Annotated in this window: 117 protein-coding genes, 3 tRNA genes and 2 pseudogenes (1 of these 122 running past the window's edge); 28 read left to right on the forward strand and 94 right to left on the reverse strand. The window is 48.0% G+C overall.

Annotation, left to right across the window (positions count from 1 at the left end):
• Positions 1-161: 161 nt before the first annotated feature.
• Positions 162-497, reverse strand: a complete 336-nt coding sequence (locus tag I2H39_RS14930; RefSeq protein WP_195626844.1) for a DUF3852 domain-containing protein — start codon at positions 495-497, stop codon at positions 162-164.
• Between the two features lie 12 nt (positions 498-509).
• Positions 510-710: a hypothetical protein gene (locus I2H39_RS14935; protein ID WP_195626845.1), complete on the reverse strand. Its 201-nt coding sequence runs from the start codon at positions 708-710 to the stop codon at positions 510-512.
• 100 nt (positions 711-810) lie between these two features.
• Here I2H39_RS14935 and I2H39_RS14940 point away from each other — a divergent pair, with 100 nt between their 5' ends.
• Entirely contained in the window at positions 811-1,059 is a 249-nt protein-coding gene (locus I2H39_RS14940) for a helix-turn-helix transcriptional regulator (RefSeq protein WP_195626846.1), read from the forward strand.
• Positions 1,060-1,088: 29 nt separating this feature from the next.
• Here the strand turns inward: I2H39_RS14940 and I2H39_RS14945 are convergent, their stop codons facing one another.
• The 35 genes from I2H39_RS14945 to I2H39_RS15115 all read right to left on the reverse strand — a co-directional run bounded on the left by I2H39_RS14945 (position 1,089) and on the right by I2H39_RS15115 (position 32,890).
• The gene (locus I2H39_RS14945) at positions 1,089-2,372 is read right to left on the reverse strand and encodes a hypothetical protein (RefSeq protein WP_330640784.1); all 1,284 of its coding nucleotides are present in this window, start codon (positions 2,370-2,372) and stop codon (positions 1,089-1,091) included.
• A 464-nt stretch (positions 2,373-2,836) separates the two neighbouring features.
• A complete protein-coding gene (locus I2H39_RS14950; RefSeq protein WP_195626848.1) occupies positions 2,837-3,424 on the reverse strand; it encodes a DUF6550 family protein in 588 nt (195 codons plus the stop codon).
• Positions 3,425-3,620: 196 nt separating this feature from the next.
• A complete protein-coding gene (locus I2H39_RS14955; RefSeq protein WP_330640783.1) occupies positions 3,621-4,169 on the reverse strand; it encodes a hypothetical protein in 549 nt (182 codons plus the stop codon).
• Complete coding sequence (locus I2H39_RS14960; RefSeq protein ID WP_195626849.1) at positions 4,160-4,552, reverse strand: DUF4320 family protein; 393 nt, start codon at positions 4,550-4,552, stop codon at positions 4,160-4,162. The genes I2H39_RS14955 and I2H39_RS14960 overlap by 10 nt, the downstream gene beginning before the upstream one ends.
• 16 nt (positions 4,553-4,568) lie before the next feature.
• Complete coding sequence (locus I2H39_RS14965; RefSeq protein ID WP_195626850.1) at positions 4,569-5,441, reverse strand: type II secretion system F family protein; 873 nt, start codon at positions 5,439-5,441, stop codon at positions 4,569-4,571.
• A 1-nt stretch (position 5,442) separates the two neighbouring features.
• Positions 5,443-6,372: a hypothetical protein gene (locus I2H39_RS14970; protein WP_195626851.1), complete on the reverse strand. Its 930-nt coding sequence runs from the start codon at positions 6,370-6,372 to the stop codon at positions 5,443-5,445.
• Entirely contained in the window at positions 6,369-7,727 is a 1,359-nt protein-coding gene (locus tag I2H39_RS14975; protein ID WP_347708592.1) for a CpaF/VirB11 family protein, read from the reverse strand. Before I2H39_RS14975 ends, I2H39_RS14970 begins: the two co-directional genes overlap by 4 nt.
• Before the next feature lie 242 nt (positions 7,728-7,969).
• Positions 7,970-8,779 carry a ParA family protein gene (locus I2H39_RS14980; RefSeq protein ID WP_195626853.1) on the reverse strand — a complete coding sequence of 270 codons (810 nt, stop codon included), beginning with the start codon at positions 8,777-8,779 and terminating at the stop codon, positions 7,970-7,972.
• Complete coding sequence (gene cpaB, locus I2H39_RS14985; protein WP_195626854.1) at positions 8,772-9,608, reverse strand: Flp pilus assembly protein CpaB; 837 nt, start codon at positions 9,606-9,608, stop codon at positions 8,772-8,774. Before cpaB ends, I2H39_RS14980 begins: the two co-directional genes overlap by 8 nt.
• Positions 9,609-9,760: 152 nt before the next feature.
• Positions 9,761-12,769 (reverse strand): InlB B-repeat-containing protein, encoded by a 3,009-nt coding sequence (locus tag I2H39_RS14990; RefSeq protein WP_195626855.1) that lies wholly within the window; start codon positions 12,767-12,769, stop codon positions 9,761-9,763.
• 35 nt (positions 12,770-12,804) lie between these two features.
• Positions 12,805-13,221, reverse strand: a complete 417-nt coding sequence (locus tag I2H39_RS14995; protein ID WP_195626856.1) for an A24 family peptidase — start codon at positions 13,219-13,221, stop codon at positions 12,805-12,807.
• 15 nt (positions 13,222-13,236) lie between these two features.
• The gene (locus I2H39_RS15000) at positions 13,237-13,623 is read right to left on the reverse strand and encodes a SpoVG family protein (RefSeq protein ID WP_195626857.1); all 387 of its coding nucleotides are present in this window, start codon (positions 13,621-13,623) and stop codon (positions 13,237-13,239) included.
• An 18-nt stretch (positions 13,624-13,641) separates the two neighbouring features.
• Positions 13,642-13,857, reverse strand: coding sequence for a DUF6133 family protein (locus tag I2H39_RS15005; RefSeq protein WP_195626858.1), 216 nt, complete (start codon positions 13,855-13,857; stop codon positions 13,642-13,644).
• 63 nt (positions 13,858-13,920) lie between these two features.
• Positions 13,921-14,361 (reverse strand): septation protein SpoVG family protein, encoded by a 441-nt coding sequence (locus tag I2H39_RS15010; RefSeq protein WP_207746827.1) that lies wholly within the window; start codon positions 14,359-14,361, stop codon positions 13,921-13,923.
• A complete protein-coding gene (locus I2H39_RS15015) occupies positions 14,340-14,930 on the reverse strand; it encodes a YodL domain-containing protein (protein WP_195626859.1) in 591 nt (196 codons plus the stop codon). Before I2H39_RS15015 ends, I2H39_RS15010 begins: the two co-directional genes overlap by 22 nt.
• Positions 14,911-15,195 carry a hypothetical protein gene (locus I2H39_RS15020; RefSeq protein ID WP_195626860.1) on the reverse strand — a complete coding sequence of 95 codons (285 nt, stop codon included), beginning with the start codon at positions 15,193-15,195 and terminating at the stop codon, positions 14,911-14,913. The genes I2H39_RS15015 and I2H39_RS15020 overlap by 20 nt, the downstream gene beginning before the upstream one ends.
• 3 nt (positions 15,196-15,198) lie before the next feature.
• Positions 15,199-15,486: an AbrB/MazE/SpoVT family DNA-binding domain-containing protein gene (locus I2H39_RS15025; RefSeq protein ID WP_195626861.1), complete on the reverse strand. Its 288-nt coding sequence runs from the start codon at positions 15,484-15,486 to the stop codon at positions 15,199-15,201.
• Positions 15,446-15,895 carry a hypothetical protein gene (locus tag I2H39_RS15030; RefSeq protein WP_195626862.1) on the reverse strand — a complete coding sequence of 150 codons (450 nt, stop codon included), beginning with the start codon at positions 15,893-15,895 and terminating at the stop codon, positions 15,446-15,448. Before I2H39_RS15030 ends, I2H39_RS15025 begins: the two co-directional genes overlap by 41 nt.
• Before the next feature lie 13 nt (positions 15,896-15,908).
• Positions 15,909-16,838 carry a DNA adenine methylase gene (locus tag I2H39_RS15035; RefSeq protein WP_195626863.1) on the reverse strand — a complete coding sequence of 310 codons (930 nt, stop codon included), beginning with the start codon at positions 16,836-16,838 and terminating at the stop codon, positions 15,909-15,911.
• Positions 16,839-16,852: 14 nt separating this feature from the next.
• On the reverse strand, positions 16,853-17,467 hold the full coding sequence (locus tag I2H39_RS15040) for a hypothetical protein (RefSeq protein WP_195626864.1): 615 nt from the start codon (positions 17,465-17,467) through the stop codon (positions 16,853-16,855).
• Positions 17,468-17,541: 74 nt separating this feature from the next.
• Positions 17,542-18,429, reverse strand: a complete 888-nt coding sequence (locus I2H39_RS15045) for a phosphoadenosine phosphosulfate reductase family protein (RefSeq protein ID WP_330640782.1) — start codon at positions 18,427-18,429, stop codon at positions 17,542-17,544.
• A 108-nt stretch (positions 18,430-18,537) separates the two neighbouring features.
• Entirely contained in the window at positions 18,538-20,145 is a 1,608-nt protein-coding gene (locus I2H39_RS15050; protein ID WP_195626866.1) for a hypothetical protein, read from the reverse strand.
• Between the two features lie 146 nt (positions 20,146-20,291).
• Positions 20,292-20,567, reverse strand: coding sequence for a hypothetical protein (locus I2H39_RS15055; RefSeq protein ID WP_243281812.1), 276 nt, complete (start codon positions 20,565-20,567; stop codon positions 20,292-20,294).
• Positions 20,568-20,654: 87 nt separating this feature from the next.
• Positions 20,655-20,873 carry a PF20097 family protein gene (locus I2H39_RS15060; protein ID WP_195626868.1) on the reverse strand — a complete coding sequence of 73 codons (219 nt, stop codon included), beginning with the start codon at positions 20,871-20,873 and terminating at the stop codon, positions 20,655-20,657.
• 722 nt (positions 20,874-21,595) lie between these two features.
• Positions 21,596-23,593, reverse strand: a complete 1,998-nt coding sequence (locus I2H39_RS15065; RefSeq protein WP_195626869.1) for an FAD-dependent oxidoreductase — start codon at positions 23,591-23,593, stop codon at positions 21,596-21,598.
• 23 nt (positions 23,594-23,616) lie between these two features.
• Positions 23,617-24,165: a C-GCAxxG-C-C family protein gene (locus I2H39_RS15070; protein ID WP_195626870.1), complete on the reverse strand. Its 549-nt coding sequence runs from the start codon at positions 24,163-24,165 to the stop codon at positions 23,617-23,619.
• Between the two features lie 10 nt (positions 24,166-24,175).
• Complete coding sequence (locus tag I2H39_RS15075; protein WP_195626871.1) at positions 24,176-25,153, reverse strand: NAD(P)-dependent oxidoreductase; 978 nt, start codon at positions 25,151-25,153, stop codon at positions 24,176-24,178.
• Between the two features lie 74 nt (positions 25,154-25,227).
• Positions 25,228-26,622 carry a hypothetical protein gene (locus I2H39_RS15080; RefSeq protein WP_195626872.1) on the reverse strand — a complete coding sequence of 465 codons (1,395 nt, stop codon included), beginning with the start codon at positions 26,620-26,622 and terminating at the stop codon, positions 25,228-25,230.
• Positions 26,623-26,631: 9 nt separating this feature from the next.
• Positions 26,632-27,402, reverse strand: a complete 771-nt coding sequence (locus I2H39_RS15085; RefSeq protein ID WP_195626873.1) for an SDR family oxidoreductase — start codon at positions 27,400-27,402, stop codon at positions 26,632-26,634.
• A gap of 48 nt (positions 27,403-27,450) precedes the next feature.
• A complete protein-coding gene (locus tag I2H39_RS15090; RefSeq protein ID WP_195626874.1) occupies positions 27,451-27,606 on the reverse strand; it encodes a hypothetical protein in 156 nt (51 codons plus the stop codon).
• A gap of 12 nt (positions 27,607-27,618) precedes the next feature.
• On the reverse strand, positions 27,619-28,977 hold the full coding sequence (locus I2H39_RS15095; RefSeq protein ID WP_195626875.1) for a cytosine permease: 1,359 nt from the start codon (positions 28,975-28,977) through the stop codon (positions 27,619-27,621).
• A gap of 38 nt (positions 28,978-29,015) precedes the next feature.
• Positions 29,016-29,783: a creatininase family protein gene (locus I2H39_RS15100; RefSeq protein WP_207746828.1), complete on the reverse strand. Its 768-nt coding sequence runs from the start codon at positions 29,781-29,783 to the stop codon at positions 29,016-29,018.
• 83 nt (positions 29,784-29,866) lie between these two features.
• On the reverse strand, positions 29,867-31,282 hold the full coding sequence (locus I2H39_RS15105; protein WP_195626876.1) for an amidase: 1,416 nt from the start codon (positions 31,280-31,282) through the stop codon (positions 29,867-29,869).
• Positions 31,283-31,343: 61 nt separating this feature from the next.
• Positions 31,344-31,967: a fumarate hydratase C-terminal domain-containing protein gene (locus I2H39_RS15110; protein ID WP_195626877.1), complete on the reverse strand. Its 624-nt coding sequence runs from the start codon at positions 31,965-31,967 to the stop codon at positions 31,344-31,346.
• A gap of 5 nt (positions 31,968-31,972) precedes the next feature.
• Positions 31,973-32,890 (reverse strand): fumarate hydratase, encoded by a 918-nt coding sequence (locus tag I2H39_RS15115; RefSeq protein WP_195626878.1) that lies wholly within the window; start codon positions 32,888-32,890, stop codon positions 31,973-31,975.
• Between the two features lie 258 nt (positions 32,891-33,148).
• On the opposite strand from I2H39_RS15115, the gene I2H39_RS15120 reads away from it, so the two are divergent.
• The 10 genes from I2H39_RS15120 (at position 33,149) to I2H39_RS15165 (ending at position 42,491) form a co-directional block, all read left to right on the forward strand.
• Entirely contained in the window at positions 33,149-34,525 is a 1,377-nt protein-coding gene (locus I2H39_RS15120; protein ID WP_195626879.1) for a sigma 54-interacting transcriptional regulator, read from the forward strand.
• 130 nt (positions 34,526-34,655) lie between these two features.
• Positions 34,656-35,498 (forward strand): fumarate hydratase, encoded by an 843-nt coding sequence (locus tag I2H39_RS15125; protein ID WP_195626880.1) that lies wholly within the window; start codon positions 34,656-34,658, stop codon positions 35,496-35,498.
• A gap of 14 nt (positions 35,499-35,512) precedes the next feature.
• Positions 35,513-36,064: a Fe-S-containing hydro-lyase gene (locus I2H39_RS15130; RefSeq protein WP_195626881.1), complete on the forward strand. Its 552-nt coding sequence runs from the start codon at positions 35,513-35,515 to the stop codon at positions 36,062-36,064.
• Between the two features lie 40 nt (positions 36,065-36,104).
• The gene (citD, locus tag I2H39_RS15135) at positions 36,105-36,380 is read left to right on the forward strand and encodes a citrate lyase acyl carrier protein (RefSeq protein ID WP_195626882.1); all 276 of its coding nucleotides are present in this window, start codon (positions 36,105-36,107) and stop codon (positions 36,378-36,380) included.
• Positions 36,377-37,258, forward strand: a complete 882-nt coding sequence (locus I2H39_RS15140; protein WP_195626883.1) for an aldolase/citrate lyase family protein — start codon at positions 36,377-36,379, stop codon at positions 37,256-37,258. The genes citD and I2H39_RS15140 overlap by 4 nt, the downstream gene beginning before the upstream one ends.
• A complete protein-coding gene (citF, locus tag I2H39_RS15145; protein ID WP_195626884.1) occupies positions 37,251-38,663 on the forward strand; it encodes a citrate lyase subunit alpha in 1,413 nt (470 codons plus the stop codon). Before I2H39_RS15140 ends, citF begins: the two co-directional genes overlap by 8 nt.
• 17 nt (positions 38,664-38,680) lie before the next feature.
• Entirely contained in the window at positions 38,681-39,334 is a 654-nt protein-coding gene (locus tag I2H39_RS15150) for a flavodoxin family protein (protein WP_195626885.1), read from the forward strand.
• Positions 39,335-39,367: 33 nt separating this feature from the next.
• Positions 39,368-41,020, forward strand: a complete 1,653-nt coding sequence (locus I2H39_RS15155) for an FAD-dependent oxidoreductase (protein ID WP_195626886.1) — start codon at positions 39,368-39,370, stop codon at positions 41,018-41,020.
• An 18-nt stretch (positions 41,021-41,038) separates the two neighbouring features.
• Positions 41,039-41,569, forward strand: coding sequence for a C-GCAxxG-C-C family protein (locus tag I2H39_RS15160; protein WP_195626887.1), 531 nt, complete (start codon positions 41,039-41,041; stop codon positions 41,567-41,569).
• A gap of 115 nt (positions 41,570-41,684) precedes the next feature.
• The gene (locus I2H39_RS15165; RefSeq protein WP_195626888.1) at positions 41,685-42,491 is read left to right on the forward strand and encodes a hypothetical protein; all 807 of its coding nucleotides are present in this window, start codon (positions 41,685-41,687) and stop codon (positions 42,489-42,491) included.
• Between the two features lie 638 nt (positions 42,492-43,129).
• Here I2H39_RS15165 and I2H39_RS15170 read toward each other — a convergent pair.
• From I2H39_RS15170 to I2H39_RS15185, 4 genes are read right to left on the reverse strand one after another with little or no spacing between them, the layout of a single operon-like run.
• Positions 43,130-43,795, reverse strand: coding sequence for a DUF1847 domain-containing protein (locus tag I2H39_RS15170; RefSeq protein WP_195626889.1), 666 nt, complete (start codon positions 43,793-43,795; stop codon positions 43,130-43,132).
• The gene (locus I2H39_RS15175) at positions 43,779-45,038 is read right to left on the reverse strand and encodes a dicarboxylate/amino acid:cation symporter (protein ID WP_195626890.1); all 1,260 of its coding nucleotides are present in this window, start codon (positions 45,036-45,038) and stop codon (positions 43,779-43,781) included. The genes I2H39_RS15170 and I2H39_RS15175 overlap by 17 nt, the downstream gene beginning before the upstream one ends.
• Before the next feature lie 27 nt (positions 45,039-45,065).
• A complete protein-coding gene (gene alr, locus I2H39_RS15180) occupies positions 45,066-46,250 on the reverse strand; it encodes an alanine racemase (protein ID WP_195626891.1) in 1,185 nt (394 codons plus the stop codon).
• 4 nt (positions 46,251-46,254) lie between these two features.
• Positions 46,255-48,498 (reverse strand): hydratase, encoded by a 2,244-nt coding sequence (locus I2H39_RS15185; protein ID WP_195626892.1) that lies wholly within the window; start codon positions 48,496-48,498, stop codon positions 46,255-46,257.
• A gap of 210 nt (positions 48,499-48,708) precedes the next feature.
• Between I2H39_RS15185 and I2H39_RS15190 the strand changes: the two genes are divergently transcribed.
• Positions 48,709-50,643 carry a sigma 54-interacting transcriptional regulator gene (locus I2H39_RS15190; protein WP_195626893.1) on the forward strand — a complete coding sequence of 645 codons (1,935 nt, stop codon included), beginning with the start codon at positions 48,709-48,711 and terminating at the stop codon, positions 50,641-50,643.
• On the opposite strand, the pseudogene I2H39_RS29650 reads toward I2H39_RS15190, so the two are convergent.
• From I2H39_RS29650 to I2H39_RS15240, 9 genes and pseudogenes are all read right to left on the reverse strand, one after another.
• Positions 50,640-51,498: pseudogene (locus tag I2H39_RS29650) on the reverse strand (aconitase family protein). The gene I2H39_RS15190 and the pseudogene I2H39_RS29650 sit on opposite strands and share 4 nt — an antisense overlap.
• Positions 51,499-51,760: 262 nt before the next feature.
• Positions 51,761-52,237 (reverse strand): hypothetical protein, encoded by a 477-nt coding sequence (locus tag I2H39_RS15205; protein WP_227146704.1) that lies wholly within the window; start codon positions 52,235-52,237, stop codon positions 51,761-51,763.
• A gap of 35 nt (positions 52,238-52,272) precedes the next feature.
• Positions 52,273-53,256 (reverse strand): arsenosugar biosynthesis radical SAM (seleno)protein ArsS, encoded by a 984-nt coding sequence (gene arsS / locus I2H39_RS15210; protein ID WP_195626894.1) that lies wholly within the window; start codon positions 53,254-53,256, stop codon positions 52,273-52,275.
• A 3-nt stretch (positions 53,257-53,259) separates the two neighbouring features.
• On the reverse strand, positions 53,260-53,592 hold the full coding sequence (locus I2H39_RS15215) for an arsenosugar biosynthesis-associated peroxidase-like protein (protein WP_195626895.1): 333 nt from the start codon (positions 53,590-53,592) through the stop codon (positions 53,260-53,262).
• Between the two features lie 26 nt (positions 53,593-53,618).
• Positions 53,619-54,047: a C-GCAxxG-C-C family protein gene (locus tag I2H39_RS15220; RefSeq protein ID WP_195626896.1), complete on the reverse strand. Its 429-nt coding sequence runs from the start codon at positions 54,045-54,047 to the stop codon at positions 53,619-53,621.
• A 24-nt stretch (positions 54,048-54,071) separates the two neighbouring features.
• Positions 54,072-55,088 carry a (Fe-S)-binding protein gene (locus I2H39_RS15225; RefSeq protein ID WP_347708589.1) on the reverse strand — a complete coding sequence of 339 codons (1,017 nt, stop codon included), beginning with the start codon at positions 55,086-55,088 and terminating at the stop codon, positions 54,072-54,074.
• Positions 55,039-55,620: a TVP38/TMEM64 family protein gene (locus tag I2H39_RS15230; protein WP_330640781.1), complete on the reverse strand. Its 582-nt coding sequence runs from the start codon at positions 55,618-55,620 to the stop codon at positions 55,039-55,041. Before I2H39_RS15230 ends, I2H39_RS15225 begins: the two co-directional genes overlap by 50 nt.
• A 618-nt stretch (positions 55,621-56,238) precedes the next feature.
• A complete protein-coding gene (locus tag I2H39_RS15235; protein WP_138311674.1) occupies positions 56,239-56,907 on the reverse strand; it encodes a YdjY domain-containing protein in 669 nt (222 codons plus the stop codon).
• A 20-nt stretch (positions 56,908-56,927) separates the two neighbouring features.
• Positions 56,928-57,662, reverse strand: coding sequence for a TVP38/TMEM64 family protein (locus I2H39_RS15240; RefSeq protein ID WP_138311675.1), 735 nt, complete (start codon positions 57,660-57,662; stop codon positions 56,928-56,930).
• A 269-nt stretch (positions 57,663-57,931) separates the two neighbouring features.
• On the opposite strand from I2H39_RS15240, the gene I2H39_RS15245 reads away from it, so the two are divergent.
• From I2H39_RS15245 to I2H39_RS15275, 7 genes and pseudogenes are all read left to right on the forward strand, one after another.
• Positions 57,932-58,231 (forward strand): metalloregulator ArsR/SmtB family transcription factor, encoded by a 300-nt coding sequence (locus I2H39_RS15245; RefSeq protein WP_138311676.1) that lies wholly within the window; start codon positions 57,932-57,934, stop codon positions 58,229-58,231.
• 86 nt (positions 58,232-58,317) lie between these two features.
• On the forward strand, positions 58,318-59,331 hold the full coding sequence (locus I2H39_RS15250; protein ID WP_195626899.1) for a permease: 1,014 nt from the start codon (positions 58,318-58,320) through the stop codon (positions 59,329-59,331).
• Positions 59,332-59,351: 20 nt separating this feature from the next.
• Entirely contained in the window at positions 59,352-60,293 is a 942-nt protein-coding gene (locus I2H39_RS15255) for a GTP-binding protein (protein WP_195626900.1), read from the forward strand.
• A 10-nt stretch (positions 60,294-60,303) separates the two neighbouring features.
• Positions 60,304-60,534, forward strand: a complete 231-nt coding sequence (locus tag I2H39_RS15260; protein WP_195626901.1) for a thioredoxin family protein — start codon at positions 60,304-60,306, stop codon at positions 60,532-60,534.
• A gap of 502 nt (positions 60,535-61,036) precedes the next feature.
• Positions 61,037-61,195: a DNA-binding protein gene (locus I2H39_RS15265; RefSeq protein ID WP_024725848.1), complete on the forward strand. Its 159-nt coding sequence runs from the start codon at positions 61,037-61,039 to the stop codon at positions 61,193-61,195.
• 3 nt (positions 61,196-61,198) lie between these two features.
• Positions 61,199-62,824: a recombinase family protein gene (locus I2H39_RS15270; RefSeq protein ID WP_195626902.1), complete on the forward strand. Its 1,626-nt coding sequence runs from the start codon at positions 61,199-61,201 to the stop codon at positions 62,822-62,824.
• Between the two features lie 59 nt (positions 62,825-62,883).
• Positions 62,884-63,612 (forward strand): annotated as a pseudogene (locus I2H39_RS15275) (nucleoside recognition domain-containing protein); the annotation flags it as partial.
• Positions 63,613-63,757: 145 nt separating this feature from the next.
• On the opposite strand, the gene groL reads toward I2H39_RS15275, so the two are convergent.
• The gene (gene groL, locus I2H39_RS15280; RefSeq protein WP_138311681.1) at positions 63,758-65,380 is read right to left on the reverse strand and encodes a chaperonin GroEL; all 1,623 of its coding nucleotides are present in this window, start codon (positions 65,378-65,380) and stop codon (positions 63,758-63,760) included.
• 58 nt (positions 65,381-65,438) lie between these two features.
• Complete coding sequence (locus I2H39_RS15285) at positions 65,439-65,723, reverse strand: co-chaperone GroES (RefSeq protein ID WP_002565271.1); 285 nt, start codon at positions 65,721-65,723, stop codon at positions 65,439-65,441.
• A 263-nt stretch (positions 65,724-65,986) separates the two neighbouring features.
• Between I2H39_RS15285 and I2H39_RS15290 the strand changes: the two genes are divergently transcribed.
• Positions 65,987-66,607, forward strand: coding sequence for a hypothetical protein (locus I2H39_RS15290; RefSeq protein ID WP_330640779.1), 621 nt, complete (start codon positions 65,987-65,989; stop codon positions 66,605-66,607).
• A gap of 111 nt (positions 66,608-66,718) precedes the next feature.
• Here the strand turns inward: I2H39_RS15290 and I2H39_RS15295 are convergent, their stop codons facing one another.
• The gene (locus I2H39_RS15295; RefSeq protein WP_195626903.1) at positions 66,719-67,684 is read right to left on the reverse strand and encodes a hypothetical protein; all 966 of its coding nucleotides are present in this window, start codon (positions 67,682-67,684) and stop codon (positions 66,719-66,721) included.
• Positions 67,685-67,736: 52 nt separating this feature from the next.
• Entirely contained in the window at positions 67,737-69,140 is a 1,404-nt protein-coding gene (locus I2H39_RS15300) for a PLP-dependent aminotransferase family protein (RefSeq protein ID WP_138311684.1), read from the reverse strand.
• A 257-nt stretch (positions 69,141-69,397) separates the two neighbouring features.
• Between I2H39_RS15300 and I2H39_RS15305 the strand changes: the two genes are divergently transcribed.
• Complete coding sequence (locus I2H39_RS15305; RefSeq protein ID WP_195626904.1) at positions 69,398-69,868, forward strand: hypothetical protein; 471 nt, start codon at positions 69,398-69,400, stop codon at positions 69,866-69,868.
• 84 nt (positions 69,869-69,952) lie between these two features.
• On the opposite strand, the gene I2H39_RS15310 is transcribed toward I2H39_RS15305, so the two are convergent.
• From I2H39_RS15310 to I2H39_RS15350, 9 genes are all read right to left on the reverse strand, one after another.
• Entirely contained in the window at positions 69,953-71,647 is a 1,695-nt protein-coding gene (locus I2H39_RS15310) for a glutamine--tRNA ligase/YqeY domain fusion protein (RefSeq protein ID WP_195626905.1), read from the reverse strand.
• Positions 71,648-71,734: 87 nt separating this feature from the next.
• Positions 71,735-73,258, reverse strand: a complete 1,524-nt coding sequence (locus tag I2H39_RS15315; RefSeq protein ID WP_195626906.1) for an FGGY-family carbohydrate kinase — start codon at positions 73,256-73,258, stop codon at positions 71,735-71,737.
• 6 nt (positions 73,259-73,264) lie between these two features.
• Complete coding sequence (locus tag I2H39_RS15320; RefSeq protein ID WP_195626907.1) at positions 73,265-74,128, reverse strand: class II fructose-bisphosphate aldolase; 864 nt, start codon at positions 74,126-74,128, stop codon at positions 73,265-73,267.
• On the reverse strand, positions 74,122-75,588 hold the full coding sequence (locus tag I2H39_RS15325) for an FGGY-family carbohydrate kinase (RefSeq protein ID WP_195626908.1): 1,467 nt from the start codon (positions 75,586-75,588) through the stop codon (positions 74,122-74,124). Before I2H39_RS15325 ends, I2H39_RS15320 begins: the two co-directional genes overlap by 7 nt.
• 14 nt (positions 75,589-75,602) lie before the next feature.
• The gene (locus I2H39_RS15330; RefSeq protein ID WP_195626909.1) at positions 75,603-76,466 is read right to left on the reverse strand and encodes a class II fructose-bisphosphate aldolase; all 864 of its coding nucleotides are present in this window, start codon (positions 76,464-76,466) and stop codon (positions 75,603-75,605) included.
• Between the two features lie 18 nt (positions 76,467-76,484).
• A complete protein-coding gene (locus I2H39_RS15335; protein ID WP_195626910.1) occupies positions 76,485-77,462 on the reverse strand; it encodes an ABC transporter permease in 978 nt (325 codons plus the stop codon).
• Complete coding sequence (locus tag I2H39_RS15340) at positions 77,446-78,957, reverse strand: sugar ABC transporter ATP-binding protein (protein ID WP_195626911.1); 1,512 nt, start codon at positions 78,955-78,957, stop codon at positions 77,446-77,448. The genes I2H39_RS15335 and I2H39_RS15340 overlap by 17 nt, the downstream gene beginning before the upstream one ends.
• A 56-nt stretch (positions 78,958-79,013) precedes the next feature.
• Positions 79,014-79,895 (reverse strand): class II fructose-bisphosphate aldolase, encoded by an 882-nt coding sequence (locus tag I2H39_RS15345; protein ID WP_195626912.1) that lies wholly within the window; start codon positions 79,893-79,895, stop codon positions 79,014-79,016.
• A gap of 12 nt (positions 79,896-79,907) precedes the next feature.
• Positions 79,908-80,978 carry a substrate-binding domain-containing protein gene (locus I2H39_RS15350; protein ID WP_195626913.1) on the reverse strand — a complete coding sequence of 357 codons (1,071 nt, stop codon included), beginning with the start codon at positions 80,976-80,978 and terminating at the stop codon, positions 79,908-79,910.
• A gap of 248 nt (positions 80,979-81,226) precedes the next feature.
• Between I2H39_RS15350 and I2H39_RS15355 the strand changes: the two genes are divergently transcribed.
• The 3 genes from I2H39_RS15355 to I2H39_RS15365 all read left to right on the forward strand — a co-directional run bounded on the left by I2H39_RS15355 (position 81,227) and on the right by I2H39_RS15365 (position 83,120).
• Positions 81,227-82,012: a DeoR/GlpR family DNA-binding transcription regulator gene (locus I2H39_RS15355; protein ID WP_195626914.1), complete on the forward strand. Its 786-nt coding sequence runs from the start codon at positions 81,227-81,229 to the stop codon at positions 82,010-82,012.
• Positions 82,013-82,085: 73 nt separating this feature from the next.
• Complete coding sequence (locus I2H39_RS15360; protein WP_195626915.1) at positions 82,086-82,787, forward strand: AzlC family ABC transporter permease; 702 nt, start codon at positions 82,086-82,088, stop codon at positions 82,785-82,787.
• A 3-nt stretch (positions 82,788-82,790) separates the two neighbouring features.
• On the forward strand, positions 82,791-83,120 hold the full coding sequence (locus I2H39_RS15365) for a branched-chain amino acid transporter permease (RefSeq protein WP_195626916.1): 330 nt from the start codon (positions 82,791-82,793) through the stop codon (positions 83,118-83,120).
• Between the two features lie 30 nt (positions 83,121-83,150).
• On the opposite strand, the gene I2H39_RS28875 is transcribed toward I2H39_RS15365, so the two are convergent.
• The 18 genes from I2H39_RS28875 to I2H39_RS15450 all read right to left on the reverse strand — a co-directional run bounded on the left by I2H39_RS28875 (position 83,151) and on the right by I2H39_RS15450 (position 99,188).
• On the reverse strand, positions 83,151-83,303 hold the full coding sequence (locus tag I2H39_RS28875) for a hypothetical protein (RefSeq protein ID WP_207746829.1): 153 nt from the start codon (positions 83,301-83,303) through the stop codon (positions 83,151-83,153).
• Entirely contained in the window at positions 83,275-85,869 is a 2,595-nt protein-coding gene (locus tag I2H39_RS15370) for an HD domain-containing phosphohydrolase (RefSeq protein WP_227146698.1), read from the reverse strand. The genes I2H39_RS28875 and I2H39_RS15370 overlap by 29 nt, the downstream gene beginning before the upstream one ends.
• 4 nt (positions 85,870-85,873) lie before the next feature.
• A complete protein-coding gene (locus tag I2H39_RS15375; RefSeq protein WP_195626917.1) occupies positions 85,874-87,508 on the reverse strand; it encodes a GH3 auxin-responsive promoter family protein in 1,635 nt (544 codons plus the stop codon).
• Positions 87,509-87,514: 6 nt separating this feature from the next.
• Positions 87,515-88,048 carry a methyltransferase gene (locus I2H39_RS15380; RefSeq protein ID WP_138309293.1) on the reverse strand — a complete coding sequence of 178 codons (534 nt, stop codon included), beginning with the start codon at positions 88,046-88,048 and terminating at the stop codon, positions 87,515-87,517.
• Between the two features lie 433 nt (positions 88,049-88,481).
• Positions 88,482-88,554 (reverse strand) — tRNA-Thr (locus I2H39_RS15385).
• Between the two features lie 152 nt (positions 88,555-88,706).
• Entirely contained in the window at positions 88,707-89,654 is a 948-nt protein-coding gene (locus I2H39_RS15390) for an L-lactate dehydrogenase (RefSeq protein ID WP_195626918.1), read from the reverse strand.
• Between the two features lie 122 nt (positions 89,655-89,776).
• Positions 89,777-90,838 carry a PilT/PilU family type 4a pilus ATPase gene (locus I2H39_RS15395; protein ID WP_138309295.1) on the reverse strand — a complete coding sequence of 354 codons (1,062 nt, stop codon included), beginning with the start codon at positions 90,836-90,838 and terminating at the stop codon, positions 89,777-89,779.
• A 25-nt stretch (positions 90,839-90,863) separates the two neighbouring features.
• Positions 90,864-91,343 carry a hypothetical protein gene (locus I2H39_RS15400; protein WP_138309296.1) on the reverse strand — a complete coding sequence of 160 codons (480 nt, stop codon included), beginning with the start codon at positions 91,341-91,343 and terminating at the stop codon, positions 90,864-90,866.
• 62 nt (positions 91,344-91,405) lie between these two features.
• Positions 91,406-91,930 (reverse strand): hypothetical protein, encoded by a 525-nt coding sequence (locus tag I2H39_RS15405; RefSeq protein ID WP_195626919.1) that lies wholly within the window; start codon positions 91,928-91,930, stop codon positions 91,406-91,408.
• Positions 91,923-92,417 (reverse strand): DUF4860 domain-containing protein, encoded by a 495-nt coding sequence (locus I2H39_RS15410; protein ID WP_195626920.1) that lies wholly within the window; start codon positions 92,415-92,417, stop codon positions 91,923-91,925. Before I2H39_RS15410 ends, I2H39_RS15405 begins: the two co-directional genes overlap by 8 nt.
• A 12-nt stretch (positions 92,418-92,429) precedes the next feature.
• Positions 92,430-92,759 carry a hypothetical protein gene (locus I2H39_RS15415; RefSeq protein WP_138309299.1) on the reverse strand — a complete coding sequence of 110 codons (330 nt, stop codon included), beginning with the start codon at positions 92,757-92,759 and terminating at the stop codon, positions 92,430-92,432.
• Positions 92,760-92,776: 17 nt separating this feature from the next.
• Positions 92,777-93,835, reverse strand: a complete 1,059-nt coding sequence (locus I2H39_RS15420) for a type II secretion system F family protein (protein WP_195626921.1) — start codon at positions 93,833-93,835, stop codon at positions 92,777-92,779.
• A 14-nt stretch (positions 93,836-93,849) separates the two neighbouring features.
• Complete coding sequence (locus I2H39_RS15425) at positions 93,850-94,773, reverse strand: transglutaminase-like domain-containing protein (RefSeq protein WP_138309301.1); 924 nt, start codon at positions 94,771-94,773, stop codon at positions 93,850-93,852.
• A 30-nt stretch (positions 94,774-94,803) separates the two neighbouring features.
• On the reverse strand, positions 94,804-95,547 hold the full coding sequence (rlmB, locus tag I2H39_RS15430; protein ID WP_138309302.1) for a 23S rRNA (guanosine(2251)-2'-O)-methyltransferase RlmB: 744 nt from the start codon (positions 95,545-95,547) through the stop codon (positions 94,804-94,806).
• A complete protein-coding gene (locus I2H39_RS15435; protein ID WP_207746830.1) occupies positions 95,544-95,963 on the reverse strand; it encodes a ribonuclease III domain-containing protein in 420 nt (139 codons plus the stop codon). The genes rlmB and I2H39_RS15435 overlap by 4 nt, the downstream gene beginning before the upstream one ends.
• Positions 95,964-95,998: 35 nt before the next feature.
• A complete protein-coding gene (cysS, locus tag I2H39_RS15440; RefSeq protein ID WP_138309304.1) occupies positions 95,999-97,408 on the reverse strand; it encodes a cysteine--tRNA ligase in 1,410 nt (469 codons plus the stop codon).
• Positions 97,409-97,488: 80 nt separating this feature from the next.
• On the reverse strand, positions 97,489-98,040 hold the full coding sequence (ispF, locus tag I2H39_RS15445) for a 2-C-methyl-D-erythritol 2,4-cyclodiphosphate synthase (RefSeq protein WP_138309305.1): 552 nt from the start codon (positions 98,038-98,040) through the stop codon (positions 97,489-97,491).
• Positions 98,041-98,261: 221 nt separating this feature from the next.
• A complete protein-coding gene (locus I2H39_RS15450) occupies positions 98,262-99,188 on the reverse strand; it encodes a diacylglycerol kinase family protein (protein WP_138309306.1) in 927 nt (308 codons plus the stop codon).
• 178 nt (positions 99,189-99,366) lie between these two features.
• On the opposite strand from I2H39_RS15450, the gene I2H39_RS15455 reads away from it, so the two are divergent.
• From I2H39_RS15455 to I2H39_RS15470, 4 genes are all read left to right on the forward strand, one after another.
• A tRNA-Val gene (locus I2H39_RS15455) sits at positions 99,367-99,439 on the forward strand.
• 20 nt (positions 99,440-99,459) lie between these two features.
• Positions 99,460-99,533, forward strand: a tRNA-Met gene (locus tag I2H39_RS15460).
• Positions 99,534-99,638: 105 nt separating this feature from the next.
• Positions 99,639-100,766 carry an MFS transporter gene (locus I2H39_RS15465; protein ID WP_138309307.1) on the forward strand — a complete coding sequence of 376 codons (1,128 nt, stop codon included), beginning with the start codon at positions 99,639-99,641 and terminating at the stop codon, positions 100,764-100,766.
• Between the two features lie 13 nt (positions 100,767-100,779).
• Positions 100,780-101,418 (forward strand): sce7726 family protein, encoded by a 639-nt coding sequence (locus I2H39_RS15470; protein ID WP_138309308.1) that lies wholly within the window; start codon positions 100,780-100,782, stop codon positions 101,416-101,418.
• Positions 101,419-101,434: 16 nt separating this feature from the next.
• Here I2H39_RS15470 and bcp read toward each other — a convergent pair whose 3' ends face one another.
• From bcp to I2H39_RS15535, 13 genes are all read right to left on the reverse strand, one after another.
• Positions 101,435-101,902 carry a thioredoxin-dependent thiol peroxidase gene (bcp, locus tag I2H39_RS15475; protein WP_138309309.1) on the reverse strand — a complete coding sequence of 156 codons (468 nt, stop codon included), beginning with the start codon at positions 101,900-101,902 and terminating at the stop codon, positions 101,435-101,437.
• Positions 101,903-102,049: 147 nt separating this feature from the next.
• Positions 102,050-102,967 (reverse strand): nucleoside hydrolase, encoded by a 918-nt coding sequence (locus I2H39_RS15480; protein ID WP_240305332.1) that lies wholly within the window; start codon positions 102,965-102,967, stop codon positions 102,050-102,052.
• Between the two features lie 77 nt (positions 102,968-103,044).
• A complete protein-coding gene (locus I2H39_RS15485) occupies positions 103,045-103,896 on the reverse strand; it encodes a carbohydrate ABC transporter permease (RefSeq protein WP_138309311.1) in 852 nt (283 codons plus the stop codon).
• Positions 103,897-103,912: 16 nt separating this feature from the next.
• Complete coding sequence (locus I2H39_RS15490) at positions 103,913-104,794, reverse strand: sugar ABC transporter permease (protein WP_195626923.1); 882 nt, start codon at positions 104,792-104,794, stop codon at positions 103,913-103,915.
• 92 nt (positions 104,795-104,886) lie between these two features.
• Positions 104,887-106,245, reverse strand: coding sequence for a sugar ABC transporter substrate-binding protein (locus I2H39_RS15495; protein WP_195626924.1), 1,359 nt, complete (start codon positions 106,243-106,245; stop codon positions 104,887-104,889).
• Positions 106,246-106,450: 205 nt separating this feature from the next.
• Entirely contained in the window at positions 106,451-107,173 is a 723-nt protein-coding gene (locus tag I2H39_RS15500; protein ID WP_138309314.1) for a response regulator, read from the reverse strand.
• Positions 107,174-107,188: 15 nt separating this feature from the next.
• Entirely contained in the window at positions 107,189-108,934 is a 1,746-nt protein-coding gene (locus I2H39_RS15505) for a sensor histidine kinase (protein ID WP_138309315.1), read from the reverse strand.
• Positions 108,935-109,100: 166 nt separating this feature from the next.
• Positions 109,101-110,315, reverse strand: a complete 1,215-nt coding sequence (locus I2H39_RS15510) for an enolase C-terminal domain-like protein (RefSeq protein ID WP_138309316.1) — start codon at positions 110,313-110,315, stop codon at positions 109,101-109,103.
• Positions 110,316-110,382: 67 nt separating this feature from the next.
• The gene (locus I2H39_RS15515; RefSeq protein WP_138309317.1) at positions 110,383-111,225 is read right to left on the reverse strand and encodes a carbohydrate ABC transporter permease; all 843 of its coding nucleotides are present in this window, start codon (positions 111,223-111,225) and stop codon (positions 110,383-110,385) included.
• On the reverse strand, positions 111,218-112,111 hold the full coding sequence (locus I2H39_RS15520; RefSeq protein WP_138309318.1) for a sugar ABC transporter permease: 894 nt from the start codon (positions 112,109-112,111) through the stop codon (positions 111,218-111,220). Before I2H39_RS15520 ends, I2H39_RS15515 begins: the two co-directional genes overlap by 8 nt.
• Positions 112,112-112,243: 132 nt before the next feature.
• Positions 112,244-113,638, reverse strand: coding sequence for a sugar ABC transporter substrate-binding protein (locus tag I2H39_RS15525; protein ID WP_195626925.1), 1,395 nt, complete (start codon positions 113,636-113,638; stop codon positions 112,244-112,246).
• Positions 113,639-113,825: 187 nt separating this feature from the next.
• Entirely contained in the window at positions 113,826-114,728 is a 903-nt protein-coding gene (locus tag I2H39_RS15530; protein WP_138309502.1) for an AraC family transcriptional regulator, read from the reverse strand.
• Positions 114,729-114,868: 140 nt separating this feature from the next.
• Positions 114,869-115,343, reverse strand: partial view of a fructose-specific PTS transporter subunit EIIC gene (locus I2H39_RS15535; protein WP_195626926.1) — the end only. Its footprint extends 1,463 nt past the window's final position; 475 of the gene's 1,938 nt are visible here — the last part of the coding sequence; its start codon lies beyond the right edge, outside the window; its stop codon occupies positions 114,869-114,871.

Consider the following 115,343-nt stretch of genomic DNA (forward strand, 5'->3'; position numbering starts at 1 on the left):
CCTGGTGTACCGGTTTCTTTTCTCTTGCCATAATAAAAGGCCTCCTATGATTTTTTATTTTATCATAGAAGACCTTTGGCTAATACCTATTTACAGAAAAATTTTCATACACTCTATACGAAAGGCACTACGCTTTTAATTCAGTGTAGTGCCTTTGCTTATTACATCCCCAAAATCGTCCAAATGTAAATAGGGGCTGTCAATGTGAACACCAGACATGCAAATAAGATGGCTGGCCCACTCCATTCAAATTGACCGTGTTTCCGAAAATCAAAGTAAGCAGTACCCAATTTCCCAAAGAAAAAAACAGCCAGTACCAAATCAATTGCAGGGAACACAACATTATCCACCACGGCCCTAATCTGTACCACTGCTGTCTTCCAGGTTCCCTCGATTGCCCCGGATACATCCCCGGATGCATAGGATACCATGCAGAAATGAAAGGACAGCAGCCATACGGTCACGGCCACTGTCCAAAAAAGCTTTTTACAAGTCATAAGCTTCCTCCATTATAAAATTGTCCAATTTCGATACACTGTGAGCAATACCAGTAACATCACCTCAAACCCTTCTCCATCCCGGCTGCGCCTGATTGTCATATCCAATAAATCGTAGAACTCATCTTTTGTCAACCACTTCCCCTCCACTCCGCAGATTGCTTTCCATGTCTCACGATTCTCCAATATCCATTGGACTACCCCTTCTTCCATTGCTGCCTCCTTTGCTCAATATGCTGAGCCTATTTTTTAGCAGTATAACATATACTAAATCAAATACTCAATATTTTGAGCAATTGAAGGGACTTCCGTCATGCAAAAATTAAAAGTTGACATGAAAATCGGTAATAATCTACGCAGCCTGCGTAAGGAACACGGCTATACCCAGGACCAGCTCATCGCCCAGATGGCACGCTACGGTGTGGATGTCACCCGCAGTTACTATTCGCGCTTCGAAACAGGTGAACTTAATATACCCATCCAGGTACTCGTTGCCCTGCATCAGGTCTACAACTGTTCGTATGACCAGTTTTTCAATGGGCTGTTTCTGAAGCTGCTCTAATAATACACGGTCCAGGTTTTAGTGTATTCTTATGGGCTGACTGGTGCGATATGCCAGTCCAGCCACAAATTCCCCTGGATTTCCACATGGTCAGAAAGGTCAAGGGACAACATCCCTTTGGGTGTCCAGCAGTCCAACAGACAAGTATATGCTGTGTAGGTCCCATCCGGCATCCAAATCGGAGTGAAATGGGTCCGTCTGTTAAAGGTTGAATACTCATTTTCTTTGAACACAAACTGGGAATGGTAATCACCACTGATTCGTTCCAGCAGCCTCCAATACGTTTGGTAATTGAATTCCGGGAAATAAGTCACTGCGTTCTGCGCTCCTGTAACCGCACCGGACTGATTCGTACTTACATCTGCTGTGACTGTCTGGTTGATTCCATACCCACTCTTTATGGTATCATTAGATGCGGTAGGATTTTTTTCATCGGGGTAAATATCCATCCCTCCTGACAGACTGGCCTGATACCAATCCAAATCGAACTCCCACCATCCCTCATCTTCCCAGTATCCATCCTCATCCTCCCCTCCGTCATGGTATACCCAGTATTCATGCCACCAGGGCCTCCATATGCTCCAGCTGGCCTCCTTCATCTGACCGTTGGACGGCAGAGATGTCGGCTTCATATACGAATCATTCCTGTCATCTGCAACCGGATTTGGGGGAGGATTTTTGTCCAGGTCCACCACTTTTACATGGATGGTCCCCTTACTTGGGTGTCCACCTCCTCCGCCACTTACCTGTATTGTAATATCTTGAGGAGTATCCGGTGTGGTCCACCGAATCCATGCAAGCTGTTCACCTCCTTCTGGATAATAGACATTGTTCACTGTATAGTTCTTACCTTTTATGTTAAACCGCACACTTGCAGGATAATCCGGGTCTGATTGACCTCCCCTGACAATGACAGATGTGATGACCTGCGTATTGACACGGTAAACATAATCGTAGGTCATAATTTCTCCTGGTTCCTGCTCCTGTTCCTTAAAGCGAATAATGCCCAGTCCCAAAGAGGATATGATTTGTTCCTCCGTAACCAGCTGGTCCCTCGGTCCGGACCATGCCGGATATCCTAAGTCCGGCGTCTCTAAGAACATAGCGAGGGGAACATTCTTAAAGAAAACATTAGGCAGCATATCCCGGATGTTAGTTCCCATCCTTGAATAATATGCTGCCTCGGTTGCTGTCATGGCCATGCGGATTCCGTTATAGGTCACATAGGCTACTGGCTCCAATAATATTTTGTATTCGCCATTTGTCAGGTTTTCAAATGAAATGCCGGTATCTTGTGAGATTAGCCGTATCATATATTCTGAGCAGAAGTATCGCTTTATTTCTTCTATACTACTATGTCCGCTTGCACTGGTAATTATTTTTGGCATCTTCTGATTTGGTTTTTTACATAAATAATTTTCTACGCTAACTGATAATGATGCACCACTTCGGTAATCTATTTTACTACCCCCTCCAAAGTGAGCCTGTATCGATGGGCTTTTATTAGTATAATCGATTGAATTAGTAACTACTGACTGGTCAGATGTACGTATTATAGTAACCCTGACCCCTTCATCGCCTACAGACCACTTATTTTTCTGGCTTGTTCCCTGCGACATATCACCTCCTCCTGAATCAATATTTCCATCACCCATTGCATATACATTAATCGTAAAGCAAATACAAAATATCAGTACAATAAGATATTTAAAATGCCTCACCTTTTAACTCCTTCCACAAAAAAAGACCGTTGCGTAACGGCCTTTTATTAATATCATTAATTCATACTTCCTACCTGCTTGTTTATATCCCCATCGGAATAGACTTCTTTTACCGTAGTTCCACTTTCATTCACCCAACCAAACCCCGGTACATATATCTGCCCTTCCTGCGGTGCCTCTGTCGGTGCATCGGTTGGTATCTCTGTTGGTGGTTCTACCGGTTGTGGTTCCGTAACCACCAGCGGCTCGGTTGAAGGGGCCGGTTCCGGTTCCGCAATCATCGGTTCGGTTGGTTTCACTGGTTCACCATTGGGCTTCTTCGCTGGGTCATGTCTAACCTCTTCCTTTGGTGCTGCGGGTTTCGTTACTTCCGGCTGAATCTCCTGGATTGTTTCATCGGTCTGTTCTTTCATTGGCGGCGTTGTTGGCTGTGGTTTTGTCTCTACCTTCACTGTTTCCTTAACCGCCCCGCTGCTCTCGATGCTGGGTGCTGCCACAGTCGTCTGGGGCGCTTGGGTGGTTTCCTGAACCGTTACAGCCGGTTCCCTTTTAAACTGGCCGGCAATCAGGACCACCAGAATCAGGCATATGATTCCTGCTCCTCCAATTGTCAGCCACTTCTTCTGCTTATCATCCATCTTCATATACATCCCCTCCTCTTCCCTGTTTCTAATTTCAACCTATCATAAGAACGTTCTAAAGTCTAGGATTATTCACCATTTTAAGGAAATATATAGGAACTTCTGACATTTCCTTATTCTTTATAACCGCAATCAGTCGCTAAAGTTAGTGAAGCGCAATCATCTGAACACCTTTACTGGTATATCCAAATTCCTCCTACTAAAACACCGGCGTATAAGCCGCCTGCACTTTCATATGAATCTGCATGTCTGGCAGACTGCTTGCCCCGAAACGGACCGGTACCTGAAGCAGAAACGTGGCATCTGCCAGGAACCTCCCGCTGCTGTCGGATGTCAGGGGAACATTCTGTATGGTTACATCCAGGCCCGAAATCCGGTATTCCTCTTTCTGACCTCCGTCAACCAGTTTCACATGGTAACTTCCATGGTCTTCCATTCCCAACAATTCATCAAGAACTCCATATACATCTCCATAATCCAGGCTTTCGTCCCATCCGCCCCCGGATGGATAGTAGCCGCCGGAATACCCCTCCCGCACACCATGATATACATCATCATAGTTATCATTGACCGTGGACACGATGGCCTCCTGGACCGCATCCCTGATACCTGCTGCGATAAGGTTCAGCCTGGCATATTCTGCAATACCGCAAAAGAGGAACAGCACCACCAGGGCAGATGCCACCGCCAGGGGGATTCCATTTCCTTCCTGACCTGATATTGTCTTCCTCCATCTTTCTACTTCCAATACACCTCCCCCTTTCCATGTGCCTTGGCCCGGAGGGTAACGGGGAAGGAGCCAAAGCCTCCGAACAGGCCGATATCCATCTGCATGGTCAGGGTCACCTCCACTTCCTCATTGAGCTGGAACCGGCCATGCTCCGACCACTCCACTTCCGGAGTGAGGCCGGTCTTTTCCCGTAGAATAGACTCCCTCCTGCTTGTCTCCTCTCCAATCCGGCCTGCCATTTCTGCTTCCCTGCACAGTTCCTGTGCAAATGTGTCAAGCTGGTTCTTGGCAACATACACCGGAAGGACATTCACAGCTAACCCCAGCACCAGAAATACGCACAGTACCAGGACGCACACATCGATATACCCTTCCCCTTTTTCACATCGGATGATATCCACCTGACATCCCCCTCTCTTAGAACATGCTCCCCAGCGACGTGAGGATTTCGTAACCAATGATAGCCAGATATGTCATAAGGAAACACAACAGCATGAGGAATGAAAAGATGCGGATTTTCGGCGGTATCTTCTGAGCCTCTTTCTTAAGCCGCTGCAGTTCCAGCTGTTTGAAATCGTGGTTTAGCAACTGGAAATAGGCTGCGCTGTCATCTCCTCTTAACACACCGATGAGTCCCCGCACTACATCGGATAACATAGGTGAATTCAGCCGGGCCTCAAATCGAGTCAGCGCCGCCTCATAACTTCCTGAGCGCATGTCTGCCGTCAGAATGTCCAGTTCCTTCCGGAAGATATCGCTGGCATTCTTCTTGAAGCTTTCCAGGATGGACAGGACATCGCGGCTGTTTTTCAGGTCCTGTTCGACTGTGGCTACAAACCGTGGCAGTTCCTGCTCCATCATATCCCTTTTTTCCCTCATCCTCTCCTCTGGTTTTCTGGTTTCCCTGAAGTATACAGCCACTGCCGCAAACACAGGGATGGGTGTTACAAGCGGCAGGAACAGCAGACACGGCAGAATGGGAATGGCAGTCACCCCGGCCTTAACAATACAGGCAGCAGCATGGACCTCGGGAGTCATCCCCATCCCTGCGGCTTTCAGGATGTTCCCCATCCTCCGCTTCCTGTACTCATCCAGGGTGATATGTCTGGCCAGGAGGACCGACAGATGGTCCATCCCATCCTCCAGAATCACACCGACCTTCCTGTTACGTCCTCCATGTTCTGCGATGGCCCTGGCGGCTCCCGTGCTGGGAAGCCTCAACAGCCCTGCAGCAAGGAAATAAAACCCTGCAGCAAGGAACAGGCCAAACAAAAACAGCAATGGAATCATACTACCTCCTATATTCAATTGGTCTGGTCAGGCGTATGACAGCTGACGTGGACACAAAGATGACGGCTGCCGTGATGGCCAGTATGGCCTGACCGAACAGGGTGTGCATCAACGTCCGGTACCAGTCCCTGTTCAGCGCATACATAAGCGGGATGTTCCCAATGACAAGGATTACCATGGTGATGAACTCCTTTCTCGGCTCAAACACCAGGTTCTCCAGCTCCCCGTTCACAACCCGCATATCAGACAGCTTATTTACGATAGGGGTGAGTGTGGACTTCAAAGAACGGTCATACTGGCAGTCACTGACTGCATCCACCCACTCCTCGAACACATCATTACGTATCTTTTTCCTTAACTCCTTAAGCGCTGCCTCCATGTCCGGGTTGATGACCTTGAGCCGCACCAGGAAATCCCGGAACACATGGCTGACCGGTGGATTCAGGTAATGGATGTTCTCGCTGACTGCCGTCAGGATATCCTCGCTTCGCAGATAAGCGGTTGTAATGATACTCAGGGCCGTCTCCAGCTCCGATGCAATCGCTTTCTTGTAATGATGCTCCATGAGCCGGATATACCAGAAGGGAAAGAACAGAAACCCGGTTGCCAGGACCGGAATCAGGAACACATTCCCCAGCATCGTGGCCAGGATTCCTCCGGCCAGGAACAGGCCGAGGGCTGATGCACAGATTAGGGACATTCGTTCCCCTTTCCCAGTCAGGGACAGTACATCCTGGCATAGTCCTACCTCCCGCTTCAGGATGGATGGTTTCTTTCTCTTCTGTGTTTCCTCTATCTCTGCCTTAATACTGTCCGGCGGCTTCAGGAAGTGTCGGAAGACTCCATCCGTAAATTCCATTAGGGTCAACCTCAGTATCATAAAGAAACCTGCCACCATCCCGGCGCAGGCCAGTATGTTTACCATGTTCATGTTTCTTCTCCCTCCCAGCGCACAAGCTGTTCCTTCGGCATCCCATTCTCCAGAAACCGCTTCTTCAGGCTTTCTGAAATCCCCTGCACCTTTTCATGGTCGCCGCGGATGATAAAGCGGTTCCCGTCCATCCGGTTCTCCGATATGTTGTAGTGATACAGGCTCCTGTAGTTCCGGCCCCCATCCGGCAGAACTTCGCATTCCATGATTTCCATGACCTTACGTTTCCGGTTCTCCAGTTGTTTGGCAAACACGATGACTGGGAAGGCCTCCGTCACCAGAGCCATCAACGTGTCATCCGAGATGTCGTATTTTCGCTTGCATAGCGTCACCATTCTGCGGTAGGTTGCCTCACAGCTGTTCGAATGGATAGTGGTAAGCACAGTGTGGCCGGTCCGGGCTGCTTCCTGTGCGGAATAGGCTTCTGAACTCCGCATCTCCCCTACACAGATGATTTCCGGGTTGAACCGCAGTGCCATGTCAAGAAGTGCGTCCTGGTCCACGGTCTGTTTTTCACTTTCAGCGTCCCTGGTCAGTGTATGGATGACACGGTTTACAATCTTCCCATCCTGTTTCCGTACCAGGTCCAGCTCCCTTGAACCATTCTCAATCGTGAAAATACGTTTACTGTCCGGGACCGTGGTAAGGAGCCAGCCGGCCAGCGTGGTCTTGCCGGAACTGGTGGCCCCGGCCACACACACGGAGATTCCATACCGGATGCATTCTGATAAGAAATCCAGCATTTCCCCGGTAGCTGTCCCGCCCTGCACAAAATCCTCCTGTGTCATGCTCTGCGGATTGACAATCCGGATGCTGGCGCAGACGCCTACATCCTCATCTACCAGAGGGGTCTTGAGGACAGCAATACGGATGTTCTTGGATAAATGTCCCAACACAGCCGGGCTTGCGTTGTCAAGGACCATCCCGCTTACATGCAGCATCCGCCGGATGACATTGACAGCATGGTCCGGACTGTCAAAGTGTTCCTCCAGCTTCTCGTTCCTGCCATCGCTGTACTGGACTTCGATGTCGTTCCAGCTGTTCACATCCACCTCTTCAATTCCACTCCCAAAGATATACCTGGTCAGGAACGAGAACTCAGCCATCTCGGTATACAGTCCATCCACCAGCTGTTCCATGGTCATTCCATGGACGGTAATCCGGTAGTCCTGGATATATTTCGTAATGTAACGCTTAATCTGGGCTTTCACATCCTCATCCCCATAACCGGCCAAAAGGGTGGCGTACTTGCTTGACACATATTCCTGGACTTCCTCCAGCACCTGTGGAAATTCCCGGCCCTCTCTGGCAGAAAAGAACAGGTCCTGGTTTCTGGGGCCTCCATTTCCAGGCATAAACCCAGGCGTGATGTCCACCTCCCATTCCTCCTCCGGCTTTTGCCCCCAGTCTTCTCGTATTTTCTCCTCCGTATTCTTTTTAACAGGACATGGCACCATAGCAGATGCCGCCATGAAGTCCGGTTGATGGGTAGAACCGGTTTGAGGCTCCCTTTCTCTGTTCTGCGTCCCTGCCTCAATCGCCTGCGGTTGTACTTCCTTCATGGTCTGGAGGAACAGAGACTCCCCCCTCTTCTCTCCTAACATCCAAACACCTCCCCTGTAATTCGCTCAATCTCTTTCCGGAATCCCCGGCTGTCCTTTAGGGACAGGTCCTTTAACAGATTTCCTGCCAGGACCTGCTCCTCCACCTCGGCAGAGTGTGGAATCCGGAATGCCACGTTCCCCAGCACCCGTTCCACGTGTTCGCTCGCTTCATTGGACCGGATGTTGCTGGCTACCCGGTACTGTTTATCTGCATCCCATGCGTAATCCTGCAGGAGCGGAAGCTGGCTGGACAGATAGCTGATGGACTTAAGGTCACACCCTGCCAGACGCAGGACAGAATCCGCCTCCATAAGTGCAATGGCGGACAGGATATCATTGACGATATAGCTGCTGCAGTCAATGATGACATACGGGGTCAGTTCCCGCAGGCAGTCAATCAGTTCCGTGGCCTGGCTGGCATTGTGGGGCGGATAGGTATACTCGTTTTCCCCCTTCTGCATACCAAGCATCAGGAGATAATCCAGATGCTTGTGTACCACTGAGTTCTGACGGACCAGGTTTGGTGTCACATGGGTCGCCGCCAGAATGCTCCCCAGGGAATGCCCGGACCCCAGGTCGCCCGGAGGGCAAATACAGGGCAGCATGGGGGCCGTCATATCACACAGCAGGAGGGACACATTCTTTTTCCGGGCTGCCAGGTATTGTGCCAGCTTTACAGCCACCGTTGTCTTCCCGGCTCCAGGACTTCCCCACACTGCCAGTACGCCTCCCTTTTCCTGGTTTTCCTGACAGTCCCCTTTTTCCTCTCTGGAAAAAATACTGTGTTTCCTGATGTTAAGCATTCCGATTGTCCTCCGTCCCCGTGTTTTCTTCTTCCTTGATATCTTCTGTATGTTCCCTGTCCTGCCCGTTCATTTCTTCCTCCTCTTCTGTTTCTTCCTCTGGTGGATACAGGAGTTCCAGCAGTTGCTCCTGTGCCTCGATGAACTGCCTGGCTGTCTCATCTTTCCCTCGATATACAAGGGCCGCATGCAGGTTCCCTTCTGCCTCAAGTTCTGCCAGAACCCTGCACTGGATGGGGGTGGCAAGCAAAGTCAGCGTGGCTGGCAGGGATTTCTCCTTTTCTTTATCCTCAGTTCCTGTATTGGCATCCACACCCGTGCTGGCTGTCACTGCAAGGACCTGAATGTACTGCAGCTCCTGTGGAATGACCGTCTCACCCATCTTGCGGTAATCCGGTGCAAGTATAGACACGATGTCACCGCTTCGCACTTTACCGGATAATCCCGCAGCAAAGGATTTGACCGTCACGGATATGGCCTGCCTGCTGCCATCCAGCTGATACAGGTATGTGTCCGCACCCGGCGGCTGAGAGGAAATCTTGGAATGCAGGACAAAATCACCCGGCAGAAGGTCTGCAGTAGCATAGGTCCCCACAACGCTCTCTAAATCTTTTATAACGTCCATTGGCAGGTTATAGCCGCCCACCTCCACCATCTGCACCTTGTCCTCCGTGATTTCATCCCCTGCCCGTATATCTTTCTGAACCCGTACGATTTCCGTCTTCTGCGAGATGGACCGGTTGAACATCGGAGTGACCAGGAAACAGATGACAAGTGACAATACAATACATAGGATGCCGAGAACGGTCCTGTTCTTAAGCAGTTTCATATGTCTCCTCCTTATTTCCCAATCCGGAATACTGGTCCTGCATTGTGTCTCTTTCTTTTTCCTGTCCGGACGCCCTTCAATACCAGGATAGGTACTGTGATGGTCAACCGGGTCATTTTGCGTATTCTCAACTTCAAATCCTCACGCTCCTTTCATTCTGTTTTCTGTGCCTGTGCTGCCTTGCGTATGAGGTACAGGACCAGGATAATGAGGATGAGTAACAGGACTGATGCCAGGATTGCCTTTCCCTGGTCCCCTTCTCTGGTATCCTCTTCTCTGGTATCCTCCTCCCTGGCTTCGGTTACCTTTACGCTGGTCTTCTCTGTATTCACGGATTCTCTTTTCCCACCCGCTGCATCATTCGGAGACGCAGCGGGCGCTTCCCGCTCTGGTTGGGCTGCGGTCTGCCTTACATCTGCTTCCCGCTCCCGCTCCCATGGCATCAGTATCTCAGAAAATCCAGACGGAATTTCCATTACCGGCATGTCTGGAATGGACAAACCAGGCACATCCGGCAGGTATGGTTGATACGCCCGTTTCCCTGTCGTATGGCTCCCTCCTGAACCTCCTCCCGGATGATACGGAACGTACTTCTCATCATCCTCTGTTCCGGGGATATGGTCCGCACCATTGGTCCAGATTTCATCGTCCTCTGTTCCGAATACCCCGTCCTTTCCCGGACGGATATTGGTCCCTTCCTGCTCCTTGCGGTTGTCATAGCAGTCATCCTCTGTGCCATACACACCATCAGGTCCAGGCAATAGAATCAGGTCATCTTCATTCCCAGGAATTCCATCCGGACCATTGAACCAGACCTCATCATCCCTGGTTCCGAATTCCCCATCGAGTCCGGGGCGCACGTTGGTGTTTGGGTAGGTATCGTGGTTGTCATACCAGTCATCCCGGGTCCCGTATGAGCCATCCATTCCGGGATGGATGAACCCATCGTCTTCCGTACCAGGAAGTCCATCCTTCCCATTGGACCAGATTGCATCGTCACCGGTCCCAAAAATCCCATCCTCCCCTGGCCTCCGGTTGGTGGACGGATAAATCCCGCTGTTATCCATCCAGTCATCTGCAGTACCTGGGATTCCATCCAGCCCATTGGAGGCCGTGATGTCATCCTCTGTCCCATAAATGCCGTCCGGTCCGGGCCGTGTGTTCGTACCATCCCCCTCATCCCGGTAATCATCCTCTGTACCGAAGACAAAATCCGGTCCGGGAAAATGCTTACGTCTCTCCCCATCCAGGTAAAAATCATCCTCCGTACCATACGCACCATCATCCCCTGGATAAATCTTCTGGTCATCACGGGTACCCGCTACTTTATCAGGGCCGTTCAGGTACAGGTTATCATCGTCTGTTCCCATAATCCCATCCTTCCCAGGCCTCTGGTTGGTCCCATTTCCCTGGTCCTGGAATACCAGGATAAAATAAGCGAATGCATCCATATCCTGGTCCACTGTATACTCATAGGAGGCGGCAATGTTCCGTCCCGGTTCAGGAAGCGCTTCCCCGTACATAATTCCTTCCTGGTTCCCCTCTCCATAGGGAAGGGCATACCATCCCAGGAAACGGTAGTCCTCCATGACAGGAACCGGAAGGTCCCCAATGGGCACATCATATGTGACCGTCTTACCATCCATGCTGCAATAGGCATCCCTGATATGGAAAGTAATACGGTATACATTGGGGGACCAGTGTGCATGATACGTAGTATCCGCAGGTGGCACGTCGGTTTCTTCCGTGACTCTGGTTCCCCCACCATCTGGTTGCGTATAGAATCCCAGGAAGGTATATCCCTTCCGTGTAATCTCCGGTATTGTCTCCAGCTTATTCGTATATTGCAGGCTCTTCTGCACGTCCTGCTTCCCATCTATCCCATCCGTAAACACTATGGTATATGAGTTCGGAAGCCACTGGGCATACAGCGTGACCGTGTCCCCATAAGCCGTTGTCAGGTTAAGGACGGACTGTCCATCCCCATAGGCCATGCCGCCTCCATCCGGTTGCCTGTTCCAACCTTGGAATGTATGGTAATCCTTCGTATACTGATTGGCCTGCAGCATGGCTGGCGTCTGATAGATAAATGGCTGGCTGCCCATATATCCGGTACCGCCGTTTGCGTCAAACACAACCGTATAGGGATTGTACTTCACATCCGTCCTGGCATCACAGCCCGGACGGGTGCACCGTTTAAAATACGTCCCGTCATTGGCTCCCATAAAGTAACCGTCACTGAACGCATGCCCAAGTGCGCTGGTGGATTGGGTCTGGACCGAACCACAATCCATACAGGTCCGCCTCTGGGTTCCCTGCACCGTGCAGGACGGGTTGGATGCCGTGGTCCATGGTCCATAATCATGCGCCACACTGAGGTGCATGGTCCAGCTTGCAGGCCCATAGTATACCCGGTCCCCATCATTGTTTACCTTCTCCCATCCATCGGCATGGGCATTCCAGTTACCCGCCATGTCACAGGAGACACGCATAAGCCAGGCATACTCCATCCTGGAATAGTACGAATCCGTAGGATGGTAGAGCTTAGCAAATTCGCTGAATCTGCGTCCTCGGTTATCGTTGATATAGCTTGCATAAACATAAGAATGTTTACTTGCCCCCATTGGTCTTAGGATGAGGAGCTGTCCTGTTTTCATATTAACCGTCACTTCGCTGTTGGAACCGGAATTAACATTAATCTGCACGTCCGCACATCCATTGGGGCCATATGTCTTATACAGACTGCTGGCAAGCGCAGCTGCGGGGAGGGACGGCAGGTAATTGGCCGACTGTCCTGGATACACCTTAGGAATGCGGACTGCATTCCCATTGGCATCCGATTCCCAGTTCCCCTGATGATACTCCGCCCCATAGGAAGCCCTTAGCTGGCTGCGGGTTTTCGTATTATCTGCTCCCTCCAGCTTCCATGCTTCTGGTTCCGTTTCTCCGTTCCGGAATGATGCAGCCTCCGAAGGAGTGGACACCCCCCATTCCGCTTCCCCGTATGGTCCTGTTCCGTCTTTGGATGGCATTACGGTGGCTGCAGACATCTGTACAGATGGCCCTATACCATCCGATGGGAACCGGTCTGCAGCGTATGCTACCTGATGGGATGCCACGGCCATGCTTAGTAAGATACATAACTTCTTCTTGTTTTTCATATCTGACCTCCACCCAATTTTGTAACGACCTCCTCCTACCCGCCTGTACGCAATACAGCCAGGCAGGCAATGGTCAGGAATGGAACCATTGGGTATGACTTAGGGACCTGTTTTTTTTCATATGAACACCACGCAAATTGGCCAAGATGGTACGCAAGCATTGCTACGGTCCCCCATACTGCTGCCATCAGCCCTCCTTGTAATCCCAGCTGCATTCCGCACGCTGCCATAAACTTGATATCCCCTCCGCCGATTCCTCCCCAGCAGACAGCCGCAAGCAGGAAGGGAAGGGCACAAAGAATCCCTGCCAGATTCCCAGGTTGGAATCCTGGCAGGGAACAGGCTGCAATGCAAAGATTCATCCAGTCCGGCACCATGCGGTAACGGATATCGGTGCAGGAAGCGGCTAACAGAAAGCCAATCCACATGATTAACGCCAGGGTTCTACACACATGCCTTCTCCTTTTCTACATGGATTGGCCAGATGGGGCCATTGACTGGGCAGACGCTTCTGTCATATGCTCCATCTTCCCCTGTTGTACCGAAAGAGCCTGCTTATAAGCTGTTACCAAAGCTTCCGTCATCTGTGTCCTGAACTCTGCTGTGATGGGAAAGCAGATGTCCCTAAATTCTCCATTTCCGGTTCGGTAGGATGGCATGGACAGAAATACCCCTTTCTCACCGTTCATCAGCCGAACATTCCGTATGGCCAGGCACTGGTTCAGGTTGACGGACGCCGTGGCAAGGATACTCCCATCCATGCTGATGGAATTAATCTTTACCTCTATGTCCATCTTACTACCGTTCTTACCTTCTGATTGCGAATGTGATTGCGGTTGCTGCTGTGGCTTCATTCCCGGATTCCTCCTTCCTTAACCTGAATAGTTAAACATCTCCGTAACCCGCTGGGTCAGAGTTGGCAGGACGGTATCTGCAAACAGTTTATAAAGTCCTGCCAGCAGAAGAGCGCCGATGACAACCGCCATCAGAATCTTGATGGCAGTATCCACGAAATTCTCTGCCCTTTCCTCATGCACCAGTTGATTTATCTTGAATGCCAGCATTTCCACTCTTTCCTTCACTCTCATGAACTTCCGCTCCTTTCTTCCATGGACCGATATGATATGGCAGACGGATTATACACTTGTACGCTACATCTCCATCTCCGGTCCTTCCCCTTCCTCCAGCTCCATATCCATGCAATCCTCTTCCGTTTCCGGTTCCACCCCATACCCTGGGTCCATCCGCTGCTCGTATGCCTGGAGGACAGACTGGTCAAACTGCTCCCGTATCCCCCGGCTTTCAAAGAAGCATGCATCCTTATATCCGGCATCGTGGGGCATCTTAGTCCTTGGCATCACGACTTCTTTCCCGTAGTCATTCTCCTTAACCTTCACGTTCCGTATGGTGCATACATTCCCAATCCGTACTTCTGCGGTTGCGAGTACCCCGGTTTCCGGATAGAGATTTGTGATGACCGGCCGGAATACAGGCATGGTATCCCATCCTGCGGCTTCCTGCACAGCCGCATCCCCATCCAGCCTCTCTTCCAGTACGTCTCCTTCATGTTCTAAATGGGTTGTTCCTGGCATATGCCCTCTCCTTTCAAATGGTTGGATTCCTGGCCATCCAGGGATTGTCCCTGGGTGAACCTGATTTTCTGGAATCCATAATGGTCTACATAGTAATAGTCGCTCCCCTGCCGGTCATACAGTTCAATGACATCCGAAATGGCAACCGGATGGCCTATAGACCGTTGCGGGAACTCCTTTTCTAACTTTGCATAAATTGCTTCCAGGTCATCTGTCTCTATCTGGCAGTCATATACAACCTCATACTGGCTGGAGTCCGGCATTCCATGGTGTGATACCTGGTCCTTAAAATCAAGGAACCGCTCCTCCGGCGGCACCTCCGGTTTCAGCTGGTGAAGCCTGCAGTTTCTGATTGGCTTCACCTCCCCGGTCAGGTCCACCTTCCCATGTATAAGGCGGTCGTACACGCCTGTCTGCCAGCATGGTTTCAGCCCTTTCTTCTCCTGCAGGAACCGGGCCAGGTACTCATTCTGAAACATTGGGTCAATGACCGCCATCCCGTCTTCCACATATCCGGCCATGTTGCCATAATACAGGATAAGGTTGTCTTTAACAGCAATGCCTGCCATCCCCTCCCTCCTTCCGTTTCATAAGCAGACGTTCCATCTTCTGCCGCAGACTTCCATCCGTGCAGAACTGGATGTTCCCTTCCCTCATAACCAGCACGGGATTTACATGGATATCCAGGAATACGACCAGTTCCGGCAGTGTCTCCCGGTCCATGAGGGCCTCCAGCTGTTCCCTGTCAAACGGCATCCTAAGCTTCGCCATCCCATCCCGTCCTGCCATATACGCACACAGCATCCCCTGATTCCTGGATAGTTCCGCTCCCATGCATCATCCCTCATCTTTCTGCATGAGTCCGGCCAGTTCAGCCAAAAGACGCACACGGCCCTGGTCCGGCATCCGGCGGATAGCGGCACGGACATATGCCTCCATGGCATCCGGTGACTGGTCACCCGCTTCAATCAGTTCCACCTTCATCATGCCAATCCAGCCTCCTTCATCCGACTGCAGCCGTATAATGTCCCCGCTTTTTATCCCGGCATCCTCACGCACAGCCTTGGGGATATGAATCCTTCCATTATCGTCCACTACCCGGTATGTCTTCTTCGGTCCTGACATTGAATCCCTCCATTTCCATGATGATGCGCACCTTTTCAGGGTCGATTCCGATTTCTGCGCATAGCTCCAGTATTTCATGCGGTACGGTAGTCCCAGACTGGGCCGGGAGGATGGTAATCCTACGCGCCCCGCACACCACGTCCAGGTCCTCATCCGGCTGGATGCCTGCTTCCTCCAACAATTCCTCCGGAACCGTAAGCTGCATCCCTTCCTCATACAACTGGTCTGGCGTGAGTTCGCCTGCCTCCACCGGACTTAGGAACACTTCCGGACCGCCTCCGTCCTCATCCAGCAGATACGTGATATGGACAGCCCCATCCATGTCCGTGCCTATCGCCCCCAGCACTTCTTCCGGTATCATCAGTCTTCCTTCCTCATCCGGTCTTGCTTTCACTTCCTTTAGCCGCATTGCGCCTCCTTTCCTACGGATAGAATCCGTACACATCTGACAGTTCCATCTGTTCTGGCAGTTCCCTGGCCCGGCTGGCGGTATCATAATTGGATATGAGCACTTCTGCATACTCCTCCCCCTGGTTGTAACGCTGCGCCAGGTTATTCAGCCTCCTCACTGCCTCAATCTGGTACCCTCCATACAACCCACGTATATAGGGACAGTCGTTATAGGATAACAGCCACTTCCCCTGGATTCCCGCAAGTGCATCCCGAAGCCGAACATGGTCTTCCCGGCTGAACACCACCTCATAATGCCCTTCCGTCTTGAAATAAGGCGGGTCGCAATAAAAAAAGGCATTCTCCCGGTCATACTGCCGGATAAGCGCCTCAAAGTCCTTATTCTCCACCACAGTCCCGGCCAGTCTCCTGCTTCCCTCCCAGAGCAGCCCAAATGTCCTGCGTATGTCAAACGGCTGGCACCCATAGGACGTACAGCCGCTCCCATAACTGTAACGGATGAGCTGATAAAAGCAGGCAGCCCGTTTCACGTCATACATCCCTGCATGTTCCTCCAGGATAGGCTTTATTTCCCCATATTGCCCTGGCTCCAGGCATTGTTCTGCCAGATGTCTCTCCTGCTGGTACCACGGTCCCTGCTCCACGAATTCCTCCCTGCTTAAAAATCGTTTCAGATGGTCAAACTCCTCCCTTCCATTCAATGGGAAGAATCCCAGCTCCTGAATCAGGGCCAGCGGCCTGTCCCTCACGCACCGGAACAGGTTGGTCAGGTCGGAATTATAGTCATTGTATACCTCCATTCCCTCTGGCTGCTTGCCGAACAGGACCCAGCCTCCCCCGCCAAACACCTCAATGTAACGCCCATAGGACACGGGAAACCTCTGGTAAATCAGTTCCCGGAGGGCTTTCTTCCCTCCAATCCAGCTGATGATGCTGTTCAATGGGGCAGCACCTCCTATACCATTCCAATCTGCTGCATGCGCCCCAGTCCATGTTCCCGCAGGAGGCATCCGGTCAGCAGGACGGCAAACAGTCCCTGGTCCACCAGGCTGCGGTCCGTCAGGTCCGACACTTTCACACACCCGGCCCGGTAATACAGGTCCTTGGCCAGATGATACAGGATGTATCCCCTGATGTTGATACCCCCAAGCTGGATGTCCGGGAACCGCACCTGCGACAGGGTGATGGCATCCCGCGCCTTCCCCCACAGATATCCGTCTGCGGTTAACAGGTAAAGGGCGGATGCATAGGATGCCTTTTGGTCCAAGGCAAATATCTGCCGGTGCCCGATAAGACCCTGGTAGCGTTCCTCATGTTCACGGTTCCGGTAGACCGGGCCGTCCATACGGGACCTTGTTTCCTCTACCCGTTCCATGAACCGGCTGTCGGGAATCCGGTAACGCAGTTCCTTTAGTATCTTCTGGCACCCGCTTGTCCTTGTATTCCTGCAGAAAAAACAGGAAACCGCCATGTCCGGTTCCTTCCGTTCCGGAAGGCAGGGCTGCCCCTCCTGCATCAGCGTTTCAAACACTTCCAGGCTGCTGCCTGATAAAAAACGTCCTCCTGGCATTCCATTTACCTCCTTTTCATTCCTCTGTCCTTACACTTGATGTAACCACCCATTATGGCGCTTCCACCTCCCCATCAATCCTCGTTTTCTATCCTCCACAGTTCCAAATCCGACAGGCTGATTTGTCCCTCCATGTTCCGGTCCTCCATCCACCAAGCGAATACATCCGCCGCATCCTTCCATTTGGTTTCTATGCCCTGTCCCTGGATACGTGCCAGCATAACATCGAATGCCCGTTCATAGGCTCTCTGGTAGGAAGGGAACAGGCGGAATTCCGTCCAGCGCCTCTTTCCAGCTATGGGACATCCAATACACCCCACCCGGTGAAATCCCCATCCATACAGCGGGTTTACCGGGATATGTTCTGACTGGATATAATCCCATATATCCCGGTCCAGCCAGTCCACAATGGGATTACAGATTCGTTTTCCCTTCACGGCGCATGACTCAAACAGCATGCGTCCCTCATCGTTGTCATTGTTGAGGATAATCTTTTTGTTCTTATCCCTTGTATAGTTCTCAAATACCCCGCGGTTGTCCCTGCGTTTCTGGCTCTCTGCCCAGCGCACCCCGGTTGTTATGAACCGGTCACGGCAGGAATTCTCTTTGAGGACTTCGCAGCAGTAACGCTGCAGCCTGGTCGGCGGGAACCGTTTCATCGGTATCAGGGACCACATGGACACCCGCTGGCCTTTATAGTACGGATAGCTGATGCTGCATGGGATTCCCCTGTTTTCGTATTCCCTGAATATCTGCCGTACATGGTACACCGTCTGCGGTGCATCGGCCGTCGTATGGTTATGGTGGAGTTCAAACGGCTCCCCGGACCGCCTTACGATTTCCCTGCACACGGCACTGTCCTTTCCTCCGCTGTCCGTCACGATGAGGGGCTGCCCATAAATACGCTGCGACATCTCCGATGCAGCCCTCACCCGTTCTATCGCTTTCTGCTCTAAATCCAATCATAAGAGAGTCAGATATCTCTTATCCCGGCCGGGACTCTGCCTCCTTCCTCTGGTTTCCTGCAGGAGCGTGATTTATATAAAAGGGGTTGCCCTCTTTTATCTGTTTTACATATAGGGTTCCATCCCCTCTGGTTCCTGCCCCGTGGTATCAGTCCCCTTTAACTCTTCTTCCGTCATCACGCATAAGTCAGCCCCATAGTCATCGTCCCATAATCCGATATGCATTTCTCCCTCTTCCGTGTAGACTGGGTATTCAATCAGGGACATCCCCCAGCCCTCCTTCATCTGACGCAGCCAGTCATCCTTCAATTCCTTATGCTCTGCCTCCGTCAGCTCCCCCCTTGTCTTCACCTCCAGCACACACCACAACTGCTCCCCATATACCTCCGGCATGGGCACCATACGTTCAATCTTAGCCCGCAGCAGCTGGTTATATAAAAAAATACCCATGCACGCCTCATCCGATGGCTGATGCCGTCTGAGTTCGGCCGCGATGATATCTTTTTGCAGAATTAGACGCTCCCCCGCCAGCACCTCCGGCATGAGGCCATCACTGTCATGCCGGAACATGGTAACGGTCAGTGGACTGTATATCCGGATGGTATGGCCTCCTGACAGACGGCGGTTAAAATCCCTTTCCGGATGGAATACCACTCCTGTGGATGTATTGATGCACTGTTTCTGAAAGGTCTTCCTATACTCCTCATAACTGAAATATGGTTCCAGTTCCTTCGGCAGGACTACCCCGGAATAATGACGGGCCAGCATCCGTAGCATCGTTTGCCGGTCTGCCCCATCAGCACGGATGTACAGATAGTCTTCATATCCTCCAATAATCTGACAGGCTTCCTCTATACTTTCTGGCAGTCCGGCTTCCAGAATAGCGTAGAGTTTCTCCTTTTCCAGTATTCCTCTTTCTGTGTTTTCCCTGTGGATGACATCCACTACCCGGTTTAATTCAGATAACGTGATACCTGGCGGGAGATAACAGGGAAGTTCCCCCAGATAACCAGTTGTATTCTTTATGACATAGGAATCCCATTTCTGCATGGTCTGGCTGTCCCTTTCCTGTTCTGTAAATGGAAGACGGAATGCTTCTTTATTCCAATCCTCATCCATCATATAGGCAGTGATAAGAGGTTCTTTTAAGGGGTTTTCCGGATGCATCTGTTCCCCGGCCACGAAAAGAATGTTCTTTCTCTTTACCACATATCCCATGGGGGTCATCCAGCCTTCTCTGTCTGCATAATCCTTTCCGATAGCTTCCAGATTCAGGAATGGTTCCAGCTTTTTATCCATCTGGATTTCCCACCGTTTCAGTTCCATGCGTCCGGCTTCTTCCCAGTTTTTTATGCGTATATCCAGAATGTAACGGTCCAGATGCCCTGCAAGGTCCATGACCGCTTCGATTGTGTCCGGATGCTCCAGCCTGATGGCAGCTTCGAAACGTGCCTTTTCTTCGTCTGTCCACGCATCTATGCTCTGCGCCAGTGCATTGATTCGTTCCATATGACCATCCTTAAATGGCATGCAGTCCTCCAGACATCCTGCCAGCGCTTTGATATCTGACTGCACTCCTGCTACAAATGGAATCATACTGGAAGGATGCATCTTCTCCAGCTCTGTGTATATTCGTTTTATTTCATCCTGGTTCGCGGGAAGATTCATCCATATCCCTTCGCTGTGGTTCTCCCTCTTGATATATATCTGCATCTTTCATCTCCAATTAAAAAAAGACCGCCACTAAAGGCAGTCCGCTGACTGGTAGACACGTTACAATATTTATTTAAAAAAGACACCAGATAATGAAATAGCATCTAGCGCCTGTTAATTCTTTCCTTAAGCTGGAATTTGACTGCTTATAAAACATACTCAGAATGAACTATAATTTCTTTTCCATTTTCCTTGGCATATTTCATTTCTTTTTTTGTCATATCTCCTACATATCCTCCAATATCGACGACATATATGGCATCTGAAAGTTCTATTCTTTTTAGTTGCGCTTCCTCAAGAATAGCCAAATCAACCGATGTTAATTCATCCTTTTTCAAGCCATAAATGCATTGCAATACATTAAATCTATGCTTTGCTTCCAATTCAAATGCTATCCTCTGCATTTCATTTTCAAATCTCATACTACCGCAAATTGTAATGGTTTTCATTCTGTCTATCCCCACAACTTCCAACGTTCCAGCCCCAATGGCTAAGATTTAATTACTCACTCATAAATCATCCTGGTCAATTAAAAACTTTCTGCATTCTTCACAGTAGAACACCTTGACCCTTACGTTATCCATCATAGAAGTTAACTTAACTCCTTTCACCAAAGGCGTAAAATTTAAAATTCCCATATCTTTATCACAAGGGACCCATTTCAAGGCATATCTGTCCTGCGAAATACTTCCAACCATCATTTCTTTGCCACAATATGGACAGTTCATAATACCTTCCCCCATAGATTCAAATCTTCAGTCCCATAAGATGGGAGTTGTCGTTTCGATTATTCACTACTCCCTCTGAAGTAAAAGAAACCACCAATACACAAAACAGATTCCTAATACAGACTCGTCCTTGGTTGATTATATCAAAAATACAGTTAAAAATGAAGTGCTGTATATTTATTATCATAAAACACAGTGTTTCAAAAAATGGCATGCAGTCCTCCAGAAATCCTGCCAGTGCTTTGATATCTGACTGCATTTCTGCTACAAATGGAATCATACTGGAAGGATGCATCTTCTCCAGCTCTGTGTATATCCGTTTTATTTCATGCTGGTTCGCAGGAAGATTCATCCATATCCCTTCGCTGTGGTTCTCCCTCTTGATATATATCTGCATCTTTCACCTCCAATTAAAAAAGGACCGCCACTAAAGGCAGTCCGCTGACTGGTAGACATGTTACAAAATTTAGATTCTATGTTGAATGTTGGGGGTGAGAAAAGTACACTTCCAACATTTTTTAGTTGTATTAAAATACATATATAAGAAGCCTCCCAAAATCATTATCCCAACCAAAGTTTAATGTATATGGAAGTGAACCTTATAGATGTACCCTAATTATACTAAGGTTTATCTTTTTAGAGCAATAACCGTCAAATAATGTCCTCTTAAATATATCCTATTTCCTTTGATACTCTTCAGTACGATAATACCCGCTTTCAAACTAAATAGCAGCACCAACGGCATTCCCGTCACGAATGCAGGACATGAAATTTCCAGGTGATTTTGCATCACCTATAAAATAGACATCTTTTTCTGTTGAAGCATATATTTCCTTGAACAAATCACTGTTTGCAGCAAATCCAACAGAAATAACCACGTTATCTGCCGGTAAAGCCATTGTACCATCCTTTGTCCGGACTGCAACATAATCCTTTTCTATCTTCATGACATCCGCTTGTAAATATATGGGCACCTGATTGAATTTCAAAAGGTCAATCAACATATCACGATTGGAAATAGACGGTTTTACCTTACCTCCCATAAGTTTGTCCATTGCTTCAATGACAACCGGTTCATGTCCCTTCTGCTTCAGCCACAAGGCAATCTCACATCCAACCTGGCCGCCGCCCACAACAACCACATTCGTTCCCATACCATCGATGTTCATCAAAGCCTCAGTTCCAGTCATGACATGTGCCAGATTTATCCCTTCAATTCCAGGTTTTTTCTCCTTTGCCCCATTTGCAATCACAATGACGTCCACATCCAACTGCCGGATACTTTCCGGTGTCATATTCATATTCAATTCTATGCCCACTCCAGCTTTCTTTATCTGGCATTCATACCATTTTAACAATCTTCTGTCCGCTGCCTTAAATTCCGGCATCTCAGCCGGAATCATGACTCCGCCCAGGCAATTGCCCTTATCGTATATTGTCACCTGATGTCCCCGCACTGCCGCTGTACGCGCGCACTCCATTCCGGCGATACCACCGCCAATGACGGCAACCTTCTTTGGATTGGAACTTTTTGCGTATTTTGTTTTTGCTTCTTCTTCAAAACAAACATCCGGATTGACGGCACAGCGCAACGGAAGACCTGCCTGTATGCTTGCGAGACATCCATTGTTACAACTGATGCAGGGACGAATCTCTTCATCCTCTCCGCGGTGAACCTTATTCGCCCATTCCGGGTCAGCCAGCATTCCCCGGGCAATACCGATTGCATCCACCTTTCCTTCCGCTACAGCCATATGGGCAAGCTCCGGAACATTCATCTTCCCAGGCAGAATCACGGGAATATGAACCGCCCTGCGAAGTGTTTCCGCCTCCTCCAGCCAGCATCCATCCGCCATATACATGGGGGGATACAGCCAGTACATTGAATCATGTGTTCCCGTCCCAAACAGGAAACCATCATATCCAATCTTCTCCAGATATTGTCCCATCAATAGGCTTTCTTCCATGTCACGCCCGTATTCAACATAATCCTCCCCGGGCACATGCCCCTGCATCGGTCCCTTCATGTGGGATTTTGTGCCCAAACGGGTGGTAACCGGGAAATCCGGACCACATTTATCCCTGATGCCGTCACGGATTTCTTTCATTATCCGCAGCTTATTCTCAAGACTCCCGCCATATTGGTCCGTTCTGTGATTCCATGCGTTTACTCCAAACTGGTCGCCAAGGTATCCCCCCTTCACGCCATTGATATCCACGCCGTCGGCTCCGGCTTTATAGCAAAGATACACTGCTTCAACAGTAGACCGGACAATTTCATGAATCTCATCCACGGTCAATGCACGGCACAATACAGACGGGTCATACCGGTTCTCGACTTCCGAACTGGAAACCGGAAGGCCGAACTCCGAATCCGGCGCCAGATTGCGTCCGCTGCAGATTTGAAATTGATAAAATAGCTTAGCTCCATAAGAATGAACACAATCAGCCAGCTTTTTCGTCTGAACTACAAAGCGTTTGGGATTTACCAATGGAGATTCCTGATTTTCCAGTTGATGATTCGGCGTCGTTGAACCTGTGATGATTAGCCCTGCACCACCTTTGGCACGTTCTTCGTAATATCGGATAATCCGTTCACCAAATGCTGCATTCAATTCGGTCCACCCTTCCGGCAGCATTGCAGACAATACGATACGGTTCTTGATTTCTACCTTGCCAATACTAAATGGTTCAAATAATTTCGGATATTTTAATGGCATATTGCAGCCTCCTTTTAATGCATTCATGATTCGTCATCGGCACGTTCTTCTGTCACATTATATCCCCATGGCATATTCCTGATTTCTTCGCTTTCCATGTCGATATATTTGCATGCAAGATATATCGCAGTCTGAACAACTTCAGCACAACGAGCTTTTCTGCCAGGCGAACTCCATTTTCCCAAATAGTCCCTGCATATTTCCTTACATAATGGACTGCCCGTCTGTCTTATAAATTCATCTACAAGAAGATTATACCGATGATACTCAAGTTCATATAACCCATCAGGTTTATCGTCTAAAGGGTACTTTCTTCCATGGACTGCGCCAACAGCCATGATTGCTCCTGACAATGCACCGCAGTTATTGCCGCTGCAGCCAGCACCTCCGCCAAAGCCGGCACACAATGCACAAGTCGTATATGAAACTTGTTCTGGGGGAACTGCTCCTGAACGGAGCAGCGCCTCATATGTACTTTCTGAACAGCTTAATCCCCCATAAAAATTACTAAGGCCTAATAGCTTCGCCTTCTCTGCTTTTTCAACCGCTTTTTGGCTCTTGCTATCAATCATTGGGAACTCCTTAATCCACGGAAATAAACGCAGCTTCAGGAAGGTTGCCCTCTTCCTTTGCTTTTCTCCACGCTGCCAGAAATGCCTGAACGCCGGTATCCAAATCATACCATGCTTTCCAACCGAGATCCCGGGTCGTCTCATCACAAATCCATGGCCCCTGAATCCACTCTGACTCTATTCCGTTAACATGCTCATACCCCGGTCCAACCTCATATTCAAATGAAGGTTCATGCTTTTTAATACAGTCCAGCAGCTCCTTCATTGTACAGTTATAATCGCAGACATTATATACCGGTGTCTTACACACATTTTCCTTTGAAATCAGGATTGAATTGACAATCGCCTCAGTCAGGCTATCCAGGTGCAAAAATGCATACGGTGTATCAAGCCCTTCTTCCCGGACATACTTGGTCCCTGTTACAGCAGCATACATAGCCTCCGTGAACACCTCAAATGGAGTGCGCACTTCTCCTATAATATGCGGAATACGGAGTGTGATGCAGCTCATATTGTAACAGTAATTATAAACCCCGGCCAGCATCTCGCAGGCAGTCTTAGTCACCCCGTAAACAGTACGCGGTTTTGTATGAACATCCTGGGTCACAGGAACGTCAATTCCAACACTCCCAGCGCCGCAATCAGAACTGAACATGATTACCCGCTCCGCCCCGGTCAGGCGTGCGGCCTCAAGAATGACCATCGTATCCATGAAATTGACCTTTGCGGTCTCCAGCGGAACACTGAATCCTACATATGGACTTGACTGTGCCGCCAAATGTAAAACCGCTTCTACCTTATTCTCTTTCATGACTGTTATAAGCCTGGACATATCATCTAATTCACCATGTACAGTCTTATACTGCGGATTTTTAGACGGCGTAGCTTTGCTGCGGGTATAATTGATAATTGTGTGTCCCTGTTTCAAAAGTTCATTCACTACCACCCCGCCGATATAGCTTCGGCAGCCATCACATAATATAACCATATTATCTACCTCCAAGTTTTAATTTTAAAAATAATCCAGTTTAAAAGACAGCCACTTTCATTTGGGAACAGTACCTACCGTTTGTCCAGTTGTTCCGAACTATATGGCTCAAAAGCAGACTGCTTCAGTTCGTCATCTATTTCAACAGCAGAAAGTCCCACTCGGATGCCTGCTACCTTTAAAACATAGAACAAAACCATATAAATGAGTGCCGAAAGAAGGATTGACCAAATCGAAACCGGTACGAATGATGGAATCCACACATAACCGATTACCAAACCGGCAATACTTGCCACAAACGCGCACCAATTCCATTTTGGCATCTTTTTCCCCATAACAACCGGATTATAATAATACCGGTCCTTATTTAGATAGTAATCTACAATCAATGGTCCAATAAACGGAGGCAGAAGCGTACCTGAGATATTCAGTACCGGACCTGCAAAGCGGGAAAAACCAGCGGCTCCCATAAACCCCGCAAGAGCGCCACAGATAAGTCCTATTGATTTAATACTGCCTTTGGCTGCTGAAGCAACCGGAATCTGAATAAGATAAATATTCCCATTGATGGTTGTCCACAATGCCAACAAGAATGCTATGGTACAGAAAGCCCCAAATATTACATTAATCTTTCTGGCAAAATTTACAAATATGTAAGTATCAACCGTAATCACAGAGAATGCTCCCAACAGTGCAAGAAGCAGCTGGAATACGAAAAATGCCAGGATACAGAAGCCAAACATAGAAACCTTATTTTTACAATAACGTGTATAGTTTCCGTTGGTACAACAGCCAATGGTCCAGCTTCCTATCACGGTGTTTATCAGATACATTTCTGTAGGCGCGTTCTCAACCTTTCTGTTGTTAATATATGTATTAAAGCCCTCCAAGCCCCCAATCTCCCGTAAGGAGAGCACAAAACATACTGCAACCGAAATAATAAGAAAGCCAATTGCTATGTTGGCAGCCGTCTCAAGTCCCTTGATACCCTTAATGAGAGAGACGATAACCAACAGGCCGCAGATTAAACATACTATCACAAACTGAGGTGAACCCATAGGAAACAGGACTTCACCGAATGTTGAACACTGGAATCCGGAATGGAAAATAATCAGCACAACCATAATGACTGCAGGAACAATGTAACCGTTCTCCCCAAACACATACCGCATAAAAATGGTTGTATTACAGCCTGTTTTATAAGCAGGAACAGCCACTAAGAAGGAAATGAAGACCAAAGCGGCATACCCGACTAAAATATCCCTCCAAAAGACAGTACTACTGGCGGCATCCAACAAGGAACCACCCACAATGAATGCTGTAATCGTATAAGCAAAGGCAATCGCAAAAGCCCATAAGGAAAACGTGGAACGCCGTTGATTTGGCATGACTCGGGTGTAAACAGCATCTGCACTGCTGGCTGCTTCCTCTGGTGACATGAACCACCATTTTTTTACTCTCTCTATCATTTTACCCTCCTAATATACCATGGTATCACCGCTGTTCGGGCAAAGCGTCTGTCCGATAAAGCCGGTACATTCATCTGATGCAAGGAAAACAAAGCATGGGGTCACCTCTTCCGGGGTAACCATTCTCCCCAACGGAAGGGTGGATTCCAACCATCTTACATATTCCTGACTTACGGTTTTACTCTGTCCTACCGTCACTGCACCCGGCGCAACCGTATTAATCAAAATCTTTGTATCCATTCCCTGCTTACTAAATTCACGTGCCAGGGAACGGGTCATTCCAAGAACACCAGCCTTGGCCGCCGAATACACAGACATCGTGTCTGCCCCCTTCTGTGCCAGCTGAGATGCATTGTTTATGATACGGGGATATTTTGACTTTAACAGGTAGGGAAGGGCTTCCTTGATTGCAACAAAATCGCCAAACAAATCCACATCCAGCATGAGCTTAATCCGTTCATATTCCATATCAATTATACGTCCTTCAAGATTTAATCCTGCATTATTAACCAGAATATCAATTCCTCCAAAACGGTCAGCCGTTTCTTTCATCATTGCACGTATCTGTTCCGGATTCCTGACATCAGCCTGATAGCAGAATATCTCTCCTCCGTCCCCCTTGATTTCTTCTGCAATGGCCTCTGCTAAAGCCGTACTGCTGTCTGAAACATAGTTAAGACAGATTTTCGCACCTTCTTTTGCATATGCTTTTACAATATATTCTCCAATTCCCTGTGAACCGCCAGTTATGACGGCTATACGGCCCTCAAGTTTTCCCATAAATCTTCTCCTTTGTTATGTAAAAATAGTTCTCCATTCGTTGCAAGGTCACATAATTGTATGAACAAAATAAACAATCAGTGCAAATATACTCATTCCTGCACTTGCAATGGTGGCTTCCTTTTTTCGTTCAGCAGCAGCCAACGTTCTCCACAGAAGTACAACAAACGTCAGCCCCACAATTAAAATAATCCAATTCCCCATAACCCCTCCTGCTTACTCACATATTTCCGGCGCAATACAGTCATTCTTAGCTGTCTCTTTTTTCTGCACGCCCATTGAATAATTAATCAAAGTACATGCAATATACACAACTGCCGTACTCAGGAAGCCATTAATGGCCGGAATGCCAAAATCAAACATATAATTTGCCGCAATACCAATAATTACCGCAGGAACCCAGCACCAGTTAAACTTATGATGCATTAGTTCTGCATCATTCGGATCCATATGATATACATCATAATGGCCGGTCCAATGGAATTTTGTTTTGTTAAAAACAAAGAAATCCACAAGTGAAACACATCCTATCACAGGCATGACAGCAGCAACCGTATTCATGATTGGCGTATAAATCCTGCTTAAATCCAGAGTGCTTACTATCATGCTGAAGCAGGCTATGAATATCACCATATAACGTGCCGGAAATTCTTTCCCGGTAAGTATCTTTATGGTCTGCGGTACGGATTGCTGTGTGATATAGCCTACCCATTCGTTGGATGTCCAGTTCTGGACAAAGAACATGAATGAACCAATCCCGAGCATCCCCAATGCTACAAGCATATCACCGATATCAGACATTCCTGTGGCAGCACCGAACAGGCATCCGCCCCCAATGCATAGTGTGTATCCTGTCACAAACCCAAAGGCAATCGCAATAAATGCATCCCTTTTTCTGCGGCAATATCTGAGGTAATCAGCCGCTCTGGACGACCCTGCCGCCCAAGTACCAATTACAAGATTTACACCCGCAGCAAACGTCATTACCGGAATCGTGGTAACCTCAACAATGCCCAGCAATCCGCCTGGAGTAATCATATGAACACGAAAAACACCATAAAGAGTCGTGACAAGTAAAAGTGGGAAAGCTAACTTATTCAGAATAACCATTGCCTTCAATCCAACAAAACTATTGGTTACGAATAAAATAGAGATAATCATGCACCAGACAACCGGATCGACTGTGGGTATGAGTATTCCCAGAACCCTGCCAAGCGCCATGACAATTACCCCATATATGGGTATATCCGCAATATAACAAGCCGGCAATGCAACTCCCTTACTTCCAAAAGCAAACCGGCAGTTCAAGGTCGTATTGCAGTGTGTATATGCACCGATATAGCCGCTCATGGAAGTGAATATTCCAAGAAATACGGCTCCCCATAAAATACACCGCATTCCGCTTACAAAACCACCTGTCTGAACTCCAAGATTGCACCCTGCAATATAAAGCTGTGAAACCATGGCTGCTCCAAACCAAAGGAAAACCATGTCAATTGTCTTCCGACGGCCCTCGGGAGGTACACGCTGAAAATCATATTCCTTTGTCCCCGTCATCTTTTCAGTCTGTTCCATCTTAAGCTCTCCTTCCCCGCCCAACTGCAGCCATTATATTAACGCAGCTTTTGCAGTGAACCGGTTGTTGTATAATCCCAGTCCTTTTTGTCCAGTTCATTCACGCAGCGAACGACGCTGTCCACAAGAGCTTCTACCATCATACGGCCCTTTTCCGCAGTTCCTTTTGTGGCATCACCTGTCATTGGAATGTTACTCAGCTCTGCAAAATCCCATTTCATATCCAACCCGGACGGAAGGTTATCTGGAACAACACATCCTGCCAGTTCCGGCTCACAGTATTCCGGGAACAGATAAAGTCCCATGGAAGTTTCCTTTTCCCCTGCATGTCCAAGGCCATCCCACACCTCCCATGTATCCATGGGCAGAAGCTTATCCACTGACATCCACCATCCGTCCATGGAAGCAATGCGGGCATCCGGATATTTTTCTTTAATCTTGCGCGATGCCACGTCCATGGCTGATATATTGCCATCGTGACTGTTTATCATAATGATTTTATTGATTCCCTGACGAAGGCAGGACTCTAATATATCATAAATGGCTGCAATCGTCGTGTCATATGAGAACGTCAGGCTAAATGGAAATGAATCATAATGTCCGCTGTACCCATAAGTTAACGGCGGAAGCACAAGAAGTCCGTCCAATTTATCCGCAATCCTTTTGGCGAGAAGATATGATGTCAGCATGTCCGTTCCCTCCGTCATATGCTCTCCGTGTGCCTCTGATGACCCAAGGGGCAGAATCACCTTGTCAAATTTCCCCTCTCTGATTTGATGTGCAGTCATTTTCCATAATTCGTTCATTTTAAATCTCCTTTCTACTTTTTGATGAGTAATATATGTTTTATAACTCCACCTGCCTTTTTAAATAAAGCGGGTTAACTAATCTACCGAACCTCCATCTGCAGGTCAAGTGCCTTTTCAAGGGCAAAGCCCAGACGGAACAGTTCTTTTTCTTCCAGTGAATCCGAAGTAATCATGACGCCTATGGGAAGGCCCTGTCTGTCTCTTGCGCATGGCAGCGACATGGCGGGAAGGCCGGCAAAGCTCGCCTGCCAGGTGAACTCGGAATATGCCGCATAAACAGGAATTGCCTTCCCATCGGCCATGATTTCCTGCTCGCCAATGTCGCAGGCCGTACCTGTCAATGTAGGCGTCAAGAAAACATCGGCCACCGAGAATACGTCATTGAATAACTGACGCAGTTCATTGCGGCGGGCATATGCCTGGTTACGTTCTAAGGCAGAAATATCTCCAGCCAGCAGACGATTTAATGCCTGCTTTGGAAGTTTATCCGGCTGTCTTAAGGCTTCCTGATGAAGGAAAAATCCATCGCTTGACAAAATAGCCTGATGGGCCGCCCTATACCCGGCCAGTCCCTCCCTTGTCGGCATCATGCCATTAGCCGAAACATCTATGATTTTAACTCCAAGAGATTTTAATACTTCCATCACATGAAGTACAGCGGTGCGGACTTCCTCCTGCAGAGGTTCCTCCATAATCCAGGCCATGGGGACCGCTACCGTCATATTCGAAACATCGCGTTCTAAATATATGGAATAATCTTCCTTTTCCACCTTCAGACTGTACTCATCTTTTGGATCGTAACCGATTATCCCATTTAAGGCCGCTGCAGAATCCCTAACACTTGCTGTCAGGGGTCCTATGCAGTCGCAGGACAGCCCCAGACCGGATAACCCAAATTTGCTTACTCTGCCAAATGTAGGTTTCATGCCTGTGAGCCCGCAATGTGCCGATGGTATGCGGACCGAGCCTCCGCTGTCATGGCCTAATGCAAAATCGCACAGACCGGCTGCCACTGCAGCAGCCGACCCCGATGAGGACCCGCCTGTGACCTTAGTTGTGTTATGGGGATTACGGGCACATCCACTCCAGGAGACATCTCCCGTGCTGCCCATACCTAAGGCATGGGTATTGGTCTTTCCGAGAATCACTGCTCCCTGTTCCCTCAGACGCCTGGCAACGGTGGAATCGCAATCCGGACATAGCGGATGCCCATAATAATATTCACATTCCATGGTGACAGGCGCATCCTTTGTCCAGATTAAATCCTTCAGTCCAACCGTAATCCCCTGTAAAGGACTTTTAATTACCCCTTCCATATAATCCTTCTCAGCCTGCCTTGCCTCTTCCATGGCAGTTTCTTCGTTTAGGTAGACAAAGGCATGGAGCCTGGGATTTTCCGCTTCAATGCGGCGGAATGCTTCCTTCGCATGCTCAACGGGCGATAATTTTTTCTCACGGAAAAGATTTGATAATTCCTGTATGCTATATCGTTTCATAAATCGTTTCTCCTGCTTTTTACATTAACATCTCAAATCGCTGGGCGCACAGACATTTCAATTAATATAGTTTCGTATATTTCAGGTCTTCCGGAATACCTATCATATTGTACGCATCCTTCACCCGGTCCATTTTCTGTTTATAAAGCTCATCAAACAGGTTATTCCCCTGGCAGTCAATGTCCACCACAAAGGGCCCTAAATGAGAAAGATTAAACAGCCAGGTGGCTTCTATGGAGCCAAGCTCATCATAGTAGTGGACTCCATCTACTTCAATCTGGTCAATCCAGGTATTGGTACTGACACTCTGGGGGGTTATATGTACACATTTCAGCTTTTTCATCATTTCCGTTGTATCTGCGCCCATCGTTGTCTTACCGAGAATCAGCTTCAGCTTCCATTCTTTTACGGTCCGCGGCCCCCACTTTTCAAACCGGATGCTTGAGGTGGGCATGAACGAAAGTACCTTCCATTTTCCGTCAATCTGCTTCATGATAGGGCCTGTATGGATTAACACATTATATTTCTCCGGGTCCACTGGCAACTCGTGTCCTTCTTCCAGTACGTATTTATGAAGCATGGAACGACAGGTATAAGCTGGCCCGCTCAGGTAGACTGTATCACCAATCCTCAAATTTTCAATATCCTTATCACATAATGGCAGATTCAAATCATATGTTGCCATCCCAATCACCTCCCACCAAACCAATCCGGCGCATCCAGGACATTAACCGTGGAATCGGCATCAATCCTGGTTGCCGCACGCCGGGCTATCATACAGTTACTTGCCATAGAAACAACAATACCATCCAGATGGGTAAATGCATATTCAACATTTACTGCGAATACGGATATATCCCCGCCGGTTCCCATGATTCCTACTCCCAGGGAATTTAACGCCTTAAACAGTTCCTCCTCAATCTGAGCAAACATAGGATCCGGATGATGGCTCCCGATGGGCCTGAGAACCGCCGCCTGCTTTGCCAGATTCGCGGATATATTGGCAGTACCTCCGATTCCGATTCCCAGTACTGAAGGCGGGCAGACAGCCCCTGTTTTCGTTCCATCAATGTACCAGTCAATAATGGTCTTTTCAATGGCCTTAACTCCATCAGCATACGCAATTACCTGATGGCGTGTTCCTCCGAAACACTCTGAACCTCCTCCCTTGGCGGAATACGCCACGGTAAAACTGTCGCCAGGAACAAATTTGTAAGTAAAATCCGGAATGTTCATGCCAATGTTATTTCCTGGATCTGCACCCGTGATTGGATGCTTCATGGTGGCCCGCAGATACCCATCCCTGGTGCACTCAGCAACCGCCTCACGTGCAGCCTCTTCCAAAGCCAGGATACCGCCTTCCAGTTCGCAGTCATTTCCAATTTTAAAGAAAAATAATGGCCAGCCCGTATCGGGACATGCCACACTGCACCTCCTGGCAGACAGCTCCAAACTTTGAAGGGTAGACTGAAAGCCCTTGCGGGATACGGGAGAGCTTTCATTTGCAATGGCATTTTCAAACGCCGCAATTACGTCCTTGGACATGGTTGTGGTTGCCTTCTTGATTGTATCATATAGAACTTGTTTATATACTGCTCTCTTAATCAAAACAACTCCTCCTCCTGTTTTTTATTTTATAATACTATAACTAGCAAATACCATGCCAATTTTTACCACCCAGGCAAATACATGCTTTCTTACATTAATACCAGCTACCCTTTACCCACACACCAATATCATCCCTCGCATGCGAATGCAAAAAACTGCATGCATGCAAAAAATTACCGGTATTTTATTGCCTATTTTTCTGTTTTTTCTGTACTTTCCCAAACGTTTTTGATAAAATATCCCCAGGAGGTAATAAATATGACCATACAAGAGTTAGTAGAGAATAGCCGGAATATTCTGGACAACCTGGCAATCGCTGTTTCTATATGTGATTTATCCGGTAATTTCGTCACGATGAACCGGGCCTATGAACAGTTATTTGGCATCCGCCGGGAGGACTTCATCGGCCGCCATGTAAGCTCCCGTAATACCTCTGATGAAAAGAGCTTTCATTTAATGGTTCTTAACACAAAGCAGGCGTACAGCGGAGCCAAGTTTCTCACAACGAAATCCCACAACCGCTACAGCATTTGGGCGGAAGCAAATCCATTATTTTATCAAGGTGAGATACTTGGAAGCATCGTAACCCTCATCGACTTTGAGCGCGCAAATAAAATGATAAATGCGATGTCAGAGACAAAACAAATCATCTCCGATTCCCTGGTTACCGATTCCAAATATTCATTTTCCAGCATCATTACAAACAGCGACATCATGAAAAACACAATTGAGACTGCCCAGGTGCTTGCGCGCACCCCCGTAACCGTTCTTTTAAGAGGGGAAAGCGGTACTGGAAAAGAAATGTTTGCCCATGCCATACATAATGCCAGCAAACGCAGGGGGAAACCATTTCTGCGTGTTAATTGCGCTTCCATCGCTGAATCCTTATTGGAAAGCATTCTTTTCGGCTATTCCGGAAATGCCTTTACCGGGGCGAAAAAAGGCGGTCAGGTAGGCTTGTTTGAAGCAGCCAGCCAGGGAACTCTTTTTCTTGATGAGATAGGTGATATCAGCTCCTCCCTGCAGGTTAAACTCCTGCGGGTCCTCCAGGAGCATGAAATTGTACGGGTAGGTGATGTGAAACCGATTCCTGTTGATGTACGTATCGTTTCAGCAACAAACGTGAATTTAGAGGAAAAAATTGCCCAGGGTGCATTCCGCGAGGATTTATATTATCGGCTCAGCATCTTCCCAATCTATATTCCGCCTCTCAGGGAACGGTCCGGTGATATACGTATCCTGGCTAAAATGTTCGCAGAAAGGGCGGCTCATGAATATTCCAAGGACGTCCTTGAGATTGACGATAGTTATATGAAACAACTGGAAAACCATTCCTGGCCAGGCAACATCAGGGAGCTTGAAAATGTAATCGTGCGGAGTGTTTTAATCTGCCAGTCAAACAGGCTCACTGCACAGGATTTCCTGTTAGGCACTGCCTCCTTTAAGGCACCTGCTCCCATCCCTGTCCCCAGCAAACCCATTGAAAGCTATGAAGCGCAGTTTTCCGCATGGGAAGCCGATATCTGCCGGACAGCCTTTGAGGCCAGCGGGCATAATAAAACAAGGGCTGCAAAAGCTTTAGACATTTCTGTCCGCTCCTTTTTCAACAAGGCCCGTAAATATAATATTGATTAATCCTTTTATACGTTATGATTCCATCCCGGTTTTGTCCTTTTGGACATACCGGGATTTTTATTGGCATGAAACTTGCTGTTAATAGATGTGGGATTATAAGTTGTAAAGATTTTATAAAGGAGGTTTTTACGTGAGAGAAATATCTGTAACCAATATCCAATCGGAAGTATGCCGGCTTTTTCTGGAAGCAAATTATAATATTTCAGAAGATATTTACTCTGCTGTAGCTGCTGCGCGGGAACAGGAAGAGTCTCCCGTGGGCAAGACAATTCTTGGACAGCTCCAAGAAAACTATGATATTGCAAAGAAAGAGCGCATGGCGCTATGCCAGGACACCGGTATGGGACTTGTATTTGCAGAGGTCGGACAAGATGTACATATTACAGGAGGAGACTTTGAAGCAGCCGTCAACGCCGGTATGGTCACTGCTTACGAAACCGGTTATCTCCGGAAATCGGTTGTCCGTGACCCGCTGTTTGACCGGACCAATACCGGCGACAACAGTCCGGTTATCCTGCACACAAAAATCGTCCCAGGGGACCAATTGAAGCTTACTGCGGTTGCAAAAGGCTTTGGCAGCGAAAACATGAGTAAGATGAAAGTTTTTGTACCTGCGGATATGAGTGAAATCCCCAGCTTCATTGTAGAGACCATTGCCAATGCAGGCCCCAACTGCTGTCCTCCCTTCATCGTAGGAGTAGGTATCGGAGGAACCCTGGAAAAGGCCGCCATGATGGCTAAGGAGGCAACGACACGTCCGGTGGGCAGCCATAATGCCAATCCCCAGTACGCGGCCTTGGAAAACCAGCTTCTTGCATCCGCCAACAATGTGGGGATTGGTCCTGCCGGTCTGGGCGGACGGACCACGGTACTTGGCATCAATCTGGAATATTATCCTGGACACATCGCATCCATTCCCGTTGTTGTGAATTTGTGCTGCCATGTATCCAGGCACAGCACCAGCATTCTATAAAGGAGGACATTATAATGAGTACCTATCATATTACCCTGCCGATGGATAAAGAAACAGCGTCCAAGCTTCGGGCCGGCGATACGGTTCTGCTGGACGGACCCATCTATACCGGACGGGATGCAGCCCATCAGCGCATGATGGCAGCAATCGAGTCCGGGAATCCTCTTCCTTTCGATGTGAAAAACCAGCTCATCTACTACGTTGGACCAACTCCGGCAAGACCCGGGCATCCGGTGGGTTCCGCAGGACCCACAAGCAGCTACCGCATGGATGCCTATACCGGTCCGCTCTTAGACCGCGGCATGACCGGTATGATTGGAAAAGGCCGGCGGACACCAGGGCTAATTGAAAAAATGAAGGAAACAGGAGCCGTATACTTAGGGGTCACAGGAGGGGCAGCAGCGCTTGTGGCACAATCCATCAAACATTCACAGGTAATTGCTTATGAAGATTTAGGAACGGAAGCCATTCACTACTTTGAGGTCAAGGATTTTCCGGTAATCGTCATTATCGACAGTCTTGGCAATAATCTCTATGAGACGGGTCCTGCACAATACCGAAGATAGCCGTTCAGAATTCGTTATAATTTAATAGGAGGTAAATAGTATGATTTTAAAGCAGAAAGCCTGGGCAGGAACCGACGAAGGTTCCGATGTCACCGTCACGGCAGAGCCGCTGCAAAAAGGAATCGAACTTGAAATCGATTCCATTGTAGAAGCCTTTTTTGGTGAAGCCATAGAAAAAACCGTTTTAGAGATGTTAAAACGCTTTGATATAACTAACTGTAAAATTACACTGAAGGATTATGGTGCTCTGGACTGTACAATCCGGGCCCGCGTAGAAACTGCCCTGAACAGGGCCTGTAAGGAGGTAGAAGCATGATTCGTTCCATGTTATTTTTACCTGGAAACTCGCCAAAGATGTTGGAAAAGGGGCCTTTCCTCCGGGCAGATGCGCTAATTTTTGATTTGGAAGATGCTGTTGCCCCGGACCAGAAGGACGCCGCCCGTGACCTGCTTAAATATACGTTGGCCACAACCGATTTTGGCAAGGCAAAGAAGGTGGTCCGTATTAATTCCGTGGACAGCAATGATTTCTGGAAACTAGACCTCACGGCCATCGTCCCCACAAAACCATTTGCCATCCTGCTGCCTAAGGTTGAACGGTCTGAGGATATACAGATGGTATGCTCTTACCTGGAGCAGTTGGAACAATCACAGGGGCTGGCTCCCCAATCCATCCGGCTCATCATTCTGTTAGAGACTTGTCTCGGCATTGAACGGGCATATGAACTGGCCTCATCGAATCCCCGGATTTGGGGCATACAGTTGGGAGCGGAAGATTTAACAGCAGATATGCAGGCTACCCGAACCAACCGTGGAAATGAAATCCTGTATGCGCGCATGTGTGTACTCAATGCAGCCCGGGCGGCCGGAATCGAGGTATACGACAGTCCCTTCACGGACATGTCTGATACCGAAGGGTTTGAGTCTGATGTATCCCTTGCCAAGGATTTCGGCTTCAGCGGCAAGACGGCCATCAATCCCAGGCATGTGGCGTTCATCAACCGCCGTTTCCTGCCCGCCCGGGAAGAAATCCAATACGCTCATGAGGTATTAAATGCCATTGAAGAATCAAAAGCAGCAGGCCGCGGAGCCGTTGCCCTCAGAGGTAAAATGATTGACCGTCCCGTCGTCCTGCGGGCGGAAGGCGTCATTGCCGCTGAACAAGAATTTAAGGAGGAAATCGATAATGGATAAGCAAATATCTTCTATAAAAGATGTCATACAGGAATGTAACCTGCGCGATGGCATGACAATTTCCTTTCATCACCATCTGCGGAATGGCGACTATATTTTAAATACGGTCATGGATTACATATCCCAGGCCGGCATAAAAAATCTGAAGCTTGAAGCCAGCGCAATCTTTGATGTGCATGAACCCTTAATCCGCCATATTCAGGATGGCGTAATTACAGAAATTGAAACCAGCTATATAAGCAAGGCCGTTGGGACTGCTATTTCCCACGGAATATTAGATAAGCCTGTCACGTTCCACAGCCATGGCGGACGGGCGGCCACAATCATGACAGGAAAGACACATATTGATGTTGCATTTATCGCAGCACCCACTTCCGACCCAATGGGCAACTGTACCGGCCGGATAGGGCCCTCTGCCTGCGGCCCCCTGTCATACCCTGTGCCGGATGCGCTATGCGCCGACAAAGTAGTTGTCATAACGGATAACCTGGTCCCCTATCCGCTGGCCAATCCTTCCATCAAGGAGACACATGTAGATTACGTGGTGGCGGCGGAACACATAGGAGACCCTCAGGGAATTGCTTCCGGCACAACTCAGATTACCCGGGATCCCGTAGGGCTTCTCATAGCAGAATATGCCTCCAGGGTAATCAAATATTCCGGTCTCCTAAAGGACGGATTTTCCTTCCAGACCGGAGCCGGAGGAACCTCCCTTGCAGTGGCAAAATATGTGAAGGAACTTATGCTGAAGCATGATATAAAAGGCAGCTTCGCCCTTGGCGGTATTACGGCCTATATGGTGGAAATGTTAAAGGCAGGATGTTTCCAGCGGCTCATGGATGTACAGAGCTTTGATTTGACTGCCGCGCGTTCCCTACTGGAGAATCCTGACCATCAGGAAATTGATGCATCACAGTATGCAAGCCCCGCAGTAAAAAGCGCCCTTGTTGACAGTCTCGATGCCGTCATTTTAGGGGCCACACAAGTGGACACGTATTTCAACGTCAATGTGCACACCACCTCTGGCGGGTTGGTCATGGGCGGCGCTGGCGGACACAGCGACTGTGCAGCCGGTTCAAAACTTTCTATTATTTTAACCCCGACCGTCCGAAGAAGACTTCCAATGGTTGTAGACAGGGTCACTTGTATCTCCACGCCCGGAAGTACGGTTGATGTCATTGTTACCCAGCATGGTATTGCCGTAAACCCCAGAAATAAAGACCTGCAGCTCCGTCTTCAGAATTCCGGCCTTCCTGTTACTGATATAGAGACATTAAAAAACACGGCCGAAAAGATAACCGGCATACCCTCGCCCCTGAAGCACGGCAAAAAAGCAGTCGCTAATATCATGTACCGGGATGGCTCGCTTCTGGACCAGGTATATTGTATTGATACGGACAAATAAAAAGGAGGAATGGATTGTTGAAGGTACTAGCTTTTAATGGCAGCCCCCGTAAGAACGCAAATACCGCAACACTGCTTAAGAAGGCATTAGAAGGGGCCATACAGGGCGGCGCAGACAAGGCTGACATGATTCATCTGTATGACTATAATTTCACCGGATGCCGCAGTTGTTTTGCATGTAAAAAAATCGGCGGAAGCAGCTATGGACATTGTGCTGCACAAGATGAGCTGACGCCCATTATTGAGGAAGCACGCGATGCAGACGTACTTATTTTTGGTTCACCTATTTATTTTGGGAATCTAAGCGGCGAGATGCGCTGTTTCCTGGAACGGCTGCTTTTTGCAGAATTCTCATATGATGAGAACTATACCAGTCTTTGGCCCAAAAAGGTTCAGAGCGGTATGATTTACACCCTTAACCGCCCTAGCAACAAGCAATACACCGAGGCCATGGATTATAGTGTGGAGTTCTTCATCCGCAAGGTTCTGGGCAATGTCACATCCATGTACAGCCTGGATACCTACCAGTTTACGGACTATAGCAAATACTATTGTCCCATGTTTGATGAACCCCACAAACGTGAGGTCCACGAAACCGTGTTTTTGCAGGACTGCCAACACGCCTTCCAGATTGGAACTGCCTTGGTAAAAAAGGCATTTGATGAGAAATAACAAAACCACCCTATATAACCAGGAGGAACCCTTATGAAAGTTTTAATTGTAGGAGGCGTTGCGGGCGGCGCTTCCGCTGCCGCGAGACTCAGACGCCTCGATGAACAGGCTGAAATCATTCTTTTTGAAAAAGGACCCTACATATCGTTTGCGAACTGCGGTCTTCCTTACTACCTGAACCGCACAATCCCAAATGAACGTAATTTGCTTGTTCAGACACCCGAAAGCTTCCATGGACGTTTTTGTGTGGATGTCAGGACAAATCATGAGGTGCTGTCAATAAACCGCGAAACAAAAATGGTTACCGTAAGAAATTTAGAAACGAATGAATCTTATGAAGAGAACTATGACAAACTCATCCTCTCGCCCGGCGCATCGCCGGTAAAGCCTGCTTCCATCGAAGGTCTGGATACAGAGGGCGTATTCACCTTGAGAAACGTTCCTGATGTGAGGGCAATTGACAACTGGATAGCTGACTTTAATGTTAAGCGGGCCGTTGTGGCCGGAGGCGGATATGTGGGTGTGGAACTGGTGGAAAATCTTGTGGAACGCGGGATTGACACAACACTTGTGGAATTTGCCCCTCATATCATCAATACGGTAGACGGTGAAATAGCCGTCATTGCGGAACGTGAATTAAAAAAACATAATGTCCATTTAAAACTGGGCTGTGCCCTTCAGTCTGTCAAACGGGAAAATGGGAAGCTGTACGTCACTACCACCGACGGAGTCCTGGAAGCAGAAATGCTTATCATGAGTATAGGTATTTCCCCAAACAATGGTCTTGCAAAAGACGCAGGACTCACGTTGGGATTCCGGGAATGTATCTCTGTAAACGATAAAATGCAGACAAGCGACCCTGACATATATGCTGTCGGGGATGTCATCGAAGTATGTGAATTAATCACCGGCACAAAGCAGAATATTGCCCTTGCAGGCCCGGCCAACCGCCAGGGACGCATCGCCGCAGATCAGATATGCGGCATTGACTCCCGCTACAAAAAGACGCAAGGCTCCGCAATCATGAAGGTATTTGATATTGCAGTGGCCAGTACAGGAATATCCGAAAAAACAGCCAAAGCAATGGGGATTGATTTTGACAAAATTTATCTGCACAGTGGTTCGCACGCAGGATATTATCCAGGTGCAAAGCCTTTGTCAGTCAAAATTCTCTTTGAAAAGACCACAGGCCGTCTCCTGGGCGGACAATTTGCCGGGGCAGACGGAGCAGACAAGCGGTGCGACGTTCTGGCAACCGCCATCCGCTGCGGTATGAAAGCGACTGATTTAGTCAATCTTGAACTGTGCTATGCGCCGCCGTTCAATGCGGCCAAAGACCCGCTAAATATGGCTGGATTTGCCATAGAAAATATCATGACCGGAAAAGTCAGGAATTTCCATTGGGACAGCGTGGATTCCCTGGACAAGAACCATATCACATTATTAGATGTGCGTACGACGAAAGAGCACGAAAGTGGAAATGTGCCCGGATTCATCCATATCCCTCTGCATGAGCTTAGAAGCAGGCTGGAGGAGATTCCAAAAGACATGCCTGTCTATGTACATTGCCTCAGCGGTTTAAGAAGTTATGTTGCATGCCGTATTTTAAGCGGACATGGATATGACTGCTATAACATTTCCGGAGGATATTACTTTTATAACTGTTTCAAAGAAGCCAATTTATAATGACAAGGAGGAGTCAAAATGAAAAACAATATTTACACATCTGATACCTTAGAAACCGCTCTCGAATATGGGGTGGATAATTTTCTTAACAAAGGCTGTAACTGCTGTGAAAGCGTCTATGAAGCATTGCTGCGGGCCGGCACCGTCCCGGATGGTTCGGTTCCGTATGAGACCTGTAAAATGTGCGCAGGTTTTGGAGGCGGAGTAGGTCTCAGCGGCAATAACTGCGGGGCATTGTCAGGCGCAATCATGGCCGTAGGTGCTAAGAATGGACGCAAGGATCCGCGCAATGATAAACCTTTGGGGTTATATGAAAAAGAGTACCACCGCTATAATCTTATGGTAGATGAATTCAAAAAGAAAATGGGGGCCGTATTCTGTTCAGAGATTGCCAAAGATTATCTGGGGGACTGGAATAATCCCGACCGAAGGCAGAACTGTGTCCGCGCAGTGAAGGCAGCCATTGAAATTGCATGTGAATATATGAACATCCCCGGAGATGAAATCACGGAAATGCCTTGGGGATATAATGTACATGAAGGTAAATAACGGATTATCATTCTGGTTATTTACTACTTTGTCATAACAATCATCAATAGACCGGCTAATCATGCATGTGAATTTTACAGCGGGTTAGACCGGTCTTAATGGGGAGGTATCAATTATGATGTTATCCACAATAGTAATTATTGGCGTGGTATTATATGCTGTCTTTGTTATTTCAGTGGGGGTGATTAGTAAGAGGCAGGTCAGCAACATGAAGGATTTTGCGTTGGGAAGCGGTTTTGGTCCGATTGCATTAGGCATTGCGTTTTCCGCCAGCTGGTTCAGTGCAGGCGCTATGCAGGGTTTTACAGGTTATGCATATGCCTGGGGCTATTCTTCATTATGGCTGTTTTTAGCCATATTCGGCGGCGCTACAGTGGGGTTCCTGGTCATTGGCAAAGGGGTCAGCAGGGATACAGACCGATTAAAAGTACTGACACTGGCTGACTGGGTAGGTGAAAACTATAAAAGTGATATTATGAGGTTCATTGTTGCTGCGATTTCGCTGCTTCAGGTATTCAATCTAGCCAGCCAGTTTTCTTCAGGCAGTACTTTACTCCATGCAATTCTACCCGGTATAAACTATAGGGTTGCATTGATTGCGGTAGCAACAGTAACTACCGTTTATGCGCTATTTGGCGGCATGTTCTCAGATGTATATACCAGCATGGGACAGATGCTAATCATGATGTTCATTGGTTTGTTTTGCCTGGTGAGTGTGTTAGGATATGTTGACGGTGGCTTCGTCGGCATGTCAGAACGGCTGGCTACCCAAAATGTTAACCTTGTATCCTTTGTAAACCCGGATTCTTTACATGTTTATTCTTGGCAGTCAAGTATAGTTTACATTGAAGTTGTCGTGATTTTTCTATTGAGTGTAATTGTCCTTTTTCAGGCATGCACTGTCCCTTACCTTCCTGTTTAACTTGACTCAAGTAGAGCCCCTTTTCTAAGTATGTTTCTTTTACCATACTATCACAGATACTATGGGCTCCTCCGCCCCTTCATACTGCATTTCCTTGAATTTCGTGCGTTACTTAAATCAAGAATCACATGCCTATGGTTCATGACACTATGAGGTCTCTTCTGTTCGATTAGCCAATATGTTAACATTCCGCTCTCTATACACCAAAGGGTTCTACAACGTTACGTCCAGTCTCTTCACTTTTCCCCCAAAGGGCTAACGTAACGATGCTACATGATTCACTTAATGTTACGGACTATTAACTTGCACCTATTCCACATAGGCATACATCGCTTCAGCACAATCAGTTGCCTAAAAGCACTGGACGCTTGTTACGGAGCTCACTGGCAATTACTCCGACCAGACTTTCACTGGCAAGCTGTTGACAGCTTTCAGAACACACGACTTACACCGGTTAGAAACGTGTACCGCCGGGCACACCAATAGATAGGGATTGCCTTCACGCATGTGGCAATCCCTATTATCACAATCTATTCATGATATAATTGTATATTCATCCCGCTGGTTTTGAAGGAATTCTAACTCAACATCAGTTCAGATGATACCAATAAAATCTCTGCTTTCAGAGGTCAGAATTTTTAATCATTCCATTCCACAACCGGTTTTTCAAGAAGCCTTTTGTAGTAAGAACCTGTCTGATACAGCGCAACCGCGGGATTATGACCAAGTACACGATCCTTTGTAATCAATGTGGTCGTCAGGGCCTCGGCATATTTATAGAACAGGCTGTCATGACCCACGCACAGTCCCACGACCACATTTAGCCCGGTTCCTGCTTCATTTAACTTTTTTGCCTGTAGAATGGGGTTGCACATAACGGGTCCTGTCTTTGTGTATTCTTCCTCCAGACCAATGGATGTTTTGTCCTTAGAGCCCACTTTGCAGATTACGCCATATACATCAAATCCATTGAACCTCAGGATTTTTGCGAAGACACGGCTCTCCTCTATCAGCCCTGAACAGGTGGCTATTCCAATCTTTCTGGCGCCTATCTGTTTCGCGAACTCCATGATTTCTTCCACACGTGTATAGATTCCCGAGTATTCAGATTCTACCTGCGCACCCGCGATTGCCACTCTGTGGTTCTCGTCGTCATCCATATACAGTTTCTCCAGTTCTGCTGCCTCCTTCTGTGTAACATCCTGTGTCAGGCAGAAATCCGGATATTTTCCACTTCTCTTCTTGCAGTTTAAGCTGCCGCAGTCTACACAGCTTAAGGTTTTTCCATTATTCTGAGCATTCATAAATTCTCTCTTTCATCGCTGAAGTTTTTTTTTCCAACTTTGCGGCACGGCGCTTCTCCAGACGGTCTACGATAACGGTTGCGGACATGTCACCAAGACAGTTCATGGAGGTGGTTCCCATATCGAAGAAACGATAGAATCCTCCCACCATGAGAACAATATCCAGAGGCATGCCCACTGCTGTTCCTACAATCATAAGATTCATCAGCCCGCCTCCCGGAACGCCGGAGCCCGCACTGGTAACCAGGGTTGTAACAAACAGAATGTTAATAATCTGCGTGATTGTGAGAGGGATTCCCATGGCCTGACCGCTGAAGATAAGGACAACACCACAGAGGATTGCCACGCCATCCTTATTGACGGTCGCTCCCAGAGGGATGCCCAGAGATGCCACTGATTCGTCGCATCCAAAATTCTGTGTGGCAACTTCCATGCTGACCGGAATAACAGCGTTACTGCTGCATGTACTTGCTGCTGTAGCAAAGGTGTTAAATGCTTTTCTTATGAAGGTGATTGGACTGATACCTGTAAGCATCCAGAGCAGCAGACAGTAAACTACGATTAGATGAAGCGCGCAGCACAGATAAAAGGTACCAAGAATCTTTCCAATGGTGACAAGGAGTCCGACACCATATTTTCCCAGTGACGATGCCATGAGGCAGAATACACCAATAGGCGCCAGCTTTAAAGCAATGTTGATAATAGACATCACAAGGTCGCTCATAGCCACAAACCAATCCCGCACCGGCTCCCTTTTACCTTCCGGCAGCAGCACAATGGCAACACCGATGATACATGAAATGATAACGACCTGCATCATATCTCCGGAAGAGAAGGTGGCAAAAATATTGCTGGAGAACATACTCTTAAAAAACTCTGCAATTGTGGGCATCTCATTAACCACAATCTCCTCTGTGGCAGCCTCATAGCTAAAGCCGCTGCCCGGGTTGAGGATACTGGTGACGCCAATGCCGAGAACTCCTGCACAGATGGTTGTAAAAATATAAAATACGATTATTTTTATTCCAATCCTGCCCAGGGCTTCCGGGCTGTCCATGCTGCTGATGCCTTTTACAAGCATACACACCACGATGGGCACCAAAAACATCTTCATTAAGTTCAGCCAGATATCTCCGATAAATCCGATATATGACGCTGGTTTTCCTATAATGATACCTGCCAGCGAACCTAAGAGCATTGCAATCAGAATCATTGTTATGTCACTGATTTTCCTTTTCTTCATGGTTTTTCCCCCTTACAATCATTATTTTTAATTTTCATTCAGTATGAATCGCTCATCCTTTGCCACGGCCCACAGCTTTCCATCCCGGTAATAGTGGCGGTCCAGATGGGCGGATATCTCGGTCCAGATACGTGGAACAGTTAGTCCCCATTCTTCCATACGCTGTTCAAGAGTTATTTCTTCCTCACCCTGGCGGCCAAGAATCACAATTTCATCACCGGGCTTTGCGTCCGGGAATTCGGTAAGATCAAGAATGGTATGTTCCAGTGAAACGGTGCTGGCAACCGGACACTTTCTGCCATGCAAAAGAACATATCCCCCCGCAATCTTAGGACTGATTCCATCACCCATGCCGCCCACCATGATACCAATTCGTTTTGGTGTATCCATTTTCACTGCCTTATATTTTTCTCCAAATTTCCCGCCTATTACTTCATTTACGTGGACCAGACGACTCTTCCAGCTGACCAGGGGTGCTTTCAACTCCGGATGTTCCGCTCTTCTCGTCAATGGTGAATATCCCCACATTGCGCGTCCCGGACAAATTCCGCTCATACGTATATCAGGAAGTGCAATGCAGCCCGGCGTGTTGGCCAGCTGTCTGAACGGAATCCGATCTGCATCCTCACCAATTGCATCCATAGCGGCCTTAAAACGGGAATACTGCCATACTGCGTAATCCGCACCCTCATCCGGCCAGTTCACCGCCGCCATATGACTGTATACGCCCTCTACATGAAGATTGGGCATTTGGGAAACTTCCCTGAAAAAGTCCGGAAATTCCTCGGCATTCACACCAATTCTTCCCCTTCCCGTGTCTATCTTGATAAAGACATCGGAGGGTTCTGAAACCGCCTCTGAAAATGACCTGGCGGCCTCAAGGGACAGGATGGTAGGTATCAAATGGTACTGGACATATAAATTAGCAGTCTCCTGAATCAGATTGCTTGCAAAAATCAGAATCGGCATATTAACACCGTTTTCTCTCAGCAAAATACCTTCATCTATACTTCCTACGCCCAGATAATCCGCTCCACACTCTTCCAGAACCTTTCCACAGGCCACAATACCATGACTATAGGCATTTACCTTGATAGCCGGCATAATCTTTACATCCGGACCCACCATTTTTTTCAGGACTAAAAAATTGTCCCTGAGATTGTCCATATTAAATTCCAGCCAGCAAAATCTGCTGATTTGATAATCTTTCATCTTCTTAATCCTCCGATAACTCTTTATAATAATTGATTAGACATCCTTTCAAAAGAATGTCCCGTTCCGCCTTTGTCAGATTGCCCATCATCAGCGTCATATCAAACGTTTCTCCAGTTCCGGTCAGAACCTTTGCGGGTATCTCCCTCTGATTCTCCTTAATCATATCACGAATACCAGGTATAAAGATATAATCCCCTGTCCCGCAGGGCAAATCCCCGCCTTCTGGAAGCACGAATGGAATAATTCCCCAGTTGATGCAGTTGCTCCTGTATCTCTTAGTGGCATATTCCGCACATATATTCGCAAGGCCGCCCAGTACCTTCTGGCAGGAGGCTGCCTGTTCCCTGGCTGACCCGTCGCCAGGCTTCACTGCAAAAAGACAAGAGCCGTACTGTGTATTGCCGGCAAGCTCTTCTGCATTGCCGAAATGTGAGAGCACATTCATCAGATGCTCCGGCGTATTCCCTTCCATACGCATCTTTTCATCAGCCTGAATCTCTCTGCAAATTCCGGCAAATCCCGGTACGCGGCGGCATAGGGTATAATCCGCAAGACGGATGGGATTAGAGCGGTAGGAGGCAGTATCTCCGGATGGAATCAGCTCATCTGTGGACGTCACCTTATCCCGGATGACAGCAGAGAGCTTCAGAAGGCAATTTTCTCCCAGCGGTTCCATTTCAGGCCAATCCACTATATTGGGCCCGGATACGATTTCTACAGACGGGTCCGCCTTGCCGTATCCGTAGAATACTCTCTTTTCATAAACACTGCGGTCAAAGGTATATGTCATATCCGGAACCGTATATGCCACATCCGTACCAGCGGTAATCCGCCCTCCATTGGCAGCTGTTGCCGCAATGGATCTGGCATCCATCAGCGCAACTGAGCTATACTGTTTTTCATTGGGCTTGCTTCCCTCCCGGTTGGGGAAGTTACGTGTTGCGTGACGTATGGAAAATGCCTGATTGGCAGGTGTGTCTCCATAACCGGAGCAGGAACCGCAGATACACGGTTTCATAATCACCCCGGAACTCAATAGAGTTTCGACTGCCCCCGCCCGGGTCAGAGCCAGGTTTACCGGCATGCTGGACGGATAGGCAGTTACATTAAATCCGTTATTTCCAAGACTTTTCCCTTCAAGTATGGCCGCCATTTCCATAAGGTTTTCGTAAAGTCCGCCTGCGCACCCGGCAACACTGCCCTGATCCGCGTAGGGCCTGTGGTTCTTTACCTTATCTTTAAAGGAAAGGGCTCCAATCCCAAACAGCTCATCTGCCTCCTTTTGGACAGAGTCAAATATCTCCTCGGCATGTTCCTGGAACTCATGGATGGTATATACATTGCTGGGGTGGAACGGCATGGCAATCATGGATTGTGCCTTGTTTAAGTCAACTGTAATGATGGTATCATAGTATGCGGTTCCAGAGGCTTTCAGCGGCTTAAAATACGCTGAACGTCCATGGATTCCATAGTAATTTTCAGTCACTTCATCCGTTTCCCATATAGAAGATAGACAAGAACTTTCAACCATCATGGTATCAATATTGCACCGGAAATCCGCAGAAAGATTTTTCATGCCAGGACCGGCGAATTCAATAATCTTATTTCTAACTACTCCATTTTTAAATGTTGCCCCAATAATAGAAAGAGCAATATCTAATGGGCCCACTCCTCTGGGCGGCTTCCCGGTGAGATAGCACAAAACCACCTCCGGCGCCGGAATGTCATATGTTCTTTCCAACAACTGTTTAACAAGCTCCGGCCCGCCTTCGCCAAATCCCATTGTTCCCAACGCGCCATATCTGGAATGGCTGTCAGATCCCAGAATCATGTTTCCGCATTTCACCATTTCTTCTCTGACATATGTATGCATGACCGCCAGATTTTCAGGAACATAGATTCCTCCGTATTTATGAGCTGCTGTCAGTCCAAATACATGGTCATCTTCATTGATGGTTCCTCCTACCGCACAAAGACTATTGTGACAATTGGTCATTGCATAAGGAATGGGAAATCGCTTCATTCCGCTGCTTCTGGCTGTCTGGATAATGCCCACATAGGTCAGGTCCTGGGAAATAAGCGCATCAAAATGAATTTGCATCTGAGCCGGGTCCGGGGATATACTGTGGGAACGAAGAATTTGATACGCAATCGTATTCTCACGCCCGGCCTCAGGAGAGATTTCTCCGCAACTGCAGACATTTCCGTCACGCAGGAAACCTCCGTTTAAATTAATTTGAATCATGTATGCTTCTCCTTTCTGGTATGTAACCATCCTGTTGTTATATATAGCAATTTACGTGCCAATTATTTTTCTTATAAAAGTCATTTAATATCTGCAATAACCATCTTTTAATGTTTGTCATTTTATCTCTTATGTCTTATAATTAGACATATACTGTTTCTAATGTCCTAAATCAAAACCATATAACATAATGAATTTCGAGGTAAAACCATGTATGAAAATGAACTGCTGATTATTTCTGTTTATCCGGGAATGATGAATGACATCAACGCTGTATGCGGCTCTCTCCAGATTAATCCAACCATTTTAGAGTGGGAAATTGCTGAGAATACCTTAATCAGCCATCTGAGAAATATGTTCCGGGAAACTGGCGTTCCTGATGCTATCATCAGCAGAGGCGCAACCGCAAATCTGATAGAGCAGAATATACCGGAAGCAGTCTCTGTGAGAGCAGAACCAGGGGACCTTGAACTTCTGGAAACCTTAAAAGCCGCAAAAAATCACGGTCCGCGGATTGGGCTGCTGATGTTTGAAGATTATCTTAAGAGTTATAACCTTCAGGCAGCAAAAGAACTTCTGGGAATCAACAGTCTGACGCTGTACCCCTTCCGTTCCAGGGAGGATATCATCCGCCTGGTCCGTCAGGGAAGCACTGACGGCATGGATGTACTGGTAGGCGGAGGAACCCTGGCATACCGGACCGGCAATTCATGCGGAATAAAAGTATTACCGGTCTACTCCGGGCAGCATGCGCTGAGAAACGCAGTTAAACAGGCCCTGTCCATCATTGACGCCAGACAGAGGGAAAAACTGCAGTTAAAATGTTTCACCGAGGCTGTCTCCTCAATCACGGAGGGGGTTCTCTCAATTGAAGATGGAAAATTTATCGTAGCCAACAAAGAAATGGGAAATATATTCAAGACAGATGAACAGGCCTTGATTGGAAGAAAGGTTGACAACACGGACGACACTCTGGTTGCCGGATATATCCGGCACTTTCTCACAAACAGCAGGGAGCGGGAAAAAGTCCTGAAAATATTAGGTCAGGACTACTACATTAAAAAAAGCCATTTTGAAGAAAAGGGTAAAAAGAGAATTGTTGCGATATTCCGCAGAGCCCGTGACATCCAGGATCAGGAACAAAGGGTACGGACAGAGATAAGGAATACCGGCTTCTTTGCCAGATACCATTTTTCTGATATTATTGCGGAAAGCGGGATTATGCGGCAGCTTTTGAAAAAGGCAGAAACCTATGCAGCCACAGATGCCAATATATTAATCGGTGGTGACAGCGGTACCGGCAAGGAATTATTGGCACAGAGCATCCATAATGCCAGCAGCAGAGCAAAAGAACCTTTTGTAGCGGTCAACTGCGCTGCAATCCCTGCGACCCTTCTGGAAAGCGAATTATTCGGTTATGAGGAGGGTGCCTTTTCAGGCGCCAGCAAAGGCGGAAAGCGGGGACTGTTCGAGCTTGCCCATAAGGGAACCATTTTTCTGGATGAAATCAATTCCATGCCTTTAGAGCTCCAAAGTGTACTGTTGCGGACGCTCCAGGAAAAAGAAATCCGCAGAATCGGTTCCCAGCGTAATATTTATATTGATATCCGGGTCATTGCCGCCAGCAACAGCGACCTTATGAAAATGATTCGGGAGGAAAAATTCCGTATTGATTTGTATTACAGGCTGAACACCCTCCGCCTGACCCTTCCTTCTCTTGACAAGCGCAGAGAAGACATCCGCCCCCTCGCCATGTCATTTCTTAACCATTACAGCCAGAAATATTCCCTGCCTCTGCCAGCCCTGTCTGAAGACAATTACCGTCTTTTGGAAAGCAGGAACTGGCAGGGGAATATTCGTGAACTCAGAAATGTAATGCAGCGGTATGTCATACTTTCACATGAAGGAGAAAATTCAATCCAGCTATGTTTTGACGAGGATATAGCGACGGAAGCGGCACTGGAACCACAGGATGTAACAAGCTTTGGCACACTGGACGAAATTGAGAAAGCCGTGATTCTTAAACGGCTGAAGCAGAATCAAGGCAATCGAAGGAAGACCGCCCAGGAGTTAGGTATATCTCGGTCCACTCTATGGAAAAAACTTGATAAAATGGAGTTAGACCAGGAAATTACTTCCTACTAATAACTAATCATGCTGCCCGCTACCAGAATTTTACGTTCATCGTCCGTCATGTCTCCGATTGAGAGCGTAATCATCCGGCCCTCTGCCGGAATATATGCCTGCAGGCTGGTTGCTCCAGATACTGCTGTATGATAGTATGAATCATCAAATCCATAGTCCACATTCCTTATGCCATCCTCCATCCCGGCCGTCAATACCTCCGCTACCGCTGTCAACCTGCCTCCTCTGCGGACCGTGGCATCAATGCTTCGGGCATCCATCAGGGCGGAAGCGCTTAACTGTCCCTGGTCCGGCCTGGAAACTTCCCGACTGTAATGATTTCTGCTCACATAGCGTACTGAAATAGTGTTATTAGATGTTATATTCGTACTGCCAAAGCAGGGACCACAAATACAGGAGTGGATGGTTATTCCGGTGCGAATCAACTCCCCCAGAACGCACTGTTTTTCGGCTTCTGAGAGTACGGCCTGACTTGCCGTATAGACTCTCAGAGGCACACCCACCCACTACAGCCTGCTGCACTATAAACCGATGAATTTGTATCTTGTCCCTGAGCGTAAGCGTAAGACCACCGCTACGTACAGCAGCATCCTTTTCTACAGACTCCAAGACATCTTCCAGAAAAGATTCATTCTCGCACAGACTGTGAATTGTAAATACATTGCTGGGATGGAACGAAAGCGCAATCATACTCTCAATTTCTCCCAGGTCGATTTCAATACGGCCATCATATGACGCATCTTTGTCATGTCTTAATTCACAGTAATCCTGAGAGCGTCCATGAACGCTGAACCATTGTTTAACAGACCGGTCCGTTATCCACACGGTGGAAAGACAGGCTACCTCTGTGGTCATGGCGTCAAACCCGAAACGGAAGTCATGCTGAGCTTTTCTATTCCCGGACCCATTATATCCAGAATCTTATTAACTCAAACTCCTGTTTATACAGTAATCTCCATTCTATATCAACAAAAACAGCTGGTGTTCCATGAATCCGGCTCATGTTATGGCAGTCCTTTGCTTTTTGGTTGCCGTGGCATTTGTGGTATCCGATTTCAATGGAATGTATTTGTGCCGGTCCCCTTACATGGGTAAATCCACCTTCAGTTGAGTAGACTTACATTTCAAGTTCATTGATTCCCATACCCTCTTCCGCCTGATTATTGACTGATGTGATGTTTACATATTCACCTATAATGTTTAATGCATCTTCATAACTATTGCAGCCCCCATTTGTAATCTGTTCAACCATTTGCTTAGCTAATCCATCCTGCCCCTGTTCCTTAAGTGTCCGGGACGCAACAGCCATTAAATCAAAGATATTGCCATTAGCCCAGATAAGGGGACAATCCGGTCTTTGTACTGAATCCGAAAAACCGCCCAATTGATTCTCGACATAATCTGACAGCCATGTACTGCCAAACTGCGTACGTGTCCGTATTCGCCATATAGCAAGTCTTCCTACATCTATGCACACACCATCAAAAGTAAATAGTAAATTTGTAAGTCCTTCGTGTTCAAAGACTAATACCTCATGAAGCTCCTTTCTTTGTAGTAATCTATTTATTGGGAAATATAAATAAGGGCTGCCCACACGAACGTGACCCCCCTTATCATTATAATCTATATTTATGCTTCCGTTGCTCCTCCACAACTGGATCCCTGACCAGCCGTACAGCCATAACAATGATTACCAAAACATATTTTCCTAGCCATATAAGGCTTTCCAACCAAATCAAAGATTGTCTCACCCGTTGAAACAGGCAGCTCGGATGCCTGGTTGAAATCACAATCGTAAAGTTTGCCGTCATACCCCACCGACACCTGGTAACGGCACATAAGCCCTTCCACTGTTGACCGGTTAAAAGAACTGCACAGCTTTTGCATGTAGCTGTTCAAATTGCAGCTATTCTGTAGAAAGTGAAAAAATCGCCCTGTGGGATTATTAGTTATTGTAAACAGATGATTAAATACAATTCCATAGTCCTCCAGAAGCTTTACTTTGTATTCTTTCTCCATAGCCCCCTGCGCCGGAGGAAAAAATGCTCCTGCGGGATTATAGACCATGTTCAAAACGAGGTCTTCTTCCCGGCCATATCCCAATGCATTTAACTCCTGGATAACCTTAATCGCCTTGTCGAAACTTCCGTCCCCCCTTACACGGTCCATCACCTTGGCCTGGTAATAGGGAAGAGAACAGACCACCTCTATCTTATAATCTGCATAAAACTTCGGTAAATGTTTATATCCTTCTTCTGTCAGTATTACAAGATTACTGCGTACAATGACATGGCTGCACGTTTTGCAGACTTCTTTCACAAACCACTCAAATTGAGGATTCATTTCCGGCGCTCCGCCTGTGATATCTACCGTCTTGACTTTTTGTTCCCCGCAGACCCGCAGACAAGCCTCCATCACATCACGCTCCATGATTTCCTTACGGTTTGGGCCTGCTTCCACATGGCAATGCTTGCATGAAAGATTACATAACTTCCCCACATTAATCTGGAGCACGTCCAGATTATCTTCTGTATACTGTAAATGTTCCTCAATCCGGCTTTCAAACGCTGGTATGTATTCCATTTGATTCAATTGTTCGATTGACTCATTCATCTCTTATAGCTCCAATTTCTTTATAATATTCTTCATCTGTACACCGTGCACCAATGACGCGCCTCCCCGGATGGCTGCGGCTACATGAACTGCTTCCATCATCTGTTCCGGGCTTACCCCCTTATTTAAACAGTCATTGGCATATGCATCAATACAATAAGGACACTGCACAGTATGAGCTACTGCCAATGCTATCAATGATTTCTCCCTGGCGGTAAGAGTTCCCTCTTCAAACACTGAATGATAGTAATTAAAAAACTTTTCTGCCAGTTTTGGTGATTCCTCACCGATGAAAGCAAACTTTTCCAAATCTTCCGGATTATAATATGTGTCCATCTCTATTCCTCCTTTGTCCGTTGCATCTATATCATCTTCTCCAGTATTTCTATTATGTCCCTTACAACACATGGACAGAAATCGAACAGCAGCCCTTGCTCCAATACCTGTTCCATCTCATCCGCTTTGGAAATGTCGTGTCCCAGCAGCTCTCTGCACATGCAGGATTCATACTTTTCGGCAAACAAACGCTTGAACTCAGACGTCTTTTCACGCATGATTTCTTTTTGTTTCAAATCGTTATTCATACTATGTCCGTACTTGAGACCGATTACCATCAGCGCACCGGTCACCGCTCCGCATGTTTCACCACACTGCATTCCACCGCCAAAACAGGCAGACATCTTCCTGAGAAGGCTTTCCTCCATCTCCAATTCATCTGCAAACCGACCTGCCACTACCTGTGAACAGTCAATTCCCTGCATAAACAGTTCTTTTATTTCCTCTTTTGTCATCTATCCTACCCTTTCCCAAGACCTTTACCAGAATCTTGTCATCATCCTGTTTATCATCGACTTTGCGGTATCCGGTTGTTCATTGCAATCCAGGATTTCTGTCAAAAGGTGCGAGACACCCTGACCACCATTACGTGTCAGGTTCCCTGCACATGATGCGCAATACGTATAGACATTCTCATACCCTTCCCCTGTCACATGGCATGCCATACCTTTGGCAAGCTCCGGCTCCTTTCCTCCTGCGCAACCTCCCAAACCACAGCACTGTGTTCCTTTTATAATATCGGGTTTTTTCTGAAAGAACGGCTCCAGCCATGATACCCACTGTTGTTCTTCCCTGTCCGGGCATGGCAGAAACAAACTTCCCTTCCCATCTACTTTCTGTCCTATTCCGAGTTGTGATAACTTTTCATAAATACTAAGGACCTGTATTTCCAGCTTATCCTTCAGGAAATAATAGCAATTGGGACAGAGCATGACAATTTCCTGTATATCTGCGGCGCGAAGTCTTTCATTAAGCCGCCTGATTATTTTCCCTTCCTGTTCTTTCAGTCCAAGTTCCGAGACCGGTTTGCCGCAACAGTCAAACAGCACTCCCATGTCTGCCTCATTCTTCAGTATTTTGATTAATTTCCTGGTAGTCTCCGGATAAAAAGATGGAAAATTGCACCCTGGAAACAGCACACTCTTGCCTGTCATATGCCGTTTATTCCGGAATATATAATCTTTCTTTTCCAACAACAGCATTGCATATCCTTTTTCCCGGCACTTCCCTCCGTTCTCTTCTACCTCCGTCCGCCGCATATCCAATATAATACCACGTCCGTCAATACCTATCGGACATACCTCAGAACACTTTCCGCATAAGAAGCAATGATATGCGAGTTCTCTCAGTTTAACCGTATCACCGATATCTGCCCCGTACTTTGTCAGGAAGGAACAGTGTTTCTGACAGAGATGACAGTGTATACACTTGTCCCCATCCTTTATCCTAGCTTTCCTGTCCATTGACATCCTCCACTCCCTCTGGCTGGACCACATACTTTTTCTTGAAGTACAATCCCATGCCCATGACTATTACCGCCAGTATGACCGCAATACTGATATAAAGTACCCTGTTTTCCTTATCCGCCAATCCTGATGTTCCTATGGTGTACATGGCTGTCCCCGGCAACATAAAAATCAGTGAGAATATAGAGTAGGTGCTGAACGGGATATCTGTGACACCATATGCAAAATTCTGGAGATTATAGGGGAACAGCGGTACCAGCCTGGTAATCATGAGCACAAACAGTTCATTCTTTCCTGCTTCATCGAAAAGCCACTTTTTAAGGTACCGGTTTTTCATAACTACCGGTTTAATACTATCCTTCAGGAAGAAGCGTCCTGCCAGAAACGCTGCCATGGCTCCTATCATGGTAGCAATGGAACAGCAGATTGTTCCCAATACCGGTCCGAAAAGCAGTCCGGCCAAAACAGCAAAGGTGACTCCAGGAAGAGTTAACGCCACACATCCCACAACCGTAATCACAGTGTACAGGAAAATTGCATTCACCAGATTTTCTTCTGCCATCTGCCTTAGAAGATTCAAACTTCCTGTTCCGCTTAACACGGCCGACCAACCAAATATGTGGTTGCAGGCTAATACAGCTGCTATAATTCCTATGAATAGAATTAGTTTTTTATATGTATGAAACACTGTCTTCATTTCCATCTCCCATTGACGCAAATAAGCGTTGGACTTTTTTAAAGCACAACGCTTATTGTTTTCCTATTACTTATCTGCCCGTCTTATTTTAAAGATATCGCTCAAGCCGATAATTAAAATACCTGCTGCTGTAATAATACATAATATCAGATTAATTCTGGAGAATGGTATTCTTGTCCGATGGATTCCTTCCCGTACCAGTGCTGCCGGTACCACCTTCATCCGTTCAGCCCCATACATGACAAACCCCATCAATGAACAAACAATCAAATTGCCGGCTGTAAAGAGGCTATTAAACACATTTTCCCTTTTCCTGAAAACAAACCATATCACCACGGTTGAAAGGATTAACAATCCCCCAAAAATATATCCGGTATTCACCCTCATCTGCAACCATTCACTCTTAAAACACAGTATGGCAATCGTCATGGCCCATAAATAGCTATTGTAAACAATCCTAAAAAGCTTCATCATAGCAATATTTTATTTTGCCAGGCGGAAAACAACAGTTACCTGGGTACCATCCTCTGGCAGCACATCCTTATCCCCGTAAAACTTGGCAATATCATTCTGTGTGGTTCCTGTAGGCCATGCAGCATCGCTCACAATACCAGTTGCACAGCTGTCCAGACAGAGCACACATCCTGTATTATTTTCTTTGGCGCTCTCAATATTTCCTCCAAACCGTAAATCCATGGTATAGTCTTCTGTACATTTAATGATATCCCGGAATGGAATTTCATCCTGTCCATCCCATTTCACAAAGACATCAAGTTTATCCCCTTCCACAGATTTTCCATTATCTGGTCCTGCTTTCATGTCTGCTGCAGTTAAATTATCACCGGCTTTGGCCCCGATATCGAGCAATGCCTGATAAAACTCCTTCTCATCAGCCAGCCCCCGCAAAACTGCCTTTTCTCCGTTGGAACCACCTTTGTATACAATACCATGTCTGGTTGGTTCCGTAAAATATGTACCATTAACTTCACACAGCATGACAATTTCTTTCTTGTCTTTGTCAACTGTCATGGTTTCCTCTGCTGCCGTCTCCTGGACCTTACTCTCGACTGTATTGCTCTTTCCTCCGCAGGCTGCCAGTGAACATGCCATTGTTGCTGCTGCCATAATTACTGCTAATTTCTTCAATTTCATCACGAAACCTCCATGGTTGATTAGATATTATCTGCAATATCAGCAGATTTATCTGAATTCCTTTTCTTTTGTTTTTCCACATATAACTGCCTGAACAAAACAATAAGTGCTGACAGCGCAAAAAGCAGAAGAAGCGCTGTGACAAACATCTTAGCGCCACCAGTCAGCATACCGCCAACATATGAATAGATAATGGTGGCTGGAAGTTGTCCAATACCGGTGGCAATAAAAAAGCTGCCAAAGGACATGGATGTCAAGCCCGCTGCATAGCTTACGATATCAAAGGAAATGAATGGCAGCAGTCTTGCAATGAGTATGCTGAGACGCCCATGTTTTTCAAAAAAATCATCAATCTGCTTCAAACCAGTCCTGCTGGTAAGCTTCTCTACTGCATCACGCCCCAACAGCCTTGCGATATAAAAACATACTGCCGCCCCTGCCATAGCGCTGGACCACGATAAAATGGCTCCTTTCCACCATCCAAACAGATTTGCATTCGCAAACGTAAGCAGAAACGCAGGTAACGGCGCTGCTATGGACTGCAATATCATCAGCAGGAAGGACACCAGCGCTGCGTAGGCGCCATACGATTCGACAAACCGCCGTACCACAGTAAAATCCCCGCTCGCAAACATCTTAAGAATGTTATTCATTGTAGCATTAACAGGCGGTACAAAAAAATATACCAGTATACCTAACACAATTAGAGCTATGACAACGAATTTCCCTATCTTTCTCGATTTCTTCTTTTCCATATTCGACCCCCTTTCACAAATATTTATCATATTCATTCTAATCATCTGTCGTGCCATTGACCAATGGTTCTTTTCTATACTGTAAGGTCTTGGATAGATTAATTCTATACATTCTGCATTACATATCCCCTCCTGCCATTGTTGATAAGTTGGATGGATTAAATATCAAATCCGAATTCACATCAAAAAAAATTGATATATCTATTGACAACTCGTTATTTCAATCATATAATAATCATATCAATTTTTTTTGATGTGAGGTGGCGCATATGGAGCACAAGTTTACAAATGATGCTAGAATTTTCAAAGCGCTCTGTGATGAAAAGAGACTTACGATTTTAGAACTTTTGCAAAGCGGGGAAAAATGTGCTTGTGTCTTAATTGATAAAATGGACATGGGACAATCCGGACTATCTTACCACATGAAAATTTTATGTGAATCCGGCATTGTTACAAGCAGGCAGGAGGGAAAATGGACTCACTATTCACTCAGTAAATCCGGTAGCGAATATGCATTAAAGCGTTTACGCTGCTTAACTACCCCAAGAGCAGAGGACGTGTCTGAATAAATGGTCATCTTCGGATGGCCTTTATAAGCCCCAATATATCAATTTTTTTTGATATGATATTCACAATGGAAACGGAGGTAATACATTTGGACTCGATACAAACATTTTTTCTATTTATCCAGAATCAAATATTAGGAATGAAATGGTTAAACTCCCTAATAAAAAATCTTTTAACCGCTCTCAACGTAGATGTAGACGGCCGATTGGGCGGAAGCATTCAATTTTTTATTTACGACGTATTGAAAATAACAATCCTCTTATGCTTTTTAATTTTTATTATCTCTTATATACAAAGTTATTTTCCGCCTGAGAGAAGTAAGAAAATATTGGGACGCTTTCATGGCGTTGGTTCTTATATCATTTCAGCTCTGTTAGGTACTGTGACCCCATTTTGTTCCTGTTCATCTATCCCACTCTTTATTGGATTCACGAGTGCCGGTTTACCGCTGGGAGTGACTTTCTCGTTTCTTATTTCCTCGCCAATGGTGGATTTAGGAAGTCTTGTCCTGCTAATGAGCATATTTGGCGCAAAAATTGCAATTGCTTATGTCATAGTCGGCCTGATGATAGCAGTGGCCGGAGGCGCTCTGATTGAAAAGCTTCACATGGAAAAATATGTTGAGGAATTCATTCAATCAGCCAATCATATTGATATGGATGCTCCTACTCTAACCAGAAAAGACCGGTTCTGTTTTGCCAGGGAACAGGTAACGGAAACGTTTAAAAAAGTATTTCCTTACATTTTAGTTGGTGTCGGTATCGGTGCGGCAATCCATAATTGGATTCCTGAAAGCTGGATTCAAACTATACTCGGAAGCAATAATCCCTTTGGTGTTATTCTTGCAACGTTTGTAGGCATTCCCATGTATGCTGATATCTTTGGTACCATTCCCGTTGCAGAAGCTTTGTTAGCAAAAGGGGCTCAGCTTGGCACCATACTTGCTTTCATGATGGCTGTCACAACCTTAAGCCTGCCATCAATGATTATGTTAAAGAAAGCTGTAAAACCTAAACTACTGACTCTGTTCATAGTCATATGCACTACCGGTATTATTCTTGTTGGATATCTATTTAATGTGTTTCATGCATTTTTTATATAATCAATGAAAGGGGTAATAAAATGCAAACTAAAAAGGCGACAAAACTTTATGTAATAACAGGTTTCTTGGGGGCTGGTAAGACTACCTTGTTGTTAAAGCTGCTAGAACACCTGAAAGGGAGCAGGGTTGGTATTATCCAAAATGAATTTGGCAAATTGGGGATTGACGGCGCAATACTGAAAAATGATGATATCCATATGGTTGAAATCAACCGTGGTTCTATTTTCTGTTCCTGTCTGAAACTCTCCTTTGTCAGCGCCCTCAGTGAAATGACACAACATGATTTTGACTACCTGTTCGTAGAAAGTTCAGGCCTGGGAGATCCATCCAATGTTGAAGAAATTCTTGGGGCCGTTGATGCTGTCTCCGGTAAAAGTTATGATTTCTGTGGTGTTATCTGCTTAGTTGATGCAGTAAATTTTATAAATCAACTGACAGATTTAGAGACTGTATACAGACAGCTTAAGCATTGTCATCTTGCCGTCATTACAAAATCTGATTTGGTTGATTCATCAAAAATGGCAGACCTGGAAAAGAAAATAAGAGAAATCAATCCGGTCTGTAGGTTAACCACAAGCATACAAGGTAACATGGATTATAGTTTTTTAGATGATGATTTACTTTTATATCAGTGGGCCGAAAGTGAAGAAACCACCAATACGGAGGAGGCAAAGCCGAAAACCTTATTCATGGAAATATACGAAGCTGTGGATAAGAATCAATTAGTGAAATTTCTAAATGAAATCATTCCAAGCGTATATAGAATTAAGGGTTTCCTTACTGTCAATGGGATTGGGCGGCAGCAAGTTGATGTAGTAGGCACCAAAATTGATTTTAAAGAAAGCAAGGATTCCGGTAATGCTCAATTAGTTTTCATCTCAAAAATAGGGCCAGCAATCATTAAAAACATACTTTCAGCGTGGAATGACAATATAGAAGCTGAAATGAAATTAAAAAATTAGGGAGGCAAAGATGAATATTAAAGTGATAGGTACGGGTTGTGAAAAATGCGATGCACTATATAAAAATGTCCAAACCGCAATCAAAGAATTGGATATTGATGCGGAAATCGAAAAGGTGGAAGACCTGATAGATATTGTAAAATTGGGAGTAATGACTTCCCCCTCATTAATGGTGGATGGAAAACTGGTTATTTCTGGAAGAGTTGCTAAAAAGGAGGAACTTGTCAAACTCTTCCGATAAACACTCATGGTGTTATATTCTTTAGAACGAATTGGTATCTCTTACAAATATGTTCTAACTATAGCTTTATATTTAAAAAAGCCATCTCCTACGTTTAACCAAAATTGCGGGAATGGCTTTTATATTATCTGACACAAACTATTAATTCCAGCCCACCGATTCATCAGTGCATCTAAATTTTTAGTTCTGGAGCATCTTGCTTTAATTCATTCTTCAGCTGCATATTATAATCTGGTTCTTACCCTCACATCCTCCCTTGCTATCGTCTCACCTGGAAAACGAATCCAAAACAAATCTTCACAGCCTTTTTTCGGTATTTCAGGGCCATTTTCAGCCTCAGAACGACTATATCTTATAGTTTTATACTAAGTTCTCGCATTATTCCACGAGCGCTGTCAATATCACCACCTCAATATTCTTCCTATAAAGAACACCAAAACCCTCCATCAATCTTGACAATAGTGTTACACTATGGTACACACTATACAAGGAGGTGGACAATATGGCTGTTTCTAAAAATAACGTGAGAGTACCTATAACAATCCCAAAGGAATTAAAACAGCAGTTAGACGAACTGGCAAAAGAGGATAAGCGTACCTTTTCCAACTTATGCGCTAAGATTCTGTCTGACTATGTTGAGCAAAAAAAGGATGGTGAGTAATCTTTGAGAATCTATATATACAGCCGTAAATCGGTATATACGGGCAAAGGGGAAAGCGTCGAAAACCAGATTGAAATGTGCAGGGAGTATATTTCAGCCAAAATCCCCGAATCAGATAAGGCGGAAATAGTCGTTTATGAAGACGAAGGCTTTTCTGCAAAAAATACGAACAGGCCGCAATTTCAGCAAATGCTCCGTGATATAAAACTAAACAAACCAGAATATGTTGTTTGTTACCGCCTTGACCGTATCAGCCGTAATGTCAGTGACTTTTCTTCTCTGATTGAAGACCTGAACAGCTATAATATTTCATTTGTCTGTATCAAGGAAGAATTCGACACCTCAAAGCCTATGGGAAAGGCCATGATGTACATAGCTTCGGTTTTCGCCCAACTGGAAAGAGAAACGATTGCAGAGCGTGTCCGTGACAATATGCTAATGCTGGCAAGGACCGGACGTTGGCTGGGCGGCACTACCCCCACAGGATTTACCTCTGAAAAGATGCAGGAAATCATCATTGACGGTAAAATCAAGACTTCCTGCAAGCTAAAGGACAATCCGGAGGAACTTAAAACCATCGACTGTATTCTGGAAAAGTTTTTAGAACTTCGGAGCATATCCGGCGTAAGCAAATACTTAATCAAGCAAGGAATCAAATCACGTACGGGGAAAATGTTCTCTCTGTTAGGTATTAAAGAAATACTGCAAAATCCGGTTTACTGTATCGCTGATGAAGACGCATGGGAATACTTTACGGAACATCATTCAGACGTTTGCTTTGAAAAAACCGAGTGTTCCAATAAATATGGTCTGCTGACATATAATAAACGTGATTATAGGAAGAAAAATGCCCCTAGACAGGGTATGGATAAATGGATTGTAGCCATCGGAAAGCACAAGGGGCGTATTTCCGGTAAAAAGTGGGTGGCCATTCAGAACATCTTGAAGGATAACATCCCCACAGGTACGAAACCAGCTGTCATGCATAATGACTATTCCCTGCTGTCCGGCTTAATCTTCTGCGACAAGTGCCAGAGCCGGATGTTCGCAAAGCAGCGAAGCGGCAAAGGCAGCAACCGTGAACTCTACGACTATATTTGTAACAACAAACTACGTGGAGGTTTAAAATTATGTGACTGTCAAAACCTCAATGGACAGCAGGCGGACGATATTGTTTGTGAATACCTCATGCAGTACACGGATGAGAATTCCGGCATCTACAAGCTGCTGGAAAAGCTGAAACAGGATTTACAGGGCCAGACACAAAAAAGTCCCCTATCAGTCATTGATGACAAAATCACCAAATGTAACAGCGAGATGGACAACCTGATTAACACACTGTCACACGGAAACTTAGGCACAGCTTTCATTGAACGTGTAAATGCCAGAATCATGGAACTGGACAAAGAACTGTCTTCCATGAAAGAAGAAAAAAAACGTCTGCAAAAGGATGTCAGCATCATAACTGACAGGGAAATCCAGGTAGATATGCTGTCCACGGCATTATCCAGCTTCAAAGACAACTTCCATACGCTGACGATTGAAGAAAAGCGTACCTTAATCAAGCTGATGGTTAAGAAAATTGTCTGGAATGGAAAAGACCTCCATATTTTTATCGACGGCGAGTAGGGAACTGTCAGCCATCTACTCGTCGTATGGAGCAAAGTTACCCTTTGGGTGGTGGCGCATTTCCCACCCTCATTGCAATTATCTCCATGTTCTTTGTGGGAGTGTCCGGAGGAGCCTTTGACTCCATGCTGTCAGCCCTGCTTCTGACCCTGTTTATTGTTCTGGGTGTGTGCATGACTTTTGTTGTCTCCAAAGGACTTTCCATGACCGTATTAAAGGGAATCCCCTCCTCCTTTACCCTGGAGCTGCCTCCCTACAGGCGTCCCCAGATTGGCAAGGTAATTGTCCGCTCCATCTTTGACCGGACACTGTTCGTGCTGGGAAGGGCTATTGCGGTGGCTGCCCCTGCCGGCCTGTTAATCTGGGTCATGGCAAATGTGCAGGTGGGCGGCATTACCCTGTTAGCCCACTGCTCCGGTTTCCTGGACCCATTTGCAAGGCTTCTGGGCATGGACGGCGTAATTCTCATGGCATTCATCCTGGGACTGCCTGCCAATGAAATTGTCATTCCCATCATTATCATGGCCTATATGGCCCAGGGCAGCCTTCTGGAATTTGACAGTCTGGCGCAGCTGCGGGATTTGCTGGTAAATAACGGCTGGACCTGGATTACCGCTGTCAGTACCATGCTCTTCTCCCTGATGCACTGGCCCTGCACCACCACGCTCCTTACCATCCGCAAGGAATCAGGCAGCTTCAAATGGACTGTCATTTCCTTCCTGGTGCCTACGGTCAGCGGAATCGTACTTTGCTTTGCCTTTGCAAGCGTGGCCCGGATGTTTGTATAGCAAGCGTGGCCCGGATGTTTGTATAAAATGTATTTCCCCGCCGCAAAGGACAGCTGAGCAAAAAGGATGGGACAGCAGCACACATATGCCTGTGCTGCGTCCCATCCTCATTATTTTTTATCAGTTAAATATCATGCCTTACGGATTAATACATTCCGCCCATATCAGGTGCTGCCGGGCCTGCCGGAGCCGGCTCCTTAATATTGGCAACAACAGTCTCTGTTGTCAGCAGTGTGGAGGCAACGCTGGTTGCGTTCTGAAGAGCGCTTCTGGTAACCTTTACAGGATCCAGGATGCCAGCTTCAATCATATCCACATACTCTTCCTTGTAAGCGTCAAAGCCGTGGCCTACAGGAGACTCTTTTACTTTATTTACAACAACGGAGCCTTCCAGTCCTGCGTTGGCTACGATGTGGAACAGAGGAGCTTCCAGAGCCTTTAAGATAATTCTGGCGCCTGTCTTCTCGTCGCCTTCCAGTCCGTCAGCAACGCTCTTTACTTCTCCTGCTGCGTGTACATATGCAGAGCCGCCGCCTGCGATGATGCCTTCCTCAACAGCTGCCCTTGTAGCGTTCAGCGCATCTTCCATGCGAAGCTTTGCTTCCTTCATCTCTGTCTCGGTAGCAGCGCCAACACGGATAACAGCTACGCCGCCTGCCAGCTTGGCCAGACGCTCCTGCAGCTTCTCCCTGTCAAAGTCAGAGGTGGTTTCCTCAATCTGCTTGCGAATCTGGGATACCCTTGCTGCAATGGCATCCTTATCGCCCATGCCGTCAACAATGATGGTGTTCTCCTTCTGAACCTTAACGGATTTTGCACGTCCTAACTGCTCCATGGTTGCATCCTTCAAATCCAGACCCAGTTCCTCGGAGATAACCGTACCGCCTGTGAGGATAGCGATATCCTGCAGCATCTCTTTTCTTCTGTCGCCGTAGCCGGGAGCCTTAACAGCAACTACATTGAATGTGCCTCTCAGCTTGTTTACAATCAGGGTGGTCAGTGCTTCGCCTTCCACATCCTCAGCAATGATGAGAAGTCTTGCGCCCATCTTAACTACCTGCTCTAACAGCGGAAGTAAATCCTGGATATTGGAAATCTTCTTATCAGTAATCAGCACGTATGGGTCGTCTAAATTAGCTTCCATCTTATCCATATCCGTGCACATATAAGCGGACAGGTAACCTCTGTCGAACTGCATACCTTCAACCAGGTCAAGCTCTGTCTTCATGGTCTTGGATTCTTCAATGGTGATAACGCCGTCCTTGGAAACCTTCTCCATAGCGTCTGCTACCATGGTTCCCACTTCGTCATCAGAAGCAGAGATGGCAGCTACTCTTGCAATCTGCTCCTTGCCGTTGATTGGCTTGCTCATCTTCTTGATGGCTTCCACGGCTGCGTCTGTAGCCTTCTTCATTCCCTTTCTCAGGATGATTGGGTTGGCGCCTGCTGCCAGGTTCTTCATGCCTTCGTTTACCATGGCCTGGGCCAGAACAGTTGCTGTGGTGGTACCGTCGCCGGCCACGTCGTTGGTCTTGGAAGCAACTTCCTTAATCAGCTGTGCGCCCATATTCTCATATGGATCCTGCAGCTCGATTTCCTTTGCAATGGTAACGCCGTCGTTTGTAATTAACGGAGCGCCAAAGGACTTATCCAGGACAACGTTGCGTCCTTTCGGTCCAAGGGTAACACGTACTGTATCTGCTAACTGGTTAACGCCTGCTTCCAGTGCCTTGCGGGCCTCTACGCCGTACTTAATCTGCTTTGCCATCTTTCATCAACCTCCAATATTTTATGTTCTACAATGTAATGTCCTGCTGTATTATTTATTATTCTACAACTGCCAGGATATCGTTCTGCTTTACGATAACGTACTTCTCATCCTCAATCTCCACTTCTGTGCCTGAGTACTTGGAGTAGATTACCTTGTCGCCGGCCTTAACCTGCATGGTTACTTCCTTGCCGTCAATAACTCCGCCTGGTCCCACTGCGATGACCTCTGCCTGCTGCGGCTTCTCCTTGGCTGCCCCCGGAAGGACGATGCCTGATTTTGTTGTCTCTTCTGCAACTAACTGCTTTAACACTACCTTGTCAAACAATGGTACTAACTTCATGATTGAATTCCTCCTTACACGATATTCTGATTTTTCTTTCTTGTTTTCTTTTCCTTACTTCTTTCTTTTGCTCACATGATATGTTATATCACCAGTTATTAGCACTGTCAAGAGTTGAGTGCTAATTTCTTTTAATTTTATTGTTTTTTTACAATTTGCTGTTTCTTTTTTTTTCCATTCGTATTACAATAATAACAATAAGGCATAATATGACCCATAGGGGAGCTTTTATGCATCACCATTACAAGAAAGGGGTTTTTGGCATGGCAAAGAAAGGTTGGGGTAAATTCGTAGCATTTGCAGCAGTGACCGGTGCTGTGGCTGCCGGTGTTTCCTACGTACTTCAGTATAAGACATACCACAGGGAGCTGGAAAAGGATTTCCGGGAATTTGAGGATGGCGGCGAGGACAGGACCGATGAGGACGGCACAGAGCGCACCATTGACACACGCAGCCTGGACCGCAATTACATCTCTCTTTCCTCCAGCAAGGACGAATTCAAGGTTGCTGCCAAGGATATGGCCCAGGCAACAAAGAACGTCCTTAAGGATGCCGGAAGCCTGTTATCAGACACTGCCCATGAGGCGGTTTCCGCTGCCGTGGACACGGCCCAGATTGCACTCCAGACCGTGAAGTCCAAGAAAGCGGATTTCATGGATGAGCACTCCAGGGATAAGGATGATGATTCTGATTTATTTGAAGATGAGGGATTTCTGGATGACGACTATGTGGATGAGGACGACCTCTATGATTACCGGCGCATGGACGGCAGTTCCTCCTATGATTCAGGAGACCTTACGGAAGATGATTACGATGACAGCAGCCAGGAGGAAGCGGAAGCAGTCCGCCCCACTGCTATCATTGAGGAAGATACGCTGGATTAGAACAAAACATATCAGCCGGACGGAAACATGTACGGCGGTATAAGGCAATATACAGCAAAAAAGTCCCGGGGACACAAAACCATCATGTCTCCGGGACTTTTCTGCCCCATTCTATTCTTCCCAGGCCAGAAGGTTAATCCATACCGGCTGGTCAGCCAGATTGCCGTCCATGATATAGGCATGGCTGTCATCCTCCTGGGACATCAGCTGGTATTCCCCCTGCTCCTCTATATAAATCCAGCGGTGGTCCAGCTGCACTGTGCCGTCCTTTGTCTCCAGCTTCCAGGTGGATGTCTCCCCCTCCTGGTTCAGGGTGGTATAAGTCACTTCCCCCTCCATCCTGTCACCGGAAAACCTTCCTGTCTTGCACACGTCCCTGGCCTCCCCTTCCGGGCCGGTCTCATAATAGCAGTATCCGGTATGGCCCTGCCCCTCCATCTTTCCGTCCTTCCACAGTCCCTGGGAGTAATCATACCTGGGCGCATCCAGCTCAACCACCTGGAGGGCCGTACATTCCCCTTCCGGCTTTCCATTCTGGAAGGTACCGTAATACAGGGTCTTAGGCATGGTGAGCACCAGACCCATGCCTTCTATGGACCCGCTGAATGACTGGCCGTCATAGAGATACCGTGTTCCGCCCATAGCCTCATAAAACAACGTCATAAGCGTCTCTTCCTCACGGTCCATCACCCGGGCCGCGGTCTCCAAATCCTGTGCCTCCAAGGCTTCCATGATTTCCGCCAGGACCTCTTTCTGGGACTGCGTTACATCCGGCAGTATCTCTATTTCCTCCCCTTTTCTCCGGGCCGGGTCCGCTCCTCCACCTTCCTGTACACCGGCTGCTCCCATTGAAGCGCCTGCCGCACCTGAATCAGCAGCATTCCCCATGAGCCTCCCATTTTCATTCGCTGCAGGTCCTTCCTGACCATACATCCAGCCATATCCACTGTCCGGCCTGCCATAGGCCTGGTCACAGACCCTGCCATGGGCCCTGTCATATTGGCCCCAGCAGGCGCTGATTCCCAGTACCGCTGCAAAGGCAGCCACAGCAGCCAAATCTGTCCATCTATCTTTCATGGCATACCATTCCCTTCCTGTAAACTTATCTCTTAATAATCCATTCAGCCGCCTAACATGTCCAGGCCCTTGCCAGCAGTTCAGTGCCCCTGCGGATTTCTTCCTCGCTGAGACTGGCATATCCCAGCATAACGGTTGAGCCGAACCGGCTCTCCTCCGGCTGTATGAAACATCCCGATATTCCGTATACCTTCACACCCAGGGCAGCCGCCCGGGCCACCAGACCTTCCTCCAGCTCTCCTTTTCTGTGGGTCAGCAGCACGTGAAGCCCTGCATACTCACCCCTGATTAAGAACCTGTCCTCCAGCTCCCTGAGGCCAGCCATCAGCGCATCGTGCTTTCCCTTGTACAGCGCCCTCATCCGGTTTAAATGCCGCTCATAATACCCCTGGGTTATAAACTGGTAGAGAATGTTCTGGTCAATCCTGGATACGGTGGAGAGGTAGTATCCGGCCCGTTCCCGGTATGCCTCCAGCAAATGCTCCGGCAGCACCATAAAGCCCACGCGGATAGCCGGGGCAATGGACTTGGAAAATGTTCCCATATAAATCACACGGCCGCCCCGGTCCATGCCCTGCAGCGCAGGAATAGGCTTTCCCTTGTATCTGAATTCACTGTCATAATCATCCTCAATCAGATACCGGTCCGCGGCGCTGTATGCCCAGGCCAGCAGCTCCTGCCTCCGCTTCACAGGCATGACAATTCCCGTGGGATACTGATGGGAGGGCATCACATAGGCCACATCCGCTCCGCTCCGGGCAAGCCGTTCCACATCCATGCCATAACGGTCCATATCCACCGGAACCACAGGATATCCCTCCCCCTTAAGCACCCTGTAGGCCTGCTTATAAGTGGGATTTTCCATGGCGATTCTCCTTCCGTTTCCCAAAATCTGGGACAGCAGCATCAGAAGATATTCGCTTCCTGCGCCGATGAGAATCTGCTCCGGCCTGCAGTTCACTCCTCTGGCAGAGTGAAGGTAATCTCCTATGGCAGTCCTGAGCGCTCTCTCCCCCTGGGGGTCCCCTGCCGCAAACATTTCCTTGTTGTCATCCACCAGTGTGTTTCTGCTGATTTTCCTCCATGTATTGAAAGGAAAACTGTCCAAATCAATACCTCTGGGAGAAAAATCCACTTCGTAGCAATCCTTCCCTGTGTCGCCCGGCTCCACAAAAGAGCCTCCGCCCTTTTGCCGCACTTCCACCAGCTCTTCTATCTTACACACAAAATAACCCTTGCACGGCAGGGCCTCTATATATCCTTCTGACAGCAGCTGGTCATAGGCCATCTGGGTGGTGCTGCGGCTCAGCCTCAGGTTTTTGGCCAGTATGCGGGTGGAAGGCAGCCGGCTTCCAGCCTCCATCTTTCCCTGGCGGATTTCATTCTTTATGTACTGGTAAATCTGTTCATAAAGAGGGCTGTCTGTCTGACTGTCAAAGGGTACCATCAGTTCCATGTTCCGCTCCTTCCCACCCTTAACTGGCATTATCACTTGTATTCGAAATAAACATTTTAATCATACCAGTTTGCCGGTAATGTGTCAATCTATTTTTGCTTTTATTCAGTTAATTTGCACTATTAGTACAGAGAACAGAGATAATTTTATAATAGTATACTATTTTTTCTGATTTGTACATTGTAATCACAGGTGTGTGGAATTATAATAAAAGTAGGAAGAGAACCGAAAAAACAATTAGGAAAGGATGGATGAACATGAGCGAACAGACTCTGAATATGTTAAGGAAACTATCTCCAAAAAAGGAACATTCACTGGCCTTCCGCTGTTTGATAGGGGCTGTGGCCATTGTACTGCTGACCGTGTTCATACACATCCTGGTCTTCACAGCCATAGAGAGAATCAGTGCGGGAAGGGATGTTCCGGAATGGTACCGGCTGCTTGCAGGCTTATCCGTGGATGCCCTTTATCCCCTGTTCATAGTATCCCTGATGTCCATCATCAAGCGGGTATTCCGCATACCGGTGCACCGTCTGGAACGCAGGGTCTTCAAGTTTACATATCTCTGCCTCGGCCTTATTGCTGCATCCAGAATCAGCATGTATGTGGGGCTCTATGTATTCTTCATGGCTTTGTTTGCAGCAGGCACAGCCATTTATATCATCATTGGCATACGTTTTCTCTACGAGCTTTTTAAATACCGCTTCATATCCTGCCGGTATTATTAGGCATCTGCATCAAAAGGCCAGGGAACCTCTTTCATCAGGTTCCCCGGCCTTTCTTTATCTTGTTTGTGGTTCTATCTGATAACTCTATTTCGGAAGTTTGAATGAGCTCTTCAGGGAAACAATCCGGTTGAACACCGGCTTTTCCGGCGTACTGTCTTTGCAGTCCACGCAGAAAAATCCGTTGCGGACAAACTGATAGCTGTCATAGGCCTTTCCCTCTGCCAGAGCCGGCTCCACATAGCACTCCTTCAGTACAATCAGGGAGTTGGGATTCAGGTTCAGGCTGCCGTCATCATTCAGCTTGCCCTTCTCCTCATCCACAATATTCTCATACAGACGGCATTCCACCTGCCTTGCAGTGGGAACAGCCACCCAGTGGATGGTTCCTTTTACCTTTCGTCCCTCAAAGCCGGAACCGCTCTTTGTCTCCGGGTCATAGGTACCGTGAACCACGGTGACATTGCCGTCAGCGTCCTTTTCACATCCTGTGCACTTCACGAAATATGCCCCCATCAGGCGGACCTCATTGCCGGAGAACATACGGAAATACTTTTTCGGAGGCTCTTCCATGAAATCCTCGCGCTCAATATAAAGCTCCCGGCAAAATGGCACCTTTCTGTCTCCCAGCTCCGGATTTTCCAGATTGTTGGGCACATCCAGCATCTCTGTTTGTCCTTCAGGATAATTGTCAATGACCAGCTTCACCGGATTCAGGATAGCCATCATACGCGGCTTCTTAAGCTTTAAATCCTCGCGGATGCAGTATTCCAGCATGGCATAGTCCACGGAGCTGTTGGCCTTGGATACGCCCACCATCTCCACGAACATCTTAATGGATTCCGGGGTATACCCCCTTCTTCTCAGCGCTGCAATGGACACCAGACGGGGGTCATCCCAGCCGTCCACGATTTTATCCTCCACCAGCTTTTTGATATAACGCTTGCCTGTTATGACATTGGTCAGGTACAGTTTGGCAAACTCAATCTGGCGGGGTGGATTCTCGAACTCGCACTCCTTTACCACCCAGTCATAGAGCGGCCTGTGGTCCTCAAACTCCAGGGTACAGATGGAGTGGGTGATATGTTCAATGGCATCCTCAATGGGATGAGCGAAATCATACATGGGATAGATGCACCACTTATCTCCCGTGTTGTGATGGGACATACGGGCAACACGGTAGATGACCGGGTCTCTCATGTTGATATTGGGGGAAGCCATGTCAATCTTGGCCCTGAGCACCTTCTCTCCATCCTGGTACTTTCCCTCCTTCATCTCCTCGAACAATGCGAGATTCTCCTCCACGGAACGGTTCCTGTAAGGACTCTCCTTGCCCGGTGTGGTGAAATCGCCTCTGTATTCCCTAATCTGGTCCGCTGTCAGGTCACAGACAAATGCCTTGCCCTTCTTAATCAGGAACACGGCGCACTGGTACATCTGGTCAAAATAATTAGACGCAAAGAAAAGCCTGTCCTCAAAATCAGCGCCCAGCCATTTCACGTCATCCATGATGGACTCCACAAATTCAGTCTTCTCTTTTGTCGGGTTTGTATCGTCAAAACGCAGGTTGAACTTGCCGCCGTATTTCTGTGCCAGGCCGTAGTTCAGTAAGATGGACTTGGCATGTCCGATATGCAAATAACCGTTTGGCTCCGGTGGGAAGCGGGTCTGGACATGGTCATAAACACCCTCTGCCAGGTCCTTGTCAATCTCCTGTTCAATGAAATTTCTGGAGATTACCTCCTTTTCCTCAGTTTCCATTACGGTATCCTTGTCTGCCATAATTGTTCCTCCGTTACGTTGCTATTGTGATAAATATAATTATTAATCATATCACAATTATGACATATGGGAAAGGGGGAAAAGAAATTATTTCATACCGGCTGTGAAATACCGGCTATCCGGAAACACGGCTTTATCCATGGAATGGTTGATGTCCCTGAGATGTGCATACAGGGTATCATAAATTCTCATTTTATCCTCGTAAGCCTCATGCCTTTTCATGTCAGGAACAGCCATTCCCTGAGTCCTTACCATGGCTTTTACCGCTGCATCAACTGTATCATAAATACCGTCAGATACCGCGCCCAGGATAGCACCTCCTGCAGCCCCTGTCTGCCCGCATTCCACGCTGTGAATTTCGCATCCCAGGATATCTGCCTTCATTTGTAATATTTCATTCGAAAGTGCTCCCCCTGTGGAAACAATTCTAGTAATTGGTATACCTGCCTTATGCAGACATTTGTATATCCCGCAGAGTTCCATTTGGATTCCTTCCACAATGGCCTGGTATAAATCCTCCCGTCTTGCATCCAATGTAAGCCCCAGTATTGCCCCCCTGGAGCCATCATCCATATAAGGTGTAGCTGCCCCGGAAAAATGGGGCAGTACATAGAGCTGCGTTGGTTCATATTGGATACTGCTATTTAGTTCCCTGAAGCAAGTATTCTGTCTCTCCTTTAATACATCCCTGACGAACCATCTCAAAATTGAACCGGAGGCATTGCTCCAGGCAACCGTATTATACAGCCCTTTCACAGCAGAAGGTTCACAGGAAATATTATATCGTTCTATCCCGGATTCTGTTAAGACGCCTGGTCTCATCATCACCGTAAGCCCTTCTGTTGTCCCAGCTGCATTAACGCACTCTCCCGCTCTGCATACCCCGGCTCCGATTGCATTGGCAATATGGTCATGACAGCCTGCTACTACCAGGCACTTTCCGCCACAGCCTAGTTTACGCCTTATCTCCTGCCGTATACAACCCGCAATATACCCGGCCTGCACAGGCTTTGATACGAGGGAATCCGATAAACCGGCCTGTGTAAACAGGTATTCCGACCAATTACATGTTCTGTAGTCAAACAGCATGGTTCGCGATGCAATAGAATAATCTATAACCGCTTCACCACACAATCTGTATATAATAAAATCCTGAAACGAAAAAATCTTCCAGGTCTTATCAAGTAATCGGGGGAGCTGACCCTTCATCCACAGTATCTTGCTCAGGGAGTACAGGCAATCTGCCGGCAGACCGGTAATCTCCGTTATTGTCCGATTCCCGGTTTCCTGAATAAAACGCCTGCCTTCCTCTCTTCCCCTGACATCCGTACCTGTAATCCCTTTTGTCAGGCACATGCCATCCTTGTCTACGGCAATCACCGACTCCCCCAGGGAGGACACTGTGATGGTCTCCACCTCACACTCCCTGCTTACTGTTTGCAGACAGTTGAGAACTGCTCTCCAGACTGCCTCCGGGTCCAGCTCCCTCCATCCCCTGGCCATACCCTCAAAACCATAGCTGACATACCATATTTTCTTAAGATTTCCCGTTTCATCCATACATACGGCCTTTGTTCCGGATGTTCCTATATCCAGTCCGACAAAATACATATCCTCTTATCCCCTGTTCCGAAACAGCTTAATGGCATACCGGGCCTTTTCCTTCATCAGCTCTCTCGAATACTCACAAATCTCATGAAAATACGGCGGTTTATCAGAAGAGCTGATAAACTGTGTCAGCCTTTTGGAAGGCTCGCAGGCCATATATGTATAATAATTTATCTTACGTATTCCTCCGTCAATGCATGCCCGTGTGTCTTCCTCACTGAGCCCGGAACCGCCATGCATCACCAGAGGCGTGTTCGGCAGGGCTTTTCTGATGGCTCCCAGACGCTCATAATCCATCTCCGGTTTCTCAATATAAATACCATGAACAGAACCAAAGGAAACCACCAGACTGTCCACCTGTGTCTGTTCTACATACCTGGCAGCCTTCTCCGGCTTCGTGAAAAAATATTCCAGTGATTCCCCATCAGGAAGCGCCCTTCCCTGTCCGGTCACATTACTTGGCATCTCACCGTACTCACCTTCAACCGTCACATGAATCTCCCGGCATACATCCACCACTTTTTTTGTCCTTGCTACATTCTCTTCAAACGAAAACCTTGCGAAATCTGCCATGACAGACGTAAATCCAAGACTTAGCGCCTTATAAATATATGCTTCTGTTGTTCCATGGTCCAAATGAAGAGAACAGGGAACCGTGGATTTTTCAGCAGCAACCTTCATCAGCGGTCCCATAAGCTCAATAGGTGCATACGGCTCATGAAGTTGGGCATGGCTTAATATGACTGGAGTCCGTTCCTCCTCAGCAGCCTCCAAAACAGCCCGAAGCATGGTCAGGCTGGTTGTGTTGATGCCTGCCACCGCATAATTATGTTTCATTGCATCCTCTAATAATACTTTGCTGTTAACTAACATATATTTTCCCTCCTGTTCTTCCAGTGAAAGATTTCTTTAAACTCCCCATAAAGCTCGTTGTAGCGTTTTTCATGGGATGGATTAGGAACATACACCTTTTCCATATGGACAAGGCTGTCCGCCCCTTGTTTTAATGTATGGAAAATCCCAAGCGCTTTTCCCGACAAAATCGCGTCTCCTATGACGCCTGTCTCATTTCCGCTGACACTCTCCACCTCTCTGTCCCATATATCGGCTTTAATCTGCATCCAAACAGGAGAAAATGATGCTCCTCCCACAGTTCTAATCATTGGAATGGAAATCCCGTACGTCTCCAGTATTTCCATGTTCATCCGAATATGAAAAGCAGTTCCCTCCATCAGTCCTTTATACAAATCATATTTGGACGTGTCCAGGGTCATGCCGTAGAACATTCCCTTTGATTCCAATGAAAAACAGGGCGTTCCTGATACAGAAAAGTCCGGAATAACAATGATGCCTGAAGGCCCTTCAGATACACGGCTGTCCAGTGTCCGGTAAGTACCACCGTCTCCCAGCTGGTTTCTAAACCATTTTATAAGAGAACCGCTGGTCAGCCCTAGTCCATATGTGGCATATGTGTTGTGAATGACGTATGGAATACAGCTGTAGTTGCATTTCATCATAAAATCCTCACGGCGGGGCCCATCCATTAATACACTGATTGTTTCGCAGCTTCCTGAAACATTTACAGCCGTACTGCCATCTGTCATTCCTGCTCCCAGTGCACAGCACCAGCCATCATGTCCTCCCGTGATTATTTCTGCAGTTTCATTTATACCCAGTTCAGCCGCCAGCCGGGTCCGTATTCTTCCAACAACTGTTCCGGAGGGGTAAACTTCTGACATCAGTCCCATATCCACTCCTGCTGCCTGGAAAATCCGCTCCTCCCACTTCTTTTTCACCACATCAAACGCCATGGTCCTGGCTGCAAGGGAGTGGCTGATTCCTCTTATTCCTGTCAGCATGTATATGATGAAATCTTCATAGAGAAGATATTTCTCTATTCTGTTGTAATAAGACTCATTTTGACGAATCCACATCATTTTTTCAATACTGTACGTTCCATTGGGTACATTACCTGTAGTCTGGTAAATCCACTTTTCTCCCAGTTGCCGCACTAACTCTCGGCTCTCCTTTTGGCCTCTTATATCATTAAACAGAATAGACGGTGCCAAGACCCTGTCCTTTTCATCCAATGCAACCCCGGCCTCTCCAATAGAAGATACGGCAACCCCTTCAACCGGTTCATCAAGCTGAGCGGCAGCATCATGCAAAACCTTTTTTACTTGATTCCAGACCACCCTTCCATCCAATTCATAATACCCGCCATGGGAACTGCAATCGTAATCCTGTCTGGCAAAGGCCAAACGCTTTCCCCGTTCATTGAAAAAAGCACATTTAACTCCGCTGCTTCCTATGTCCAGACCTCCAAATGCCATGAACCCACCCCCTGCTAATCTGAAAACTTGTATCCGTTACTCAAAAGGGAGATTGTTTCTTTTGCCGACTCTGTCATGGCCCTCTTGGCTATCTCTTCTATTTCATGATAATAAAGCGGCCTATCCGGACGTATTGAATTTCTGATAGCATTCTGCGCGCTGGTTGACACTTTTGTATAAACGTTCACTTTACTAAGACCATATGTAATAGCCTTTTGCAGCTCTGAAGGTTCCACCCCTGAGGAACCATGCATGACCAATGCACATTCTGAAGCCTGATGCAGTTTTGTTAAGTGTTCGAAATCAAGGACCGGTTTTGCCACGGTCATGCCATGTACAGTTCCAAATGATACTGTCAGTGCATCTGCGCCTGTCAATTCGATAAAACGGCCTATTTCCTCTGGCTTAGTAAAAAATTCCTTTAGGTCCAAATTGCCTCCTGCCTGTTCTACCATTTCCACATTTGGCATTCTTCCAACCAATCCCTCTACAGAAATTCCAACACTATGGCAGAAGGTAACACACATTTTAACAATTTTCGCATTCTCCTCAAAATCCAAATTTGAGAAATCCGCCATGACAGATGTATACCCTGCCTTAATGGCTTTCATGATATAATCAATACTCGTTCCATGGTCAAGATGCAGGCATACAGGAACTTTGGCCTGCTCCGCCATATGCGCCATAACCGGCCCGAACTTTTCAACCGGCCCATACTCATCATATAACTGGGCCTGTCCAATGATAACAGGGGCATTCATGTCCTCTGCTGCCTGCAGTACAGCTTCGCAGGTATCAATTGTAGGCGTGGTAAAGCCAGCAACTGCATAATGATTGGTTCTGGCGTCATCCAACAATGTTTTTAAATTTACTAGCATCTTTCTCTATCCTTCCTTTCATACTTTATTTGCTGCACGGTTCTTGCGCATGACATCTATGATAACGGATATAGCAACAACAAGACCTTTTACGATTAACTGATAGAAAGAATTCAAATTAATCAGGTTCAATCCATTGTTAATAACTCCTATCATCAACACACCTATCATGGTTCCGCCAATCCGCCCAATACCGCCTGACATGCTTGCGCCTCCCAGGGCTGTGGCAGCAATCGCGTCTAACTCAAAATTCTGTCCAAGAGTCGGGGAACCGGAACCCAGCCTGGCTGTCCAGATGACACCGCAGAATGCCGCGAAAAATCCACCTATCAGATATGGTATCATCTTTATGAGTTTTACGTTAATGCCGGAATACTCAGCCGCCAGCTCGTTCCCTCCAATCGCATACAGATATGTCCCCATTTTTGTCCTGTACATCAGTATGCATATTAAAACCACAAAAAAGGATGAATAAATTACCGCTATGGAAATACCGCCAAACATGGTGGTTGTCCCCAGTCTGGTAAATGCATCCTCGGAGCACCGGACAGGAGCGCCGTTACATATAACCTGACAAAGTCCCCTCCCAATATTCTGAGTGGCCAAGGTTGCAATAAATGCAGGAATCTTTATATGCGCAATTAAAATCCCGTTAATAAGTCCAACAATAAGCCCAATCCCCAGACAGAAAAGAATGACCATCCATATTGGATACCTTCCTGTACCTATCAATGTAGCACACACGATTCCGGCTAATCCTACGGTGGAGCCAACCGATATATCAATCAGACCCAGTATAATTACCATGGTCAGGGCGCATGCCAGCATCATATTCGTAGATACCGACTTCAGAATATTCAGGAAATTATCCTTTGATATAAACTTATCCGACAGCAGGGACACTATGGCACACAGAGCAAGAAGCCCCAATAACGGACCAAGATTCATTTGAAACCATCCAATCACAGGATTCCTATTTTTATTCTTCTGTTTCATCTGCTTTCCTCCCCGCTGCATAATCCATGATTTTCTCCTGGCTGAATTCTGACCGGCTGATTTCTCCTCTGATATGCCCTTCACTCATGATATAAATACGGTCACACATATTGATGACTTCCGGAAGCTCTGATGAAACCAAAATGACAGAAACTCCTTCTCCCGCCAGCTGATTTACAATCCGGTAAATTTCAGATTTGGACCCCACATCAATTCCCCTTGTCGGTTCATCCAATATTATGACTTTAGGCTTATTTGCCAGCCATTTTCCCAAGACCACCTTTTGCTGGTTTCCTCCGCTCAGATTTCCTACCAGCTGTTCTCCTGAGGTTACCTTGATGGAAAATGCATCCACATAATGCTTCACCATCTCGGTTCTTTTTTTCTTATTAACCCTTATGCCCCTGATGATTTCATTCAAGGCTGCCAGCGTCATATTAAATGCAACCGAGTTAATCAGAATCAGCCCCTCATTTTTCCTGTCCTCCGGAATATAAGCAATTCCCGCACGAATGGCATCCCTGGGCCTCCTTATATCTATCTGCTTTCCATCCAAGCAGACACATCCGCTGTCCGTGCTGAGTATACCGAAAATCCCCTTCATGACCTCTGTCCTGCCAGCTCCTACAAGGCCGGAAAAACCCACGATTTCTCCATATCGCGCATAAAAACTCACATCCTTAAACCTGCGTCCGCAGCATAGCTTTTTCACTTCCAGAGAGACGCCGCCAATGGGATTATCTGTTTTAATATAATATTTTGTAAGCTCACGTCCAACCATCATATTTATCAGCTGCTCTGATGTGACGTCCTCAATCCGGCAGGTCTGAATTGTATGCCCGTCCCTCAAAACAGTAACCCGGTCAGCAATTTCATATAATTCCGATATTTTATGGGATATATAAATAATTCCCGCTCCTTTTGCTTTCAGAAGGCCGATGGTTTTAAACAGCAAATCCACTTCATGGTCTGATAAAGATGATGTAGGTTCATCCATGACTATAATTCTGGCCTCAGTGGAAACAGCCTTCATGATTTCCACCAGCTGCTGCATGCCGATTGAAAGGTCTTGTATCAGTGTGTCGGGCGACAGATTTAAACCAAATTCCCGAATGATTTTATTTGTCTCTTCATACATCTGCTTCTTGTCCAGAAATCCCGTCTTGTTTTTCAGTTCCCTGCCAAGAAACATATTCTCAGCAATCGTACGAAACGGTACCAGGACAATCTCCTGATGAATAATCCGAATCTCATTCCTCTGCGCATCCATGACAGAGTTTACTTTCACTTCTTTTCCCTGTAGAAGAATAGTCCCGCTGTCTGCTGTATAAATTCCTCCAAGTATTTTAATCAGGGTGGACTTACCTGCGCCATTCTCACCCAGCAGCGCATGTACTTCCCCTTCTTTCAAATCCAGATTAACCTGGTCAAGGACCTTCACTCCGGGAAATGATTTGCAGATATCCTGCATTTCCAAAAGAAACTTATCCGCCATACTATATCACATCCTTTTAAGCAAAAGGGCCGACGATGCGGCCCTTTCTGCACTATCTAACCGATTCGGCCATTAAGGAATACCAACATAGCCTCTTTCACCTTTTCCTCCATGATTTCCATTGCCAGTTTAGCCAGTCTCCCATAATGCACCGGGGTCCCGTCAGCCTGCTGGATGACATCCAGCAGAACCGGTGCCGGAGCTGTGTCCATGGCCGTAAAATAATTAATTTTTCTGATACCTGCATCAATGGCATGACGGGTCTGTTCCTTTCCCGTACCGGACCCGCCGTGCATTACGAGAGCTGTCTTTTCCGGTGTGGCTCTTCTAATCTGTTCTACCCGTCCGATATCCAGATGAGGTTCCCCTTCATAACTGCCATGAACCGTTCCAAAGGAAATTGCCAATGCATCCACTCCTGTCTGTTCTGCAAACAGAGCTGCTTCCCGGGGATTTGTAAAATATGCTTCCATATTACTCAAATCGCTTTTTTCCTTACCATTTGCACAGCCGGCCATATTATTGGGCATGGCCCCTATTTCTGCTTCCACGGAAATTCCAAGGGGATGGGCCAGTTCTGCAAACTGTTTTACCCTGTGTATATTTGTTTCCAAAGGCAAAGATGAACAATCATACATGATGGATGTAAAACCTAGGCGGATTGCTTTCATCAGATATGGAAAGGTTTCTCCGTGGTCAATATGTACGGCTACCGGTATCCTTGCATTTCTTGCATATTCCACCATCAACGGTGCTATAACCTCAATGGGAATTACCTCTTCTTCATTCTCGGCATGGTTCAGGACAACAGGCGCGCCTAATACCTCAGCAGCCCGTATAACGGCCCTCAGGGTTTCCAGAGTGGGCGTATTAAAAGAGCCGACGGCATATTTGTGCTGTTCACAGTCCTGTAAAATATCCTTTAAATTAACCAGCATATAACATCTCCTTTACTGCCATCCGTCAATTCCATATTCCTGTACGTTTTCTGCTGTGATGCTGAATGCCTCTATGGATGTATTGAATTCAACCTTCTCCCCTTTTATTAACTTAAAGCAGTTCTCCGCCCCAATTCTTCCTATTCCCAGAGGCGACTGGCCTGATGACTGTACAAATCCGTCTTTTCCCAGAACTGCCTTGGCATCCGGCGACCCGTCTTTACCGTAAACAGCAATCTCTCCTGCTTTTCCTGCTTCTTTAATGGCCTGAATCACACCAAATGCCGATTGGTCATTTACGCAGTAGAACAGGTCGATATCATCGTGAGCCTGGAGTATGTCTGTTGCCTGCGTAAAAGACTGTTCCATGTTTCCCTTTCCATCTGCCTCTGCTACATTGACATATGCCTCAGGGTTCTTTGCATGTTCCTTGATTGCATCCCAGAATGCATTTACTGTAACGATGCATGATTCAGATGTGGGTGAATGCATGATGCCGATTTTAGCTCCATCCGGAAAACGTTCCACCACATCCTGTCCCGATACATAGCCCAGTCCATAATTGTCCGATGCCACAATTGCATCAACCACGTCGTAATCATTTTCATTTACCACATTATCAATATTTACCACATAAACGCCTGCATCTTTACATGCCTGCATAATATTACGGCTGCCTGCCGAGTCCACAGGTATGAACAGAAGGGCTTTTATCCCCATGCTAATCATGTCATCAATCTGGGCTGCCTGCACTGAGGCATCCATCTGCGGGTCGAATTTAACCAGTTCCGCACCGTTTTCAGCCACTACTTCCTCTATGGCGCTTCCTACTGCCGAGAAATAGGGATTAACCATTGTCATGGGTGAATATCCTATAAGTATCTTCTCTTCTGTTTCTCCCTCTGCCTCCGTTTCCTTATCAGCTTCTTCCTTCCCGGAGGTTTCTGCTGCTGACTCTGCTGCTGGTTTTACAGCTTCCGTCTCCTGTTTTTCTGTTGTTTCTTTTGACCCCTCCTGCCCCGAGCACGCGGTCAGTACCATAACAAGTAACAATCCCATAGCCAAATGTTTGAATCTTCTCATTTTCTACCTCCCGTACCTTCTTATAAATTATCTGTCTGTTGTATGTTACATTCTCAGTTTATCATTAAAATATCGTAATTTCAACATATCTGACTATTTTTACTATCATATACGATATAAATATCATATAATTTTAATTTATATGATATTTAGTTCCATATTTTTTATTTGTTATTGCATTTACAATATATTTATGATAAGTTAGCAATGAGATGATTTATTATGCATTTTCACGAGGGGGTGATGCCATGCGTTCATCTAATGAAGCAGTGTCGCAGAGAAGGGATAAGATTTTAGATTATATATCAACAACAGGGAGAACCTCGACCGAGCTTGTAGCAAAAGAGTTCGGGGTGTCTGTCATGACTGCACGCAGAGACCTGTTATATCTCATGGAGAAACGGCTAATCAGCAAGTCTTCCTCTGGTCTATTCAAAGTAGATAACAATACCGTGTTTATGAAAGACTTTAACTTCCGGCTCAAACACCATCTGCCGGAAAAGCAGGCCATTGCCAGGGAATGTCTGAAATTAATTAAGGATGGGGATTTAATTGGTACGGACGCGAGTACAAGCGTTCTGATGCTCTGCAAGATGCTTCCCCCGGAATACAAGCTGACCTTGGTAACCCTGAGCCAGGTTCTTCCCATCGTAATGGAAAACCATCCAAATGCAACCGTGGTATCTACTGGCGGAATCAGTCTTAAGGGGCATGCATCCTATGTTGGCTCCATAGCCATATCCACCTTATCCACCTTTCATTTTGACAAAAGCTTTCTTTCTACCAGTGCATTTGATCCTGCCCTGGGATTATGCGATTATTCAGAAGAATTGAACAACAAGTCCAAGCTAATTGAGCAATCCAATGAAAGCTACCTGTTATGCGACAGCTCTAAATTTGAGAAGAAGTCTCTCCATTACCTGTTCATCCCCGCTAACATAACAGCAATCATTACCGACTGGAAAATCTCCCAGGAGAAGCTGGATAACCTTCGCCGTCACAATTACCATGTGATTGTGGCCCCAGAACTATAGAAAAATGGATTAAAGTCTGCTATACTATATCAATGTGTTAAAACTGTACAACTATGAGGAGATTTACCGAACCATGAAAAAAGCAGCTAAATTCGCACTGATAAAAACCATTCCCATTTTTCTGGGCTACATATTCCTGGGAATCGCCTTTGGACTCCTGTTGCAGAAATCCGGTTTAGGCGTGTTCTGGGCCTTTCTCATCAGTACCCTGGTCTATGCAGGTTCCATGCAGTTTGCCCTGGTTGGCATTCTCACCGGCGGCTTAAGCTATGTGACCACGGCCGTCATGACCCTGTTCATCAACAGCCGCCATGCATTTTACGGCCTGACCTTCATCCAGCGTTTCAAGGAAATGAAAAAAACCTATCCTTACATGGTATTTTCCCTGACAGATGAAACGTATTCCCTGTTGTGTTCCATGGCCCGTCCATCTGATTTTACGGACAGGGAATGGAAGGCGGCCACGTTTTTTACCGCACTTTTTGACCAGTGCTACTGGGTAGCCGGGTCAGTTCTGGGCGCTCTTATGGGTGAGCTCATTACCTTTGACACCACGGGCATTGATTTTGCCATGACCGCCCTGTTCGTGGTCATCTGTGTGGACCAGTGGAAAGCAGCCAGGACCCATATACCGGCTGTCACAGGTTTTATATGCGGTGCCCTGTTCCTGGTGCTTATCCGTTCTTCCAATTTCATCCTGCCCGCCCTGGCAGCTGCCGTAGCCATCCTGCTGTTCCTGCGCAGGAACGTGGAACAGAAAATGGAGGAGGATTAAACCATGATTCATTCAAATTACGTACTGATTACCATCCTAATCTGCGCCCTGTGCACCCAGGTTACCCGCTGGCTTCCCTTCCTGCTCTTTGGCGGCAAAAAGGAGGTGCCCAAGCTGGTCCGCTATCTGGGAACCATTCTCCCGGCAGCCATCATGGCCGTGCTGGTGGTCTACTGCCTGAAAGGAATCACACCCCTGGCCTACCCCTACGGACTGCCGGAGCTTATATCCGTCGGTGTGGTGGTGGGACTCCACCTCTGGAAGAAAAATACCCTGGCCAGCATTGCGCTGGGGACAGTGTGCTATATGCTGCTGGTGCAGATGGTTTTTTAGCAGGCACACGCCGGAGTTCTGACAATACACCTATGGATTTCTGACGGCAGCATCCAACTGCCCGGATATCCATCCCGCAACAAGACATATTAAAAAGCCTATCCACTCTGCATTGAAGTGAATAGGCTTTTCTGCATGGTCTTTTCCCATACAATCAACTGTTTGTCTCTTCCATGTTCCCATTTCCAGGGCCGGCTTTGTTCCCGTCCTCATGGCTGCCCTCATTCCCGTCATCCAATACAGGCCGGATACTTCCGTCCTTCACCAGGCCGATGAAAACCAGCACCAGCTCCGGGTCAAACTGTGTGCCCGCGCCCCGCTCCAGCTCATTTACTGCAAATTCCACAGACATGCTGGGCTTATAGCTGCGCTTGGATACCATGGCGTCAAAGGAATCCGCTATACACAGGATTCTGGCGGCCAGAGGAATATCCTTCCCCGCAATACGCCTGGGGTATCCCCTTCCGTCATACCGCTCATGGTGGCCCAGAACCGCGGGAATAACGTAATCCATGGAGGGAAGATGGCGTATGATTTCAACGGATGCCTCCACATGCCGTTTCATGGTACTGTACTCCTCGTCCGTCAGTTTTCCGGTCTTGTTCAGGATGTTTTCCGGTATCCCTATTTTTCCAATATCATGGAGCAGGGCTGATTCCTTCAGTATCTCCTGGTACTCCTCGCTGGTTTTCAGGGCCTGTCCCATGGCATGGGCATAGTAGGCCACATTTTTGGAATGCTGGAATGTATAGTGGTCCTTTGCATCAATGGCAGCTGTCAGGGCATAGATGGTTGGCGCATATTCAGAATACATGCTCCGGTGCTTCTTAGCCAGCCCCTCATCCGTGTCCCTCACCCCGATGATTCCGTCTGAGTACACCCGGATTCCATTCTTCCCGGAACGCTTCACATGGTATACGGCGCAGTCTGCATTGGATATCAGCTCGTTCATGGACGCTGCCGCATACGGCGCCGCGCAGATTCCGCAGCTGACAGTCAGTGGTTTTAAGTACGTATCCGTACAGTCCAGGTTCATGTTCTGAATCTGCCTTGAAATGTTCTCCGCCAGATTCTGGGCTGAATAGATATCATAATCCGGCAGGACAACAGCAAACTCCTTGCCGCTGTAGCGTCCGCAGTATCCATTGTCCCCCACGGTTCCCTGTATGATGCGCGCTATATGCACCAGGGCCTTATCCCCCTCATGATTGCCGTAAAGCTGGTTGTACAGCTTAAAATCATCCACATTGAAAATAACCAGGGCCAGGGAGGTGCGCCTGCATTTTTCGTAACTCTCCTCCAGGGTCTCGCAGAAATACTTCCTGTTTAAAAGTCCGGTGAGCTCGTCTGTCCTGGCTTCCTCATATGCCTTTTCATAGAGCCTGGAGTTCTTCACCGCAATGGAGCTTACTGATTCAATGGAGTTAAGGAATATAATGTCCTCCTCGGAATATCCCCTGGCCCGCATCTTCCCGCGCTTCTCCTTGCCTCCCATAAGCACCAGGCCCGCCAGGTCATCCCCATCCTTAAGAGGCAGGATGCACTCAATCTTAAGGACCTCCATCTGGTATTTTTCTTCCTCCCACATGGACTTGTATTCCACGGTCCTGCGGAAGTCCTTAAGCAGCAGGCAGGAATCATGGCTTTTTAGCCAGTTGATAAGGGGTGCGCTGCCTGCCAGGGAAAAATTTTTGTCATCCAGGGGACTGCTGCTGAACACTGCCGGATAATTCCCCTGAGAATCCTTGATGCAGATATAAATCTTCCTTGTGTGCAGGGAACTTCCTATGACGTTCACCAGAGCATTGAGGATTTCAGTCAGCCTGAGGGACTGGGACACAATAGCCGTGTATTCGCTGAGCCGCTCTGTCTGGCTCACCTCCTCCTTGATAAAAATCCGGTCAAAAAATCCCTTGGCCACAATGTAAATCAGCAGTGTGACCATCATGGTCATGGTGGCCACAATCATGACGCTGAACGGCGCCAGCATCGGTATATCCTGGCGGATGATGCCGTCCAGGGTCTGGGCCACATTGTAAAAAGCCAGAGCGCTTACCGCCATGGCAATGATGTAGCAGTTGCCTCTGGATACCAAAAGGGTCATGCGGAACACATGCCTGGAATAAAGCGTATAAAACATTACCCCTGCATTCAGCACTCCTGACAGGATATCAATGGGAAATCCATTGAACAGCGGCACAGCCATATTGCCTGCAAAAAGCAGAAAGATGCCTGACAGCAGCGGAACCACCTTGGCCCTCAGCGCCCTGTTTTTCCGGCTGTTCCAAATAATGGCCGCCGTATGTATGATAACCAGAAAACAGAGTCCGTATATGATGCTGGCGCGCCAGTTCATATGGTAGACAAACACAGCATTAGCCCCGTTCCACTCAATCATGGGCGGCCGGACCAGGTTTCTGGTCCATATATTGTAGAGATTCACCAGCAGGATAAGAACCATCCACATCCTGTGGGAACTTTTCGCCTTATGGCCGCAGAAATCCCTGATAAAACAGAAAAATGCATACGGAACCAGACAGATTCCCGCCAGGGAAAGATGGAACCACAGCTCATAGGACGGCCAGGCCCTAAGCCTCATCAAAAGGGAGCCGCCGGTCCACAGAATCATGGCGCCCAGCACAGCAATAAAGTCACGAATCAGCCGTGACTTCTTAGCCGACATAAAAGCCAGCATAAGAAAGGTATAGAAATATAAAGCTGTTATGGATATAAAAACATAGCTTCTCATACAATCAGTATCTCCTGCGCCCGTCAAAGGTTGCCTGTATCTTTAACATTTCCTGTATATCATGGATGGATGGGTTAATATGCCTCAGTGTCTTTCCTGTCTTTTCCCGGTAGGATGCAAAGGTACCGCACCGCAGGATGGTTATCTCCAGGGGGTCCATCCCCAGAATCCGCTTCAGGTCATGGTAATCCTGGTCCACATATTTAAAATAGATGGTTAAATGTTCCTTCAGAAGTTCCCGGCTCACAGCCCGGTTTACCACACAGCCAGGCGCCAGCTCCACGTACATGTGAAGATAGGGCCTCCCCCTGTCCTCCGTAAACTCCTTTAATGCTGCCCAGTCCGTCACATCGATTCCCGACAGGCTGATGACATTCTCAATGGAATTTTCCGAAATCCTTGTAAAGCCGGCAATATCAATGATATCCGGCACCCGGTCTATGTACTCAAACCTGGGAATCCGGGTTTCATCCTCCTTGCTGGAGAGCCCCAGGCATCGGTAGACATCCCCTACCCTGTACCGGGCAAACGCCCCGCCCTTCAGCACAGTGAGAACAATCTCATATACCTCCCCGGCTGCCACCTCGTCCATGCATATGGTCCTGGGAATATAGGAGGGGTCGTCCAGATTCTTATACATTTCCGTCTCCGGTATGAATTCATAGAAACATGCATCCGGAAAAAAATACAGTCCGTTGCGGTTCCAAGTCTCTGTCCCGATGAAGCTGGGTTCTGTCCCTGCAAACACTTCCACCGGCCTGATGCCCCACAGCTCCTCCAGGTCATCTTTATAACAGCGGTTATCTGTTCCCGCACACAGAAATCCCTTTAGTTTGAACAGGTCCTTGGGCATCAGCCCCCGGCCTTCCCTCTCACACCTTTTCTTAGCCTTAAGGTAGCGCAGTGTCATGGAAGGGGGTATGGTAAACATTTTTTTCAGGGTGGACCCGCCCTTCCTGCCGTTCTCAGACAGGCTGGCTATGCTCATGCTCACAAAATAGGCCACGCTGCCCATGCCGAAAAAGAAATCAATTCCCTTCCCCAGCCCCATCTTAAATCCTTTTTTATTCCGCTCGGAAAACGTCATGTTCACAGCCTCGTCCACCGGAGGCAGGAACTCTATGTGGAGTTCATCCGACAATCCCAGGGGAATCAGGCCCGTGATATAGGGCAGCGGCGCCAGTCCATACAGAAATGTATCGCCGATTCCGATATCAAAGTTCCCCCTTCCCTTGCTGGTGGCCATCATCAGACAGGTCAGGATATTATTCTTATAAGTCTTCAGCATGCCGCTGGTATAGGGAGCCACCTTGATGGGATGCTTTCCTCCCTCCCAGGTGGTCTGTATCCATATGATTGGTTTATCAGGAAGCATGTCCTCCTTCTTCAAAAGAAGGACATCCGCATAATCCTCATAGGTGGTCAGCGGAACCATGGCCCGGAACTCATCTATGTTCTCCGGCCTCTTATCCTTTAGAATCTTCTTTCCAAGAGGGCTGGCGCACCACAGCCCAATCTGCTCCTCCAAAAGCCTTCTCTGGATTTTCATATAAGACGCCATATCCAGGTCCAGAAAACCGCAGTATTCCTGCCATATCCTGTCATATTCCTGATTGGTCAGTTTTTCCTCAAATGTCATGCCAATTCACCGCCTTTTCCACAGTCTGGGTAGTAAAAATGGTACCTGTTCCTGGTAATCCCTGTAGTCAGAAAACTCCTCTACAAATATAAGCCTGTCCTGATACCAGGCATACAGAAGGTTCAGAAAAGAAAGACAAAGACTGAGCATCACCCGGTTTGGATTTCCGGTGGACAGGCCCATGCAGAAAAAGCAGCCGAAAAACCACCAAATACCCGGATGACGGCACCAGCCATACATACCGGAACGGCAGACCTTGTGCCGGTCCGCCTCCTGACAGTAAGTACTGTCAAAGGGCAATGCAAAATACAGTGTATAAATCAGCATTGCCAGAAAAAATGCCCCCGGAAGGAGCCATACAGACGGTTCCTTAATCCCCGGTGAAACACTGGTATATACCATCCTTCCTCCCACCGCAGCCAGCAGCAGGTTCCCTGCTGCAAACAATGGAGCAAACCAATTCTTTTTCAGAAAAACCCGGTTCCAGTCATATAGGAAAAACATCCCAAAGGCCCCTATCCCAAAGACCCAATCCAGCATCTATATCCCCCCTGCCCGATAAAAAAGGGAGTCCGTACTCTTCATAAATCCAGACTCCCAGCCGTATCTAAAATAAATCCTCCCATCTGTTGTCAACCTTTGGGAAATTATGTAATGTATCATGTAAATAGTAACTATTTGCCGAATAGAATAGATTTTACCATAAATATACCGAAAAAGGAAGGGATTTGACCGGATATTATTTATCTTTTCTCATAAATTATTAGGTTATTTTGTAATCATCCAAAATTTGTTGTTTTTTAGGTACAATTATCCTCCCCTCGCCTGTTTATAAATACTCGGGGGTGGATTGGCATCAGAGAACCTGATTGCAAAAGCACTATAATCTAAGTGTCTACAAGTGTCTGCAGCCTGTTTGATACAAAAAAAATGGAAACCACTGTAAAATCAATGGTTTCCACTCTTTTCTGAAAGCTGCTGACGGGAATCGGACCCGTGACCTCCGCACTACCAATGCGACGCTCTACCGACTGAGCCACAGCAGCTTATCCTGTTTTGGTATCGCTCACGCGAACCTTGTATATATTATCATGCCCCTATGGTTTTGTCAACAATAATTTTCAAATTTTTCAAAACAATTCTTTCCGGCACACATGAAGGACCGCGCCTTTATACCGGTCCTTCATGCTCTCAGTCATCAGAAAATCCCGTCATACCCTTCCCGCAGCGTATCACAGGAGCGTCCCAGCTTTTCCAGCTCCTCTGGCGTCAGGGACAGGGGCAGAACCCTCTGCACCCCGTTCTGGTTTATGATACAGGGTACGCCGGCGAATACGTCCATCTGGCCGTACTCCCCCCGCAGCATGGCGGATACGGTAAGCACGCTGTGCTCATCTCCCAGAATGGCCTTGGTTATTCTGGTCAGAGCCATGCCGATGCCGTAATAGGTGGCATTCTTGGCCTCTATGATTTTGTAGGCAGCGGTACGCACCTCTTCCTCAATTTCATCAAACCGTTTCCGGCTTACTGCTTCCCCATTTTCCCCGCATAGTTCCAGTATGGGCTTGGTGGCCAGCAGCGCCTGGCTCCAGGGCACGAACTCGCTGTCCCCGTGCTCTCCCATAACATAGGCGTGGACGTTCCTGGGATCTGCCTTCAGATAGTCGCCTAACAGGTATCTTAGCCTGGCCGTGTCCAGGGCGGTTCCTGTTCCCAGCACCCGTCTCGGATTAAAGCCTGACAGGGTGCAGGTAATTCTGGTCATGATGTCAACCGGGTTGGTTGCCACCAGGAACAAACCATTGAATCCCGATGAGGTAACAGGCTCAATGATGGAACGGAACACCTCTGCATTCCTTTTCAGAAGGTCCAGACGGGTCTCCCCCTGCTTCTGGGCCACTCCGGCGCAGATGACCACGATATCCGCATCCCTGCAGTCATCGTACTCCCCTGCATATATGGTCATGCTGGAATTGGCAAATGCCAGGCCGTGGTTTAAATCCATGGCCTCCCCCTCAGCCCTTTTCTTGTTTACGTCTATAAGCACCAGCTCATCACATACCGACTGATTCAAAAGACAGTAGGCATAGCTCATGCCCACCATTCCAGTTCCTACGATTACCACTTTCCTCTTGTCTGCTCTCACGTGCTGCTCCTTTCCCGCTGTCCCGGTCTGCTGTTCATATCCATAGTATATCTGTAAAACCTGTGTCTTATTCCCACTGGTTTAACAGCCAGTTTTTCCGGGACTTCCATCCGGCTCTCCGGTTACCTGGCCAGCTTCTTTTCCATGAGCTCGCTGTTGCTGCTGTAAGCCACGGCATTTTCACGGGAAATCACACCGTCGCGGTATAATTTTATAAGGCTGTTATCCATGGATATCATGCCTTCCTCCTGGGAGGTGGCAATGATTCCGTCTATCTGGTGAATCTTGGATTCACGAATCATATTGCGGATTGCATTGTTTAAAAACATGATTTCAAAGGCTGGCTGCACACCGCCGTCCACAGTTGGTATGAGCTGCTGGGATATGACTGCATCCAGCACCATGGCCAGCTGGGTCCTTATCTGCTGCTGCTGATTGGGAGGAAACGCATCAATGACACGGTCAATGGTATTGGCTGCGCCAACAGTATGCAGAGTGGAAAGTATCAGATGGCCTGTCTCCGCCGCTGTCATGGCTATGCTGATGGTTTCATAATCCCTCATCTCTCCCAGCAGGATAACATCCGGCGCCTGGCGCAGGGATGCCCTCAGGCCGGTGACATAGCTGTCCGTATCCGTGACAATCTCCCTCTGGGTTACCACGCTCTGTTTATGCCTGTGCAGGTATTCAATGGGGTCCTCCAATGTGATGACATGGGCGTTCCTGGTGCTGTTGATTTCGTCGATGATACAGGCCAGGGTGGTGCTTTTGCCGCTGCCTGCCGGTCCGGTCACCAGGACCATCCCCTTGGTAAGCCTGGATACGCCGATGATGCTCTCCGGCAAATGGAGCTGGCCCGCATCCGGCAGTTCAAAACGCACCACCCGGATGATTCCTGCCAGGGAGCCTCTCTGGCGGAACACACTGGCCCTGAAACGGGAAACACCCGGGATGGCAAAGGAAAAATCATCATCGCCGTGGGACTGGACCTTTTCCATGCCGCGGTTCTTTGCCAGGCCGTATATCTCCGTAATCATCTTGTCCATCTCGTCGGGCATGATTCGGTTATCACCCTGATAGATAATCCGGCCGCCAATCTTATAGGAGAAGGGCATGCCTGGAATAAGAAATATGTCGGCCGCATTCTGCTCCACGGCCGATGTAAGCAATTCCATCACATTCATCTGTTTTGCTCCTTTTGCCTCTGTTTTATTCCTGGGATGGGGCTGCTCCGCCCCACACAGGCATTGAATTATCTATTTCATACTCATCACTGGCATATACATACCATGATTTTATATCGTAATGCTGTTCCCCGCACATAAGGACCAGTTCAATGTGCAGGGACTGTCCCCTGTCCATGGGGATGTCCGTGGAAATAAGGCCGGTCTCCCTGTCATAGAGGTCCCCCAGCCTGTCCTTGATATCCAGGCTGCACTGGGTGGAATCCTTTCCCTCACCCATTTCCTCTGTCAGGACCTGGTCCACTTCCTTAAGCCACTGCTGCCCGCTGCTGTCCGCCTGGTAATATGCCCGGACCGCGTCCCCGTTGCGTTTGGCAAGCTTTAAATCACCCTGGGCACTGCTTAAGGACAGCAGTCCGAAGGTAGCCATGCACAGAACGATGAAAATAAGAATCAGGGACGATGCCCCTATATTCACTTTATTCCTGGATGCCTCTCCTGCCATCTGTCTTTCCTTTCCCGTGTTTCATACTTTCCCGCCCTGCCGGCTGCCGTGTATTTTGTATTCTATACACTGCTGCCGGCTGCATATGTCTCTGTCTGCAGGCGGTAGAGCAGCTTTCCCTTATCAGCGTCTCTTCCATAACGCATGATAAGTATGTCAGCCCGCTTCATGCCGTCCACTGTTCCTGTGTATATGACGCCCAGAAAAGCCGGTTCACTGCCTGCCTCTGTTTCCTCCCAGCTGCTGTCCCAGTACATGGTATGTATGCCGTCGTAGCCTTCACTTTTAACCAGCTCCTGGTTCCATTCAGACTGCTCCTGGTTTTCACCATCAGCAGATGCCAGGTGTTCCCATATATTCCGGTCCGGCAGCATTTCTGACCACGTAAGGGTCTGTCCCGCCTTTAGCTCCTCGGCCAGGCTCTGGGCTTTTAGCACCGCCTGATTCATGTCCCTGGCATCTTTGCTAATGCTGTCAGCCTTTACAAATACCAGAACACATATACTGGCGCAGATAATGAAGAACCCAACCACCGCCAGCATTTCCATTAAAAATGGCCCCGAACCGGACCCGCTTTTCCTATTCATCCGTCTCAAGTCCTCCGCTCCGCAGGGAAAGCTCCAGGCTTCCGCCGCCCTCTCCCACGGTCTCTATATGCAGCAGCCTTCCGTCCTTTAAAAGCTCCAGGCCCTGGCATTCCAGAATCTCCAGTCCGTCTGCAAGTCCCAGGCCGCTGGATGTGTCCGTAAACAATTCCCGGATACTCCCATTGTCCCAGTAAATCCATGTGACGTATTCCGATTCCCCTATCTCCTGTTTCATCTCCAGCACCTGGGTCCCGTCCACATCCACCACATTCACCATCCCGGCCCGGTCTCCCTGGCGCACCTTGTTGGCAATGTAGCTCAACGCTGTGTTGCCTGTATAATTGGCGTCGCTGCGCACATTGATATTTTCATATACCCGGCTTCCAATCAGCACTGTGAAAAGGGCACACAGCACAAATACCAGAAACAGCAGCATGGTAAAAAGCACGCTAACGGCATTTCCCTTCTTGTCTGTCTTCCGATTCATACTGTATGCCCCCTACTCTTCTATGGGTATGATGGTAATCTCAGGCATCACATTGGATGCAAAGCCATCGTAAAACACATTGTATTTCTTCCTGTTAATCTGGACCCCATAGTTCTCCTCCAGATATTCCACGCTGGGCGGATAACGGCCCTCAATGGCATAACACTGGACCGAAGCCCTTGTCACTGCCTTTCTGAGCGTATCCTCTTCCCTTGCGCCTGTTCTGCCTGAAAAATTCAGCACGGCCACCGCAAATACAACCACCAGGGCAGCCATTGCCGCCAGCGACAGTATGTATCCCAGCGCCTGATTCTTCTCTCTTTTCTGAGACTTAACCTTCATCTGCTGCCTCCTAACTGTTATCCGATAGCGGACAATACGCCCACCAGAGGAAGCATGACAGACAGAAGGACCAGTCCCACGGATATGGCCAGGACCGCCACAATGGTGGGTTCAAATCTGGCAATCATATCGTCGATGGCAGTATCAGCCATTTCCTCATAATCCTGTGATATCTCATCCATGACGCTGTCCAGATGGCCGCTTCTGGTTCCCACCTTAATCATCTGCACATAAAAGCCTGAAAACAGGCCCGTGTCCTTCATGGCCTGATAATAGCTCTCACCCAGCTGAAGCTGCTCCGAGCATTTCCCGATACGGACTGCCACGCTTTCGTTTTCCACCAGCTCTTTTGCCAGGTCCATGCCCTTTTCCAGCTCCATACCGCTCTTCAGGGTCAGGGCCAGCACCGCGGTAAAACGGCGGTTGGCAACTGCCAGGGCAATCTTGCTGCGGCTCTTTACAAAATTAACAAACCTCTCCACCACGGCAAACCGTTTGCCGAATTTGGAAGCTGTCCAGATTCCGCACAGCGCCAGGGCCAGCACCGCCCCGGCAATAAGGGCAGCGCCGCTGAACCAGCCGCCCAGCCGAATGGCTGAGGCTGCCACGGGAGGCATCTGCGCCCCCAGCTGCTCGTATACCTTGTTAAATACAGGCATTACCTTGGAAAACAGCACAAAGAGAACCACCAGAAGCATTACCACCATCATCACCGGATATGTAACTGCATTCTTTATGGCCCGCAGGAGCCGGTATTCCTTTTCATAATAATCGGACAGTGACTTCATCATCTGGTCCATGGTGCCTGTCTGCTGGCCCAGCTTGGCCATTCGCACCACATAGGCCGGAAATACGCCTGTATCCTCCATGACCTTGAAGAAGGGGTCTCCCAGCTCCACGCCCTCTGCCATGTACAACAGCATATCCTTCTCACCCTGCACAGCCGCATCCTCCGCCATGATGGACAATCCTTCCTCCAGCGGAACAGCCGCTTCCAGCAGCAGGGATATCTGCAGGCAGAAGGCCGACAGCTCCTCATAGGAATACCGGTAATACGCCTCTCCCTTTTTCGCCATCTCATTGCCTCCCCTTAATAGCTGTATTTTGCCCTGTAATTAGAGCCGTTTCCAATGTACTGCATGATTTCCTGGCTCTGGCCGCTGGAGGACGCAAATGTGGGGTCCATCAGCTTCCAGCTGTTGCCGTCAAAATAAATGATATTGTCAACCCATCCCTGGCCTTCCAGATATACATTAATCCATGCATGATATAGATTTCCCGTATAGCCCACCACCAGCTTGGTGGGAATGTCCTGGGACCTGAGCATGGCTGTCATGAGGGCCGCATAGTCAAAACAAATACCCTTTTTCTGCGCCAGCACCACATCCACGTTGGGCAGATAGCCGGACTGGACCGAACTGGCCTTGGCCGTATCATAGGTGACATTGTTGATTACATAATTATATACGTTTGACACCACTTCCAGCTGGTCCGTTGCGCTGGCAGCCACCGCTGCACCGGTCTGCACCGCTGCGCTGGCAGCATTGAAATTTACATACTGGTTGGGATACAGGAATGGTCCGAACTGATTGCTTATGCTGGCATCCACATTCTGGCTGAATGCCTGGGAATACTGGTTTCCCTGTATATTTTCAAACACCTTTACCGAATAGCTGCCGCTGCCCTCTGACAGCGGAAACACCTCATATACGCCGCTGCTGCTTAAATCATATGTATATGTCTCGGAACCGCTTTTTGTTATCTGCACCTTAATCTTGCCGACGCTTCCCGTATACTTTACCATGATATAGCCCTCTGACACATTGGACGCGTCCAGGGTGGCCTTATCGTTACTGAATGTAGTGACACCGGAAGCAATGGGAGTCAGTACATGGCTTCCGGCAGGCTTTGTGTAGGCCAGGGCCGTCACCGGCCCCTGGATGCTGCTGACGGCAAAAAAAGCCGCTGCCGCTGCTGCCGCAAGCTTTACAACAGGTTTATATGCTGTCTTCATAACATTATCACTCCTTTAACTCTAAAAGGACTATACCTCCAGGCGCTGCCTTACAATCTCATAGGCCAGCACGCCTGCCGCAACCGATGCATTCAGGGAATCAATATCCCCCTTCATGGGAATGGAAGCAACCATATCACAGTGCTCGCGCACAAGCTTACCGACTCCTTCCCCTTCATTTCCCACCACAAGTCCGATGGAACCTTTCAGGTTCATCTTATACATGAGTTCCCCGCCCATGTCCGCGCAGACAAACCACATACCCTTTTTCTTCAAATCTTCCATGGTGGCAGTCAGATTTGTAACCTTTGCCACCGGCGTATAGTTTAATGCCCCTGCCGATGTTTTTGCCACTGTGGCGGTCAGCCCCACGGCGCGGCGTTTGGGAATAATGACCCCGTGGGCCCCTGCCAGGTTGGCTGTACGGATAATGGCTCCCAGGTTATGAGGGTCCTCTATGCCGTCCAGCAGTATGAGAAAGGGGGGCTCTCCCTTTTCCTCCGCTGCTTTCAGCATATCTTCCACCTCAGCGTACTCATAGGCGGCGGCATAGGCAATGACACCCTGATGCTTTCCTGTCTCAGATATCTGGTCCAGCCTTTCCTTTGGCACGTAGTTGATAATGGTGTCATATTTCCTGGCTTCCCTCAGGATGGTACGCACCGGACCGTCCTGGCAGCCGTCCAGTACAAACAGCTTGTCGATGGTCTTGCCGGACCTGAATGCCTCCAGCACAGCATTGCGCCCCTCTATGGTCAGTTCTTCGTATCTCATGTCTTATCTCCTTCCGGGTCCGGCATCCTGCCCAGTTTTTCAAGTCCCTGGCTTATCAGATATACCAGCCTGTTGTATTCCTGCCTCAGGAACAGCCATCCCACCAGGGCTTCCATCCCTGTGGCCATGCGGTAATCAATGACAGATGCATTCTTGGCCGATGTGGCTGATTTCGTATTGCGTCCCCGCTTAAACACAGCGTGCTCCTCCTGGGTAAGCATGTCCTCAATGGCCTTTATGAGCGCTGCCTGCGTCCCGGCCTTTACAAGCTCTGAGCTCTGCTTATGCATTTTATTTACCTGCATGCTGCCCCGGTTTATCACCTTGGTCCGTATGATGACCTCATACACCGAATCTCCAATATAGGCCAGAACCAGTGGCGAGTAAGAATTCTCATCCACTGGTTCAAGCCTCATGCACTGTCTATAATATGTGAGAAATTCCTGAATGGTTACACTCTCTTCCACTTGACGCCCTCTCTGGTATCCTCTAATACAATTCCCATATCCAGAAGCTTTCCGCGGATTTCATCCGCCAGCGCAAAGTTCTTCTCTTTTCTGGCCTGCTGTCTGGCTGCAATCATCTCTTCAATCTCACTGTCCAGCACTTCTTCCTTTTTCTCCGTGATAATGCCCAGGACATCGCACAGCTCTTCTATCATTGTCCTCATATAGGAAACAAATTCCCTGGTGCTGGATTCATCTGCCGTTGTATTGGCCAGCTTCACCAGTTCGAAAATGGCGGAAATAGCGTCTGCGGTGTTGAAGTCATCGTCCATGGCTTCCTCGTATTTGCCGCGCAGCTTATCTGCCTCTTTTGCATTCCCCTGCTCTGCAGCAGTCTCAGGGCTGTCCGGCGCCTTTGCCTCCAGGTCCTTCAGTTTCCCCACGCAGGTCAGGATACGCTCCAGACCATTCTTGGATGCTTCCATCAGGTCGGCGCTGAAGTTAAGGGGACTGCGGTAATGGGCGCTGAGCATGAAGAAACGCAGTACCTGCAAATCGTATTTTTCGCTGATTTCCCTTACCGTGAAGAAATTGCCCAGGGATTTGGACATTTTCTTATTATCAATATTCAGGAATGCATTGTGCATCCAGTATGTGGCAAAGTTCTTGTCGTTGGCGCACTCACTCTGGGCAATCTCATTCTCATGGTGAGGGAATATCAAATCCTCGCCCCCTGCATGGATATCAATCTGCTCACCCAGATAGCGTTTGGACATGACGGAGCACTCTATATGCCAGCCGGGACGTCCGTCGCACCATGGAGACTCCCAGAAAGGCTCCCCTTCCTTTTTTGGCTTCCAGAGCACGAAATCGTTGGGGTCTTCCTTTCCCTCCTCTCCGGTAACCTTAATTTCACGGAAACCGGACTGGAGCTCATCCAGGTTCTTATGGGACAGCTTTCCGTATTCTTTAAAGGAACCGGTCCTGAAGTAAACGGTTCCGTCTCCGGCCACATAGGCATGGTTTTTGTCGATGAGGGTCTGTATCATCTCCAGCATGCCGCAGATTTCCTGGGTTGCCTGCGGATGGACCGTGGCAGGCTTTACGTTCATGGCCGCCATATCCTTTTTGCACTCCTCAATGTACCGGCGCGATACGGTATCAGCGTCCACGCCTTCCTCAATTGCCTTCTTGATAATTTTGTCATCCACATCCGTAAAATTGGACACGTAGCGCACATCGTATCCCTTATACTCAAAATACCTGCGCACCGTATCAAATACAATCATGGGCCTGGCGTTTCCTATATGGATGAAATTATACACCGTAGGGCCGCAGACGTACATCTTGACCTCTCCCGGGGTCAGGGGAACGAATTCCTCTTTTTTTCTGCTCAGTGTGTTAAATATCTTCATACTCTTATTCTCCTCAAATGAATCTCTTACAGCATGTGCAAAGCATGCCTCGGTCAGCTGTGTCAGAACGTTATCCCTTATTATTCTCCATTCGCCCGGCCGCAGCCAGGACAGCCGCCGCAGCCGCTTTCCATTATCTTACTATCATAGCAGTAATCTGCTGTTTCCGTCAATAAGGTAATTGCCTGGGAAGAGATTCCTTCGCCGGTTCCCGTAAACCCAAGCCCTTCCTCCGTGGTGGCCTTGACGCTTACCCTGGACACGTCCAGATGGAGGGCGTCTGCTATGTTGGCTGCCATCTGAGGCCTGTATGGCGCCAGTTTGGGGCGCTGGGCTATGATGGTGGCGTCGATGTTCTCAACCACGTAGCCTTTCTCATCCAGAAGTTCCCCTACCTTCTTTAACAGTTCTATGCTGGAAATACCTTTATATGCCGGGTCAGTGTCCGGGAAATGCTGTCCGATATCTCCCAGGGCAGCTGCCCCTAACAGGGCGTCCATGACCGCATGGACCAGTACGTCCGCATCGGAATGGCCCAAAAGGCCCTTTTCATATGGGATGCTGACGCCGCCCAGGATTAGGCCGCGTCCCTGTACTAATTTGTGAACATCGTATCCTTGTCCGATTCTCATAGTGTCTCCTTGTATTGTGGGTTGATTTTTTGGCTGGCGTCCGCCATGCACACCGCGATTCCGCTGCGCACACCGCGATTCCGCCATGCACACCGCGATTCCGCTGCGCTGCATCGCGGTGTCGGGCTTCGCCCTATAAAATAAGCCATAAGGAAATCTTCTTATGTGCAAGCACAACGAAGATTTCCTTCTGCCTTATTTTGCATGACTCATTGCCTGCGTCATATCATCATTCTTACTTTTCTGGCTATGCAGCTGGCTTGGATGTCGGTCTGGAAGCCGCAGCTTTCGCCGTCTGCATGGACGGGCAGCGCTGCTTCTGTGTGGATGGATACTTCCCTGCATTCATAGCTCCTGACGCCTTTGGGCCGCCGCCTTCTTCCTATGAAGGCTGACAGCAGAACCGGAATCAGCTTTGTCCGGGTGCCGTGGCTCATGACGCAGATGTTTAATTTTCCATCGCTTCCGTCTGCCCTGGGGGCGAAGAGGAAACCGCCGCCCTCTGAGGGTTGTATATGACAGGAAATAAATAGGATATTGTTGAACTCTACCTTCTTCACCCCGTCTAATAAAATATATCCTTTGCAGGATTTGCATTTGAAAAACTGGTGTATGCCTATGAGTATATAAGAAAGTTTCCCCATACCGAAACGATTTAAACGCTGACGGCATCTGGAAGACAGGGCATCCTGGCAGACGGCTGCGTCAAAACCGATTCCGGCGCTGACCAGAAAACGGCGGTGGGATATCTCCTGATTTCCATAGGTAAGGACCCCGTAATCAATCATGGTGAAATGCCGGGGAGCCAGCTGTTTCTTAAGGCACTTCATGGTGCGGCCGGGCATGCGGAGGCTCCTGGCCAGGTCGTTGCCGGAACCGGCCGGGATATAGCCCAGACTTAAAGGCCCATGGAAAGAAACACCGTCCAGAACCTCGTTCATGGTTCCGTCCCCGCCCACGGCAATAATGTATCTGGGCTCATCATAGCTGTCCGTCAGCAGCCTGGCCGCAGACCTTGCATCCCCGACGCCTTCTGTCAGGAAAACTTCGTATTCAATATTATGGCTGTCCATATAACGGGCCATGGCTTTCCAGATTCTAAAGCCTCTGCCTGAACCTGCTTTGGGATTTACAATGAAGTTATACATGAAGGATTCTGGTCGTCCTTTCTAATATTTTACTCTGCCTTAAATTATAGCATAATCCCCTATAAAACACTAAGAAAATTTCTATAAAAAAAGTTGTAAAAAAAGTCTTGACAATTACCACAATTTATCATATACTGTACAGGCAGTCGCGAGTGAGACACAAACGGCGGCAGGATATGGGGTCTTAGCTCAGCTGGGAGAGCATCTGCCTTACAAGCAGAGGGTCACAGGTTCGAGCCCTGTAGGCCCCACTATCTACCAAACTAAATATGGCGGAATAGCTCAGTTGGCTAGAGCACACGGTTCATACCCGTGGTGTCGAGAGTTCAAGTCTCCCTTCCGCTACTTGAGAAGCTTTGGATTGTCAAGGCTTCTTTTATTTTGCCGCCGGGTATTTGCCTGCAGGGCGTGTTTATACGTCCAAAATCCACCAGGGAGGACATCAGTATCATGGAAAAGGAACAGATATTTCAGAGAAATGCAGGTTTTTTTGCATTTTTCCTAAGCGGTATATGTGCCATCAGCAGCGGCGTGGTCGTAAGCATTCTGCAGGAGACATACGGCTTTGCGTACGGCATGACAGGGACACTGCTGTCCCTTATGAGCATAGGCAATCTTCTGGCCGGGTTTGCCTCAGGTATGCTGCCTGCAAAAATCGGCACCAAGAAAACCGTGGTGCTCCTGACAGCCGGCTACGGGGCCGGATATCTTATGATGGGTTTTTCCGGCTGGACACTGGTGCTCATGCTGGGCTTTTTCCTGGTGGGTGTCGCCAAGGGAAGCACCATCAATACCTGCACCATCCTGGTGGCGGATAACTCCGGCGACCGTACGAAGGGTATGAACATCATGCACAGCTGTTACGCCCTGGGCGCACTGCTGTGCCCCTTCTTCATCGGAGCCGCCATGAAGGCCGGAAACGCCGTCCCCATGCTGGTGCTGGCAGCCTGCGGTTTCCTGCTGTGGCTGACCTTTTGTGTGACTCCTGCCGAAACAACAGCCATGAAAAAGGACGGGAATTCAGATAAACGTTTCCTCAAAAGCAGGAAATTCTGGCTGCTCACCGGTCTTCTGTTCTGCCAGAACGCGGCGGAAACCAGTGTGACCGGCTGGATGGTTACATATTTCAAAGGAAACGGCATCATATCAGGTTCCCTCAGCCCCTACACCGTGACCGTGATGTGGGGCGCCACCCTGATTGCACGCCTGCTCATAGCATTTGTGATTCCCATCAAAAACAGCTATTCAGCCATGATTAAGATGGGGATTGGCTGTATCGTCTTCTACCTGGGCCTGATGATGGCCGGAACCCAGACCGCTGCCATTCTCCTGCTGTTCGCCTTTGCATTTGCCATGGCAGGTATGAATCCCACTGCCGTGGCCAGTGCAGGCCGCATGACCAGCGCGGCCAGCATGGGAATCATGCTCCCGGCGGCCAGCAGCGGCGCCATCATCATGCCCTGGATTATCGGCATGGTGGCTGAACATGCAGGCATTGAAATTGGAATGGCTTCCAATATCATCCCCTGCGCAGGCATGCTGTTATTCAGCGTGGCTGTGAAACGTTTGAAAGAATAGGAGCGCCGAAGCAATGCTCTACGATAAGGATATACGGGAGCCTCTCTTTGATTTTCTGGAGGAAATGTACGGAAAAATGCGTATTCTGGAAGAAAAACAGATGGGGAAATCCAGGGCCGACATCGTTATGGTCCTGCCGGACCTGGTAGCTGGTATTGAAATCAAAAGTGATGCCGACACCTATGCCCGGCTGAAACGCCAGGTAAAGGACTATGACCAGTTTTACGACAAAAATTATGTGGTGGCCGGTTCTTCCCACGCCCTGCACATCGGGGAACATGTGCCTGAATGGTGGGGAATCATCACAGTGGAGCAGGTGGCCGGAAAAGCAGACTTTTACCTGCTCCGGGAAGCCCGGCCAAATCCCTTGGTAAAGCTGAAGAAAAAGCTCAGTATCCTGTGGCGCCCGGAACTGGCTCATATCCAGGAACTGAACAGCATGCCAAGGTATAAGGAAAAGAGCAAGCTCTTTGTCATTGATAAAATAGCGGAAAAGATACCCGGAGATATACTGTCAGGGCAGATAAGCGAAGTCCTGTTTGAACGGGATTATAATGAAATCGAGAATGTGATACGGGAGTTTAAGCAGACACAGACCTCAGCTGCAGGAAAGCGGCGCACCCGGAGAATCCGGAAGGGCAGGCGTTCATGATACGCCTGCCCTTCTCCTATTCCGCCCTGCCATCCAGATAATCCAGTATCTCCCGGGCATTGGTATCCGGCTTTGCCTTTTCAAACACCGTTTCAATGACGCCGTCCTCATCGATGACATAGGTGCTTCTCACCACCCCCATGGAAACCTTGCCGTAGAGCTTTTTCTCCTTCCACACGTCGTATGCCTGAATCACTGTAAGCTCCGGGTCAGACAGGAGGATAAAGGGCAGCTCATGCTTGGAGGCAAAATTGGCATGGGACTTTTCGCTGTCCCTGCTGACGCCTATGACCTCCACATTCCTCTGCTTAAATCCAATGTATGCCCCGGCAAAGGCACACGCCTCCCTGGTGCATCCCGGCGTATTATCCTTTGGATAGAAATACAGAACCACCTTCTGTCCGCGGAAAGAAGATAAGCTCACTTCCTTTCCGTCCTTATCTTTTAATGTAAAATCCGGCGCCTTTGTTCCTGCACTTAACATATCTTGTTTCCTCCTTGAGCAATCGGCCGGGTACTTTGTTTCAATCTCCGCCTGTTTTGATAAACGTCCATGAAAAACACCGGCCCATAAGATTATATTATTGCAGGTATCCGCACTTGTCAAGGACTCCCCGGCGCCGCACACCTTCTAACGCATTATGATTTCCTTAAATCTGCTGACAAACTCCTCTGCTTTAATGTCCTTTGCGCACATCACATTCTGCCTTATGTTTCCCACGCCAATCTTCCAGGTGTTAAAGGTAGTGCCTCTGGTATGCTGCCCATGCAGCTCCACATGGATGTCTTCCCCCTGATAGGTAATAAGGTCCTTATCATACACAGCGAACATTGCCATGGGGTCATGCAGGAAGGTATGGCGTCCCCGGTTCTCATAATAGCACATCAACAGGTCTGCCAGCAGTTCCACCTCCGGCTTATTGCTGTTTCGCATCAGGGATACCAATTCGTCATTTACCTGGCACCTGGTGGTCACATCCAGCCCAATGGCCCGGATGGGAACGCCGGAGGAATAGACAATATGGGCTGCTTCCGGGTCGCACAGAATGTTCCACTCATTGTAGTGCATGTAATATGCCCCGCCCATCATTACGATTTCCTTGATTTTTCCTTTGATTTCCGGATGGCTGCAGAGCAGGACCCCGATATTGGTCAGGGGGCCTATGGTGACCAGGGTTATATCTCCCTCTGATTCAGCCAGGCTTCTGCGCAGATATTCCACCCCATCCATGTCCTTCCGGTACTCCAGTTTCTCCATGCCCTCCAAAAGCTGTATGGGTACCGCCTCCACATCAGCCTCTGCCACCAGCGGACGGCCTATTCCCGCATATACCGGTATGTCGGTCCTGCCCATTAACTGCAGAAGCCTTACCGCAATCTGCGCCCTGGCTGCCGTGTTTCTGAATACGGTGGTGATTCCCAAAACCTCCAGCTCCTCTGACTTGAGCGCAAGACAGATGGCCAGCGCGTCATCCGCGTCATCCCCTATATCCGTATCAATGATTATCTTAATCTTATCCATCCGATTCTCCTTCTGCTCTGTTCTCATTCTATCCTGTTTTCCTTTTATCCTATTTCCCATTTACCCCGGCATCAGCTCCTTACAGCCGCAACACGGTATTCCCTTTATTCCTTCATGCCCGATGTGCTGATTCCCATTTTATAGTATTTCTGCAGCGGAAAGAAAAACATCAGCGGCAGCACTGTGGTGACCACGGAAGCAGCAAATATTTCCCCCCACAGCGTTCCGTTCTCCTGCTGGAATACGGACAGGGCCACCTGCACCACACGCACCTCCGGAGCATTGGCCGCAATCAGGGGCCATACAAAGGACTGCCATTGATAGAAGAAAATAAGCAGTCCCGCGCTTACCATAATGGGCTTGGTCAGCGGTATATATATTCTCGTAAACACAGCCAGCCAGCTGGCTCCGTCTATCCTGGCCGACTCAGCCAGGCTGTCCGGTATTTCTTCAAATGCATTTTTAAACAAAAATATGTACGTACCGTTGGCAACAGCCGGAAGTATCAGCGCACTCTTGGTATTCAGCATATTAAGCTGATGGCACAGGGAATACAGCGGTATGGCAATGGCCTCAAAGGGTATCATCATGGTAAGTATGACCATGAGGAACAGTATATTCTTCCCCCTGAACCTGAATTTGGCAAATGCAAACCCTGCCAGCGCATTGAGGGCCAGCCCCAGGACAACGGTCACGGCGCATACCACCACGGTATTAATCAGAGGCTTCATAAACTCATAATCAATGAACAGACTCCGAAAGGATTCCAGGGATATCTGTCTCGGAATGAACGTTGCCAGTGAAAACGGTGAAGCGTACTTAAATATCTCCTCGCTGGGCCTGATGGATGACATAAACGAGAAAAATACAGGCAGTACAAGAAACACGGCATAAAACAGCATCAGTCCATACTGCACGGTGCCAAACAGCACATGCCTGACGGTCCGTTTTTTCATATTGTTTTCCTCCTTCCTAATGCTTTGGTTTCAGCACTTTCATCTCCACCATGACCACTGCAAATGATACCATAAGAATCAGCGTGACAATGGCGTAGGAACGGCCGAAATCAGCATAGATAAACCCTGATTTGTACGCCTCATACATCATCAGGTTGGTGGACATCTCAGGCCCTCCCAGGGTAATCATGTACATGGGAACAAACATCAGAAGGTTTGCCACCGTGTTGGAGACAAATACAAACATCATGGACCGCCGTATCAGGGGCAGTATGATATCCCACACGGTCCTGAAGCCGTTGGCCCCGTCGATTCTGGCTGATTCAATCAGGGATTCGGACACCTCCTGAATGCCGGACAAAAGATAGAGCATCCAGTAACCGCAGCCCTTCCAGATACAGATAAGGATAACCGACATCATGGACTGCTTCGGGCTGGTAAAAAACGGCTGGGCCGGCATTCCGAACATCATGAGTATGCTGTTGACCACTCCCTGGTTTGGATTCAGCAATATATTCCATATCATACATCCGGAAGAAAGGGCAATGGCAATGGGCATCATGAAGACAGACCGGAACGCGCTGTTGGCCCTGCCCGGTATGCGCACGGACAATGCCAGCAGCAGGGAAATCAGAATCTGCAGCGGCGTTGTAATGAGATTGAATACAAGGGTCACCTTAAGCGTCTTATGAAAGGTTGGGTCTGTAAACAATGAGATGTAGTTGTCCAGACCCGCAAAATATTTCTCCCCCCGCAGAAAGGATTCCGCAAAAAAGCTTCCTGCAAAGGATATGATGATGGGGTATATCTTAAAGATAAAAAGCAGGAGCATTGCCGGTGCGAGAAACAGATACGGTTCCCATGCTCCCGGCCTTTTTTTAAGTTTTACTGGCTCCATGCGCTGACCTCCTCCTATTTAAGGAGAACGTATCCGTTTGGGCCGGATACGTTCTTCCAATGCTGTCTGATGCTGCTTTTTATTACGTCTCGTTACTTTGTATATTTTTTCAGGATGTCGTCAATCCTGGCGGCCGACGTATCCAGTGTGGTCTTTACATCCGCCCCGTTTCTGATATCCTCAATGGCAGCATTTACAACATCGGACCACTCATTGTATCCCGGGGTTTTGGGCCTTGATACGGAGTAATTTTCCAAGTCACTGGCCAGCAGGGCGTAAACCTCATGGTCCGGGGCGGAATCATCTGTAATCCGGGCAATCCGCTCCATATTGGCTCCAATATTATTCTGGCTGTCCAGGAATATGCCGCTTCCCTCTCCCACGGTAATGTATTTGATGAACTCAGCCGCTTCCTCCTTGTGCTTTGAATTGGCATTGATGCCTATATGCCAGGAGTCGCATCCTACCACCGGCACACCGCCTTCAAAATAAGGCACCGGGCACACGCCCACATTGATTCCTTTTCCCTTGGCCCTGGCGTAGCACACCGGGTCGCCCCATGTAAATGCCACCTTTCCTGTCTCAAACATCTCCCTGGCCTCATTGGTGTTCACGCCCTTGGGGGACACCCCGTATTTATTAAACAGGTCCTGATAAAAAGTCATTGCTTTTATACTGGCTTCTGAGTTCAGATACCCGGTAGCTGTCAGTCCGTCCTCATCCAGCCAGGCAGCTCCCAGGGAATTGGCCAGTGGCATTACATTCCACACGCGGTTTATCTGGTCCCCGATGATGCCCCAGCATGTAGTGGTGCCGTTTTCCACCTTGGTGACCTGTTTGCAGATATCCAGGCACTCCTCCCAGGTCATGCGCTTGTCTGTGTCATAGGCCGGATAAGGTATATTGTTTTCATCCAGAATGTCCTTATTGTACACCATAATCATGCCGGACTCCCGTTTAGGCGCTGTCATAACTTTTCCGTCATAGGTGGCTGCCTTCAGACCGGTCTGGGTAAATACCTTATCCAGCTCATCCCTGCTCATATAATTCTCAAACGGCTCCAGATACCCCCTGACTGAATAAGAGGTCACAAGAGGCGCGTCCACATTCAGCACGTCAAAGTCGCTTAACTTGGATTTCATCTTTACTTCAACCATCTCTATCATCTGGTCAAAGGGATAGGATTCTGTCTTTACCTTGATTCCGGGATGGGATTCCTCAAATTTCTGTATGATTTCCTTGCCCACATCACCTTCCCACACATCTGCATGGGAATTCAGGTATACGATTTCCACCGGTTCTCCGCCCTGGGCCTTGTCCTGGCTGCTCTCCGGCGCCTTTTCAGCCTGGGCAGAGCTGTTATCCGCCTGCTGGCTTTTTGAGGAACACCCTGCTGCTGAAAACACCATGGCTGCAGCCAATCCAATTGCTGTTAATTTTTTTAACTTCATAATATTTCCCCCTAGTCATTGCTGGTCATTCTGTTTATCTTGCTACTGTTAAACACGGCATTGCTTTTTCATAAATTATGCATAATTTATTCAACTTTTATATCTTAATTATATATAAACCGCCATATACAACAACCGGGTCAGATTATGATTTTGTGTAATATTTTACTATATTCCTGTTTTTACCCATGTTTCCTATACACATCTACCTTCTGTTCCTGTATTCCGTGGGAGTCATACCCACCTTTTTCTTAAACAGATTGCTGAAATACTGGGCATCGGAAAAGCCAACCATATATGCCACATCGTTAACCCTGTATCTGACATCCATCAGCAGTTCCTTGGCCCTGTCAATCCGGTACGCCGAAATATAATCCGTCAGATTCTTATCCGTGTGGCGTTTAAACAGTTCGCACAGATAATTGGGGGATATGTACAGTTCGTCTGCCATATCCTTTAATGTGATTTTCCGGCTGTAGTTTGAGGCAATATATTCCTGCGCCTTCATGATAAGCTGATTTCCGGGCTGCTTATTTCTCTCCGGACGCATTCCCGGGGACCGGCTCAGCTTCTTCTCAATCTGCCTGAGCGTTTCTATCAGCTCCACGGGATTGGTGGGCTTCGTCAGATACCGGGTCACGCCCAGCTCTATGGCGCGCTGGGCATAAGAAAAATTAGTGTATCCGCTTACGATGACCACATCTACCTCGGCATTGGCCTCCCTTATCTGATATATCAAATCCAGTCCCGACATATGGGGCATCTTGATATCTGTGATGATTACATCCGCCTGCCCGTTCCTCAGGTATTCCATGGCTGCGGCGGCTTCCTCAAAGCTCCCGGCCACCGCCCAGCCCTCAAGACCTTCCACCAGCCCGCACAGTCCGTTTCTTATTTTTGGTTCATCATCCACAACAATTGCTCTCATGTCATTCCCTCCCTATCAATTTCCGGGTATGCAGAAACGGATGACCGTTCCCTCTCCCAGCCGGCTCTCGATGCTGAGCCCGTATTCCTCCCCATAATACAGCCTGATTCTCTTATTTACATTCTCCACGCCTATGCTTGTGTGGTTCATCCTGGGTTGGGTGGTTCCATCCCTCAGGCGTTTCAGCTGCCCCTCATCCATGCCTGACCCGTTATCGCTGACCTCCAGCCAGCATCCCCCGTCCTCATCATGTTCATATGCCCTTATCCTTACGCGTCCTCCTGTTTCTATTCCGTGGACAATGGCATTTTCCACCAGGGGCTGCAGAATCAGCCTGGGAACCTGGATGGATGCGTACTGGTCCGGAATATCTATCTCATATTCCAGTTTATCTTCCATCCGTTCCTTCTGAATCAGGAGATAGTTGGATACGTGACGGATTTCCTCACTCAGGGCCACGGTTCTGGAGGACCTGCTGATTGCATATTTCATCATCTCACCCAATGACACCACGATGCCGCTTATCTCATATTCCTTTTTGTCCAGCAGCATCCAATTGATGGTATCCAGGGTATTATACAAAAAGTGGGGATTAATCTGGGACTGCAGGGCTTCCAGCTCCGCATTTTTCTGAGCCAGCTTTTCCTGGTAGACCTCCTTTATCAGCATGTCTATTTTAAACACCATGTAATTGAACGTCTCCATGAGACGGCCCATTTCATCCGAGCGTTTATTCTCTATGCGGTAATCAAAATTCCCCTGCTGCACCTCCCCCATGGCCTCAATCAGCTTCTTCACAGGAGCTGTGATGGCCAGGGACACTGCCAGAAGGCAGACCAGAATCAGCAGGTTGCACAGGATGATGCTGAGCAGGATGGAATGGTTCAGGCTCTGTACCTGGGCCGAGATATCCGAGTAAGGCACCATGGTATATATCTTCCATCCCGTTGTTTCATTGGTAATGGCAGACAGCGCCATGCGCTCCTGTCCCACCAGCAGCTCCCCGGACCCTCTCCTGCTGTTCTCCATGGCAGCCACTGCATCAATGGCCTGGGAAAAGGTCTTTTCGTCACCTGCAATCAGGTTCTGGTTCTGGTCCAGCATGAAGGTCATCTGATGGGGAAATGAGGCGTTCTCCGTATGCAGGATGTCCAGGAATGTATCCGGGTTCAAATCCATGATGAGTACGGCAATGACCTCCTGATTGTAAAAATCCGTAATGGGCTCCACCATGGTAAGGACCTTTTCAGGTCCTGTAATACCCTCCATATGAAAAAGCAGGTTGTCCTCAAGACCCAGCCAAACAGGCTGTCCCCCATGCTTTGAGGCTGCCTCATAATATTGGGAGGACACCAGGTCAAAATCCTGCAGCCTGTAATAATCATAGGTGCTGTACAGGATATTTGACCGGTCAATAATCATGATATTGCTCAATGGTTCAAATGAAAGTACGAGAGAGGAAAAATACTCAGCTATGCTGCGCTTGCTGCGGCCCACCTGCAGGTAGTCCTCGCCGCTGTGGATATTGTTTCTCACAATCTGGCTGGTGGCTGTGCTCTGCCCCAGCTGTGTCATATAGGAAACCTTATCCGTCACACTGATATTGATTTTCTCCAGCATGTTTTCCATCTCATTTTTCTTGTTGTTAAAAATAAGGCCCCTTGCATGGCTGTAAGCAAAATATCCCATAATACTGCCCTGAAGAATGCCGATGGTTATAAATACAATCATAATCTTTGCACGGAATGACAACTGTCTCACGCTCTGTTCCCCCTGTGATTATATTTTTTCTATCATAGCATTTATAGTTTGGGATTACAAACCCCGAGGGGGCTTATGCGTCCCCAACCGCCGGACAAAAAAAGACACGGCCCTGGCTTATTGCCAGAACCGCGTTTTGTTGTCTTATTATATGTCTGCCATTCACCTACGGCCTGACAGCCGTCCCGTCAGGCAGCCTTGCAAACAGCCAGCTGTGGTCCATGTCCACTGCCGGATATTTGGCCGCTTCCCTCTCATCAAAGCCAACACCGATGCCGGGGGTATCATCCACATATGCATAGCCGTTCCTGATATCCGGACAGCCCGGGAATACGGCCTTCTCCTCCTGGGTAAAGCCGGAAAATTCCTGGATACCGAAGTTGTGGCTGTTCAGGTCCAGATGCATCTGGGCGCACATCCCGATGGGCGACAGGTCATTGGGACCATGCCATGCGGTCCGCACCCCGTATGCATCGCAGAAGTGTGCCAGCTTCACGGCAGGGGTCACGCCTCCGATATCGCTTAGATGCACCCTAATGAAATCAATCCACTGGTTCTGTATGATGGTCTTCCACTCAGCCGGATTGGTAAACAGCTCTCCCATGGCAAAGGGAACAGCTGTCTGCTCTCTCAGATACCTGTAATACCCCACCTGGTCAGGGGACAGGGAATCCTCCAGGAAAAACAGCTTAAAGGGTTCCAGCTCCTTTGCAAAGGCAAGGGTATCTGCCAGGGAAAGCCTCTCATGTACATCGTGCATGACCTCAAGCTCCCAGCCGAAATCCTTCCTCACCTGTTCAAACAGACGGATTACGCTGTCCATATACATTTTCGGATGGAAATACGCGCCTTCCGGCGCTCCGTCCGGCTTCACCATCTGCTGGCGCCTGCCGTCAAAATTCCCGCCGTAGGTCCCCATGTGACAGCGGATATGCCGGTACCCTTCCTCGATATAACGGCTGATGCACTCTTTTACCTCTTCCAGGCATCCTCCGTCCGCATGGCGGTAAACCGTTACCCCTTCCCTGGCCTTGCCGCCAAGCAGGCTGTAAAGAGGCATGCCGGCCAGTTTGCCCTTGATGTCCCACAGAGCCTCGTCCACACCGGATATGGCGTTGTTAAGGACCGGGCCGTTGCGCCAGTAGGAGCTTCCCATCATGGTCTGCCAGATATCCTCTATATTATGGACGCTTCTGCCCTTAAGCATGGGGCAAAGGTACTCCTCTATGGCTGTGACCACGGCCTTATGCCTCCATGTAAAGGTGGCGCATCCGTATCCGGAGAGTTCCGGTTCCGACGTTTCCACCTTCACAATAACCAGATTAATTCCCCTGGGCGCTGTCACAAATACTTTTATATCGCGAATCGTTATGTTATCCATGTTCTTAATCTCCTGTTTTCTTGTAAAATCCCTATGCCTGCACTGTGCGCCCCCCGGCAATACAGTATCAGCTCTTCACGGCCCCGCCTGTCATGCCTGCGATGAAATACTTCTGGAAACAGATGAAAAGGACCACCAGCGGAAGACTGGATACGGTGGAGGCGGCCATCAGGTCATTCCATTTAATCTGGTACTGGGAATTCAGGGAAATAATGCCCACGGTCAATGTCTTAAGCTGGTCGTTGGAAATCAGGACCGAGGAATACATATACTCATTCCAGCCGCTGAACAGGACAAATATGGCAACCGCTGCAATACCCGGTACTATCAGGGGCAGAATGATGTTCCAGAAAATACGGAAACTGGAAGCCCCGTCCACCCGGGCCGCCTCATCCAGCTCAATGGGCACTGTCTTAAAGTAGGAAACCAGCATCCATGTGCTAAAGGCAACATTGGTGGCTGCATACACAATGATGAGTCCAATCAGCTTGTTGGTCATATGGTATTTGGAGAGCACTGCATAAAAAGGCACCACCAGCATAACGCTGGGAAACATCTGGGTCACCAGAAGAAAATCCATCAGCTGTTTTTTTCCCTTAAACTGGAATCTGGTCACCCCGTAGCCGGCCAGGCACGCGCAGGTGATGCAGATAATCATGGCAAAGATACATGTAATCAGGCTGTTCAGGGTCATTCTTCCAAAATTGTAGGTGGTGAAAAATTTCCGGAAGGACTCCAGGCTGATTGGGTCCGGTATCCACTGGGGCTTGGGCGAGTAGGTCTGGGCCTCTGTCTTGAATGCCGTGGAAACCATCCAGAGCACTGGCACCAGCACCAGCATGGCCAGCAGAATCAGGACCACATAGCAGATAATTTGTTCCATTCTGCGTTTTGACTTTATTTTATTCATCCTTCAGCACCACCTTATACACAGAGTTTATGAGATAACAGATAATGAACACCAGGATTCCCCAGGCAGCTCCCTTGCCGAACCTCAGGTCGTTGAACGCGGTTCCGTAAATACTCAGGCTTATCAGGTTGGTGGCTGTGCCCGGTCCGCCGGCCGTCATGGTAAAGACCTGGGTATACTGCTTGAACCACCACACGCTGTCCAGTATGATAACCGTTGTCAGTATGGGCTTTAAGGAGGGCAGGGTTATGTACCGGAAGCTGTCCCACTTATTTGCCCCGTCAATCACAGCCGCCTCGTACAGGTCCTTGGATATGCTCTGAAGGCCGGCCAGTATCATGGTCATAACCAGCGGAAATCCCTTCCATATACAGGTGAATACCACAGACGGAAACGCCAGTTCCTTACTCCCAAGCCAGGATATATTGGCTGAGATGATTCCCAGGGACTTTAAAATGTCATTTAAGACGCCGTACATGGGATTCATAATCCAGGTAAACAAAAGGGCGATGACAGCTTCCGGGAAAAGCCATGGAAGCATAAAGATTACCCTGAATACGGTTCTTCCCCTGAACTCCCTGTTTAACAGGGCGGCCAGAATGAACCCCAGGACAAAATGCCCGATTACTACAAATATCATGAACTCAAACGTAAGCAGAACTGATTTATAGAAAGACGGGTCTGTAAATGCCTCTGCGTAATATTTAAAGCCTACAAATTTCCACTTAGTCACCAGGTTGGTATTAAAAAAGCTGATATAGAAGCCATAGGCCATGGGATATATAATAAGGGCCGCCAGCATAAATACAATGGGGAAAGCAAATAAGTATCCGTCATTCTGGTATTTAATTTTGCCAGCAGTTCCTTTGGTTTTTACCTTAGACATACTATCATGAACCTTTCTTTTGAATACGGGGAGGGCGGTTATCTGCCCTTCCCCGTATCATGCTGCTGTTTCTGTTACTGTTTGCGGTGGTGCTGTTTCCTGCGCTGTCCCAGGCTTTGCATTCTGCTGCCTCTAGTTGTAATCTTCCAGAAGCTGTTCAAGGTCCTTCACCAGCTGCTCCACTGCCTGGTCATTTGTTTTCTCGTTGCTGAATACAGATGCATAGGCATCGCCCAGAGCGCTCTTAAGGCCGCTGATTCCTGCAAAAGGCAGGGTAGGACGGCAGCCGTCCTCAATCTGCTTCAGGAAACCTGCATAATCATCCCCTGTTATATAGGAGACTTTCTGTCCCTCGGTGGTGGACGGAATCTTACCGCTGGATTCCCAGAACTTCATATCCCGGTCATGGGAGGTAAAGAATGCCAGGTATTTAGCTGCGGCTGCCTTTTCAGCGTCCGTTGACTTGGCAGTGATGGCATAGCCCTCTGCTCCCAGCATGGTGCCTGAATATTCCCCCGGAAGCTTAAAGGAACCCAGCTTTCCCTTTAACTCAGGATTATTGGCATAGGCCACGCCCAGGGCGTTGGGACCGGTAAGGAACATGCTTGTATAGCCCATGGCAAAGTAGTTGGCAGCCGTGGGATAATCCACCTCCGTGATACCGGTGGGAACCACGCCCTCCACATTGTTCATGTCGGTCCACTTTGAGAATACGTCCACGAAGGCCGGGTCTGTGGTAATGTCGGTCTTCCACTCGCCGGAACCATCCTCCTGGTAAGCCAGCTCATAGCCGTTGCTCCAGAGATAGGACATGAAACGGCTCTGTCCTGAGGAATTGTTGGAGCCTACCATGGAGAATCCCCACTGGTCCACCTGTCCGTCCCCGTCCGTATCCTTTGTCAGCGCCTTTGCGCAGTCCACAAACTCGTCCCATGTGGAGGGCACCTTAAGCCCTGCTTCCTCAAAACGGTCTATGCGGTAGATAACGGCCTGAGGCTGTACGGCCACCGGATAATAGGTCATCTGCCCGTCAATGGTGCAGGCGTCCATAACGCCGTTTGCCAGGCCGTCAATGACCTCCTTGTCCATCCATTTGCTCAGGTCCTCTGTCAGTCCCAGGTCGTAAAGGGTTGGAATCTGGTCGGCAGATGTAAAAAATATAGTGGGAAGGTCATCCGGAGAGGTTGCCATGGCTGCCAGCTTTGTGTAGATATCGCCGGAGGCAATGGCCTGGATTTCCACCTTGATGTCCGGATTTTCCTTCATAAATTCCTCTGCATACTGATATATGTACTGGCCGTGGGGGTCCTCCGGCGCATATCCGTCCATGACGGTCAGGGTAACCGGTTCGCCGGACGCTGCCTGCGTATCCTTTTCCCCTGCTTCCGTTCCATTATTATCTTTTGTATCCGCCTTTACATCCTCTGCCTTTGTATCTGCCGTGCCGGATGATGAGCCCGCGCATCCTGTCACAAGGGATGCTGCCATCGCTACGGAAAGCATTGCTGATAAGAATCTTTTTTTCATGTCAGTTCCTCCATTTCATTGTTATGAATCACTCATAATTACCGGCCGGTAATCGTTTGTTCCGATGTAAATATCATACATCAAGTGCCCTGCGGAATGTGATTATTATTTAGTCAAAAATCACCATTTCTTTGTCCTGTTGTAAAAATCTGCATAAAAATAGCAGCTGGCGTCCAAAAATCACCAGCTACTTTCTTCTGCTTCTCCTGCTTGTTTCCCACCATTCATGTACAGATTTACGGTATTGGAGGGGAGATACGTCCATGATTGATTTAAATTGCCTTAAAAATGTGTTTACACTGTCATAACCGCACTTTTCCGCTATCACCGCCACGCTATCACTATTATTTTCCAATAAGCTGGCTGCCTCGCAGACCCTCACCGTGTTGATATACTTGTTTAGGTTGTATCCGCAGTACTTGGTGAAATCCTTGCTGATGGTGGATGGGTGAAGAAAAAATTTTTCACCCAGCATGTTCAGGTTCAGTTCCTCGTTAAAATGGGTGTCTATGTATTCCTTGATTTCCAGCATCCTGGCATTGGACGGCGAGATACCGGACTCGCTCCGTTTGATTCGGAAGGTCCGAAACAGCAGCACCGCAATCTGGGTGACAATGGTCCGCTGAATCTGGGAGCGGAAGGGCTTATGCACCGCGTCCTCCGCCTTCAGGCAGCACAGCATATCAATTAACTGTCCGAACACGGCCCGGTCCACATTCTTATAATTTTGGACAAACTCCTCCGGTGTGGGCGTGTTGAACACCTTCTGCAGGTCGCTGTCCAATACAGTGCTCCTGTAGTAGGTTGGTTTGACCGTGAAGCCGTATCTTGAAAACGGCAGCCTGTCAATCCGCCTGAGATGATGCTCCATGGCTCCTATGACCAGAATGTCATAGGGCTCCACATGGTACTTTCTGCCTGAGATGTAGTAATCCGCCGCCCCGTCCTCCACCAGGAGAATTTCACTGGTATTATGGATGTGGTGCATCTCATTCTTCTCGTATTCACAGGTCCGTGAAATATTATAATTATCCTCGCAGATTGCCCGGAAATGGTCCGGCTCATAATAATCGTTAATCTTAATCTCCATGTGGTTTACTATAGCATACCTGTATCTGAATGTCAAAAAAAGCAGCCCCGGTCAAAGAACCGGGACTGCCGCCAATTACTTTTATATTTGTATGACCAAATACTCCCCTTTGGTCTGCACCGCCGCCTTAATCTGCGTTCCTATTCCTCTGCGTTCTTTTTAAGCATCCCCAGAATCACACATCCGGCCGCTGCTCCCGCAACCACCGCAGCCAGATACATAAATGGATTCCCGATGGTCGGAAGGACAAAGATACCGCCGTGAGGCGCCCTGAGGGTACAGCCGAAGGCCATGGAAAGACCGCCTGCAATCGCGGAACCGATGATACAGGAAGGAATCACCCGCAGAGGGTCCTGGGCCGCAAAGGGAATGGCTCCCTCGGTGATAAAGGACAGGCCCATCACATAGTTGACAATACCGGACTGGCGCTCCTTTGCCGTGAATTTTTTCTTAAAGAAGGAGGTGCAAAGGGCAATGGCAATGGGAGGCACCATACCGCCTGCCATGACAGCCGCCATGACCTCAAAGTTGCCTTCCGCCAGCTGCGCTGTTCCGAACACATAGGCTGCCTTGTTAAAGGGACCGCCCATATCAATGGACATCATGCCGCCCAAT

It is taken from the genome of Clostridium sp. 1001283B150225_161107_B6 (assembly GCF_015556325.1).
In the GTDB taxonomy this organism is placed as follows: Bacteria; Bacillota; Clostridia; order Lachnospirales; family Lachnospiraceae; genus Enterocloster.

What these genes read in the sequence shown, in the direction of transcription:
- I2H39_RS14930 (WP_195626844.1), bottom strand. Translation starts at nt 497, where the DNA reads ATGACTTGTAAAAAGCTTTTTTGGACAGTGGCCGTGACCGTATGGCTG.
- I2H39_RS14935 (WP_195626845.1), bottom strand. Translation starts at nt 710, where the DNA reads ATGGAAGAAGGGGTAGTCCAATGGATATTGGAGAATCGTGAGACATGG.
- I2H39_RS14940 (WP_195626846.1), top strand. Translation starts at nt 811, where the DNA reads ATGCAAAAATTAAAAGTTGACATGAAAATCGGTAATAATCTACGCAGC.
- I2H39_RS14945 (WP_330640784.1), bottom strand. Translation starts at nt 2,372, where the DNA reads ATGATACGGCTAATCTCACAAGATACCGGCATTTCATTTGAAAACCTG.
- I2H39_RS14950 (WP_195626848.1), bottom strand. Translation starts at nt 3,424, where the DNA reads ATGAAGATGGATGATAAGCAGAAGAAGTGGCTGACAATTGGAGGAGCA.
- I2H39_RS14965 (WP_195626850.1), bottom strand. Translation starts at nt 5,441, where the DNA reads ATGATTCCATTGCTGTTTTTGTTTGGCCTGTTCCTTGCTGCAGGGTTT.
- I2H39_RS14970 (WP_195626851.1), bottom strand. Translation starts at nt 6,372, where the DNA reads ATGAACATGGTAAACATACTGGCCTGCGCCGGGATGGTGGCAGGTTTC.
- I2H39_RS14975 (WP_347708592.1), bottom strand. Translation starts at nt 7,727, where the DNA reads ATGCCTGGAAATGGAGGCCCCAGAAACCAGGACCTGTTCTTTTCTGCC.
- I2H39_RS14980 (WP_195626853.1), bottom strand. Translation starts at nt 8,779, where the DNA reads ATGCTTAACATCAGGAAACACAGTATTTTTTCCAGAGAGGAAAAAGGG.
- cpaB (WP_195626854.1), bottom strand. Translation starts at nt 9,608, where the DNA reads ATGAAACTGCTTAAGAACAGGACCGTTCTCGGCATCCTATGTATTGTA.
- I2H39_RS14990 (WP_195626855.1), bottom strand. Translation starts at nt 12,769, where the DNA reads ATGAAAAACAAGAAGAAGTTATGTATCTTACTAAGCATGGCCGTGGCA.
- I2H39_RS15000 (WP_195626857.1), bottom strand. Translation starts at nt 13,623, where the DNA reads ATGAAGCCACAGCAGCAACCGCAATCACATTCGCAATCAGAAGGTAAG.
- I2H39_RS15005 (WP_195626858.1), bottom strand. Translation starts at nt 13,857, where the DNA reads ATGAGAGTGAAGGAAAGAGTGGAAATGCTGGCATTCAAGATAAATCAA.
- I2H39_RS15010 (WP_207746827.1), bottom strand. Translation starts at nt 14,361, where the DNA reads ATGCCAGGAACAACCCATTTAGAACATGAAGGAGACGTACTGGAAGAG.
- I2H39_RS15015 (WP_195626859.1), bottom strand. Translation starts at nt 14,930, where the DNA reads ATGGCAGGCATTGCTGTTAAAGACAACCTTATCCTGTATTATGGCAAC.
- I2H39_RS15020 (WP_195626860.1), bottom strand. Translation starts at nt 15,195, where the DNA reads ATGGGAGCGGAACTATCCAGGAATCAGGGGATGCTGTGTGCGTATATG.
- I2H39_RS15025 (WP_195626861.1), bottom strand. Translation starts at nt 15,486, where the DNA reads ATGTCAGGACCGAAGAAGACATACCGGGTAGTGGACGATAATGGAAGG.
- I2H39_RS15030 (WP_195626862.1), bottom strand. Translation starts at nt 15,895, where the DNA reads ATGCGGCTAAAGGAAGTGAAAGCAAGACCGGATGAGGAAGGAAGACTG.
- I2H39_RS15040 (WP_195626864.1), bottom strand. Translation starts at nt 17,467, where the DNA reads ATGCCAGGAGGACGTTTTTTATCAGGCAGCAGCCTGGAAGTGTTTGAA.
- I2H39_RS15050 (WP_195626866.1), bottom strand. Translation starts at nt 20,145, where the DNA reads ATGCAGATATATATCAAGAGGGAGAACCACAGCGAAGGGATATGGATG.
- I2H39_RS15055 (WP_243281812.1), bottom strand. Translation starts at nt 20,567, where the DNA reads ATGAGATTTGAAAATGAAATGCAGAGGATAGCATTTGAATTGGAAGCA.
- I2H39_RS15060 (WP_195626868.1), bottom strand. Translation starts at nt 20,873, where the DNA reads ATGAACTGTCCATATTGTGGCAAAGAAATGATGGTTGGAAGTATTTCG.
- I2H39_RS15065 (WP_195626869.1), bottom strand. Translation starts at nt 23,593, where the DNA reads ATGCCATTAAAATATCCGAAATTATTTGAACCATTTAGTATTGGCAAG.
- I2H39_RS15070 (WP_195626870.1), bottom strand. Translation starts at nt 24,165, where the DNA reads ATGATTGATAGCAAGAGCCAAAAAGCGGTTGAAAAAGCAGAGAAGGCG.
- I2H39_RS15075 (WP_195626871.1), bottom strand. Translation starts at nt 25,153, where the DNA reads ATGGTTATATTATGTGATGGCTGCCGAAGCTATATCGGCGGGGTGGTA.
- I2H39_RS15080 (WP_195626872.1), bottom strand. Translation starts at nt 26,622, where the DNA reads ATGATAGAGAGAGTAAAAAAATGGTGGTTCATGTCACCAGAGGAAGCA.
- I2H39_RS15085 (WP_195626873.1), bottom strand. Translation starts at nt 27,402, where the DNA reads ATGGGAAAACTTGAGGGCCGTATAGCCGTCATAACTGGCGGTTCACAG.
- I2H39_RS15090 (WP_195626874.1), bottom strand. Translation starts at nt 27,606, where the DNA reads ATGGGGAATTGGATTATTTTAATTGTGGGGCTGACGTTTGTTGTACTT.
- I2H39_RS15095 (WP_195626875.1), bottom strand. Translation starts at nt 28,977, where the DNA reads ATGGAACAGACTGAAAAGATGACGGGGACAAAGGAATATGATTTTCAG.
- I2H39_RS15100 (WP_207746828.1), bottom strand. Translation starts at nt 29,783, where the DNA reads ATGAACGAATTATGGAAAATGACTGCACATCAAATCAGAGAGGGGAAA.
- I2H39_RS15105 (WP_195626876.1), bottom strand. Translation starts at nt 31,282, where the DNA reads ATGAAACGATATAGCATACAGGAATTATCAAATCTTTTCCGTGAGAAA.
- I2H39_RS15110 (WP_195626877.1), bottom strand. Translation starts at nt 31,967, where the DNA reads ATGGCAACATATGATTTGAATCTGCCATTATGTGATAAGGATATTGAA.
- I2H39_RS15120 (WP_195626879.1), top strand. Translation starts at nt 33,149, where the DNA reads ATGACCATACAAGAGTTAGTAGAGAATAGCCGGAATATTCTGGACAAC.
- I2H39_RS15130 (WP_195626881.1), top strand. Translation starts at nt 35,513, where the DNA reads ATGAGTACCTATCATATTACCCTGCCGATGGATAAAGAAACAGCGTCC.
- citD (WP_195626882.1), top strand. Translation starts at nt 36,105, where the DNA reads ATGATTTTAAAGCAGAAAGCCTGGGCAGGAACCGACGAAGGTTCCGAT.
- I2H39_RS15140 (WP_195626883.1), top strand. Translation starts at nt 36,377, where the DNA reads ATGATTCGTTCCATGTTATTTTTACCTGGAAACTCGCCAAAGATGTTG.
- citF (WP_195626884.1), top strand. Translation starts at nt 37,251, where the DNA reads ATGGATAAGCAAATATCTTCTATAAAAGATGTCATACAGGAATGTAAC.
- I2H39_RS15155 (WP_195626886.1), top strand. Translation starts at nt 39,368, where the DNA reads ATGAAAGTTTTAATTGTAGGAGGCGTTGCGGGCGGCGCTTCCGCTGCC.
- I2H39_RS15160 (WP_195626887.1), top strand. Translation starts at nt 41,039, where the DNA reads ATGAAAAACAATATTTACACATCTGATACCTTAGAAACCGCTCTCGAA.
- I2H39_RS15165 (WP_195626888.1), top strand. Translation starts at nt 41,685, where the DNA reads ATGATGTTATCCACAATAGTAATTATTGGCGTGGTATTATATGCTGTC.
- I2H39_RS15170 (WP_195626889.1), bottom strand. Translation starts at nt 43,795, where the DNA reads ATGAATGCTCAGAATAATGGAAAAACCTTAAGCTGTGTAGACTGCGGC.
- I2H39_RS15175 (WP_195626890.1), bottom strand. Translation starts at nt 45,038, where the DNA reads ATGAAGAAAAGGAAAATCAGTGACATAACAATGATTCTGATTGCAATG.
- alr (WP_195626891.1), bottom strand. Translation starts at nt 46,250, where the DNA reads ATGAAAGATTATCAAATCAGCAGATTTTGCTGGCTGGAATTTAATATG.
- I2H39_RS15185 (WP_195626892.1), bottom strand. Translation starts at nt 48,498, where the DNA reads ATGATTCAAATTAATTTAAACGGAGGTTTCCTGCGTGACGGAAATGTC.
- I2H39_RS15190 (WP_195626893.1), top strand. Translation starts at nt 48,709, where the DNA reads ATGTATGAAAATGAACTGCTGATTATTTCTGTTTATCCGGGAATGATG.
- arsS (WP_195626894.1), bottom strand. Translation starts at nt 53,256, where the DNA reads ATGAATGAGTCAATCGAACAATTGAATCAAATGGAATACATACCAGCG.
- I2H39_RS15215 (WP_195626895.1), bottom strand. Translation starts at nt 53,592, where the DNA reads ATGGACACATATTATAATCCGGAAGATTTGGAAAAGTTTGCTTTCATC.
- I2H39_RS15220 (WP_195626896.1), bottom strand. Translation starts at nt 54,047, where the DNA reads ATGACAAAAGAGGAAATAAAAGAACTGTTTATGCAGGGAATTGACTGT.
- I2H39_RS15225 (WP_347708589.1), bottom strand. Translation starts at nt 55,088, where the DNA reads ATGTGGTCCAGCCAGAGGGAGTGGAGGATGTCAATGGACAGGAAAGCT.
- I2H39_RS15230 (WP_330640781.1), bottom strand. Translation starts at nt 55,620, where the DNA reads ATGGCAGAAGAAAATCTGGTGAATGCAATTTTCCTGTACACTGTGATT.
- I2H39_RS15235 (WP_138311674.1), bottom strand. Translation starts at nt 56,907, where the DNA reads ATGAAATTGAAGAAATTAGCAGTAATTATGGCAGCAGCAACAATGGCA.
- I2H39_RS15240 (WP_138311675.1), bottom strand. Translation starts at nt 57,662, where the DNA reads ATGGAAAAGAAGAAATCGAGAAAGATAGGGAAATTCGTTGTCATAGCT.
- I2H39_RS15245 (WP_138311676.1), top strand. Translation starts at nt 57,932, where the DNA reads ATGGAGCACAAGTTTACAAATGATGCTAGAATTTTCAAAGCGCTCTGT.
- I2H39_RS15255 (WP_195626900.1), top strand. Translation starts at nt 59,352, where the DNA reads ATGCAAACTAAAAAGGCGACAAAACTTTATGTAATAACAGGTTTCTTG.
- I2H39_RS15260 (WP_195626901.1), top strand. Translation starts at nt 60,304, where the DNA reads ATGAATATTAAAGTGATAGGTACGGGTTGTGAAAAATGCGATGCACTA.
- I2H39_RS15265 (WP_024725848.1), top strand. Translation starts at nt 61,037, where the DNA reads ATGGCTGTTTCTAAAAATAACGTGAGAGTACCTATAACAATCCCAAAG.
- groL (WP_138311681.1), bottom strand. Translation starts at nt 65,380, where the DNA reads ATGGCAAAGCAGATTAAGTACGGCGTAGAGGCCCGCAAGGCACTGGAA.
- I2H39_RS15285 (WP_002565271.1), bottom strand. Translation starts at nt 65,723, where the DNA reads ATGAAGTTAGTACCATTGTTTGACAAGGTAGTGTTAAAGCAGTTAGTT.
- I2H39_RS15290 (WP_330640779.1), top strand. Translation starts at nt 65,987, where the DNA reads ATGGCAAAGAAAGGTTGGGGTAAATTCGTAGCATTTGCAGCAGTGACC.
- I2H39_RS15295 (WP_195626903.1), bottom strand. Translation starts at nt 67,684, where the DNA reads ATGAAAGATAGATGGACAGATTTGGCTGCTGTGGCTGCCTTTGCAGCG.
- I2H39_RS15300 (WP_138311684.1), bottom strand. Translation starts at nt 69,140, where the DNA reads ATGGAACTGATGGTACCCTTTGACAGTCAGACAGACAGCCCTCTTTAT.
- I2H39_RS15305 (WP_195626904.1), top strand. Translation starts at nt 69,398, where the DNA reads ATGAGCGAACAGACTCTGAATATGTTAAGGAAACTATCTCCAAAAAAG.
- I2H39_RS15310 (WP_195626905.1), bottom strand. Translation starts at nt 71,647, where the DNA reads ATGGCAGACAAGGATACCGTAATGGAAACTGAGGAAAAGGAGGTAATC.
- I2H39_RS15315 (WP_195626906.1), bottom strand. Translation starts at nt 73,258, where the DNA reads ATGTATTTTGTCGGACTGGATATAGGAACATCCGGAACAAAGGCCGTA.
- I2H39_RS15320 (WP_195626907.1), bottom strand. Translation starts at nt 74,128, where the DNA reads ATGTTAGTTAACAGCAAAGTATTATTAGAGGATGCAATGAAACATAAT.
- I2H39_RS15325 (WP_195626908.1), bottom strand. Translation starts at nt 75,588, where the DNA reads ATGGCATTTGGAGGTCTGGACATAGGAAGCAGCGGAGTTAAATGTGCT.
- I2H39_RS15330 (WP_195626909.1), bottom strand. Translation starts at nt 76,466, where the DNA reads ATGCTAGTAAATTTAAAAACATTGTTGGATGACGCCAGAACCAATCAT.
- I2H39_RS15335 (WP_195626910.1), bottom strand. Translation starts at nt 77,462, where the DNA reads ATGAAACAGAAGAATAAAAATAGGAATCCTGTGATTGGATGGTTTCAA.
- I2H39_RS15340 (WP_195626911.1), bottom strand. Translation starts at nt 78,957, where the DNA reads ATGGCGGATAAGTTTCTTTTGGAAATGCAGGATATCTGCAAATCATTT.
- I2H39_RS15345 (WP_195626912.1), bottom strand. Translation starts at nt 79,895, where the DNA reads ATGCTGGTTAATTTAAAGGATATTTTACAGGACTGTGAACAGCACAAA.
- I2H39_RS15350 (WP_195626913.1), bottom strand. Translation starts at nt 80,978, where the DNA reads ATGAGAAGATTCAAACATTTGGCTATGGGATTGTTACTTGTTATGGTA.
- I2H39_RS15355 (WP_195626914.1), top strand. Translation starts at nt 81,227, where the DNA reads ATGCGTTCATCTAATGAAGCAGTGTCGCAGAGAAGGGATAAGATTTTA.
- I2H39_RS15360 (WP_195626915.1), top strand. Translation starts at nt 82,086, where the DNA reads ATGAAAAAAGCAGCTAAATTCGCACTGATAAAAACCATTCCCATTTTT.
- I2H39_RS15365 (WP_195626916.1), top strand. Translation starts at nt 82,791, where the DNA reads ATGATTCATTCAAATTACGTACTGATTACCATCCTAATCTGCGCCCTG.
- I2H39_RS28875 (WP_207746829.1), bottom strand. Translation starts at nt 83,303, where the DNA reads ATGGGAACATGGAAGAGACAAACAGTTGATTGTATGGGAAAAGACCAT.
- I2H39_RS15370 (WP_227146698.1), bottom strand. Translation starts at nt 85,869, where the DNA reads ATGAGAAGCTATGTTTTTATATCCATAACAGCTTTATATTTCTATACC.
- I2H39_RS15375 (WP_195626917.1), bottom strand. Translation starts at nt 87,508, where the DNA reads ATGACATTTGAGGAAAAACTGACCAATCAGGAATATGACAGGATATGG.
- I2H39_RS15380 (WP_138309293.1), bottom strand. Translation starts at nt 88,048, where the DNA reads ATGCTGGATTGGGTCTTTGGGATAGGGGCCTTTGGGATGTTTTTCCTA.
- I2H39_RS15395 (WP_138309295.1), bottom strand. Translation starts at nt 90,838, where the DNA reads ATGAATGTGATGGAATTGCTTACATCGGCCGTGGAGCAGAATGCGGCC.
- I2H39_RS15400 (WP_138309296.1), bottom strand. Translation starts at nt 91,343, where the DNA reads ATGGCAGGAGAGGCATCCAGGAATAAAGTGAATATAGGGGCATCGTCC.
- I2H39_RS15405 (WP_195626919.1), bottom strand. Translation starts at nt 91,930, where the DNA reads ATGAATAGGAAAAGCGGGTCCGGTTCGGGGCCATTTTTAATGGAAATG.
- I2H39_RS15410 (WP_195626920.1), bottom strand. Translation starts at nt 92,417, where the DNA reads ATGAATCGGAAGACAGACAAGAAGGGAAATGCCGTTAGCGTGCTTTTT.
- I2H39_RS15415 (WP_138309299.1), bottom strand. Translation starts at nt 92,759, where the DNA reads ATGAAGGTTAAGTCTCAGAAAAGAGAGAAGAATCAGGCGCTGGGATAC.
- I2H39_RS15420 (WP_195626921.1), bottom strand. Translation starts at nt 93,835, where the DNA reads ATGGCGAAAAAGGGAGAGGCGTATTACCGGTATTCCTATGAGGAGCTG.
- I2H39_RS15425 (WP_138309301.1), bottom strand. Translation starts at nt 94,773, where the DNA reads ATGAAGACAGCATATAAACCTGTTGTAAAGCTTGCGGCAGCAGCGGCA.
- rlmB (WP_138309302.1), bottom strand. Translation starts at nt 95,547, where the DNA reads ATGAGATACGAAGAACTGACCATAGAGGGGCGCAATGCTGTGCTGGAG.
- I2H39_RS15435 (WP_207746830.1), bottom strand. Translation starts at nt 95,963, where the DNA reads ATGAGGCTTGAACCAGTGGATGAGAATTCTTACTCGCCACTGGTTCTG.
- cysS (WP_138309304.1), bottom strand. Translation starts at nt 97,408, where the DNA reads ATGAAGATATTTAACACACTGAGCAGAAAAAAAGAGGAATTCGTTCCC.
- ispF (WP_138309305.1), bottom strand. Translation starts at nt 98,040, where the DNA reads ATGAGAATCGGACAAGGATACGATGTTCACAAATTAGTACAGGGACGC.
- I2H39_RS15450 (WP_138309306.1), bottom strand. Translation starts at nt 99,188, where the DNA reads ATGTATAACTTCATTGTAAATCCCAAAGCAGGTTCAGGCAGAGGCTTT.
- I2H39_RS15465 (WP_138309307.1), top strand. Translation starts at nt 99,639, where the DNA reads ATGGAAAAGGAACAGATATTTCAGAGAAATGCAGGTTTTTTTGCATTT.
- I2H39_RS15470 (WP_138309308.1), top strand. Translation starts at nt 100,780, where the DNA reads ATGCTCTACGATAAGGATATACGGGAGCCTCTCTTTGATTTTCTGGAG.
- bcp (WP_138309309.1), bottom strand. Translation starts at nt 101,902, where the DNA reads ATGTTAAGTGCAGGAACAAAGGCGCCGGATTTTACATTAAAAGATAAG.
- I2H39_RS15480 (WP_240305332.1), bottom strand. Translation starts at nt 102,967, where the DNA reads ATGAGAACAGAGCAGAAGGAGAATCGGATGGATAAGATTAAGATAATC.
- I2H39_RS15485 (WP_138309311.1), bottom strand. Translation starts at nt 103,896, where the DNA reads ATGAAAAAACGGACCGTCAGGCATGTGCTGTTTGGCACCGTGCAGTAT.
- I2H39_RS15490 (WP_195626923.1), bottom strand. Translation starts at nt 104,794, where the DNA reads ATGGAGCCAGTAAAACTTAAAAAAAGGCCGGGAGCATGGGAACCGTAT.
- I2H39_RS15495 (WP_195626924.1), bottom strand. Translation starts at nt 106,245, where the DNA reads ATGAAGTTAAAAAAATTAACAGCAATTGGATTGGCTGCAGCCATGGTG.
- I2H39_RS15500 (WP_138309314.1), bottom strand. Translation starts at nt 107,173, where the DNA reads ATGAGAGCAATTGTTGTGGATGATGAACCAAAAATAAGAAACGGACTG.
- I2H39_RS15510 (WP_138309316.1), bottom strand. Translation starts at nt 110,315, where the DNA reads ATGGATAACATAACGATTCGCGATATAAAAGTATTTGTGACAGCGCCC.
- I2H39_RS15515 (WP_138309317.1), bottom strand. Translation starts at nt 111,225, where the DNA reads ATGAATAAAATAAAGTCAAAACGCAGAATGGAACAAATTATCTGCTAT.
- I2H39_RS15520 (WP_138309318.1), bottom strand. Translation starts at nt 112,111, where the DNA reads ATGTCTAAGGTAAAAACCAAAGGAACTGCTGGCAAAATTAAATACCAG.
- I2H39_RS15525 (WP_195626925.1), bottom strand. Translation starts at nt 113,638, where the DNA reads ATGAAAAAAAGATTCTTATCAGCAATGCTTTCCGTAGCGATGGCAGCA.
- I2H39_RS15530 (WP_138309502.1), bottom strand. Translation starts at nt 114,728, where the DNA reads ATGGAGATTAAGATTAACGATTATTATGAGCCGGACCATTTCCGGGCA.